Source organism: Allochromatium palmeri (assembly GCF_009720725.1).
Taxonomy (GTDB): Bacteria; Pseudomonadota; Gammaproteobacteria; order Chromatiales; family Chromatiaceae; genus Thermochromatium; species Thermochromatium palmeri.
On record NZ_WNKT01000010.1, the window covers coordinates 1 to 112,267 of the forward strand.

Genomic DNA, 112,267 nt, shown 5'->3' on the forward strand with positions numbered 1-112,267 from the left:
GAGGGCGAGCCAACGGCGACTCAGTTCATGTGGACAGCGTATCACAAAAATTACGCATCTCTGACTGGACGTGGTTTAAAAGACGCCATTGTGACTCAAATTTGACCGCCGATGTTCCGCTCCGCCAAATGAAACGGCGGCCGGACGAAAACTCTCGGTGAATTCGTAGACGACTCGGTTCCCCGGAGGCTCAGTAGCCGAGGAGCGGTTCCTCGACGCCGGTCGGGGTGTTCTGATCGACCCAGGGATGGACGTTGAAACCGGCGGTCTCGATCATGGCATCGCGCCCTTCGCTGAAGCTCTGCTCCTGGACGATCACCCGATATGCCTTGTTGAGCTGCATCGCGCGCTCGGGCGAGGCATAGAGCAGAACGCTGATGTCCTGGCGCAGCCGTTCGAGCCTCTCGGGTTTGAGTTCACCCTCGGCCGTGAAGAAGCGTTCGCGCACCTCGCGGTTCTGGCGGAACTCGTCCCCCGTGCCATTGGCGGCGAGATAGAAGGCATACTCCGGCTCGCCATCGCGCCGCAACGGCTCGGGCAGGCCGTCGAGTCCCTTCTGGCTCCAGTGATGCCAGCCGCGCTGGAAAGCGTCGGCCTCGAAGCGGCGCGGGAAGGCGAAGCTCGAATCCGTGGTCGCGCCCAGGCCGCCGTGGCAGCCGACACAGAAGGCCAGTTCCTCATAGCTCTGCGGACGCAACTGCCCTTCGGCATCCTCGATCAGCGCCGAATAGACCCAGCCCTGATCGTTGCTGACGCCGGATTCAAGATTACCCCGGAAGACGCGCACCCGATCTGGGAAATCATGCTTCTCTTTGGTTTCGGCGGCCTGGCGGCTGTCGAGTTCGGCATAGGTCATCCAATAGCGCTTCCTGGCATGGCGTACTTCCTTCATGCGCGCGGCGAGCTGGTTGTCGCCCGATTCGTCGACGTCGATATAGCGCACCGTATGCAGGAACTCGGTGCCTTCCGGATAGAGTCCGGCGGCCAGATGCACGCGCCCGGCACGCTGTTCGGCGAGCGCCTGACCGACGTACCACATCAGACGCCCCTCGCGCGGCGCCCAGTCGTAGCGGACCCACTCGGCGGTACCGATGGTGCCGTCGCGATCGAGATCGATCCCGCCGAGTGCCGCTTCGTCGACGGGTTCGATGGCGATGTCGCGCCGGCGGATCAGGGATTCGACGATGGCCAGATTGGTCTTGTAGACGGCGCGGTCGAACGCACCATCCAGGTTGCGCTGGAAGGGGGCGCCGAGCCGGATCAGCACATCGTCGGTCGAGCCGTTGGTCGGCCAGAAGGTGCCGACGAAGGGGTAATAGCCGAAGGCGCGCCAGCCGGTCGGTTGTCCCTCAGGATCGAGATCAAAGCCTTCGTCATCGAAGCGGAAATAGGCATCAGGGACATAGCCGTCCCAGCGACCATTGTCGTCGTAGTCCCAGTCCTCGGGCGGCTCGGCCAGGCGCTGGGCGGGGATGATGCGACCCTCGGCATCCAGATAGTTGCTCTGGCGGATGTAGTCGCGCATCTCATCATCGCCGATCGCCGCCATGGCCGCGCGCCGATCCTTGTAGAGATTCTTCCAGGGATTCTCCTCGGCTGGTGCGGGGAAACTGAAGGTCAGTTGCAGATCAGAGTCGTTGAGATAGTTGGGCGTCTGCGACTGGGTGTGACAGGCATAGCAGGGATTGTGGACCCGCCCCTGATCGTCAGTCGTCTTGGTATAGCACTGCGAGACGATGTGGGGCGTCTCGTTCTTGAGGATGCGCTCGTCGAGTCCGGCGCTCGGCGCGGAGCCGGCCCAAGACAGGCCGAGCAGGATCGAGAGCATGGCGGGAAAGCGGGATGGAAATGACATGGCAGCGGTACCGATTGACGCGAACGGCCTCATCCTTCAAGTCGAGCGGCAAAAACTCCCGCCGTCGCCTCGGAGCGGCATGCGACCGACCCGAGGCGCCGTGGGAGTCCCCCGACTTCAAAGACGAGCGAAGATCACTTGTTCATGGCCGGAAAGACGAAGTAACCGGTGTAGGCCGAGAGCTGACCGGGTTCTTCGAGCTTGTCGGCATCCGACTCGCCATAGGGATGCTGGACGACCGACATCAGATAGGCAAAGCCGTTGATGTCGGGATAGAAGTACGGCGAGGTGGTCTCGGAGCCGTAGGGCGTGGTCTGGATGCGGGTGAGCCGGCCTGAGTTCAGGTCATACGACCAGATCATGTCGTTCTGATGGCCCGACCCCGTGTCCTCACCGATGATGAGCGTGTCGTAGCCCGGCATGTAGGTGACATTGTCCGGATTGGCCAGGCCATTGACGTCGCACTTGTTGTTTCCGTCATAGTCGGGCGATTCGGCGTCGGCGCCATAGTCCATGGTCAGCGGGTTGCCGGCGACGAGCGGGAACATGTCGACGGCGGTGTAGTTACCATCGAGGTGCAGCCCATAGACAGCGCCGCAGACATTGGCCTGAGCGATCCTCATGTGGTTCGGGCCACCGACATCGTATTTGTCGTAGCTGCCCTGGGCGCGGCCGGCGCGGCTGTAATCGAGCATGCCGCGATCGACCTCGGACATCCCGAGATAGAGCCGATGGCGATCGGAGTCATAGGTGATGCCCTCCATCTTGCGGAACTCGGTGGTTCCGCCCTGCATTGCAGCCCAGCGGCGAGTCTCCAGACGCGAGGCGATGTTTTCGTCCATCCAGTTGATAGCACCGTCCTGGTTGACGTCGCGCAGCTTAAGACACTGATGATCGCCGTCCTCGTGTCCGGCGTTGATCGAGTTGAAGCCATCGGGACAGACTGGAGTCTCGCCCTCGGCCGCCGCGACCGGTTCGGCCTCGTCGAAGATGTCGGTGAAGCGATAGCGATCAATCCAGTCGCGCACCTCGTCGCTGGTGGTCCAGCCCAGATAGATCCAGTTGAGCTTGGCCAAGCCGGCGCCGCCGGCGTCCTTTTGATTCCACTGTGCGACCCAGAGCGCGCCGGCGCTCAGATCGCCCGGCTGACTGGCGACGAAGCGGAACAGACCGACATTGGTGCCATCGTCGGACATATAGACCGTCTTGCGGTCGGGCATCACATAGCCAAGTTCGAGCGCGATGCGTCCCATGGCATAGTGCTTCTCGACCCGCGCCGAATCGAAGCTGTCGACCTTGATCTCGACCGGATAGCCATAGTCATAGGGGTTCATGACTGAGCCGGCCTCGGCGGGTGTGGCACCGAAATAGGTTGCCATGGCGGCGTTGTACTCGGTGATGGTGCCGTCGCGCCACTGCTTGGCGTCCGGCTCGTATTCTTCGGAACCCAGATGCGTACCCCAGGGTGTGACGCTGCCAGCGCAGTGCACCCAGCCGCCATTGAGTGATGAAAAGTCGAGCGGACGGGTGCGCAGCGCGGTCAGAATGCCATTGCCCGGATCCTGGGCGAGTTCGGTCAGATACATGGCTCCGGGACGTGATTCGAAGTGCGAGACCATGTAGAGCTTGTCGTCGGTGCCACGCAGCAGCGACGCGAAGTCATTGTCGTTGGAGATGTAGGATGAACCATCCTCGGCGAGCAGCGGCTGGCCGTTGATGTCATGAAGCTGACCGAAGCGGTAGCCATTTGGATCCTGGACCCCAGTCTGGCCAGAACGCAGAATCGTATTGTAGCCGAGATTGACCGTTACACCATCGACGATGGCTTGAGGGGCGGTCAGGATCGTGCGTTTTTCAGCGTCGGTGCGCGGGACTGGGGCTTCGCTGAACTCGATGGTGCCGGCGAAGACCGGCGCGCAACAGCCAAGTGCCAGCACAGCGGCCACTGCCTGTCGGATTGAGGAATCCATGGTTGTGCTCCGTGGGTTCGAGGTTGAAAAAGGCTGAAATTCGAACCACGAGAGCTTAAAGGCCAGTTATGACGCCTGGATGGCTATTCTGTGACCGAGCGATGAGGGTGCGATGACAAGCGAGGCGGTTCAGAACGCCGCCCCCAGCGCCTCGCCAAGTGTTCTGACGACCATGATCTCCAGCCCTTCAACGCCTTCCTTGGGCGCGTTGCCCTTGGGCACGATGGCGCGGCGAATGCCATGCTTGACCGCTTCGCGCAGCCGGTCGGGACCATTGGGGACGGGCCGTACCTCACCCGACAGCCCGATCTCACCGAAGGCCGCCAGATCCAGCGGCAGTGGCCGGTCGCGATAGCTCGACAGCACCGCCAGGATCACCGGCAGATCCGCCGCCGTTTCGGCGATGCGCACCCCGCCGACGACATTGACGAAGACGTCCTGATTGAACATCCCGATACCGCCATGCCGGTGCAGCACCGCCAGCAGCATCGACAGCCGGTTCTGATCCAGCCCAAGCGCCACGCGGCGCGGATTGGCCAGCGGACTCTCGTCGACCAGCGCCTGGACCTCGACCAGCAGCGGGCGCGTCCCTTCGCGCGTGACCATCACCAGACTGCCCGAGACCGGCTGATCGTGGCGCGAGAGAAAAATGGCCGAGGGGTTCTTGACCTCGCGCAGCCCCTGATCGCCCATCGAGAACACGCCCAGCTCATTGACGGCGCCGAAGCGGTTCTTGATCGAGCGCACGATGCGAAACGGACCACCATGCTCGCCCTCGAAATAGAGCACGGTGTCGACCATGTGCTCCAGCACGCGCGGTCCGGCGAGCGCCCCGTCCTTGGTCACATGCCCGACCAGGAACACCACGGTGTCGCGCTGCTTGGCGAAGCGCACCAGTTGCGCCGCCGACTCGCGGACCTGAGAGACTGAACCGGGCGCCGATTGCAGCGTCTCGGTATAGAGCGTCTGGATCGAGTCGACCACCATCACCCGTGGTCGCTCCTGCTCGGCATGGGCCAGGATCTGCTCGACACAGGTCTCGGCCAGCAGACGGATGCCGCCGCCGGACAGCCCCAGCCGACGCGCGCGCAGCCCGATCTGCTGGGGTGATTCCTCACCGCTGACATAGAGTACCGGCTGATCGGCGGCCAGCGCGGCGCAGGCCTGGAGCAGTAGGGTCGACTTACCGATGCCCGGATCGCCGCCGATCAGGACTACCGAGCCGGCGACCAGACCGCCGCCGAGCACCCGATCCAGCTCGCCGATGCCGCTCTGGACGCGCTGGCGTTCCTCCGGACTGACCTCGGCCAGGGTCTCGATCCTGTTGGCATCGACGAGACCGGCATAGCCGACGCCGCGCTCGGCTGGACGGCGGCGTAGCTCGGCGACCTCCTGAAGACAGTTCCAGGCGCCGCACTCCTGACACTGTCCGGCCCACTTTGGATAGCGCGCCCCACAGGCGTTGCAGACATAGGCGGTCTTGGGTTTTGGGGCGGTGGCCATGCGTCGTCAATCCCCCAGCAGACGTTGCTTGGCCGCATTGATGCGCGCGGCCAGATAATCCGAACCGCCCCGATCCGGGTGCAGCCGCTGCATCAGCCGCCGATGCGCGGCGCGAATGGCCTCGGCATCGGCTTTGGCATCAATGCCGAGGATGGCGCGCGCTTCATCTTCGCTCAAGGCACCAGAGCCGGAGCCGGGCGGCGCGCCCTGCCCGGCCCTGCCGCTGGCCTGACCCGCGCCGACCCCGAGTCCGAGCGAACGCAGAATCTGTTGCAGTTCAGGAACCAGACGCAACAGCGTGAGCAGCCGCATGAGCACTGGAATGGCCGCGCCGAGGAGCGCGAACAGTGGACTCAGACGTCCGGTGAGCACCGCGAGCACCAGCACCGCGATCAAGCCCCAAAAGGCCACCTGACGCAGCCGGCGCGCCAGCAACGCGCGCGGCATCGAACGCAGCTGATGCAGCCCCCACAGCGCCGCCGCCAGCAGCAGGATCACGAAGGCAAGACGCAGGATCATGATTCGCCCCTCCCGAGCAACGATGGCCGGCTGTCGCTGCCGGAGTCCGTGCGATCAGTTTGGCGCATCGATCAACAGTCGACGATAACAGGACTCGGACATGAAGGCATTGGCATCCACTTCGTCTTCGGGAAGACGCTGTTTTTCGACCAGCAGATGGAGCTTGGCGTATTGATCGGCGACCGTGAGGATCGCGCCCAGCCAGGAGCGCGCCGCGTTCTGATCCAGCCTGGCCTGTTCGTCGATGGCCTGGATGACGCTTTCGGGGAAGTTCCATTCCTCGATGATGCGATGCGACAGTTGTCTGGAGCGCTCGATGAAGACACTGTAGAACGCCTCTGAATTGGGGATCGGGTCGCGTTGTTTGTCGAGCACCTGATCCATGAGCCGGAAGCCGACCATCAGCCCTACGTTCGCGACCAGTCCGGCCAGATAGGACGAGAACACATCCTGCCCGCCCTCCTCGGCCAGACAGTGACAGACCAGCGCGCACCGCTCGGATTGGGTCCAGACGCGCGAGGCCGCCAGGTTGGTGACATGGCCTGATTTGAGATTGAAGATGGGATAGAAGGCTACGCGCGCAATGAGCTGATGCAGCCCGTCGCGTCCCAGGAGCACGACCGCCTGCTCGATGTTCGAGATCTTGCGCGCGCGCCGGTAATAGGGGCTGTTGGCCAGACGAATGACCTCGCCGACCAGCACCGGATCCTTGGTGATCTGTCGCGCTAGCTGCGCCCCGGTCATGGTGTCGTCCTTCAGACTGCGCATGAGCTGCGGGATGACCATCGGCAGGCGCGGAACCAGCGTGGCACTCGATTGCTGTCCTGTGACCAGTTGCTCGAAAGCGTCGAGCACACGGGACTCGGACGGACTCAGCGACAGATCAGCGAAGGCATCGAGATCGAGCAACCAGGGATAGAACCAGCGATCGACCGTGATCGGCGGCGGCTCCAGATCGATCGAATCATCGCGCTCGCTGGTGTCTTCACCGGTCTCAGTGTCCTCTTCTGGCTGGCGGCCGGACAGATCGACGTCTTCGATCTCTTCGAGTTCATCGGTCTCTTCGCCCCGCGCTCGTGCCCGCTTGCCATGCAGCAGACGCCCGAACAGATTCTTTATAAAACTCATAGGTGTGAGCTATCTCGGTTGAAACCGGACATTTCAGTCGAAAAAACACCGGACCTGCTCAATATCACGCGTCCGGGCCATCGGCGGCAGACTGTCGAGAAACGTCTGACCATAGGAACGCGACAGCAGCCGCGGATCACAGACCACCAGCACACCGCGATCCTCGGATCCGCGAATCAGACGTCCCGCGCCCTGTTTGAGCGCGATCACGGCGCGCGGCAACTGATAGTCCCGAAACGGATTGCCACCGGCCTTGCGGAGCGTGTCGATGCGTGCCGCCAGCACCGGATCGCCCGGCGAGGCGAACGGCAACCGGTCGATGAGCACGCAGGAGAGTGCGTCGCCACGCACGTCGACCCCTTCCCAGAAACTGGAGGTTCCGAGCAGAACCGCATTGCCGAGCTGCCTGAAGCGTTCGACCAGCTCGGCGCGCGGAGCCGTGCCCTGCACCAGGACCGGATAGCGGACACGCCCTTCGAGACCGGCGGCGATCTCGCGCAGCGCGCGATGACTGGTGAAAAGCAGGAAGGCCCGGCCACGGCTGTAGTCGATCAGCTCGCACGCCAGCTCCAGGACGTGCTGATTGTAGTCCGGCTCGGCCGGTTGCGGCAGTCCGCGCGGCACGAACCAGAGTGCCTGATGCGCATAATCGAACGGGCTGTCCCAGCGTGCCGTCTCGGCGTTCTCGATGCCGAGCTGGCGCGCGAAGTGATCGAAGCCATCGCCGACGGCCAGGGTCGCCGAGGTCAGCACCCAGGCACTGCCCGCACGCCCGATGCGCTCACGAAACAGATCGGCAATCTCCAGCGGGGTCTGGTGCAATCGAAAGCCGCGTCCGAGCGTTTCGAACCAGCGCACCGCCTCGGCTGACTCGGTCGTGACGATTTGATTCAGACGCGTGATGAGATCCAGGGTCCGTTCCAGACAGGCATCCAGTCCCTTGCCGCGTCCAACGACCGTTTCGAGTGCCTCGTGCAACTCGACCAGACGCTCAGCCACCCTGAGCAGCGCGTCCGAGACAGCCTTGTCGGCCACCAACTCGTTCCAGGGTCCGCGTCGATCCTGGTCACCCATCGTCAGGCGCAGATCCTGTGTGGCCCGACGCAGACGCACGGCGCGATCACGCAGTGCGAGCACCTCTTTGGCGTCGCGCACCGACTCCAGCTCGATATCGTGCGCCAGATCCAGAAGCTGGCGGCTGCTCAGACTGAGACCAAAGAAGCCGGTCGCGGTCTCGGGAAGCTGATGGGCCTCATCGAGGATGAAGCAATCAGCACCGGGCAGGATCTCGCCGAAGCCCTCGTCTTTGAGCGCCAGATCCGCACAGAAGAGATGATGATTGACCACCACCAGATCAGCGTCCTGAGCCTCGCGCCGTGCGGCGACCAGATGGCAGTCACTGAATTCAGGGCAGTCCTGGCCGAGACAGTTGTCGGTGGTCGACGTGACCTCGGGCCAGATGGCGGCGTTTTCGGGGATCGGCAGCTCGGCGATGTCACCGCACCGGGTGATGGTCGACCAGTCGCGAATCTGTTTGAGCTGGCCACGGGTCTCACCGTCGAGACGGGCGCTGTCGGCCAGGATCAGCGTCAGACGATGGCGGCAGAGATAGTTGCCCCGGCCTTTGAGCAGTGCCGCCGTCACGGGCACGCCGAGCGCACGGCGGATGAGCGGCAGATCGCGATGGAAGAGTTGATCCTGAAGATTGCGCGTCCCGGTCGAGATCACGACCTTGCGCTCCGAGAGCAGCGCCGGAACCAGATAGGCGAAGGTCTTGCCGGTGCCGGTGCCGGCCTCGCAGATGAGCGCGCCGCCGGATTCGAGGGTCGCCGCTACACGCTCGGCCATCGCCTGCTGCTGGGCGCGATGCGTGAAACCGGAAATCTGGCTGGCGAGCCGGCCGTCGGGGCCGAGGATATGGGACAGATCGGGCATGATGTCACGGCGAGCTAGCGCGGGTTCTGAGCGCCGGTCGCGCTCAACCGTTTAGCGTACCCCCGGCCTCGATTGGGGCATCATGATTTCCCAGCCTGGATAAGTCAATCCTGACCTCGGGTGAAAGCAACCGATCGAGGCAATGATTGACAAGCCGTCGCCACGAATTGAGAATGCCAGACGCTTTTCGCTGGCATCCGGCCGCTTCGCGGCCCAGTTCGATTTACACCGAAGGATGGTTTCTCAATGGCGAACGATATCCATGTGACTTGGCACGAGCACCGTGTTTCGCGCGAAGACCGCGAGCGTCTCAACGGCCATCGCGGCTGTGTGATCTGGCTGACCGGACTGAGCGGCTCAGGCAAGAGCACGCTGGCCAATGTGCTTGATCATCTGTTGTCTGAGCGCGGCATCAAGACGGCGGTGCTCGATGGGGACAACGTCCGTCATGGACTCAATGCCAGCACCGGCATGTTGCGTGAAACGCACGGCGAGGAATTCGCCGCGCGTTTCGGCCTGGGTTTCACCGCCATCGATCGCGAAGAGAACATCCGGCGCATCGGTGCGGTGGCACAGCTCTTCTGCGAGGCCGGGATCATTGCCCTGACGGCCTTCATCAGTCCCTACCGTATTGATCGTCGACGTGTCAGACAAAGCATGCGCGAGGGCGACTTCATCGAGATTTTCGTCGATACGCCACTCGATGTGTGCGAACAGCGTGATCCCAAGGGACTCTATAAGAAGGCGCGCGCCGGGGAGCTCAAGCATTTCACCGGTATCGACGATCCCTATGAAGCGCCCGAGGCTCCGGAGCTCGTGGTACAGGCCGGCGAGCGCACTCCAGAAGAACTGGCCGATGAGGTCATTGCCTATCTGATCCGTCGCCAGATTCTGCCGCCCACGGATTAGAACCCGATACACTGAGCATCATGAAAATCTGCATCGTCTCCGACAGCCATGATCGTGGTCCCATGCTGGCAACGGCCATCGCGGAAGCCAAGACGCGCGGCGCCGAATACGTCCTGCATTGCGGCGATCTGATCGGTACCAATACCCTGCTGGCCTCGCTCAAGCTGGAGCTGCCGATCCATGTGATTCATGGCAACAATCTCGGCGATCCGGTCTCCATCTCGCGCTTAGCCTGTGGTTCCGGGGGGCAGCTCCAGTATCACGGCAACGATGCCGATCTGACGCTGGCCGAGCGTCGGATCTTCATGACCCATTATCCGCACATCGGCGAGGCGTTCGCCTGTGCCGGCGATCATGATCTGGTCTGCTGCGGACACAGCCATGAGCCGGAGATCCGCTGTCTGGACAACGTCAAGGGCGGCCAGACCTGGCTCGTCAATCCCGGCACCGTGGCTGGTCTCGGTGCGCCGGCGGCGACCTGGATCTTCGCGGATCTGGCTACGATGACGTTTGAACTCCAGGAACTCGAACGCTAGATACCCAGGGATTTCCGGGGACTTGACACCGCCTTGCGGCACCCTGATAGTTCTTCACCGTGTTCTCTGTGATAGACACACTGGCCCATCAATCGTTAAAGGTCACCACTCATGAGCGAACAAAAACCCCGTCCTCAGGTTCCAGATGGCCACAGCCGATTCGTCGTGACCCGTCAGAAGCAGCCTAATGACAAGGGATTCGTTGGCTACGATGTCATTTGGGAGTCGTTCCAGAAAGAAGCCAAGTATCAGACCCCGAAGCGTCCCTAAATGCGCGCGCGACCGCGTGAGCCGATAAGGCTCGCGTGGTGTCCGTCACCCATCCCTTCAAAAGCGGAAAGCCAGCTTATCGATGAAACTGACACTGGATAGCTCAGCCTTCAACGAGCTGCAAGCCAGGTTCACGGCCGAGATCGTGACCCGGATCAAGATCAAGCTTCAGGAAGCCGGCGTGGAGCCGGACAAGCTTGAAGACCTCACGGCCGGCATTGCGCTGAGCGTCGCCGGTGTCATCGATGATATCGCAGAGATCGACGCCGATGGCGTCGAGGTGCATCCCTATCTGACCTTTCGCACCGATGACGAGACGCTCGTGCATTGGGGCGAGAACGCCTATACCTATGAGCAGGTCTATGGCGCGATGAGAAAGCTGTTTCACGCCTAGCCACAGCGTCCATGACGCCGGAGCGCGCATGGAATCGGGCTGCACTCAGATCGGTTGGGTTGGCAGTCCGCCGAGATCCGGCCCTCGGTCAACCTGACCGCCCGCCATGATCTCTTCATCCGTCGCCTCGCGCACACTCAACACCTCCAGCTCGAACACGACCTGGCGTTCGCACAGCGGATGGTTGCCATCGATCGTCAACGTTTTGTCGTCCATGCGAGTGACAAGAAAGCTTTTGGTCTGGCCCTGGTCGTTCTGCATGAGAATACGCATACCGACTTCCCGATACTCATCAGGGACGTTTTCGATCGCGTCCGTGAAGACCAGTGACTCGTCCCGGGTGCCATAGAGATCCGTGCAGTCGATCGGCACCGAGATCCGATCTCCCGGCTTTTTACCCTCCAGCTCGGCCATGACCCGAGGGTCCAGTACGGCCTGACTACCGTGCACATAGCCGAGCGGAAATTCCACGGTCGTCAAAACGTCACCCGTCTTCTGATCGACGATCCGATACGTCAACTCGACAAACGCGTTGTCTTCGATGGTCTGTTTCATCAGTCTTGCTTCTCTGGCTCAGAAAATCGACGCGGCGAAAATGCGCACTTCACCATTCTCATAGCCGAGCACCAGACGCCCCAGCCACTCACCTTCGCGCGCCGTGCTGCGAACACGATAGAGCGCCGTTACATGCTCGCCGCGCCGGATGAATCCGAGAAAATCGCGTTCCTCGACGAGATTTCGCGCCAGATCACTGTGCGCGAACTGCTTGCCCATTTCGACTTCGTTCAAGCCAAGCAACAAATTGTAAGAGAACTTCTTGATGAACTTGCCGTACTGGCCTTTATTGGAGTACTTGACGAGGTCATCCCACATGGGGTGAGCGATCTCGATGATTTCTTCGTCGGTCAGATCATTGATGTTCATTCAACAGCGCCATCGATTGTCTTCACACCACAGAGTTCAATCTGCAAAAAGACAAGGGCTCCGGGTGCCCCCAGAGCCCATGCCTTGAGACGAGCCTGATCTTACTACGCCTCGACCAGATGGTAACAGGGCGCCTTTTCCATGGTGTACTCACCCGTCTCCGGATCACGACGCGAGACCGTCAGCACATGCCAGTTCTCGTCGTCCAGCTTCAGGGCGTCGCCACGGTAGTAGTAGCCCGGCCAGCGGGTCTCCTTGCGGAACAGGGTGTGCTGCATGACAGCCTCTGAGGTGAGGTGACGATGCTTCAGCTCCCAGGCGCGCAGCAGCTCGTGGATGTTCTCTGCCGCGATCTTTTCCAGATCCTCTTCCAGGATCTTCATTTTCTTCAGACCGATGTTCAGCAACTTCTCGTTGGTCATGTAGCTGACGGTCACACCACCACAGTACTCGTCCATCAACTTTTGCAGGCGATCGAGGCCCTGGCGCGGGTTGATGTAGTTCGGGTTGACCGAACCGGCGGTGATCTCGTTGCGATAGACCCGGTAGTGCTCCATCGGCTTGTAGATCTCTTCGCGACGACGCTCGATCTGCGCGTCTGAGACCCGAATGCCTTCGGCCTTGCCGTCGTCGATGTACTTGCAGGCCGCCTTGGCCGCCAAACGGCCTTCAGTGAAGGAACCGGACGAGAAGGCGTGCGGCGTGCCGCCGGCAGCGTCACCGGCCCCGAACAGCCCCTCGACCGTGGTCATGCGGTTGTAGCCCCAGAAATACTCGGGCGGCGAGAGATCCTCCGGACCCGAGCACCAGGCGCCGCAACCGGTCGCGTGCGAACCCATGACGTAAGGCTCGGAGGTGGTCAGCTCGGGGTTCTCATTCTTCGGGTCGACGTCGGTCGCCGCCCAGAGCACGGCCTGGCCGACGGTCATGCCGAGGAAGTTGTGCCAGCCGATCTCTTCGAGATGCGGATCCTGGAAGGCTTCCATGGTGATCATGTGAATCGGACCGCGACCGGCATTGACCTCGCTGATGAACGCATGGTTGCGCAGACAGGTCGGGATCGGGCGATGGGTGCGGTGCGAAAGCTCCGGATCCAGATATTCCTTGCCGACCATCTCCTGCAACTGCGGCCACCACTTGGACTCGTACTCTTCGCCGATACCATTTTGGGTATAGGTCTTGAGATGCAGGAAGTAGGCGCCGACCGGGCCGTAACCGTCCTTGAAACGGGCCAGCACGATCCGGTTCTCCATCTGGGTCATCTTGGCGCCGGCGCCGATCAGCAGACCATAGGCCGAACCTGAGGACCAGGGCGCATACCAGACGCGGCCCGCGCCCTCGCCGACCGAACGCGGCTTGTAGATGTTCGAGGCGCCGCCGGCCGCGACGATGACGGCCTTGGACTTGAAGACGTGGTAGTTGCCGGTGCGCACATTGAAGCCGACCGCGCCCGCGACCCGGTTGGGCTTGCTTTCGTCCATCAGCAGGTGGGTGACACAGATCCGGTTGAAGACCTCATCGGCCGATTTCTTCGCCGCTTCGGCGACGATCGGCTTGTAGGACTCACCGTGGATCATGATCTGCCAGCGTCCTTCACGCTGATAGGCGCCGGTCTTGGGGTTGCGCATCAGCGGCAGGCCCCATTCCTCGAACTGATGTACGGTCGAGTCAACGTGCCGGGCCATATCGAACAGCAGATCTTCGCGCACCATGCCCATGAGGTCGATGCGCGCGTAACGGACGTGATCTTCCGGGTTGTTCTCGCCGAAGCGGGTGCCCATGTAGCAGTTGATCGCGTACAGACCCTGAGCCACGGCGCCGGAACGGTCGATGTTGGCTTTTTCGGCGATGACGATCTTCTTGTCCTTGCCCCAGTAGCGCGCCTCGAAGGCCGCGCCCGTGCCGCCCAGGCCGGCGCCGACGACCAGGATGTCGATCCCGTCTTCGATGATTGTCTTGTAAGCCATCAGTAGCACACCCCTTCTTGCATTTTCAGGCCATTGGATTCCAGCGTATGCAGGCCGCCATCATCGAGACGAATGTACTTTGGCTCGTTGTACAGCAGTTGGCTGTCGCGCATCTCCTGGCTGGGCGCGGGCGCGTCCTTGAGCTGGGGGATGTGCTGGCCCCAGGGCTTGGTAGTGATGGGCGCGAGCAGCGTCATGTCTTTCTCGCCGTTGCGGAAGATGATCCGCCAGGCGATGACGCCCTTTTCCTCGTCGCGGCGCACGCGCACCGAGTGGCCCAGCGGGGCAAAGTCGGCGTAACCGCGCACGTCGATCGCGTTGTGCGGACAGGCCTTGACGCAGGAGTAGCACTCCCAGCACATATTGGGTTCGATGTTGTAGGCACGACGGATGGTCGTGTCGATGTGCATGATGTCCGACGGGCAGATGTCGACGCATTGGCCGCAACCGTCGCAGCGCGTCATATAGACGAAAGTTGGCATCTTCTGTTCCTCGTTCTCTCTCTCGACTGGATTCAGCGCATCGAGATTTAGTAATGGTTCGGCGCTTCGCGCTTGATACCCAGGCCCATGTACGGCGGGTTATCGCCCATGTACTCCGGGATATCCGGATAGCGCTCCTTGACGAGCGGATCCGTCAATTCGTGCAGCTCGGGCAGCTTGTCGAGCGAGCCGTCGGCCTTGGCGACCTTCTTCTGGAAGGCGGCGGCGGGCTTGAAGAACATGTGCGCCAGCTTCGACCAGTAGACGGTGCCGAACAGCGTGGTGGCAGCGGCGATGAAGAGCGCAAAGATGAGCATGGATCCCAGCAGCGACCACGCCAGGGCCAGGGTCGTCGTCAAGAGCAACGAGACGATGAAGAGGTCGGAGAGGTGCACGTCATGCCAGGCGTGGCCTTCGGAGCGCACATCGACGCGGATCTTGAACCAGAACCAGTAGCCGCCGACGCTGACCATCAGGGCGCCGAGGTGCCAGAGCAGGGGCACGAAACCCGAGGTCTCGCCTTCCACGCCGAAGATCAGGATCGCGGTCGTCACCACGAAGGTGACGAAGCCATACATCATGAGCAGGTGGGACTTGCGCCGGTCGGGATTCTCGAACTCGCCCGAGGCCAGGACTTCGTTGGCCAGGGTGCTGACGGCGAGGCTCATTTTCTCGGCACTGCCGACTTCGCGCTTGGCCAGTTTCTTGAGCGACTTGCCTTTTTCGAAGAAATACTGGGCGCTCTTCTTGTGCTTGACGTCGAGCAGGGTACCGCCGATGACCAGAAGGATCATCAACACGACATAGGCCTGCATCACGCCCGGCGCAATGAACGCCGACAGCTCGACGAAGGGATTGCTGGTAATCATCTCATTGTGTCTCCGTTGGGCTACGACTGAGGGAGTGACTGGTAGTAATCCATGAGGATCTGTGCGACCTCGGGACGCGAGAACTCGGGCGGCGGAGCCTCGCCCTGGCCGAGCATCTCGCGGACGCGGGTGCCAGACAGCAGGATGAAATCCTCTTTGGTGTGATCCGGGACGTCGCGCATCATCACCACCCGGTCGAGCTTCTTCGAATAGGCGGTGTGGTCGGCGCGGAAGATCTCGATGGCGAGCGCGTCGGCGGGCACGGCGTCATCGAAGATGGTCTGAGCGTCGAAGGGACCGTAGTAATCGCCGACGCCGGCATGATCGCGCCCGATGATGAAGTGGGTCGCGCCCATGTTCTGGCGGAAATAGGCGTGCAGCACCGCCTCGCGCGGCCCGGCATAGAGCATGTCGAAGCCGTAGCCCGTGACCATCACGGTGTTGGGCGGAAAGTAGAGTTCGGCCATGGTGCGGATGGCCGCATCGCGCACCGGCGCCGGTATATCGCCCGGCTTGAGCTGACCGAGCAGCATGTGGATGACGACGCCATCGGCATTGACCGCCTCCATCGCCATCTTGCACAGCTCCTCGTGCGCACGGTGCATGGGGTTGCGGGTCTGGAAGGCGACGATCTTCTGCCAGCCGCGTTCCTGGATCTCGTGGCGGATCTCGACAGCGGTGCGGAAGGTGTCGGGGAAGTCGGTCTGGAAGTAGGAGAAGTTGAGAACCTGGATCGGTCCCGAGATGGCCGTGCGGCCCTGGCTGTTGAAGGTCTGGACGCCTGGGTGCTTCGGGTCCGAGGTGCCGTAGACCTGTTCGGTCATCAGCGCCATCTGCGCGTCCGAGACCTGTTCCACGGCGGTGACGTCCATGACCGCCAGCACCGGGTGGCCCTCGACGTTCGGGTCGCGCAACGCGATCCGCGTGGCGCCGGCGATGGCGTCGGCGGATTCGAGCAGGCAGAGCAGCGGCACCGGGAAGAAGCGACCATCGGTCAGGGTCATCGACTGCGCGGCACTGAGCGCGTCGGCCAGGTTCATGAACCCTTCGAGCGGGCTGAAATAGCCGGCCCCCAGCATGACGGCATTACCGGCGGCCTGGGAGCTGATAATCACCGACGGCAGCGACTCGGCTTCATGCGAGAGTCGGTGGTGCTGCTCGGGGTCATAGACGAAACGCGGCTTGAGTTCGTCAGAGCCGACTGGCTTTATCATCATTTCCTCCGCAAAAAAACCCGTCCTCAGGGCGGGGAGGGATAGCGACTGCGACATTGCAGCCGCCGAAATGGGTGTAGGCTTTCCACCTGCCAGGCCGCGAGGCTCTGCCCGTAAGCGCCTGGTGACGGACGACGCCTCGCGGCGTGGTCGCTCCCCTCGCCAATGTGGGCCACCGGCTCCCGCCTGACGGCGGCGATCGAAACCTTTGGCGCTTTACCTTTCGCCGGCATGATCCCGACCTTTCAGAGCGGCGAACTGAGGAAGCATCCGCCGGTGAGTCTTGGCGACCTGTTGCACACGTAGCCCCTTTCGACCCTCCTGGTCAAGCGGGCTGAGGCTGGTCAACCCAGCTTGCTCTCACAAGCTCCGGCCTTCAGGCCAGGGTAGTTGACGCACGAACCTCCAACAACAGAGAGTGAAGACGCCACCGGATGCTTCGCATCCGCCTGAGTTCGTAGCCTGAGCGAGGCGATCTCCGTTTGGTTGGTGAAAATAGCAGAAAAGCTGCGGTTTTGTGAAAGCTTTTTAGTCGATTCTTATCGACGGGCGTCGTTGGCATGATCAGGCGCTCGGCCTATGTCCGACTCGGGACGTCTGAGGGCACGTTCCGTGCAGCCGTCAGGCCGACATGGACCCAGACGAATTGCGTGTGTTCACATTCGGCAATACCCGCCGTCTATGCGTTGCCACCAGGATCAGCAGCAGACACATCATGGCGATGACGGCTGGTAACAGCACGGCTACTGCTGTAGCCGAATAATGCTCAAGCGCCAGGATGGCGATGATGTTGCGGATGGCGCAAGTATAAATAGATCCGATTAAAACCTAACGCTTGGCTTTGGGGGGCACCGGAGCGCAGCGTGGGTGTGTCTGACAACCTCCACGGGTTATGTAATCGTGGCTCACTCCGGCAGACCTTCGAATTTTGGCACTTCCCCGAGTTCGGCATCCCAAGCCGCTTTGCTGGATGTAAAAATGTGTGCTGTTGGCAATATGGAGACTGTGGTGTCCAAGCATCCTGCGGGAACGACGAGCAAGCCTGGAATCTGAGTGCTTGGCAAGGCGGAACCACACAGCTTACAGAAGCTTTTGCTGTGAAGAGTGCCCGGAAGCGTAAAAGAGGTCACAGCATCCGCACCTGACTTCCAGGTCAGTTTGGCTGACTGCGAGAATAAATTCGCCGCATGAGCAGATCCCGTGTCTTTCTGGCAATGGCGGCAGTGGCACAGGTAAAAGCTGTCGAAGTCGCCTTGCACCTCAAATTTCACAGTGCCGCACAGGCAAGAGCCGAAGTGATCAGTCATCAAAATTTCTTCTACGGCCTACTGGCGAATAACACATAACGCCTCGCATCAGCGGTTCGGCGTAGCCGCGTCCGACTGCATGCGCTTGTTAGGCGGCTGCCTTGATGTAAAAAGACTTCTGACCATAGCTGCCGGAGTGTATATCACTAACCAAAGTACGAAATAAGCAAGCGGGACTAGCCAACCACCAAAAAGAGCGAATACACCCGAAGCTCCATCACTGTCCCAGCCATCAGGCAATTCTTCGTATCTTTCCTGATCAATAAGTTCACCAATGCGAGCTTGTTCTTCAATAAATGCAGTAAAAACCAGGCCCCAGCCAAGTATTACAAATAGAACCATTAGTAAAAATATCAGCCACCATCCAGGCTTTTTGGTAATGAACTTTAAGATCAATATGGCTGGAGGAAATGCTAAGAATGAGTAAATCGCAATAGAAGCAAAAATATCGTTCACTTTGGTCGCCTAACAGTGTATCTAGACAGCAGTCGGACACTTGAGTACTCAACTGACCGCAGCCTAGCCCAAAAGTAGCCCGCTCATGACTTCTGTCAAGCCGCATTGAACACCAAACACATACGGCTCATTCTCGAACTGGCTACTGTCCCCCCGCGCGCTGCTCAGCCTCACTAGCTGCCGCGAGATCACCGGAACGGCGCTTGGACTCAGCGATGATGCGCCAGTTATCACGCTTGAGATCGTCCTTGTCGCCGGCGAGATCATTAGCGCGCGAGGCCAGATTGCCGGCCTGAACCGCCTGCCCCTGCTCCAGCCGCACGCGCGCGAGCCGGTTCCAGAGATAGGCTTCGCGCGGGGCGATGCGCAGCGAACGCTCCAGCGAGGCCGCTGCACCCGCATGATCGCCGGCCTGACGCTGCTGCTCAGCCTGGCCGGCGAGCGAGGCGGCGGCTGGCGGCAGATTGGGCGCACTCAGATTCGACGGCGGCAGTGCCGGAGCTGGGGCCGGTGCGGCTGGAGCCGCGGGTGGCTCTGGACGCGGAGCCTCGGTTGCGGGCAAGGCTGAGCGTGGATCAACCTTGGCGACCTGCTCCTCGTCCGGACGCTGGGGAGGCGTTGCCGAACGCTCGGGCGCGCTCGGCCCCGGTGGGGCGGGTGGGGCCTGAGTGCCGGGCGACGGCGGTGTGGGTGCCGGCGCAGGCGGCTGCGCGGTCGCTGGTGACGCGGCGGGTTCGGGCACGCTACTCGGATCGCGGTAGGCATAGACCTGAGTTCCGCGCGGCGCCGGCTGCACGGGCTTCTTTTCAGGCGTGGGCGCGCGCTCGGGTTTGCTCGGCTGCGCCGGCTGACTCGTGCGCGGAGCCGTCTGGTCGATGGGCGCTGGCGGCTGCGGCATCTGGCGCGGCGCCGTGGCACAGGCCCCCAAGCCGACTACAGCCAGCGAGACAATCAGACATCGAGTCCAGCGTTCCATAAGATCTAAAGCCTTGATTCGCATGAATTGAAGATCATTGGCCGAAGAAGTCGCTCATGAAATGGTTTTGAGTGCGTTCCGGCTTGGGTGCGGGCGGCGGCTCTGGTGGAGCCGCGACTGTTTCGGCGGCGGGCGCTTCTTCGGTTCGTGCCGCAGACTCACCACCCGAGGCACGCGCGCCTGAACTCTGACCGCCACCCCCGCCACAACTGGCTCGACCCTTGGCACTGTCACCGATATAGGGCACGTTCTTGCGCCCGCAGGCATCGGCCAGGACCACGCCAGCAGGCGGGAATTCGGGCAAGGGTTCGTTGTCGAGCGCCAGCATGAAGTCGCCCCACACCCGCAGCGCCCCGGTTCCGCCCGCCAGTCCCATGGGCTTGTAGTCGTCGCGACCGACCCAGACCACGGCCACCTTGTCGCCCGAGAAGCCAGCAAACCAGCTATCGCGCTTCTCGTCGGTGGTGCCGGTCTTGCCAGCCATGGTCATCCCTTCGGGCAGCTGATTACCGAGCCACTTAGCGGTGCCGTCCGTGACCACGCGCTGCATGGCCCAGGTCGTGAGATACGCGGCCTTGGGATCGACCACCGCCTCGATGGCGAGCGGATAGCGGTTGAGCGGCTGTCCCAGGGCGTCGACCACCTCACGGATGCCGCGCAAGGGCGCGCGATAGCCGCTGGCGGCAATGGTTTGATAGACCTGAGCCACTTCCAGCGGCGACATGGACACCGCACCCAGCAGCACGGCGGGCACGACCGGGATACGCCGTTGCGCGCCCATCCTGTAGAGGGTGTCGACGACGTTTTTCACGCCGATGCTCAGACCCAGGTTGACCGTGGCCAGATTCAGCGAGCGGACCAGCGCACTGTAGAGCTGGACCGAACCATTGACCCGATGGTCATAGTTCTTTGGCTCCCAGCGCTTGTTGCCGTCCGGCAGACTGACCGGGCGATCCTGGATATTGGTCGTGAGTGTATAGCGATCCGGCTGTGACAGGGCCGTCAGATAGATCGGCGGCTTGACCAGCGAGCCGATCGAACGCACCGAGTCGAGCGCGCGGTTGAAGCCGGCATAGCCCGGCTGGCGCCCGCCGGCGATGGCCAGCACCTCGCCCTGCTCGACCGAAGTCACCACGGCCGCTGTCTCCAGGGTTCCGGCCTTCATGCCGTGCTGCTTCTCCAACTCGGCCAGACGCTTGGGCAGCGAGCGTTCGACCGCGCCCTGCACCAGCGGATCGAGCGTGGTGAAGATATTCAGCCCCTCGGAGCGCAGATCCTCGTCGCGATAGTCGCGCTGGAGTTGCCGGCGCACCAGACTGATGAAGTCCGGATAGTGCCCGGCCGGACGCCCGCCACCGTCCTGGATACCAAGCGGCTCGCGTTTGGCTTGCGTGGCCTCAGATTCACTGATGACCCCATCGCGCACCATGAGATCGAGCACCAGATTGCGCCGATTCTCGGCCGCCTCGGGATGGCGGCGCGGATCCAGGCTGGACGGCGCCTGGACCATGCCGACCAGGAGCGCGGTCTTGGCCGCGTCGAGTTCGCTCAGCGGCAGATTGAAGAAGAACTGGCTCGCCAGCCCGAAGCCATGGATGGCACGGCTGCCGTCCTGACCGAGATAGATCTCGTTGGCATAGGCGGCGAGGATCTCGTCCTTGTCATAGTGCAGTTCCAGCAGGAAGGCCATGTAGGCTTCCTTGATCTTGCGCTCGAAGGTGCGGTCGGCACTGAGATAGAAGTTCTTGACCAACTGCTGAGTCAGGGTACTGGCGCCCTCGACCACGGCTCCGGCCTGGAAATTGCTGACTGCCGCGCGCAGGATGCCCTTGGGATCGACGCCGAGATGGCGGTAAAAATTACGGTCCTCGACCGCCATCAGGGTCTTGATCAGCTGCTCGGGCAGATCCTTGTAGCGCACCAGCACCCGATCCTCGTTGTGGGTCGGATAGATGCTGGCGATCAGCATGGCATCCAGACGCACCAGGGCCGGATCCGGGCCGCCGTCGGCGTCGGTCAGGGTCGCGACCTGACCGTCGGCGAAGCTGATGTTCAGATGGCGTTCCGGCTCGGCGCCGTCCCAGAAGCGGAAGGGGCGCGTCCAGACCTGGAAGCGATCGCCCAGACGCTGATACTGGCCCTGAGTGCGCGGCGACTCGACGGCGCGATAGTTCAGACGCTTGAGTTCGGATTCGAACTGATCGGGACTCAGCCGGCGTCCGGCATAGAGTTCGAGCGGACGAGCCCAGACGCGCGCGGGCAAGGCCCAGCGCTGGCCCTCGAACTTGCCGCGCACCACGCGATCGAGATGAACGCCATAGAAACCGACGGCCAGGGTCGCCCCGACGGCCAGGACCAGCAGCCAGCCGACGAGAACACGACCGAGCCGAAAGCCTTTGCGTTTGGATGGACGTCTCCGGCCGCGCGTGCCGGAGCGACGATTGGAAGTCACGGATGATGGACCTGCGAGAGCGAATTCGAATCACGAACCTGGGATTCGCGTCTTCGAAAAATAGATGATTGGCGCTGGATTATGACACACCCATCAGGTCTTGATACCCACGCCTCGACGCAACAGGCTCAGACTGTAGACGGCCAGCACCAGGATGCAGGCCAGGATCATACCGAAAGCCAGCCCGAGCGGGATATCGCTGACCCCGAGCAACCCCTGGCGGAAGGCATTGACCATGTAGAGCACCGGATTGGCCAGCGAGACGGTCTGCCAGAATTCGGGCAACAGCTCGATCGAATAGAAGACGCCGCCCAGATAGGTCAGGGGCGTGAGCACGAAGGTCGGCACGATCGAGATGTCGTCGAAGCTGTTGGCGTAGACAGCGTTGATGAAGCCGCCGAGCGAGAAGAGCGTCGCGGTCATGACACCGATCAGCAGCATCGTCAGCGGATCATGGATGCGGATCTCGGTGAAGAACATGGCCACCAGCATGACGGCCACGCCCACCGTCAGGCCACGCATCACGCCGCCGGCGACATAGCCAGCCAGGATGATCCAGTTCGGCGCTGGCGAGACCAGCAATTCCTCGATATAGCGCGAGAACTTGCTGCTATAAAACGACGAGACGACATTGGAATAGGCGTTGGTGATCACCCCCATGAGCACCAGCCCAGGGACGATGAAGTCCAGATAGTCGAAGCCATCCATCGGACCGATGCGATCGCCGATCAGGCGCCCGAAGATAACGAAATAGAGCGTTGTGGTGATGACCGAGGGCAGGATGGTCTGCACCCAGATGCGCGAGAAGCGCAGCACCTCCTTGCCCAGGATGGTCTGGAACGTCACCCAGTAACGGCGCCAGTCGTCCAGCCGCGTGCTCATGCCCGCACCTCCAGACCGCGCCGGTCGACCAGTTCCAGGAACAGACGCTCCAGCCGGTTCTGTTTGTTGCGCAGACTGATGACCTCGATACCGTTGCGCGAGAGCGCCTCGAAGAGTCCGTTGATAGTGTGGTCGCGGTTCATCTCGACTTCCAGGGTGCAGTCGTCCAGGGCCTGGAGCACGAAGCCGCCGAGTTCCGGCAGTTCCGAGACTCGCCCCTTGAGATTGAGCACGAAGGTCTCGGTATGGAGCCGGTTGAGCAGGATCGCGAGACTGGTGCGCTCGGCGATTTCGCCGCCGTCGATGATGGCGATGTTGCGGCAGAGGCTCTCGGCCTCTTCCAAATAATGGGTGGTGAGGATGATGGTCGTGCCCTGGGCGTTGAGCTCGCGCAGGAAGGACCACATCGAGCGGCGGATCTCGATGTCGACGCCGGCTGTCGGCTCGTCGAGGATCAGGAGACGCGGCTCATGGACCAGGGCGCGCGCGATCATCAACCGGCGTTTCAGGCCGCCCGAGAGCCGGCGCATCTCGGTGTCGCGCCTGTCCCAGAGGTCGAGCTGGCGCAGATAGCGCTCGGCGCGGACCTTGGCGACGGCGCGCGGGATGCCATAATAGCCGGCCTGATTGAGCACGACTTCGATCACCGGCAGGAATAGATTGAAGTTGAACTCCTGGGGCACCAAACCGATGCACGACTTGACGCCTTGAGGATCGCGGTCCAGATCGCGCCCGAACACCGAGACCCGGCCCGCGGTCTTGTTCACCAGTGACGAGACGATGCCGATGAAGGTCGACTTACCGGCCCCATTGGGTCCGAGCAGGGCGAAGAAATCCCCCTCCTGGACCTGGAGATCGACGCCCTTGAGCGCCTGGAAACCGCCGCGGTAGACCTTGGTGAGTTGCTGAACGTCGAGTGCGAACATGGATGGAAGTCAGTTTACTGAAGTCTTTTGGGCGTCAAACCAAACGCGGTTCAAATGGAATTCATCGAGCTGGTTTTACTGCTTTCGGCCGTGGCCCTGGTGGCCGGCTGCGTCGACACCATCGCCGGCGGCGGCGGACTGCTGAGCATCCCGGCTCTGCTCTGGGCGGGGCTGAGTCCGGTCGAGAGTCTGGCGACCAACAAGGCGCAGGCCGTCTTCGGCAGCGGCATGGCCACGGTCCAGTTCATCCGCCGCGGCCTGATCGCGCCGCGCGGCATCGCTCTGGCCGTGCTCTGCACCTTCGTCGGGGCCGCGTTCGGCGCCTGGCTAGTACAGCGTCTCGACAGCACCCTGCTCGAAGGACTCATCCCGCTCCTGCTGATCGCCTTCGCGCTCTACTTCTGGCGCTCGCCGCGTCTGTCGGATCTCGACTCGCACCAGCGTCTGGACGCAAGCCTCTTCGCCGTCCTCATCGGACTGGGCGTCGGCTTCTACGACGGCTTCTTCGGCCCCGGAACCGGCACCTTCTTCGCGCTGGGCTATGTCGCCCTGCTCGGCTACAACCTCAGACGCGCGACCGCCCATAGCAAAGCACTCAACTTTACCAGCAATCTGGCCGCCCTGCTGTGTTTCGTCCAGGGCGGCCATATCCTGTGGCCGATCGCGCTGGCGATGGCGCTGGGACAGATGATCGGCGCCTGGATCGGCGCGCATCTGGTGCTGCGCCATGGCGCAGCCCTGGTGCGGCCGGTGTTGGTCGTGGTCTCGCTCACCGTCTCGGGGAAGCTGTTGTGGGAACGGGTTTCCGGCGTATGAGGCATGTTCGGCTGCCCTGTCCCGGAGCTGTCACATTGATGGCGCATAATCGCCGATTGCACCCGGATCGGCATCGAGGAATCGGCCAGGGAGACTGCACATGTATCCACAGACCAATGACAACACCGCACTGACCGCGCACGCCCGATTGCTCGGCCGTCATCTCGACATCCGGCGTCTCGGGCACCTGGAAGCGCTGGCGACCAATCCGCTGGTCACGCCGATCGGTGACACGGGCCGCGCCGTGCTCTTTCGCTCGGGCGCCGTGGTGCTGTTCGGGGTCGACGACGCCCAGGAAACGGCCTTCGTCGAGGAGATCCGCCCCTTCGTGCGCGACTCGCTGATCCAGCCCGAGCACGAAGACCTGCCGATCCTGATCGATCCGACCCGCGCCGAGGCGCTGGAGCGCGAGCGTCTGGTACTGGCCGATGCCGATCTGGCCCGACTCCAGGTCGTGGCCGACATCCTAGGCAAGAGCGTGCTGCTGGCCGATCAGGAAGCGCGTGTCGCGCACGCCTTCGACCGCATCGAGCCGCTGGCCGATCGCCTGCGGCGTCAGGGTCGCGGGGTGAGCCATGCCGGCACCCTCATCCGCCACATCGGCGAGGCGCTGGCGATCCAGCAGGACATGGTCGGACGCGGCGAGATCGGCGACAAGCCCGAGATCATCTGGGAGCGCCCGGATCTGGAACGGCTGTTCCTGAATCTGGAGGCCGAATACGAGATCCGCGAACGTCAACTGGCCCTGGAGCGCAAGCTGACGCTGATCAACGACACGGCCGGCACCCTGCTCGATCTGTTGCAGAGCAAGCGCAGTCTGCGGGTTGAGTGGTACATCGTCATCCTGATCGTGGTCGAGATCGTGCTCACGCTCTATGAGCTGTTCTTCCACGGGGCCGGACACTGAAGGTTGAGATACAGCAACGTCTATACGTCTATACGTCTATCCCGGGACTTGGCCGTTGAGCGCACGATGCGTAATCTAAATGGATGCAACAGAATCTGGTTTGGAGACCCATGCCGATGAGTTCCGTCGTCGAACTGTACGAAGCCTTGAGCACGGCTCCCGATGATCGTACCCGAGCTCGGGTGATCGCCGAAGCCTTCGAGCGACTGGAGGATCGCTATCCGCATCTGCCGGATCTCGCCACTCAGGGTCATGTGCGCGAGTCCGAGCTGCGGTTGCAGAAAGAAATCGAACAGCTACGCGCTGAACTCAAGCTCGATATCGAGCGCATCAAGAGCGATCTGCTGAAATGGCTCGTGCCGCTGATGTTCGCCCAGGTCGCGGCGATCGCGGCACTGGTGAAGCTGCTCTGAGATCCATCCCAGGCTAGATGGCGGCCTGCGAGAGCCAGATCAGCGCCGGCTCGTCGTCATCCGTCAGCTCGCCCTCGCGCATCAGCAGGAGTCCATCGGCGACCGGCTGTGCGATGACACCCTCCTCTTGCGCTGAAACGGGCGCGGCAAGTGGATTGACCGAGCGCGCGCCGACCCGCTGATCGATCCAGTCCCGGACCATCGCGTGATAGACGCGCCGATAGACGACCTTGGCCGCGCGCAACTGATCGTCCTGGAAGAAGAGCGTGACCGAGGCGGCTGGAATCTGGTTGAAGGTACCGATCTCGGCACCGCACAGCCGGTTGCCGAACGGATTGGCGCCGACGGCGCACTGAAATTCGAGCTTGGGAAAACTTTCGCGCAGTTTCGACTCGGTCAGGCGGCTGTCGAAGGCGTCGAGCGCGGCGTTGAAGTCGGGCTTGCCGAGCAGCGCGATCAGGGCCAGGTCCGTGCGCCACTGACCGTCCTCGGTGAAGGCGAGCCAGAAGAACGGCCCGATCACCAGGGCCAGCATCAGGAGCGTCTTGTAGGTTTTCGGAAGCTTCAGGTTCGCGCTCATTCATTTACTCGTGTCATGTCATCTGGATTGCTCTATCCAGCTGTACGATGGGCCTTAAAGTATCGGCGCATTGCCGTGCCGGGACTTTCACTGAGCCACGATCTCGACCCGACGGTTGAGTCCGCGCCCCTCTTCGGTGGCGTTGCTGGTCAGCGGAGCAAGACTGGCCACGCCCATGGGCTTGAGCCGTTCACCCAGAATGCCATAACTCTGGATGAGCGTGCGCACCACCTCCTCGGCGCGGCGGCGCGAGAGATCCATGTTGTACTCCAGCGTACCCCGATTGTCGGTGTGCCCGACGATATAGAGCTTGAGTTCGGGGTTCTCGACCAGCATCAGCGCGATCTGTTCGAGCTGGGGCTTGGATTCGGGCTTGATGGTCGCCTGATCGAAGTCGAACTGGATGCCGTGGACGGCGATGCGCCCCGCGTCCGAAAGTCCCTGGGCCATCGCTTTGGCTTCGATCGAGACCATGCGCTCGCGCATCGGCTCCGACAGCACCTCTTCGAAGAAGATGGCCACGCGGTTGCCGGCGGCCGAATCAGCGAAGTTGTCCTGCAACGCGGCGAAGACGAAGACATACGACTGACCGCCCGCGTCCGGGGCCTGACGGCGCGCGCTGTAGAGACGCGGTTCCTGGACCGAGGTATCGGAATAAACGTGCTTGAGCAGATGGCTGTCAGTGAGCTGATTGCCGTTGGCCGCGTCGCCGTAAAAACGATCGACCCGGTCCCCGCACTCCTCGAAGCCTGAGCACTGATAGAGCGGCTCATATCCCAATTCCTCCAGCGCGCGCTGGTAGTTGCGGATGACCTCCAGCGAACTGGCATTGCGCGGAGCCAGATAGATGATCCGTGTGCGCTGGCCGGATACCTTGACCGTCTTCGTCCAGCCCTTCGAACCGGAGCCTGTCTCCCAGGGTCCGGTCGGAATCAGCGTTTCGTCGAATGGACTGACCCGATAACCGATGATGACCGAACCCTCGAAGCGCGGAATGCCCGGAATGTCGGCGGCTCCAGCCAGGTCGCGGTCGAAAGCGACCGCCTCGGCCGCCCCAACGAGCCCCATGAGCACCCAGAACAAACCGATCGCCGACCAGGCCGCCTGGCGTCGAATAGCGCGTGGGATCAGGATGCCGATCGGCAGTGTGAGACGGCGCTCGGTCATCAGTCGAAGGGTTCGTGATAGAGGTAACAGTGTGGATTCTACAGGATTGGCCGCCGTTTCTGGATCTGTGGTACAACTCATCCCGTTTCGGCCGCGACGGGTTCTGGCTCGCGTGGCTCTCCTGATTCCAGCCTCTCGCCCCTGCGATCTCCCGTGACCCAAGACAGCCCGCGCCCCGATCTTTCCCGGCACACACCCATGATGCAGCAGTATCTGCGCATCAAGGCCGAATATCCGCACATGCTGCTGCTCTACCGCATGGGGGACTTCTACGAGCTGTTCTACGAGGACGCCGAGCGCGCCGCGCGTTTGCTCGACATCACCCTGACCCGGCGTGGTCAGTCGGGTGGTCAGCCGATCCCGATGGCCGGTGTACCCTATCACGCCGTCGAGGGCTATCTGGCCAAGCTGGTGCGTCAGGGCGTGTCGGTAGCCATCTGCGAACAGGTCGGCGATCCGGCCACATCCAAGGGTCCGGTCGAGCGCCAGGTGACGCGCATCGTCACGCCCGGCACCCTTACCGATGAGGCGCTCCTGGAGGAACGGCGCGAGAACCTGCTGCTGGCCATCGCCGAAGGCCAGTCCGGACTGGGACTGGCGACGCTGGAGCTATCCAGCGGGCGTTTCTCGGTGCTGGAGGTCGGGTCGCACGAAGCACTCATGAGCGAACTCGAACGGCTCAGACCCGCCGAGATCCTGATCGGCGAGGACAGCCGGCTCGATGCCGAGTTGCGACTCGAACGCGGCCTTACCCGCCGCCCGGTGTGGCACTTTGATCCTGACAGCAGCGAACGCGCCCTGTGTGAGCAGTTCGGCACCCGTGACCTGGGCGGCTTCGGCTGTGCCGGGATGACGTTGGCGATCGGTGCCGCCGGCTGTCTGCTCCAATACGTCCGCGACACCCAGTTCGCCGCCCTGCCCCACATTCGTGGTCTGACCACCGAGTCGCGCGACGAGGCGCTGATCCTGGATGCCGCGACCCGGCGCAATCTGGAGATCACCGCGAGTCTCAGCGGGCATCCCGAGCACACACTGGCCGGCGTGCTCGACCAGACCGTCACCGCCATGGGTAGCCGGTTACTGCGACGCTGGCTGAACCGGCCATTGCGCGACCGCGAGGCCATCCGTGCCCGGCATGGCGCGATCCGTGCGCTGCTGACGACCGGCCAGCGCGCCCAGCTCCAGCCGCTCCTGGCCGGAATCGGCGACCTGGAACGCATCCTGGCGCGCGTGGCGCTCGGCACCGCCCGTCCGCGCGATCTAGCGGTGCTGCGCGATTCGCTCGCTGTCCTGCCCGGCCTGCGCGCTGAACTGGCTGAGTCCCCCGATCCGCTGCTCGCCCAACTGCGCGACGAGATCGGTGAGCATCCCGAGGTGCTGGACGTGCTCCAGCGCGCCATCCTCGAACAGCCGCCGATGCTGATCCGCGATGGCGGCGTGATCGCGCGCGGCTATGACGCCGAACTCGATGAACTGCGCGATCTCTCCGAACATGCCGACCAGTTCCTGCTCGATCTGGAGGCACGCGAGCGAGTGCGCACCGGCATCGCCAACCTCAAGGTCGGCTACAACCGGGTGCATGGCTATTACATCGAACTCAGCCGCACCCAGGCCGATCAGGTGCCGGCCGATTTCGTGCGCCGTCAGACGCTCAAGGGCGTCGAGCGTTACATCACGCCCGAACTCAAACGCTTCGAGGACCAGGTCTTGAGCAGTCGCGAGCGCGCGCTGGCCCGCGAGAAATGGCTCTACGAGGAACTGCTCGGCCGGCTCGGCCAATCGCTCGGGCCGCTGCAACTGGCGGCTGGCGCCATCGCGGCACTTGATGTGCTGGCCAATCTGGCCGAGCGCGCCCAGACCCTGAACTGGAGCTGTCCCGAGCTGACCAACCGCGCTCAGATCGAGATCCAGGATGGGCGTCATCCGGTCGTCGAGCGCGTGCTCGACAGTCCCTTCGTCGCCAATGGTCTGCGCCTGGACGGCAAGCGGCGGATGCTGGTCATCACCGGCCCGAACATGGGCGGCAAATCGACCTACATGCGCCAGAACGCGCTGATCGTGCTGCTGGCCCATGCCGGGAGCTTCGTGCCGGCGCGCCGTGCCATCATCGGCCCGATCGACCGCATCTTTTCGCGCATCGGCGCTTCGGACGATCTGGCCGGCGGCCGCTCGACCTTCATGGTCGAGATGGAGGAAACGGCGAACATTCTGAACAACGCGACAGCTCAGAGCCTGATCCTGATGGATGAGATCGGGCGCGGCACCAGTACCTTCGATGGGCTGTCGCTGGCCTGGTCGTGCGCGGTCGAGCTGGCCACGCGCATCGGTGCCTACAGCCTGTTCGCGACCCATTATTTCGAGCTGACCACTCTGCCCGAGGAATATCCGGGCATCGCCAACGTCCATCTCGACGCGATCGAGCATGGTCAGTCGATTGTGTTCATGCACGCCCTGCGTGAGGGACCGGCCAATCAGAGCTATGGTCTGGCGGTAGCCGCGCTCGCCGGGGTGCCGCCGGCGGTTATCGCCCGCGCGCGCGAGCGGTTGCGCGAACTGGAGGACGGCGCTCATCGTCATGCTACGCGCGAGACTCAGCAGCTTTCGCTGTTTCCGGTGGACCTGGCGCCGGCGCCACGCTCCAAGTCCAGGCCTGAGCCAGTCTTCGAACCGAGTGAACCGCCGGTCTGTGAGGCATTACGCGACATCGATCCAGACGGACTCACGCCACGCGAGGCATTGGAGACGCTCTATCGTCTGCGTGGGATGCTCGAATCCAGGGCGCCGGCGACAAAGGTCGGGCACAAGCGCACGAAAGCTATCGATCGGTGAAGATCAGCGCGGGACAACAAACCACAGGATGCGGTTGGAGTGTGCAGAGGGGGCTTTTAGGGGGGCGGCTAGAAATATACCAAGCCAGCAAAGAACCACTTGCACAGGCGTGCATTGATTGGCGGAGAGAGAGGGATTCGAACCCTCGATAGGCTATTAACCTATACACACTTTCCAGGCGTGCTCCTTAAGCCACTCGGACACCTCTCCGGGAGGAAAATCGACCCTGACTGACTGCCATCTAAACAAACAGCACGGCAATCTCATCGTCATGCGATCAAGCCGCGCACTATACATCAAGCCCTGACCCCTTGCAATTGGTGGCGCCACGGATTTTGCCTGCAAAAAGGGGCGCCTGACGCGCTTCAGTGCGGCGGCTCGAATTCAGGCCGATGTAACCGCCCGTGACCCAAGTCAATGTGATCGAACAGGGAATTTGGTCAGATAGACCCGCTCACGGCCGGTCGGGCTAGAGTGGTCGCCGACCGGACATCTCGCAACCCTTGGCTGAGGACTCGACCCAATGACCAGGATCGACAACGACCCGGATCTTCGCGCGGCACTCAAAGAGCTGACCCCGGATCAGCAACGACGGCTCGGCTGCCGCTTCGCGCAAGATGTCATGCATTTGAGCCGCGATGCGCGCGTCAACCGCGCTATCGCGACTGGACTCATGGACTTGATCACGCCTGAGGAAATAGAGGGTGCCTTCAAGGTCGCCCGGGCCTATGCTGTCAAGACCTATACTGACTGCGGCAAGGATACGGATTGGATGGCGCAGGCCGATCATTTCGTCGCGGCGGCGGCGGCGGCCGCTCTGATGCCGGACGAACTCATGACCGAACGACAGAATCGCGCCTGGAAAGCGGCCGTTCAGGCACGCATGGCCGTGAGTTGCGCCATGATGGAGGACGATTCGGCCGATGAGAGCCGCACCGCACGACAGCAGTACGCACTGACCGCCGAGTTTCTCGACTAACTTGGCAACCCTAGATTTTGGATTCGCTCTACGCGCGCACGCTCCATTGACAAGCGTGCCTCATCAGGAGGTTTGTATGCACACAGTCGGCTTGTACGTATCAGGTGCTGCCCTGGCCGCGGCCTTGAGTCTTGGCATGCCCGAGACCACCCAGGCTCAGCCCGGCGGCTATGGCCAAGGTCCACAAGGTTCAGGTCAGGGCATGAATCAGGATCAGCGACCCAGTCAGGATCAAGGCGGTTCTCAGAATCAGAGGCCGAACCAAAACCAAAACGGAAACCAGGGCCAGCGACCGAGTCAAGGACAGGGCGGTAGGCCGAGTCAGAATCAGGGATACGATCAGAGGCCCGGTTATGGGCGCGGTCCTGGATCCGGCGGTTATGGTCCACCTCCTCCGCGCCCAGGGTATGGTCCAGGCTATGGACCTGGATATGGACCTGGTCCCGATACGTCCATGCCCTACGGTGGTCGACGCCCACCTCCGGGCTATTGAGTCCTCCCGAAGTTGCGCCACGGCTTGACGGTCGAGTTTGCAAACTACACGGCGTGGACCAGCGCATCGACGCTGGTCCACGCCGCTTCAGGCCGGCTGATCTGCTTGGACTCTGACCGCCCTCACCCAGTCGCCAGATGCGGATAGCGGCGCGGGAATTCCTCGCGATCCTTGCGAAAGCGCCGCTCGATCGGATAGGGAAAGACATCCTCCAGATGTCCGGCCCGGATACTGGCCTGACGCGCGCGCCACCAGTCCGGTTCGAGCAGTTCGCGATGCTTGGCGCGAAAGACCTTGCGGATGCGCGGGTCGGTGAGCAGGAAGGTCGCGAATTCCTCCGGAAAGACATCGTTGGGACCGGCGGTGTACCAGGTCTCCTCGCTCAGCTCCATTTCTGGATAGGGTGCCTCGGGGATGTCGCGGAAGTTGCACTCGGTCAGATAGCACAGCTCGTCGTAGTCGTAGAAGACCACTCGGCCATGGCGGGTGACGCCAAAGTTCTTGAACAGAAAATCGCCAGGGAAGATGTTAGCGGCAGCCAGTTGTCGGATGGCGTCGCCGTATTCGCCGATGGCATGACGGATCTCGTCGTCGTCGGCGGTATGCAGATAGAGGTTCAGCGGCGAGAGTCGGCGCTCGATGTAGAGGTGCTTGATGATGAGCTGATCCCCGACCCGTTCGAGACTACCGGCACACTCGGCTTCCAGTAGCTCCAGCAGCGCCGGTGAGAAACGATCAAGCGGAAAGGCTACATGCGAGTACTCCCAGGAATCGGCCATGCGCCCGACGCGGTCGTGCATCTTGACCAGTTGGTACTTCTCCTTGACCTGCGCGCGGGTCATCTCCTTCGGTGGCGGGAAGCGATCCTTGATGATCTTGAACACATAGGGGAAGGACGGCAGGGTGAAGACGCACATCACCATGCCGCGAATGCCGGGCGCGATCATGAACTCGTCGGACGAGTAGCGCAGATGCTTGATGAAATCACGATAGAACTCGGCCTTGCCGAACTTCTGGAACCCGATCGCGGTATAGAGTTCGGCCTTACCCTTGCGCGGCATCAAGGGACGTAAAAAGTCCACCACCGCCGCCGGCGCCTCGGTGTCGACCATGAAATAGGCGCGCGAGAAACTGAAGACGTTCGAGATGTCTTCCACGCCCGTCAAAAGTGTGTCGACATAGAGTCCCTGCTCCGGGTCGTTGAGGATGGGCACGACGAAGGGAATCTGGTCGGCGCCGTTGATCGCCTTGCCGATGATGTAGGCGCCCTTGTTGCGAAAGAAGGGCGCGCACAGCACCGCGATCTGGAAGTTCTGCTGGATGGCGCGATTGGCCGGGAAGCGCGAGCGGATCGACAGCAGCAAACAGCGGATATCGCGCCGCAGGTCACGGAAACGGCGCTCGAATCCGGCCTCGCGCAGGATGCGGGCGATGACACGGGCAAAGCCGTCGCGCGCCGGGTAATAGGGCCGGAAGATCGGCACCTCGGCCTCCAGATGCTCGGTCGAGATCAGCGGCCAGACGAAGATATAGCTGTTGTTGTAGTAATGACGGTCGAACAGCCGGCAGAAGACCGAGTTGTAGAAGGTCTCGGCCAGCTCGGGCTGATTGATCTGCGGCAGCAGACGCATGTACTCGACCTTGACCCGACGCCAGAGCGTGTCGCTGGGGTCGCGCAGGTTGAACTCACGTCTCAGCAGCGACACGGTCTCACCGACACGGGTGTCGTAGAAGCCGATGCGCTCACGCGCCGCCGCCTGCGCCGCCGGCCAGTCGGCGTTCTCGAAGCGCGTCCGGGCACTGGTCGTGGTCTCGCGAAAGAGCCGAAAGTGACGATCGAAGCCTTCAAGAATGGCTTCGGCAATAAGTTTGGCTTCGGTCCAGGCCATGTGTGTTCACCGTTCGAAAAGCGCCATCGACTCGACATGGCTGGTATGGGGGAACATGTCCATCACACCCGCCGCGCGCAGTCGATAGCCGAGTTCGTTGACCAGACGGTCGGCATCGCGCGCCAGAGTGGTCGGATAGCAGGAGACATAGACCAGACGCTTCACGCCCAGACGCGGCAGCCAGTCGAGTACCTCCCAGGCACCGCTGCGCGGCGGGTCGATCAGGGCCTTGGTGAAGCGTTGTTGGGTCCAGGGTGCGGCGGTGCTCAACTCGGCCTGGAGATCAGCGACGTGAAACTGCACGTTGGTCAGCCCATTGCGCGCCGCGTTGGCGCGTGCGCGCTCGACCAGTCCGGCATCGCCTTCGACACCCACCACCGAGGCCGCATGCCGCGCCAGTGGCAGCGTGAAGTTACCCAGCCCGCTGAAAAGATCCAGCACCGAGTCATCCGGTCCAGGGTCAAGCAGTGCAAGCGCCTGATCGACCATGCGCCGGTTGAGTTCCAGATTGACCTGGGTGAAGTCGCTGGGCAGGAACGCGATCTCGACCTCATGGTTCGGCAGGCTGTAGCTCAGCGCGATGTCCTGGCCTGGTAGCGGCCGGATACTGTCGATGCCGCCATCCTGGAGATAGATCTGGAAGCCCTCGCGCTGACCGAGTTCGAGCAGGCGCGCTTCGTCCTCGGGCGTGGGTGCCTGCATGACACGGAACACCAGCACACAGGGACCGTCGCCCATCGCCATCTCGATCTGAGGCACATGATCGCGAATACTCAGACTGTCGATGGTCGCCGCCAGCGTCTCCAGACGCTCGCCAACCAGCGGATGCAGCACCTCGCAACGACGCAGATCGGCCAGGAAGCTGTTGCGCCGCTCGCGAAAGCCGACCAGGGTGCGGCCCTTCTTGACGACATGACGCACGCCGAGCCGCGCCTTGCGCCGATAGCCCCAGGACTCGGCGGTGAGCGGGTCGAGCCAGCGTTCGGGCGTCACCTTGCCGATGCGCTCGAAGACGTCTTCCAGGCTTGCCTGCTTGACGCGGATTTGCGCCTCGGGGTGCAGATGCTGGAGCGCACAGCCGCCGCAGACGCCAAAGTGGGCGCATCGGGGTTCGATGCGATCGGGCGAGGCACTCAGCACCTCCTCGACCTCGGCTTCGTCGAAGCGACGCTGAACGCGGGTGTAGCGCAGACGCACGCGCTCGCCGGGCAATGCCCCATCGACGAACACGGTCTTGCCGTCGATGCGGGTCAGGCCGCGACCTTCGTGGGTCAGGGTTTGGATGTCGGCCTCGATGGGCACGGGGAGTGTTTTGGGTTTTCTCGACACGGGGGCAGGCTGTCAGCTAGTCATTCAGTGATCGGCCCAAGATCTTAGCGTCCTTTGCGCTTGCGCGCCTCATCAATCCGGCTCGATGTCCTGATAGACCTCGGGGGTGAAGCGCGGGGTGCAGATGGCCAGAAAGATCAGATCACAGTCGCCATCGTTCTCAATGCGCTGGGCGGCCCCGGCTGGAATGTAGACCAGATCGCCCGGACCGACCCGTCGGGGGACGAGTCCCTCGACCTCCAGTAAACCGCTGCCGGCGAGGATCAGATAGCGCTCGATCACGCCCACAAGCCGATGCAGCCGGGTGCGATCACCCGGTTCCACCCGGGCGCGCGCGATCGAGAGGGCTGGATCCTCGGGCCGATTCCAGCCCTCCAGGATGAAACAGCCCTCTTCCATGAAGTATTCGTCCGACTCGACGGGCGAGTGGACCAGTGCGCGCTTCAGACTCATAGCAGGCCGGCGCCGCGCCGATACGCCTCTGAGCGCCGATCACCACCGCGCGGACGTGGCAGGGCACGGCGGTTGAGCAAGCTCTCGATCTCCTGGCAGAACTCGGGACTGCCCAGCGCCCAGGCTTTGTTGGTCGAATCACGAATGCGCTTGACCAGTGCGTCGTCGAGCGCACGCCCGGCCTCCTCGGCATAGTGTTCGCGTCGCGCTTTGGCGCTGCGGCCCAGACGCTCGTATTCACGATGCGGCGTAATGAGTCGATCCTCGATGCCCTCGGCGTTGCCACCGTAGCTCGACCAGCCATACTCGGCCGGAGCCGCCACCAGACCGGCGCGCACCGGGTTGGACTCGATATAATGCGCGACCGCCCGCAGATACGGCTGCGGATCGACCAGGGTGGCGCGATAGCGTCCCTCCCAGAGCGTGCCGCGCCGTTCGTGACGGCTGTTGAAATACTGGACATAGTAGCGCCCGACATACTGCATCAGCTTGCCGATGCCATTCTCCAGATAGGGCGTGAGCAGCAGATGGAAGTGGTTGGGCATCAGCACATAGGCGTGGATCTCGCACTGGAACTTCTCGGCAGCCACGCCGAGCTTGTCCCAGATGAACCAGTAATCCTCCTCCTCGAACAGGATTTGCTGACGATTATTACCACGCTGAATGACGTGCTGCGGGTAGCCGGGCATAACAAAACGAGGAAGGCGTGCCATGAGGGTCGGATCCGGTTGGTTGACCTGACCTTGAGTATAGACAGCCCGCGATAACTTGCTGGATCCATCGATCATCATTTTCCAACCCCACTGAACGCCCATGCTCAATTTCGACCCACTCCCCATCGATGCGATCCTCGACGACCTGCGTGCGGCGCTGAGCCAGGGTCATGGAGTGCTGCACGCGCCAACGGGGTCAGGGAAGTCGACCCGCGTGCCGCTGGCGCTGTTGGATGCACCCTGGCTGGCCGGTCAGCGGATTCTGATGCTCCAGCCACGGCGTCCGGCGGCACGCATGACCGCCGCGCGCCTGGCTGATCAGCTCGGCGAGCCACTGGGCGAACGGGTCGGCTATCAGATTCGCTTCGAGCGTCGCATCGGTCCGCGCACCCGGATCGAAGTCGTCACCGAGGGCATCCTGACGCGACGCCTGCAGCGCGATCCGACACTGGATGGCGTTGGGCTGGTCATCTTCGACGAGTTCCACGAACGCGGTCTGACCTCGGATCTAGGTCTGGCCCTGACGCTCGACAGTGCGCGCGGTCTGCGGCCCGATCTGCGCCTGTTGATCATGTCGGCCACGCTGGAGGCCGAGCCTGTCGCCGGATTGCTGGACAATGCCCGCCTCCTGCGCGCTGAGGGTCGGAGCTTTCCGGTCGAGATCCGCTATGCCGAGCGCACACCGGACAGCGATCCGGTGCGTGCTCTGGTCGCGGGCGCACGTCAGGTGCTGACGGAAGAGACCGGCGATATCCTCGCCTTTCTGCCCGGTGCGCGTGAGATCGAGCGGGCGCGCGAAGCACTCGCGGGCGCGGACATCGAGATCCTGCCGCTGCATGGCGCCCTGTCGTCGGCCGAGCAGGACAGGGCGCTACGCCCGGACGGACGCGGACGGCGGCGCCTGATTCTGGCCACGGATCTGGCCGAGACCAGTCTCACCATCGAGGGCATCCGGGTGGTGCTCGATTCGGGGCTGACCCGCAAGCCGCGCTTCGATCCCGGCTCGGGCCTGACGCGACTCGTGACCGAGTCCATCCCGCGCGCCAGCGCCGATCAGCGTGCCGGACGCGCCGGGCGTCTGGCGCCTGGGGTCTGTCAGCGACTCTGGACCCGCGCTCAGGAGCACGGACGTCCCGAGCAGCGCACACCCGAGATCCTCGAATCCGATTTGGCGCCGCTGGCGCTGGAACTGGCACTATGGGGAGTCAAGGATCCAGCCGAGCTGAGCTGGCTCGACCCGCCGCCCGCACCGGCCTGGAACCAGGCGCTCGAACTCCTGCGTATGCTCGGCGCGCTCGATCGGCGCGATTCGATCACACCGCTCGGACGCGCCCTGGCCGACTTGCCGGTCCATCCCCGGCTTGGGGTCATGCTGCTCGGTGCGACACCGACCGAGCGCCAGACGGCGGCTGATCTCTGCGCCCTGATCTCCGAACGTGACCCCTTCCTGCCTGAGCCTGGACGCGCGCGTCCGGCGGATCTCGGCCTGCGCCTGGACGCCTTGCGCGCGGCCCGCGAGCGACGCGGCACGCCGCCTGGCGTGGATCGCCGCCGGCTCGACGCCATCGAGCGCGCCGCGCGACAACTGCACCGTTTGGCCGAGCGGAGCGCGTCTTCCGGCGCTCGCCCTGCCGAGACCGACAGCGTGCGCCGTCCTGGTGCCCTGCTCGCCCTCGCCTATCCGGATCGCGTCGCCCAACGGCGCGCCGGCGCCGACGAGCGCTATCTGCTGGCCGCCGGCACCGGCGCCGAGCTGCCACGCGACGATGCACTCGCGATCCATCCGTATCTGGTCGTGGCAGCGATCGATGCGCGCGGACGCGATGGTCGCATTCAGTCGGCCCTGCCGATCAGCGAAGACGAACTGCGCGCCGAACTGGCCGAGCGCCTGGAGCCGCGCCGCGAGGTGTTCTGGGACAACGAGCGCGCCGCCGTCGCCTGCCGCGCCATCACCCGACTCGGCGCTATGGCGCTGGAATCGCGCCCGGTTGCACTGGCACCCGAGGACGACGCCAGTACCTATCTGATCGCGCACATCCGCGAGCACTTCAGCGAGGCGCTCGACTGGTTGGAATCCGCGCGCCAGCTCCAGGCGCGGATCGCCCTGATGCGCCAGCACGATCCAGCCGGTGACTGGCCCGATTTCTCGGACGCGGCCTTGCGCGAACACCTGGACGTCTGGCTCAACCCCTGGATCGCAGGCAAGACCCGGCTCTCGGACGTGCAGCGACTGGACCTGAGCGCCATCCTGCTCGACCAACTGAGCTGGGAGCAGCGCCAGCGCCTCGATCAACAGGTGCCCCGGACGTTCGTCACCCCAGCCGGCAACAGCCGCCCGATCGACTATGTCAGCGGCGAGACCCCGATTCTCGCCGCCCCGCTCCAGGAATTTTTCGGCCTGAGCGACACCCCGCGACTCTGTCTGGGCCGCCTGCCCGTGCTGCTGCACCTGCTCTCGCCTGCCCGTCGTCCAATGCAGGTCACCCAGGATCTGGCCGGATTCTGGGCGCGCGGCTATGCTGAAGTGCGCAAGGAACTGCGTGGACGCTATCCCAAGCACCACTGGCCTGAGGATCCGACCCAGGCTCAGGCGCTGATCGGCGGTCTGCGGCGGCGTCGCGCGCCCGGTTCATCGCGCTGAGCAACCGCACGACGCCAGGCTTTCAAGCCAGCATTGGCGGCCGCTATAATGAGTATTCTTCAGCAGCCCGGACTGATTCGGCGCAACGCGCGGCAACCCGGTCTTTCCACATCCAACCAGCGAGTCTCCTCCATGAATAAGCCCTTGCTCTCAACCCTGGCCCTGACCATGGCTTTGGCTTCCAGCGCCTTGGTCGTCGCGGCCGAGCACGACCATGCAGCGCACTGGGACTATGTCGGCCAGGAGGGGCCGGAGCACTGGGGCGATCTCGACCCGAACTTCGATCTGTGCAAGCGTGGCAAGAACCAGGCTCCCGTCGATCTCAAGGCCTTCGTCGACTCCCAACTGCCGCCGATCGGCTTTCACTATCGGCCCGGCGGTCATGACGAGGTCAACAACGGTCACACCATCCAGGTCGACTATGACGCCGGCAGCACCATCACCGTCGAGGGACGCGACTACGAGCTAAAGCAGTTCCACTTCCATACGCCGAGCGAGAACCACATCGCGGGCAAGGAGTTCCCGATGGAAGCGCATCTGGTCCATGCCGACAAGGACGGCAATCTGGCCGTGATCGCGGTCATGATTGAGGACGGTGCCGAGAACCGCACCCTGGCCAGCGCCTGGTCGGTGATGCCGGATCACTCCAACACCACCGTGCATCTCGCCGCCGAGGTCTCAGCCGAGGATCTGTTGCCCGCGAACCGCGATTACTACCGCTTCAGTGGCTCGCTGACGACACCGCCCTGCTCCGAGGGTGTGCTCTGGATGGTCATGAAGCACCCGATCACGGCGTCTGCCGATCAGATCACCAAGTTCGCCCATGTGATGGGACATCCCAACAATCGTCCGATCCAGGAACTCAACGCGCGTCTGATCGTCGAGTGAGTCGCGACGACCGCGACCGCTTCCGGCTCTATCAGCGCGCGGTCCAGAACCCGGCCGCCGAGATCGATTTCGTCGACCGGGTTTTTCATGATCGTTACGGACGCCCGGCGCAAAGACTGCGTGAGGATTTTTGCGGCACAGCCGCCGTCTGCACCGAGTGGGTGCGGCGCCGGCCGGACACGCACGCCTGGGGGCTGGATCTCGATTCCAACGCACTCGACTGGGGGCGACGGCACAGCCTCCAGACTCTGAGCACGGAGCAAGGCGCCCGCATTGAACTCATCGAAGGTGATGTCCTGAGCACCGAGACACCTGAACCCGAGATCGTCTTGGCGCTGAACTTCAGCTATTGGCTGCTACGCACCCGAACCGCGCTGCTCACCTATTTCCAGCGCGTGCGCGCGATCCTGCCCGAAACCGGACTCCTGGTGCTCGATGCCCATGGCGGTTCTGAGTCACTGCGGCTGCACAGCGAGAGCCGACGCATCCATGACCCGCTGGGTGAGGACTTCGACTATCTCTGGGAGCGTGCCGACTACGACCCGATTACCAGTCGCCAGATCTGTCACATCCATTTTCGTTTCGACGACGGCTCCAGTCTGGAGCGCGCTTTCAGCTATGACTGGCGTCTCTGGACCCTACCCGAGATCCGTGAGCTACTCGACACGGCGGGGTTCTCCAGCATCCAGGTGTATTGGCAGGGCTGGGATGAGCAAGGCGAGCCAGACGGCCACTTCGTCCCGGTCGAGCGCGGCGAGCCGGATGATGCCTGGATCGCCTATCTGACGGCAGCGCCCTGAGCGCCGTTTAGCCCGGCTCGTAGGGGCGGCGGCCGTTGAGCCGACTGAGCCTGAGCAGCCGCTCAGCCGCCGATGGATCGAGCTGATCCTCGCGATAGCGCCACAGCCAGTTGCCCTCGGCCGTGCCTGGACGGTTCATACAGGCCTCGGCACCGAGATTCAGCACATCCTGCACCGGAAAGAGCGCCAGATCGGCCACCGAGCCGAGCGCGACGCGAATGAAGTCCCAGTTGACCGCCTGACCGTCGCTGTTGAGATAGACGCAGGCCTGCTCGCGCATGGACTCGCTGCGCTCGCCCCACCAGCCGAGCAGGGTGTTGTTGTCGTGCGTGCCGGTATAGACGGCCAGACGTCGACGATGATTGTGCGGCAGAAAAGACGAACCGCCGAAGCCATCCTCCAGATCCTCGAAGCCGAATTGCAGCACCGCCATGCCCGGCAGTTCCAGCGTGTCGCGCAGGGTCTCGACATCCTCGGTGATGACTCCGAGATCCTCGGCGATCAACGGCAGATTCTCACCCAGAGCGGCGGTCAGGGCGTGGAAAAGCGCCAATCCAGGCCCAGGCGCCCAGCGCCCGTTGATCGCTGTCTCCTCGCTCGCCGGAATCTCCCAGTAGCCGGCAAAGCCCCGGAAGTGATCGATGCGCACCAGATCGACCAGCTCCAGCATCCGGCGCAGTCGCTCGACCCAGAAGCGGTAGCCATCGGCCGCCAGCACCGGCCAGCGATAGAGCGGATTGCCCCAGCGCTGTCCCGTGGCACTGAAATAGTCCGGCGGCACCCCGGCGATCACGGTGGGATGCCCATCTGCGTCGAGTTCGAACCACTCGGGATGCGTCCAGACTTCACTGGAATCATGCGCGACGAAAATCGGAATGTCGCCGATCAGATGCACACCGCGCGCGTGTGCATAGTCGCGCAGCTCCGACCATTGACGATGGAAGACATACTGGATGAAACACTGAAGCTCGATCTCGGCGCTGTGACGCTTGGACCATCGGGTCAGGGCGGCGCGTTTACGCTGAGCCAGCGCCGGCTCCCACTCGGTCCAGGGACGCAGATCGTGATGCGTCTTGAGCGCGTGATAGAGCACATAGTCGTCGAGCCAGAAGGCCTCACGCTCGCAGAACTGGGCGTACCCGGCACGATCATCCTCGCTGGCGCGTTCAGCGAATCCCGCCCAGGCTCGTTCCAGGAGCTGGGTTTTCCAGGGGGCGACGGCGCCGAAATCGACCTGATCCTCCGGGAACGCCGGTCGAGCGTCCAGATCGGACGCCTCGATCCAGCCGGCCTCAAGCAGCCCATCCGGGCTGATCAACATGGGATTGGCCGCAAAGGCCGAGGTGCACTGATAGGGCGAGTCGCGATAACCGGTCGGACCCAGCGGCAGCATCTGCCACAGCCCCTGCCCCGCCGCTGCGAGGAAATCGACGAAACGGCGTGCGCTGGGGCCAAGATCGCCGACCCCATAGGGACTCGGCAGCGAGGTCGGATGAAGCAGGAGGCCGCTGGTGCGGTGCATGTCGTTGAGTGCTCCGGTTGGACTCGGTTGGGCTGAGACTCGAAGTCTAACCAAAGCGCGTCGCAAAAACTCGCTCAATCCGACCTGACTTGCCGCTCCAGTCCCAGACCCCTAGACTTGGTCGACCAATGATCGATCGAGACTGAGCCACAGGACACCAAAGGGGAGTGTGATGACACGACTGATTGTAGCCAGCCTACTCTGGATGACGACATTCGCCCTGAGCGTTCAGGCACAGCCACCCTATACAGGCAGCCAACAGCCTCAATACCAGAATGCTCCAGGAAACGATCAGGGGCCGGGCTACCCAGGGAGCTATCAGAGTTATCAGAGCGATCAGCCTGGTCACGCTGAACACGAGACCTACGGCGAGCAGGAGATCATGGCCAGGGTCGAGGGTTACTTCGGGCAGGGCGCCGAGAATCTGGCGCTGGCGGTGCAGAAGGTCTTTCGCGAGCAGGGCGAACCCAATGGCTACATCGCCGGCGAGGAGCTCGGAGCTGCCATCGGCATCGGACTGCGCTACGGGCGTGGTGTGCTGAGCACCCGCCAGACCCAGGACCACCCGGTCTTCTGGCAAGGCCCCTCGATCGGTCTGGATCTCGGGGTGAACGTCGCCAAGGTCTTTATCCTCATCTACCGTCTGCCGAGCGAGGAATATCTGTTCCAACGCTTTCCGGGCGTCGAGGGCAGTCTCTATTTCATCGGCGGCGTGGGCGTGAACTATCTGCAATCCGGAGATACCGTCATCGCCCCCATCCGTCTCGGGGCCGGCTGGCGCCAGGGAGTGAGCGCCGGCTATATGGATTTCACCAAGCGCGTGCATTACAACCCTTTTTGAGACACCCTCCATGGCGCAACAGCCCCGGCACGGATTCAGCGACGATCGTCGTATCGGCCGTTATCCTGGCCATGTGACGGTGGACCACGGCGGTCGCCACGATAATGCGGCGCCACATCGCGATTGTTGGACAGCTTGCGGATCTGACGATCCACTCTATCCAGACGCCGCTCGATCATGCGGCGCGCCTCGTGCGGCGGATAGCCATCCCGACGCACATCGCGCATGAACTGGCGTGTCTCGCTCTGCTCGCGTCTCAATGTCTTGACTTCGCGGCGCGTCAACGCGCCTGAATCGATGCCACGCTGAATGGCTGATGACTGACGATCGAGCCGATCGTCGAATTTCGGGCCGGGCGAACCACCGCGCTGAGCCTGAACAGGCAGCGACAACAGCAAACCCGTTGCGACCAGCACCAAGAGCGTATTGCGACCTTTCATCAGCTGTTCTCCTGCTAAGATGCCGCCTCGGGCGGCTGGGACTCCAGAATATACCGATTCACTTGCACGAACCTTGTAGCAACCGTGAAGAGATCATGCATCCGGACGACATCGCAACCCTGACCGCCCGCATCGGGCGCACCCATCTGCGCCAGCGACTGGGCTTGGAGACGGACCATGAAGTCTTCGTGCTCAACCGGCCGGGAGCGCATTTCTTCTATCCGGAGAACTGGTACTCGGTCCACGGCTTCATCCGCCACGCGCTGCGTCTCAGTGGTCTGCTGGCGCGCGCCCAGCACAATGCCACCCTGCTCCAGGTCCGCCACAACCGGGTCGCCCTGCCCGGCCTGCCCGCCGCCTTCGAGGGCTTCCGGATCCTGCATCTGAGCGATCTGCACCTGGACATGGAACCGCGCAACGTCGCGGCCCTGTGCGCACGCCTGCCGGCGCTGGACTATGATCTCTGCGTGTTCACCGGCGACTATCGCGCCAAAACCTTCGGACCCTATGATCGCGTGCTGAACGCGATGTCCAAGGTCCGTCAGTCGCTCAAAGCCCCGGCACTGGCCGTGCTCGGCAATCACGACACCCTGGCTTTCGTGCCGGCCTTCGAATCCATGGGCATTCGCTGTCTGCTCAATGAATCGGAATCGATCGAACGTCAGGGCGAGCGGATCTATCTCGCCGGGGTCGACGACGCCCATTACTATCAGGTCCACAATCTCGACAAGGCCGCCGCCGAGATCCCAGAGGCGGCGGTCGCCATTCTGCTCTCGCACACCCCCGAGATCTATCGACACGCCGCGCATTGCGGATTCGACCTGATGCTGTGCGGACACACCCACGGCGGCCAGATCTGTCTGCCGGGCGGCTTTCCGCTGACCTGGGACGCGCACTGCCCGCGCCGTCTGGCCGCTGGCGCCTGGCGTCACGGCGCCATGCTCGGCTATACCTCGGTCGGTGCCGGAACCTCAGTCGTCAATGCCCGACTCAACTGCCCGCCCGAGATCACCGTCCATACGCTGACCGCCGGCTAACGAAAGAGCACCAGATGCCGCATCGTCCGGGCGCTGACGCCGATCCAGTCGCCGACGGCATGCTCCTGGTGGCTGGGGGCCAGACTCAAGACCTCGGCTCCGCTCGGCAATCGTAGACGATAGAGGAAGTCCGCACCGCGAAAGGCCCGCTCCAGGATTAGCGCCCGGACCGGACTCGCGTCGTCGTGCGCCAGATCGTCGGGGCGCACCAGCACCTCGACCGTCACGCCCGATGGCAGATCGTGCGGCCTGGAACAGGACAGCTCGCCCAGCTCGGTCGTTACCCGACAGCCGTCGAGCGTGGTTGCCGGTAGCCGCACGCCCTGACCGATGAAATCAGCGACGAAGCGATCCGCCGGCTCGTGATAGAGGTCGAAGGCCGGTCCCCATTGCCTGATCCGTCCCTCGCTCATGACCCCGATTACATCGGCCATAGCGAAGGCTTCGTGTTGATCGTGCGTGACCAGCACCGCCGTCACCCCCTCGCGCTTGAGCAGATCGCGGATCTCGCGCGCGAGCTGTTCGCGCCGCTCGGCGTCCAGGCTCGAAAAGGGTTCGTCAAGCAACAGCGCCTCGGGGCGGGGCGCCAGGGCGCGCGCCAGGGCGACACGCTGCTGCATCCCGCCTGAGAGCTCGTGCGGATAGCGCTCCCCGGCGTCCGCCAGCCCGATGAGTTCCAGCAGCTCGGCGATGCGCGCGCGCTTTTGGGCGCTGGAGCCGTCGCGCAGACCGAAGCCGATGTTTCCGGCCACGCTCAGATGCGGAAAGAGTGCGAAGTCTTGAAAGAGCATCCCGACGCGCCGGCGCTCGGGCGCGAGCGTCTCACCCGGCGCCGACACGCGCCGGCCATGCAGCCAGATCTCGCCGGCGACGATCGGCTCGAAGCCGGCGATGGCGCGCAGCAGCGTGGTCTTGCCGCAACCGCTCGGGCCGAGCAGACAGGCGATTTCGCCCGGATCGAGCGCGAAGTCGATCGCGCGCGCGACCACACGCTCGCCATAGGCGACATCGACACCCCGTAGGGCGAGTTGCTGGGATTCAGATCGACTGGACATGACGCGAACGGGCAATGGACCGACTGAGCAGGACGACCGGCACCAGACCGGCCAGAACGATGGTGAGCGCCGCTGGCCCGGCGTCGGCCAGACGCTCGTCGGAGGCCAGCTCATAGGCACGCACCGCCAATGTATCGAAATTGAAAGGACGCAGCGCCAGGGTCGCCGGCAGCTCCTTGATGACGTCGACGAACACCAGCAGCAGCGCCGTCAGCAGACTGCCGCGCAGCAGGGGCACATGCACACGCCACAGCACCTGCGCCGGACGCTGACCCAGCGAGCGCGCGGCCTCGTCCATCGCCGGGCGGATGCGGGTCAGACCGGACTCGACCGTCTGCAGCGCGACTGACAGGAAGCGCGCCAGATAGGCGAACAAGAGCGCGAACAGGGTGCCGCTGAACAGCAGTCCGGTCGAGAGGCCGAAGGTCGAGCGCATCCAGCCGTCGAGCGCATTGTCCAGCCAGGCCAAGGGGAGCATGACCCCGATAGCGATCACCGCGCCCGGCACCGCATAGCCCATTCCAGCCAGGCGTGCGCTCGAACGCACCAGGGGCGTCGGCACCAGGCGCTGAGCATAGGCGAGTATCAGCGCCACCACTAGCGCCAGCAGCGCGGCGGCACCGGCCAGACCCAGGCTGTTGAGCGTCAGACTCAGGAACCGCGCATCGAACCCCGTCGCTGCCCGGCTCCAGGACCAGACCGCGAGCTGTCCGGCCGGCACCAGGAACCCAAGCAGCAGCGGCAGCAGACAGACGAGCAGCGCCCCGAACGCGGCCCAGCCGCGCAGCGGATAGCGCCGGATCGGCTGATGACGCTGACCGCTGTGATGATAGCGCGCGCGCCGGCGCGAGCCGCGCTCGATCAGGATCAGGGTCAGCACGAACACCAGGAGCAGCGCGGCCAGTTGCGCGGCAGCCACCGGCTCGTCCTGCCCCAGCCAGACCCGGAAAATGCCGGTGGAGAAGGTCGCGACCCCGAAATATTGCACGGTGCCATAGTCGGCCAGGGTCTCCATCAGGGCCAGTGTCACCCCGGCGACGATAGCCGGCCGCGCCAGGGGCAGCGCGACGCGCCAGAAGGTGCCCCATGGCCCCTGACCGAGCGTGCGGCCGACTTCGAGCACCGCGACCGACTGGCTCAGAAAGGCCGCGCGCGCCAGCAGATAGACATAGGGATAGAGCACCAGCGACAGCATGAGCATCGCGCCGGGCAGCGAGCGGATCGCCGGAAACCAGTAATCGCCATAGCTCCAGCCGGTCCAGTCGCGCAGCAGCGTCTGGACCGGACCGGCGTAATCGAGCAGGCCCGTGTAGGTGTAGGCGATGAGATAGGCCGGCATGGCCATCGGCAGCAGCAAGGCCCATTCGAACAGCCGGCGTCCCGGAAAGCGGCACAGCGTGGTGAGCCAGGCGGTGCCGACCCCGATCAGCAGGGTGCCGATCCCGACCCCGAGCATCAGGATCAGCGAATTGGCCACATAGTCCGGCAATACGGTCGTCGCCAGATGACGCCAGACCTCACCCGCCGGCCTCAGCACCGATCCCAGCACCACCAGCACCGGCAAGGCCAGCAGCAGGGCGAGCGCGCCAATGAGCAGTCCCGGCGCGAACCCTGGACGTCGCCAGAGCGCGCGGCGGCTGGACGGGGGCGCTGCGGCGCTCGGCCTGTGGCTCAGGGCTACTTCCATCCAGCCCGATCCATGACCTGCACCGCCTCGGCGTTCAATTCGCCGAGCCGGCCGAGATTCAGGTCATCGGCCTCGAAGGGACCGAAGCTGACCAGGGTTGGGCTGATATCGATGCCCTCGCGTACCGGATACTCGCCATTGACCTGGCCATACCAGGCTTGCGATTCGGCGGTCAGCAGGAACTCGATCAGTTTGAGCGCCGCCTCGCGGTTGCGTGCCGAAGCGGTCAGGGCCACGCCGCTGACGTTGACATGCACGCCACGCCCATCGCCCTGCCCCGGCTGATTCGGCCAGAAGACCGCCAGGGCGCGTGCCGGATCGCGCTCGGCCGGATCGTCCGAATCGAGCATGCCGGCCAGATAATAGGTATTGGCCAGCGCCAGATCGCACTGTCCAACGGCAGCGGCTTTGATCTGATCGCGGTCGCCGCCCTGGGGCGGACGCGCCAGATTCGCCACCAGCCCCTTGGCCCAGGTCTCGGCCGCCTCGGCGCCATCGGCGGCGATCAGCGAGGCGACCAGCGACTGGTTGTAGACATTGTCGGACGAGCGCACGCAGATCCGCCCCTTCCAGCGCGGATCGGTCAGATCTTCATAGGTCGAGAGCTGACCGGGATCGACCCGGTCACGGGCATAGAGGATAGGACGTGCGCGCACGGAAAGTGCCACCCAGTGTCCATCCGGGTCGCGATAGTTCGCCGGCACGGACGCGGTCACGGCCTCGGCGTCGATCGGCTGGGTCACGCCCGCTGACTTGGCCTGATGCAGGTTGCCCGCATCCACCGTGATCAGCAGATCGGCCGGGCTGTTGCGACCCTCGCTCTTGAGACGCTGCAACAACGCCTCGGCCTTGCCGGTGAGCAGATTGACCCGGATCCCGGTCTGCTCGGTGAAGCGGTCGAGCAATGGCTTGATCAGCGCCTCCTTGCGGGCCGAGTAAAGATTGACCTCAGCCTCGGAAGCGGCGGTGGCCGGCCCGGACAGCGTCAGGGCTAGGGCGGCGGACAGGGCGAGAACGCGTGAATTGGACGGTCGTGGAACAGACACGATTGATATTCCTCAATGCAAATGGCCTGTGCGCGATCATATCACAACAAGAACGATTCGCATTATATAAAAGCAATCGACTGAACCGCCCCAACAAGAACCGACGGTTTTACTCCAGGTGTCCGGTTAAACCGCCCTCAACGCAGCATGGAGCGTGCCGCGCGCAGCATTGGTGCCGGCAGTCGCTGCTTGAGCCACATCAGCGCCGGATACGGCAGAAAGCGTACCAGCGTGCGCGGATGGACGGCACGCAGCAGCCCGGAGAGCCGGTTGGCCTTGGACGACATCAGGAGGCGTACCGGCGGCGTGCTGTTGACCAGACTGCCCTGGCGCCAGCGCGTGATGGCGCCGCGTCTGGTGCCCGAACTCAGATGATAAGTCAGGGCCTCGCTGAGACTCAGGGCCGGCGCGAACGGCAGCAGGCGCCCGGTCGGGTCGGGCGAATAGGGAAAGTCGCCGATCTCGCGCGCAATCAGCATGCTCGGGCGCTCGACCAGGAATTCCAGACGACTGAAGTAATAGGGCATGAGCGCCATGATCTCAGCCGGCGACAGCCAGTGCCCGAGACGGTCGGCGAAGACGTGGATGCCGGCGCGAAATTCGCTCAGTCCCCAGGCCTGAATCTCGGCGCCCTCGGCATTGAGGATCGGCTGATGGACGCCGTCGCGCGGTTCATAGCCCAGGGTGCTGCCATGATCGGCGGCAGTGAAGCACTCGACGATCTCGCGCAGAGCAGTCGGGTCGCGCCAGAACTGGCCGGGTTGGAAGGCGAAGGCGGTCTTGCGGTTGCTCGACCCGGTGGCACGCGCCTGGCCCATCAGGCCCCAGTAGAGACCATGGAGGCTGATCGCGCCCGGCGCGTCGTCCTGGTCGGGTGTCTCGGCGTTCAGGATCGCGTGCAGCGAATCCTGGATGGTGCCGCTCCAGCCGACATCGACCAGACAGATCGGGTCGCCGTCCGTCAGTCCCTCCTGGTTCAGATAATCCAGCAGGCGCGCGCGCTCCAGGGCGGCCTGTTCGAGGACCAGTGACCTGAGTTCGGGATCAGCGGTCAGGCGTGCGCGCAGATGACGGCGCGCCTGCGCATCGAGCGGTGCGTCCGGTGAGCCGCTCAGCCCGATGGCCGCCTGGAGCCGTTCGATCAGGGTCTCGGGCCGCGCGCTCAGACGATGGGCGATGTCGATGAGCGACATCTCACGGTGCGAGACCAGAATCCAATCGACCAGCGCCGCGTAATCCTGATCGACGCAGCGATGACAGGCCAGACGCGAGACATGCAGATAGCGCGTTTCCAGATCGGCCAGTCCGAGCCGGCGGGCGATGTCGAGCAGCACCTGTCCGTCGCGGGCGAGAAAATAGAGCCGGTCATGGCCCTGGGTGCGCGCCTGATCGATCACCCAATGCACGAAGGGCAGCAGCAGGGGCGCGGCATGGATGGCGCCCAACCGCGCGCGGTCGGAGTCGAGCGTCAGACGGCTCTCGCGCAGAACGCCCGCCGAGACCTGCCAGCCGAAGTCGTCCTCGTTGGCGCCGAAGGCTTCGTCGGGCGTGAGATGACAGGCATCGAACAGCGTCACCTGACAGCCCTTCTCGCGCGGACGGCTGATGTCGCTGATCGGGTTGTCGCCGATGTGCCGGATCTCGGCGAGCGCCACGCCCTCGACCTCGGCCACATGCTCGAACAGCCGACCCGACGCCTTGTTGAGCTTGATCTCGGAGGAGAGATAGAGGGGCGCGGCCTCCAGCAGCAACGGATCGATACCGTCGAGCAGACGTTTGAGATCCTGGCGGCGCAGATACATGTCCGAGATCAGCACCACCCGTTCGCCACGCTCGGCGAGCGCGCGAAACTGCGCCAGCATCTCGGGGACGCCGTACAGAAACTCGGCCTCGGCGGCCAGTTCCAGCGCCATCAGACGCTCGATATCGGCCTGTGTGAGACCATGGCGCCGACCGAGACAGGCATGGATGTCGGCGAAGTCGATCTCCTCGACCTGATGCGTGGCCTTAGGATGGCGCTCGCGGGCCTCGATACGGGCGGCGTACTCAGCGGCCACGCGCTCATACGCGAAGTGCTCGCAGAGTTCGCGCGGCAGCCCCTGGGGATCGGCGCGCAGACGGCGTTGCAGATGGACGAAGACCCCGCGCGGCGTGCCGACCCGGCGGGTGATGAGGGTGTCGAAGATGTCGAACGAATAGATCATCGCGATTGCAGCCAGCTCCAGGCATGGTCGATGGTCTCGGCCAGCTCGCGATAGCGCGGCTCCCAACCGAGCAGACACCGTGCCTTGTCGGCATCGGCATAGAGTACGGGTGGATCGCCGGGACGGCGCGGACCGATCTCACGCGGGACCGGGCGGCCAGTGACACGCTCGACGGCGGCGATGACCTCCAGCACCGAGGCCCCCTGCCCCGTCCCGAGATTGAAAGCGCCGCTCGACTCACCCGCGCGCAGATGGGCGAGACTCTTGACATGGGCCGCGGCCAGATCGGCGACATGGATATAGTCGCGGATACAGCTCCCGTCCGGGGTCGGATAGTCGTCGCCGAAGACCTGGAGTTTCGGGCCGCGTCCGGCGGCGGCCTGGAGCGCGAGCGGGATGAGATGGGTTTCTGGATCGTGATCCTCGCCGATCTCGCCCTCGGGATCGGCGCCGGCGGCATTGAAATAGCGCAGCGCGATCCAGCCCAGACCATGCGCCCGCTTGAAGTCGGCCAGCATCCGCTCGACCATCTGCTTTGAGGCGCCATAGGGATTGATCGGGCATTGCGGATGGCTCTCGGTGATCGGGGTCCGGTCGGGGATGCCATAGGTGGCGCAGGTGCTTGAAAAGACGATGTGCGGGATGGCGTGATCGCGCATGGCCTCCAGCAGCGTCAGGGTGCCGGCGACATTGTTGCGGTAATAGCGCCCCGGATCGCGCACCGATTCACCGACATAGGCATAGGCGGCGAAATGGATCACCGCTTCGGGCCGATGACGTTCGATCACCGCGTCCAGACAGGCACGGTCGCTGATGTCGCCGATTTCCAGCGGCCCCCAGCGCACCGCCCACTCATGGCCATAGACCAGATTGTCGAGCGTGATCGGCTGATAACCCGAGCGCGCCAGCGCCTTGCAGGTGTGGCTGCCGATATAACCGGCCCCGCCCGTGACCAGCACCGGGATCATGCCAGCCCCCGGCTCAGCAGACCCTCGAAATAGACGATGGTCTGCTGAAGTCCCTCGTCGAGCGGCACGCGCGGCTCCCAGCCGAGCCAGTCGCGCGCGCGAGTGATGTCGGGCTGGCGCTGGGTCGGGTCGTCCTGCGGCAGGGGCCGGTAGACGAGTTCGGACTTCGAGCCGGTGAGTTCACGGATACGCTCGGCCAGTTGGCGCATGCTCAGTTCAGTCGGATTACCCAGATTGACCGGACCCGTGATCTCAGCCGGGCTGGCCATGAGCCGCACGAAACCCTCGATCATGTCGTCGACGAAACAGAAGGAGCGCGTCTGCGAGCCTTCACCATAGAGGGTGATCGGCTCGCCCTTGAGCGCCTGGATGATGAAGTTCGACACCACCCGCCCGTCGTTCGGCTGCATCCCCGGACCATAGGTGTTGAAGATGCGCGCGACCTTGATTTCGAGCTGGTGCTGACGGTGATAGTCGAAGAACAGGGTCTCGGCGCAGCGCTTGCCCTCGTCGTAACAGGCACGCGGACCGATGGGATTGACGCGGCCCCAATAGGTCTCGGACTGCGGATGACACTCTGGATCGCCATAGACCTCGCTGGTCGAGGCTTGCATGATCCGCGCCTTGGTGCGCTTGGCCAGACCCAGCATGTTGATGGCGCCATGCACGCTGGTCTTGGTGGTCTGGACCGGATCGCACTGATAGTGCACGGGCGAGGCTGGACAGGCGAGATTGTAGATCTCGTCGACCTCGACATAGAGCGGAAAGGTGATGTCGTGGCGCATCAGCTCGAAGTGCGGATGGCCGAGCAACTGGCTGATGTTGTCCTTGGTCGCGGTGTAGAAGTTGTCGACGCAGATGACCTCGCAGTCCTCGGCGACCAGCCGCGCGCACAGCCGACTGCCGAGAAACCCGGCCCCGCCGGTGACCAGGACACGTTTGTGTAATGTCTTCATGAGAGTTCGATTATCGCAGATTCGATCAGGCCGCCGACTCGTCCACGCCGAGCGTGTCGAGTCGCGGATAACAGAGCATCACCATGTCGGCGACCGGCGATTGCAGATCCAGCCGCTTGAAGCTGAAGTAATAGCCCAGCTCCAGTGACTCCAGCCAGGGCTTGATCTCCAGGAAGTCTTTAGGATGATGGTAGACGCTGACGATGAGCGCCGGGCGATAGCGGCGGATGGTTTCGGTCGCGCCGAGCAGAGCTTCTTTCTCCAGCCCCTCGATATCGAGCTTGATGAGCACCGGGCGCAGACCGTGACGCTCGACCAGGGCATCGATGGTATCGAACTCGCAACGCACCCGGCTCTCGCCGCCGTGCGTGGTCTCGTCGCGGAAGTCGGCGAGCAGACTGGTGCCCTGATCGGGGAAGTCGTCGGCACCATGATGATGCATCTCGAAGTGACCGCGATGGTCATGCAGCCCCTGGGGTTCGGGGATGATGCGTCCCTGGAGACCGAAGCGTCCGACATTCTCGCTCAGCCGCTTGAAGTTGACCGGATCGGGTTCGAGCGCCAGCACCCGGGCGTTCGGACAGGCATCGGCGAACTGGACTGCCGAGTCGCCGATGAAGGCGCCGCCGTCGATCACGTCGCCTCCGGCACGGATGCGTGCCTGGATGTCGCGCGGAAAGGCGTTCAGGCCATAGAGCGCCTCGAACACCTCGGCTGAGAGCCAGGGGTATTCATCCAGGAACGCCTGATAGCGACCGGCGATCCGGGGCGCTGGACGGGTGTCGTGGCGGAAGCGCTCGGCCGGACGCCAGAGCAGATCCCTGTGCAGCAGAAAGCGACTGTAGTCCTGGCACTCGGGCAGATACTTGTCGTAGATGCGCACGAAGGTGTCGACCAGGGCGCGGTCGTTCTCGGACAGACCGCGCTGGAGCGTCGCCAGACGTTCGGGCATGTCGGCGTGATGTTCGCGCAGATAGTCGCGCCAGAAGTTGACCCAGTAGGTCGCGACACGCTGATAATTGGTCAGGACATCAGCGCAGCGCGGATCCTGAACCTCGATCAACCGCCGCCCGAGGACGCGGTGCTTGATCGGCTGGACCCAGGGCAGACCACCGACCCGAGCGCGTAGTGCGCGTGCCCTGTCGCGCAGACGCGCGCGCCCCGACGAGAGATAGCGTCGTGCCGTCAGTTGCAGCGCCAAGGCTCGATGCGCGCCCTGACGATAGAGCGGCGAGGCAAAGACCCGCTCATAGAAGCGGATCGCCTCGGGGTCGAGCCGATGGGGGAACTCGCGCACGAAGCGCTCCTCGTCGGCCGACAGACCATCGAGGATGCCGCGATAGGCCAGATAGCGGAAACGTGGCTCGATGTCGCGCGTCCAGAAATATTGCAGGCTCATCTTGTACTGCATGAAGTCCTGGAACACCGCCTCGTAGACGCCCTGCTCGCGAAAGAGCGCGATCCCCTCCCGGAAGATGCGGAAGATGTCGAGATGATGGCGTCCGCGATGCCACATGATCGAGCCGGCGCGCATCCGGTACTTGTAGAGCTTCTCGGGCAGCATCACGACCTTCTTGGCGGCCAGCAGCACCTGCCAGTGGTAGACGTTGTCGTCGAACTGCAAGCCGTCCGGAAAGCGGAAGTCGTACTGGTTCAGGAACTCCATCCGGAAGAACTTCGACCAGGTGTAGTGGTAGTGCAGGATCTCCAGCTTCTGCTCCAGCCGGGTCTTGGGCTCCAGGCTCCAGCTATCGAAGTCGTAGTACCAGTTATCGAACTCGCGCTCGTCCTCGATCATGACATGCTGGAAGACGATGAAATCGGCTTCGGTGCGCTCGATCTCTTCGACCAGACGCGAGACGGCGCCCGGACGCAGCAGGTCGTCCGAATCGACATGCAGCAGATAACGCCCCCGCACATGCGCCAGGGCGGTGTTGCGCGTCGAGGCCAGGCCACGATTGGTCTGGTCGACGATACGGATGCGCGGATCGCGCTGCGCATACTCGGCCAGGATCGCGGGCGACTCATCGGTCGAGCCGTCGTTGACGCATATGATCTCCAGATCGGTGAAATCCTGGGTGACGATCGAGTCCAGACAGGCCCGCAGATAGGGGGCCACATTGTAGACGGGCAGCGCAATGCTGACGGTGGGAGAACCCATGAATGCCATGCTCCGCGAAAAACTGGGATCCAGGCGTCAGGGCCGCCGGAACCAGGTGGATCTTAAAGTGGTTTAGGAGCGCTCGCGCGTGCCGTCGCGAGTTCACGGCTCAGACGCTGGCCGGTCGCCCGCTCCAGTCGGAGGCGCTTGAGGTGCTTCTGTAGCCTGCGCGCGAATTTCAGGCTATCGAGCACCGAGTGCTTGACGAGCACCTTGAGACCCTGCGACAGCGGATGCAGTCTCAGGATCAGGCGTGCCGGGGGCGGACTGCGCACCAGGCTGGCTTCGTACCACTCGGTCATGAGCCGTCGATCCTCGTAGCGACGCCGGAACGCATACGCGAAGGCCGCGCGCAGACCAAAGGCCGGGGCCGACTCGCGCAACGCCAGATCGCAATGATCGCCCGAATAGGGCACGCGGCCCAGCGTCTCGGCGATCAGGCGCGTCGGCTTGCGCATGAGCGCGAACAGACGCGGCAGGATGGCGTCGAAATGCTCGGTCAGGAGCGGATAGCGTCCCGAGAGGCGTGCATATTCAGCCGCGAACCATTCGGCGCCGTCCAGGAATTCGCCCACGCCCCAGTCGCGCAGATGGCCGCCATCGTCGCGCAGCCGTGGCTCGATCCGTCCATCGGGCCGGCGCGCGTAGCCGACCGTCTGACCGTGATCGGCCTGCGCCAGCAGCTCGGTATGGAGCGCGACGATGTTGTCCTCGACATGATTGGGCCGGATCGCGTAGGCGCTCTTGCGATTGCGCGCGCTGGTGTAGTGCGAATAGTGGAAGAGCCCGAAATAGAAGCCGTGGATCTCGATGTCGGGCTGATGCGAGGCGGCGATCTTATAAAGCGAATCCTGACTGCCGCCCATCCAGCCGATGTCCACAGTGCCGACCGGGCCGGCGTCGAAGAAGCCTTCCTGTTCCAGATAGGCGATGAGCAGGTCACGCGCACGCTGGGCATTGTCGAGAATCGCCTCGCGGATGGCCGGGATCTCATCGAAGTGTTCGAGCAGTTCCAGCGTCAATGGCTCGGGGATCGAGGCATCCAGATCGCTCAGACGTGTGCGCAGTGCGTCAGGCAGTCGCGCCTGGAGTTCCTCGCCGGTCATGTCGACGCGCTCGGCGAGCATGGCGAGCGACAGCGTCGGGATGCGCTCGGCCAGCCAGCGATGCTCGCGCGGCGTGATCTCGAACACCGAGGGCAGACGGAAGGCACGCCTGGAACCGTACAGATAGCGCAGATCCAGATCGAGTCCACGCTCACGCGCGATGGCGCGTGCGAGACGCCGAAAGATCATCCCATCGCGGGCAATGAAATAGAGCCGCCGGATGCCGCGCTGGTGTGCCTGCTCCAGCACGTCGCGGATGAAGCCGTAGAACAGTGGGCCGGCCAGTTCAGCCCCGATCAGGGCTTGCGACGAGGCGTCCGGATGCAGGATGCGGTAAGTCTTGGAAGCACCGGCCAGCAGTTGGCAGAACAGGCTGTCCTCCTCGCGATAGGCCCATTCGATCTCGGACAGACGCGCGCCCTTATAGAGTTCGGCCTTGATACCCAGCGCGCGCGGCATCCGCCGATCGGACCGCAGGTCATGGCCCAGATGCACGAGCTGCCTGGGCGCGATGCCCTCGGCCTGGAGCACCTGCCTGAATAACTCGCCGGAGCGCTTGGTCTGGCCCAGATCGGACGACACATAGCGCGGGCAGGCGGCCAGACGGGTGTCGATGCCGGCCAGCAAGCCTTCGACCTCGGCGCCCGTGAAATTCGTGTCCGAGATCAGTACCACCCGTTCACCGGCGTCGAGCAGCCGATGAACGTGCGCGATGGTCTCGGGGATGCCGATCAGGAGTTCGGCGGTGATCTCCAGTTCGAGCTGCCGGATAGTCGCGATCAGGGCCGGATCGAGATCCGGATAGCGTTCGGCGATGCGAGCATAGATCTCATCGAGACGGAGCGCGACCAGCTCTTCATCCTCGGTACCCTGCGGACAGTGCAGCTCATGGGCGGCCGTGGTGCGAACCTCCAGGAACTCCTCGACTAAGCGTATCGGCAGACCGAGATCCTCTCTCGCACGCAGTTCGTGCCGCAAGGCGCAGAACACGCCGCGCACGGTTGCCGTGCGATAGGTCACGAGCGTGTTGAAAACTGCAAAGGAGAAGACCGTTTTTCGGGTCATGCCACATCCATCCTCAAGCCGCTGCCGACATCGTCAAATTCGATACGGCGGTGATCAGCGTTCGTTGTCGTATTGATCCATGACGCACGCCGCAGAGCACCAGTGCGCCAAAAATCGGCATCATAGCACCCTGAACCTGGGTTCATGGCACCATGAGGAGGTGATTTAGGTCATACTTAACGGGTAGGATTGAAGAATGGGTACGGTCGAGCGATCGTCCCTGTCATCGCCATTCCAGGAGGTGTCGCCTCATGTACCGATTGATCCCAATACTGGCCTTGATGATAGCCGCCTCGGGGAGTCACGCCGCTGTGAAGGCGCCAAACCTGTGGAGCGAGCCAACCCTCGCTCACCGCGTCTTGGCGCCTTCCAGTGCTCATGCCCCGAGCCACGGACTCAGGCTCGATACAAGCGTCCTGCTGGCACAGGGGCCACGTGGACCTGGTGGTCCGCAAGACTTCAGAGGTCCGGGTGGTCCAGGGAATGGGCCGCAAAACTTCAGAGGTCCGGGTGGAGGTAATCCGTATCCGCCCGGTGGTTACAGAGGTCCGGGTGGCCCCGGTTTCTACCCAGGATCCGGCCCGGGGCCACGCCCAGCTCCGCCGCCCAATCCTGGCCCGGCGGGTATCATTCCTCAGATCCTGCCGTTGCTGTTACCGCCACCTCGCCCGTGACGGATAGCCGTGGGGTACGCTGTGCGTACCCCACTGTTCCAGGTCAGCCTCTCACCACACCGGACATATCAACGCAGACCGGTCCCCGCCCCGCCCTCCTCGCCTGGACGATGGCCCGGATCGCTCGGGATGCAGGCGAGACCTTGGCGTTGCGTTGAGCAGCGTCCCGCGATCTCGCCGCGTGGCGTCTGGATCAGGCAGGCCGAACCCGGGGCACGATCCAGACAGGCGTCGAAGGCTTCGCGTGGCGGTCTGGGGGCGCGATCGGGTGAACCACTTGCGGCCTTTCCAGGGCCGAAACCGACCGTGCTCGACTCGCCTGGCATCGCACGCCCATCCGGCGGCGCGCGATCCGGCACGCACACCCAGCCACGCCCCCGCTCCTGGCAGGTTCCCGTGATTGCATGCACGCCGTCCTCGAAATAGCAGGTCGCCGAAGCCGCCTTGTAGAGACAGGCGTCAATGGCCGCGCGCGGCGGACCGGGCGGGCGCTGGGGTTCGGACGGTCGCGATGGATCCTCGGCGCAACCCTGACCACAGATCGCCAGCCCCAGCAGAGCCAGCAAGGCGACCGCACTCAAGCGCGCGCGTCTGATCGAAAAGTGCTTCACAACCATCCGTCTCAAGCCTCGACTGAGTCCTGGCGTGCGCGATAGGGATTGAGCGGACCCTGAGCATACTCATCCGGCTCGAATGGAATGTAGGAACGCGCATGGAACTGGTGACAGACCTCATCGGCGAAGAAGGCACCCTTGCGGGTCAGACCCGCGAAGCCGCCCTTGTCCTCGACCAGCCCCTCGGCCTGGAGCCGCTCCCAGAGTTCGGGAAAGGCCTGCTCGAAATCGAGTCCGGTCAACGACCGATACTGGGCCTTGTCGACATCGCGGTTCTTGAGCGGCAGCACCACCGCCCAGCGTTTCTGTTCCTCGGCACTGCGCTTGATACCGCGATTGACCGGCAGTCGGCCCGAATCGATGCGCCGATAGTAGTCCTCGAAGGTCTGGGTGTTGAGCAGGAAGCGGTCGCGCAGACTGCTGAAGGCGGTCAGACCGAAACCGACCTGATCGTAGAGCTGACAGCACTGGTTGTGCGCATAGTGTGAATATTTCTCCGGCTCCCTAGAGAAGACGCGCCGCAGATTTTCTTTATAGCCATGCTCGGCCAGAATTTCGATGGCCGCCTGCTTCATGCGGATCGCTTCCTCGAACGGCGGCAGCTCGTCGGGGCGCAACTGCACGATCTTGTTGATCGGCCCCTGGTCATCACCGTAGGAATCGATCTTGAGCCGATAGAGCTGGATTTCATCGACACCCAGACGTGCGGCCTCGTCGATCATGCGCATCCAGGCGTCCAGGGTCTGGCCCGGATAGCCGAAGATGAACTCGATGTTGAGCTGGAAGCCATCGGCCTGACAGGCTTCGATCGAGGCTAGCGCCGTCTTGACGTCATGCGGACGGTGCATCTTGCGCAGGATCTCGTTGTCGAGCGACTGCACGCCGATGGTGAGCCGGTCGACGCCATGCTCGCGCAGGATGCGCCGGCGCTCGGCGCCATGCTGGTCGGTCAGGGTGCCGGGGTCGACGTCGAAGTTGAACTGGGTGACGCGCGAGCAGTCGACCCGTTCCTTGAAGCCGGTCAGCATCCGGTCCAACTGTGCCGGTGTCAGCAGAGTCGGCGTACCGCCGCCGACCAGAATCGAACGCGCCTGGAACCGTTCGATGCCGAGCCGGTGGCGGAACAGATCCATCTCGCGTTCGAGCGCGGCCAGATAGCGCTCGGTCTCGTCGTGGGCCGTGTCGCCGAACTTGCCGAACTTCACCGGATAGTGACAGAAGAGACAGCGCTGCTCGCAGAACGGCAGGTGCAGATAGATATCGAACAGCCCATCCGGCGGCAGCACATAGTCGCCGAGCAGCTCCTCTTCCTCGGCCTCGGGATACATGGTGATCGGCGGATAGTGGACCGAGGGGAAGAAATCGCCCGATTTCGCGATCAATCCCAGTTCGCGAAAGCGCTCGAAGTCCCGGACACGGGCATCCAGGCTCTCACGATGCACGGAACTCAAGGGTTCATCGGTTTTGATGCGCATGTCGTTCATCACTCTACTCACCTCGATTCAAGCAGGAACGACCAGGCCCGCACGCTCGGCGATGGCGCGCAGATGGTCGTCGTTCGGCCGATAGCGGGTGTCGTCATAGATCGGGAACAGATGCTGAAACGCCTGGGGCGTCCCGTCATGGATGGTCAGGGTGTTGGCACCGGCCATGAGTCCGAGATACTGACCATCGGCCTTGAGCTTCTCCAGCGAACTGGTGGTCGGCATGAGCGCGTTCGGATTCAGGATCCGCAGCAACGCCATGAAGTTGAGCGTCGTCTCGACATCGCCGCGCGGCTCATGCTCATAGACGGTGCCATGACCGGGGATGAAGACCGAGGCGCTGACCATGTCCAGATCCAGGCCGCTCAGGAAGCGCAGATCGCCGACCAGGTCGTCCTCGGTTTGTCCGGGCAGACCGACGATGATGCCGCTGCCGACCATGAAGCCGAGTTCGAGCAGGTCATCGAGACACTGACGCCGTTCGCTCCAGGTGTCGTGCGGCTTGGCCGCTTCGTAGAGCGCGGGATTCGAGGCCTCGATCTTGAGCAGATAGCGATCGACGCCCGCCTCGCGCATCTCGCGGTACTGTTCGCGGCTGAGGTTGCCGATGCAGCCGATCAACTGGATATCGGGCAGGCGGTCCTTGATGCGGGCGCAGGCGCGAATGACATTGGCCACGAAGCGCCGGTCCTTGTTCTCACCCGATTGCAGCAGCAGTACGCGCCGACCGCGCTCGCGATAGAGAAAAGCCGCGATCTCGACCAGATCATCGCTCGGAATGACATACTTCTGTGTCTCTTCACAGCCGATGTTGCAATAGTTGCAGCGCTGCTTGCAGATATTGGAGATCTCGATGACGCTGCGCACTTCGGCGCGCCGGTCGGGAAAACCCCGGAGCCGCGCCGTGCGCGCGATTTCGAACAGCGCCTCCTGCGCCTGGCCGCGTACATTGAGAGCGGCCTTGACCGACTCGGCGAAGGCCTCGTTGGCCTGGATCCGCGCACAGAGTTCGCGTGGGTCAAGCGGCTGGATGGACTCGACGGTCTTCATACGACGACAAACCTCATGGACGCGCTTCAATTCAAAAATATTCTGGCCGAGATGATCGCCACGCCCGCGAGGCCGAGCAGGCTCCCCGTCAAGCGCCGGGCGCTGGGCGTCTCCTGATAGAACAGCGCCATGATCAGGAGCACGAACAGCGGCTCGGTCGACAGCAGCGTGTTGGCGATCGCCAGGGGCGTCAGTTTCATCGCCAGCAGCGACAGGAAAAATCCGCCCAGGGTCACGAAGGTCGCGATCAGACAGAAGCGGATCGCCAGATGCCAGTCGGACAGAATCGGACTCAGCCAGTTGCCACGTCCAATATAGAACAGCGGCGCAAAGACAAAGAGCGACACCACGCCGCCGGCGATCCGCAGCCAGGTCGCCGTGAGTGCGTCGGCCTCGTCGAGCGCGCCCTTGGCCATGGTGACCGAGACGGCCATCGCCAGTACCGACCCCAGACCAAAGAGCACGCCGCGTCGGGTCGCGCGCACATTGGCGTCCGTCCCCTCCGCCGCACTGTCCTCGGGAGCCATCAGCACGATGGCCACGCCGAGAATCACCAGCGCCACGCCCAGCCATTGCAACCAGACCAATGACTCACCCAGAAACACCACGGCCATGGCGATGGTCGCCACCTGACCCAGCAGCATGAGCTGAACCACGGTATGCGACGACAGCTCGCGCAGGGACTTGAAAAAGAGCGTATCGGCGACCCCGATTCCCAGCACGCCGCTGAAGAAGAGCACAGCGGCTGTCGTCCAGCTCAGGCTCGTGGGACCGATCATCAGGATCAGCAGACCCAGCACGCCCAGCCCAAAGACACCCTTGGCAAAGGCCAGCGCCATGGCCGGCAGACGCTCGGCGAAGGGCTTCAGCAGCAGCGCGCCAACCGCCCAGGTCGCCGCCGAGCCGAGGGCGGCGAGGATGCCGATCAGTTCCAGGGTCATGGGCGCTCCATGGCGGATGGAACGCGCTTCGCCCTCACAGGACTCACTGTAGCCAAAGAATGCATACGGATTTCATTATGGATTGTGACGTTATCGCTGCAAACGCTACTGGCCCGTGCTCAGACGCTCGCGCAGGTCGTTCACGATTTCGCTCACGGGTTGGGTGGTCGGTTCGCCCATGGCGTTGGGTTCGATGATGAGACGATCGGACTGGGTGCTCAGCGCATCGAGGATCGCCGAAGCCTCGGCGGTGCGTCCTTCCTGGATGTACTGGCGGGCCAGATAGGTCTGGAGCGTCGGGATGGCGTCGATCCCCTGTTCGGTGACGACCTCGCTATGCGGCGAGGTGCTGACGAGCGACTCGTAGTACTGCTCGGCGCTCTGGGTGTTGCGGTTCATGGCCGCGTCGAGTGCCTGCTCGGCGATTGCCACGCTGGTGGCCCAGGACTCGGGATAGTTAGTCATAAGACTGTTGAGCGCCGACTCGCGCTCGGCACGCTCGGCCTGGGTCTCGTTACCGCGCTTTGGGCGCGCCTGCTGGCTGAGTTCGGTGAGACGCTGGAAGTCGCTCTGGCCATAGGTCTCCAGATCACGCTCGCGCATCGCGGCGGCGCGCTCGCCCAGACGCTGACGGTTTTCCTCGAAACGCGCGCGTGTGGCGTATTGCTCGCCGAGTGTCGTCAACAGCGGCTCGCTACCGGGCGGTCCACTCAAGAGCGGAGCGGCCGCGTCGAGTCCGGAGGCCCGCATCACGCGCGTGATCTGGGCGAGTCGACGCTCCAACTCCTCGATACGTCCGGCCTGCGCGTCGAGCAGACGCTCGGTGGTCGCACCGGCGGTGACCTCGCTGGCAGGCGCGGGTATCTCCGAGCGAACGGTCCGAACGCCCTCGACCGACGATTCCTGAGCGGCGCTGAATGCGGCGCGATCGTCCTCATGTTTGTGCAAGGGCGAAACTTGCAGCCCAATCGCAACGAGCGACAGAACCAGGGCGCTGGCACTCAGGATCAGCGCCGACTGTAGTGACTTCATGACTGGAAACTCCGGTGTGAATTCAAACGCCAGGTTTGTCTTGGATGCAAGCGCCGCGGCATTCAGCGCGAGAACACCATCAGATAACGCTGTGGAATGACCTGCTCGCTGGATTCGAGCTTGAAACCATAGGCCTGCAACTGCGAGGCAATCAGTTCCTGGCGCATATAGGGGCCATGATAGGGCAACAGACCGGTCTCGACCGGCCCGTTGTCTACGACCACCAGACGTCCATCGGGTTTCAGCGCCTTGCGGATACTGGCGATCATGCCATCACGCTCGGCCTGGGAGGACACGCCATAGATGATGTGATAGAGCGAGCACATGAAGACCATGTCAGCCGTGCCCGGCTCCGGAATCTCGAAGCCATCGGTGGCCGAGACCGCACCGACGACCTGCTTCAGCCCCCATTTAGCGGCCAGCCCATTGAGATACTCGATGTGTGAATCCTTGGTATCGAAGGCCAGCACCTGACCTGTCGGCCCGACACGCTCGGCGAACTTGAAGCTGTAGAAGCCCGGACCGCTGCCGATGTCGACCACCCGATCGCCGGCCTTCAGCGGCAGACGCTCCATGATCTTGGGCGACTGCTCCCACTCATCACGCTTCGGATTGTTGAAGAGGATGAAGTCTTCGAGCGCCTGACGGCGGATGATGCCAATCTCGCGCGTCTTCTCGTCGGTCACGTCCTCGACCGGAAGCGCGGTTGCCGCCAGCTTGTATTTTCGGGCGACATAGAACTTGAGGTTGGCGTAGTCGTCCTGGGCCAGATAGGCGATGAACTCAGCAACGAGCGGATCGCGCGTCAGCTCGCGCCGCTCGTCCTCGGTCGCGGCCAGATACTGGGCGATCCATTGCAGGGCGGTGTATTCGCCGCCGAAGTTCTCATTCGGAATGATCTTGTCGTACAGGCTGATCGCCTGACGCGCTGCTTCCAGATCCGAATCATTGAGCGCCTTGAGCATCAACCGAGCGGCGGCGATGCCGGAGGGCGTGATGTCGAAGGAGTCGAGACTGCCGATATGGATCACCGAGTTCGAGTCGCTGACCCGGATCGAATCCTGCCCGGGCGCCAGGCTGTAGATCGGCGGCTTGGGCGCCTGGGGTGCCGCTTTGCGCAGTACCAGCAGATAGCGATAGGGCGACAGATCCTCGCTCGACACCAGCTCAAAACCATAATGATAAAGCTGGGCCTGGACGAATTCGCGGTCCACATAGGCATTGTGCAGCGAGGCGCCCTCATGGTCGCGATTGTCGAGCACGACCAGATAGCCGCCCGGACGCAATGTCTGGTGCAGAGTCTCCATGAAGGCATCGCGCTCGCTCGGCTGGCTCCAGGCATAGAGCACATGGTAGAGCGAGGCGATGAACACCAGATCGGTCGGCTCGCGCACGACGATGTCGTTGGGTTTGGACAGGACCGGCTGCACACCGCTGAAATCGTACTGCTCGACGAAGGTCTTGAGCTGTGCGACATAGGTTTCTTCGGTATCGGCGGCATAGACGACCGCCTCCGGCCCCAGCGCCGCGGCGATCCGGGTCGAGAAGTAGCCGAAACCCGCCCCGAGATCGATCACCCGACGCGCCTGGGGTTTAAGTCCGGCGATGATCTCGACGACCCGCTCAGTCGCGTCCCATTGTGAACGCGCCGGGTTGTTGAACAGCAGCAGATCATCGAGGAAGGTGAGCCGGTCGAGGTGTGACTCAGGATCGCTAGGTGTGTAGTCGCCCACGCGATACTTGCGCTGGAGATATTCCTTCAGTTGCTTGGCGTCCTCGCCGAGGAAGACGTCGAAATAGGCGCGTTCCAGCTTGGACTCAGGACGTGCTGCCTCCCAGCCGACCTCATTGACGCGCAGCCAGGCCTGCGCGAGCCAGATCAGGGCCGAGCTATTGCCGCCGGCGACCTCCTCCTGACGATGCGCCTCGATCGCTTCGATCGCGCGCGCGACCTGAGCGGGATCCTTAGCGTTCAAACCCTCGAAGAGCACCTGAGCACTCGTGCGCGCAGACTCAGTCACCGGGTTGGGAATGGCCCCAACGCGCACCATCGAGCGCTTGCCCGGCAACGGGACGTCGAGCGATTGATCGGCCGCCTGGATCTGAGCGGCGAAAGCGATTGTCAGGATTGATACAAACAGCAGACGCATCATGATCGACGGGACCTGTTCTCAATGTGGACGCTGATTCCCGAGCCGGATTCGGGAAAGACCGCCAAGACTATCAAATGGAATCACGGGCGTGTGATCTTTTCGGGCATCGACCTCAGCGCCCCGCGCGACCCTTGGCACCCTGGAAGTAATAACTGAGCTTGTCGGAGAGGTTGAGGTATTCGATCTGGGTCTGGGTCAGCTCGGAGCGGTGCAGACTCTCGCGAATCGCGATCCCTTCCTCGATCAGGTCCAGCACCAGTGCCTCCTCGGAGGGGATGTCTTCGGAATAGACCAGCACATTGGGCTTGAGCAGATCATCGGCGTTGATCGAGATGACCACAGCGATGCGCTCGTCATTCAGCTTGACCACGGTACCGGGCGGATAGACGCCCAGGTTGGTGATAAAGGTTGACAAGACCTTGGGGTCGTAGCATTGACGCTCCTTGGAATACATGCGCGAGACGGCCTGATGCGGCGAGAGACCGCGCTCACCGCCGAAGCCGTTGCAGAGATTGTCGTAGCGGTTGACCACGGTCAGGATGCGCGTCAGCAGTCCGAGGTCGTTGGCATGCAGTCCCCCGGGATAGCCACTCCCATCCAGATACTCGTGATGCTTGGCAATGATCTCGATGACACCGACTGGAAGTGTACCGATCTGACGGGCGATCTCGGCACCATAACGCGGATGCTGCTCATAGAAACGCCGTTCGGGGTCGGTGAGCGGTTCCTTCTTCATCAGGATCTGGGCCGGGATCTTCAAGTGTCCCAGGTCATGGAAGAGTCCGCCCTGACCGAGCAGACGCAACTGTCCCTGGTCGAGTTCGAGCTTGCGCCCGAGCACCAGCGCCAGGGCTGAGACATTGATGGCATGGTTGTAGCTGTTCTCGTCCTGATGCTTGAGATTGACCAGCTGCACCGTCGTCTCGGCGTCCTCGGTCAGATCCGCGACCATGCCATCGACCAGTTCGCCGGCTTCCTCGGCGGCCTGCGCGGGCGAGGAGCGCAGATGCGCCATGAGTTTGCGCGCCATGCCCACCTTCTGAACATACGATTTGGCGCATTGGTTCAGACGCGAGCGACGCTGCTTCAGGCGGCGGATGCGTTCGGTCTTCTCGGCCCAGAGCGTCGACTTGAGATCATCGCCACTCTCCGAAGGCTCGGTTTCATCGAACGCCACCGTCTCGTCCAGCTCCGCTTCGGAGAAGGCGTCGCTGCGATCCAGATCGACTTTGACCTGCTCGATGTCGAGCTGGTGCAGGATGCTCAATTGACGCTGATTGCGGATCTTGAAGTTGTTCGTCAAGAACGGATGGCTCATCCACGGCAGGTCGAGCATCACAAACAGACCGATGCGTAGCTGAGTCTTGTCGAGAATCTTTTCGTTCACGTGTCAAACCGCGTCCTGGCTGATAGGCTTGGGTTAGCGTGCGTGCTCCGGCCTCGCAAACCTCGGCGGGCGATGCTGAGCGTGATTCTATAACGGTTCCATGGTCGCACGTCTCGTTACGCGCGGCTTGATTCTCCGCCGGCTCACTTGTAGCTTGCACCATTAAGCCGCGCCCGGCCTGACATGTCTCTCCAGGATCGAACCCAAGTGACCGACTACAAGCCCACACTCAACCTCCCCAAAACCAATTTTGCCATGAAGGCCAACCTTGCCCAGCGTGAGCCTGAGATGCTCAAGCGCTGGCAGACGCTCGACGTCTATGGCCACATCCGTGCCGCGCGTGCCGGGGCGCCGACCTTCATCCTGCACGACGGCCCGCCCTACGCCAATGGCGAGATCCACATCGGTCATGCCGTCAACAAGGTCTTGAAGGACATCATCGTCAAGTCGCGCACGCTCGACGGCTTCGATGCGCCCTACGTGCCCGGCTGGGACTGCCACGGTTTGCCGATCGAGTTGCAGGTCGAGAAGAAGCACGGCAAGCCGGGGCACAAGATCAGTGCCGCCGAGTTCCGGGTCGCCTGCCGCGACTATGCCGCCAAGCAGGTCGATAAGCAGCGTACCGACTTCAAGCGGCTCGGCGTACTCGGCGATTGGGAGCGGCCTTATCTAACCATGGACTTCGGCTTCGAGGCCGAAATCATCCGCTCGCTCGGGCGCATCATCGCCAACGGGCACCTGCAGAAAGGCGAGAAGCCGGTGCACTGGTGTGTCGACTGCGGCTCGGCGCTGGCCGAGGCCGAGGTCGAGTATGCCGATAAGCAGTCGATCGCCATCGACGTGCGCTTTGCGGTGGTCGATCCGGCGGTGCTCGAACTGCGCTGTCACGGTTCACCCAACGGCTGCGGCGAGGGTCCGGTTTCGGTCGTGATCTGGACCACCACGCCCTGGACCCTGCCCGCCAACCAAGCCGTCGCGCTCAATGCCGAACTCGACTATGTCATCGTCGAGGCCGTCACCGAGCAGGGCCGCGAGCGGCTGCTGGTCGCCGAGGGACTGCTCAAGGACACCATGGACCGCTGGAGCGTCCAGGAGTATCGGGTCGTCGGCTACGGACGCGGCATCGACTTCGAAGGGGTCAAGCTGCGCCATCCCTTCTATGAGCGCGAGGTGCCAATCATCGTCGGTGAGCATGTGACGCTGGACGCCGGTACCGGTGCCGTCCATACCGCGCCCGGTCATGGTCTGGAGGACTATCTCGTCGGCCAACGCTATGGTCTGGAGGTCGATAACCCAGTCGGCGGCGACGGGCGCTTCCTGCCCGGCACCCCGCTGTTCGAGGGCGAGAACGTGTTCAAAGCCAACGAGCACGTCGTCGAGGTGCTCAAGCAACACGGTGCGCTGCTGCTGGAGACGCGCTTCAACCACAGCTACCCGCACTGCTGGCGCCACAAGACGCCGATCATCTTCCGCGCCACGCCACAGTGGTTCATCAGCATGGACAAGCAGGGGCTGCGCGACACCGCCCTGCGCGAGATCGAAGGGGTGCGCTGGATGCCGGATTGGGGCCAGAGTCGCATCGAGGGCATGGTGCGCGGCCGTCCCGATTGGTGCATCTCGCGCCAGCGGACCTGGGGCGCGCCGATTCCGCTGTTCATCCACAAGGAGACCGGCGAGCTGCATCCGCGCACCGGTGAGCTGATTGAGCTGGTGGCCAAGCGGGTCGAGAAACACGGCATCGAGGCCTGGTTCGCGCTGGAGCCGGCCGATCTGCTCGCCGACGAGGGCGCGCTCTACGACAAGGTGCATGACACCCTGGACGTCTGGTTCGACTCGGGCGTGACCCATGCCTGTGTGCTGGAACATCGCGACGGACTGAGCATGCCGGCTGATCTCTATCTGGAAGGCTCGGACCAGCATCGCGGCTGGTTCCAGTCCTCGCTCATGACCTCGGTGGCCATGCACGGGCGCGCGCCCTACCGTCAGGTGCTCACCCACGGCTTCACGGTCGATGCCAAGGGCGAGAAAATGTCGAAGTCCAAGGGCAACGTGGTCAGCCCGCAGGACGTGATGAAGACGCTCGGCGCCGACATCATCCGGTTGTGGGTGGCGGCGACCGACTATCGCGGCGAGATGAACGTTTCCGATGAGATCCTCAAGCGCACAGCGGATGCCTACCGGCGCCTCCGCAACACCGCGCGCTTCCTGCTCGCCAATCTGGAAGGCTTCGATCCGGCGGTCAACTGTGTTGCGCCGTCCGAGATGATCGAACTCGACCGCTGGGCTGTCGACCGCGCGCAGCGGCTGCAACAGGAGGTGATTGCCGCCTATCGCGACTATCAGTTCCATCTGATCTATCAGAAGGTGCAGCAGTTCTGCGTGGTCGACCTGGGCGGGTTCTATCTCGACGTCATCAAGGATCGTCAGTACACCACCCCGGCCGACAGCCTGCCGCGTCGCTCGTGCCAGACGGCGATGTATCACATCATCGAGGCCATGAGCCGCTGGCTGGCGCCGATCCTGAGCTTCACCGCCGATGAGATCTGGGCGGCGATCCCCGGCGAGCGCGCCGAGACCCTGTTCACTGAGACCTGGTATGCGGGGCTGTTCGCGCTTGATGCCGGTGACGCGATGGATCGCGCCTTCTGGGAGCAGGTGATCGCCACCCGGCTGGCGATCGGTCCGGCGCTGGAGACGGCGCGCAAGGGCGGAGCCATCGGTTCATCGCTCGATGCTGAGCTGGATCTCTATTGTTCGGAGGCGCTGCTCGACATCCTGGGCCGGCTTGATGACGAGCTACGTTTTGCGCTCATCGTCTCCGAGACGCGCCTGCATCCGCTGGCAGAGAAACCCGAGGATGCCGTTGCGACTGAGCTGGATGGACTGGCGGTGCGCGTCAGCGCCTCCGAGCACGCCAAATGCGTGCGCTGCTGGCACCATCGCGCCGATGTGGGCATCAATGCAGAGCATCCTGAACTCTGCGGACGCTGTGCCGAGAACGTCGTCGGGACCGGTGAGCGGCGGCGTTTCGCCTGAGACCCTCGGTAACGGCTCAAAAACAACTGAGCCATTGCAGTTCCTTCTCCCTTTCCCCCGCGCGGGGAGAGGGACTCAGCCGAACTCGACCCGATTGCGGCCCCCTTCCTTGGCGCGATACAGCGCCTCGTCGGCGCGGCGGATCAGAGCGTCGAGCGTCTCGCCCTGCACGCGCTGGGCGACACCGAAGCTCGCTGTGATACTCAGTGGCTCCTCCTCGCCGATGTCGATCGGCGTGTTCTCCAGCCGATCACGCAGGCGCTCGGCCAGGGCCAGGGCACCGCGTTCATCCCGACCGACGACGAAGATGATGAACTCCTCACCACCATAACGGACGGGAATATCAGTGCTGCGGCCATGCTCGCTGAGCATGACCGCGACCGTTTGCAGGACGCGGTCCCCGGCTGAATGCCCATGGTTGTCATTGACGCGCTTGAAATGATCGATATCCATCATGACCGCGCCAAAGGCGGCCTCCTTGTCGCGATCATGCAGCGCGCAATGACGGCCCATGACATCGAGCATATAGAAACGGGTGAAGAGTCCAGTCAACGCATCGCGGATGGAGCGCTGATAGGCTTTCTCGCGCTCGATGTCTATGGAGCGATAGATGACCTCGCGTTCGAGGGCGACTTGCAGCGGCTCGGCAAGCTGTTTGACGATCTGCTCGATGCCCTTGGTGATCGGAATGTGCTGATTCAGCCGGATGACGGCAAAACCATCGATGCGCTGCTGTGAGGGGCCGATCAGCGGAATGGCGATGCGATGACCCTGGCCACCGGGCTGGTGTTCCTCGCAGAAGGCGCTGTCGACGAGGTGATGATGGGACAGGCTCGGGTCTTCGGCATGCATCCGGATCCAAAAATCGCGATTCGTGCCGATGAAGCGGCAGAAATCGGGCGGATCGGTCTCGATGGTGCCCGAAAAGCGGTTCTCGGGCTTGAGCACCAGGATGGATTCATCCGGCAGCGCGGCATAGTAATCGATCCGCTCGGCTGGCAAACTGCGCTGCACCAATTCCAGCAGACGGGTGGCGATGTCGCGGAAATCCCGGTAGAGCAGCATGGTCTCGGCAATATCGCGCAGCGTGGCATTGAGTCGCGACAGGCGCCGGATATCGGTATCGTCCTGTCCGAGCAGATAGATGCCGCAGTCGAGCCGTTTGAGCTGCTCGATCATGAAGGACACCAGCGGCTGCGGAATGATCGACCCGTGCTGAGGGGCGATGATCTCGACCGGCACGCGCTCGATCTGCGTCATGGCATAGCCGAGGATGTCATTGCTCGGCATGTAATGCTCATGAAAGGGCTTCAGGCACTCAAGGTGCGCCTCACTGCGCGCGATCAGGGTCGGCTCATCGGTGAAGCCGCCGAACAGGTCGCTGGAGAAGAGCACGCCGGTATGCCGATCGAAACTACAGATGGCGCCCGGAAAGTGCGCATAGGGCGTGAAGATAAACTCAAGCGTGCGATCCAGCAGTTCGAGACGCCAGTCATGCTGATCGACCAGCCAGAAGGGCAGCTTCAGACCATAATGGCGCAGCAGGGCCTGAGCGCGCCAATGGGTGACCACCACGGCGTCGTCGCGATCGTTCATCGCGTCGATCAACGGCAAGCATGCCGTGATGTCGGGATCCTGGTGATGACAGACGAAATAACGGATCTGCGTGAAGGGCAGAACCTGCTCGATCTTGCTCAGGGTGCCAGGGAAGGTCAGGCGTGAGCCGGGATCGAACAGCACCGATTGATCCCCCTGCTCAAGCAGGTAGACATGGCACTGAAACGGATCGTCGGGCAGCACATGGCCGACCCACCAGACGCGATCGGCGATCTCCACTGGGCCGTTGCAGTCAACGTTGACGAGATGAGACAGATCGGAACGAAATAGCTTCTTGTCCATGGTGGACCCCCTGCAAGGCACGCAACGGCGGCGACTGAACGGATCACTGGCGGAACTCACCGGATGACTTGAGTCCAGCAAGCATAGCCGTGTCGTTCTTCGTGGAATCAACGATCTTGGCTTGGCGGCAGTGAATAATGAATAAACAAAACGTGATTAAAACAGAACATCCAACCCTTAAACACTGGCTCTGGCTCTCGCTGGCAATCCTCTTGCTGGATCAGGCCAGCAAATGGATGGTGCTCCTGGCGCTTGAGCCCTATGAAGTCATCGCCCTGATACCCAATGTCAATCTGACACTCATGTTCAACGAGGGTGCCGCCTTCAGCTTTCTAGCCGGTGCCGGTGGCTGGCAGCGCTGGTTCTTCGTGGGGCTGGCGCTGGTCGTCAGCGGGGTGCTGGTCGGCTGGCTGCGGCGACTCGCGCCGGGCGAACGGATGCAAGCCGCCGCGCTGGCACTCATCATCGGCGGCGCGGTCGGCAATCTCATCGATCGCGCCCTGCTCGGGCATGTGGTCGACTTCATCCAGGTCTGGCTGCCTGTCCTTCCGCTGAAGATTTTTAACCCCTGGCCGGCGTTCAACATCGCCGACAGCGCCATCACGGTCGGCGTGGTCCTGCTGCTGATCGCCACCCTGCGCTCGGAAACAGCACCCGCATGAGACTCGCCATCCTGTCGCGCAATGCCTCGCTGCCGGGATCGGAGCACCTTTATTTCGCAACCAGGGTCAACTGATTCTTCTCATCGTCGATGGTCATACGAAACTGCCCGAGCAGACTCATGCCCAGCAGCGAGGTTCCACCCAGCCGCTGATCGTCGATAAAGGCGACCTCCACGTTCTCGACCCGCTTGGCGCCGACCCAGACGGCCCCCAGGCGTCCGATACGCGCATCGACCGCGCCATTGGCCGTCTGCACCTGCTGCTTTTGGAGTGCGTCCGGCGCCAGCCCGAGCGAGGAAATCAGCGAGACCGGCAGCACCACGCGATCGGCACCCGTGTCGATGAGCATCAACTCCTGGATGGGCGCGCCACCGGATGCCCCCTCCAGGCCCAGCGTCACCAGATGCGAGGCGCCCCGCCGCTGGGTCGCCAGCACGATCTCATCGCCACTGGCGGGCGCGGTCTCCGATGACTCGTCGCCCTCCACCACCATCGGCGGCGGTACATAGGCGGCCTTCTCGCCGAGGATGATGACACGCTCGACGCCCGCGCCCGGTGCCTGCACGATCACATGATCGAAGTCCTCCAGCAGCAGGTGCAGACGGTCGACGATCGATTCACCCGCCGAGTGTGCCGTGGCCCCCTCGGTCTGCTCGATGCCGCGCACCTCGAAATCGAGTTCTCCGCTGAGCCGATCGAGTTCGGCGGCGACCTCGACCCGCGTCGACGGGGCCGTCGTCTGAGCCTGGGCGAGACCCTGGACGAGCAGGAGCAGCGGAATCAGCGAGCGTGGATCGAGCGTAGGCATGGTCGGGCGCTCCAGCGAGGGATTGAGAGGCGGGGCCATTATAGTCGTGGGTTGGCGACCGGCCGCAGATCCTGGAAAAAGGAAGGAATATTAGCGTTTCTCAAAGTAACATGACGCCCGTTTCAACCGACCACACACGAGGATACGCCATGCTCGACGCCATCCGCGCCCTGTCCAAAACAGACATTGCGGCGGCGGCTTTTGCCGCTGTCGCCATCTATCTGGCCGGAATCGTCCCCACACCCGAGATTGCCTGGGTGAGCGCTTTTCTGCTGCTGACGATCTTTCTGTTTGCCTTCGAGGTGCTCAGCGTCGACGTGGCGGCGATCACCGTCATGGTGCTGCTGGGTCTGACGAGCCTGGCAGCCCCTTTGATGGGACTTCAACAGGGGCTGGTGCCGGTCGAGCATCTGTTCGATGGCTTCGCCAGTAATGCGGTGATCTCGATCATCGCTGTGATGATCGTCGGTGCCGGACTCGACAAAACCGGCATCATGTCCAAGGTCGCCACTTTCATCATACGCGTCGGCGGCTCGACCGAGACGCGCATCATCCCGCTGATCTCGGGCACGGTCGGCACCATCTCCAGCTTCATGCAGAACGTCGGCGCCGCCGCGCTCTTCCTGCCGGTGGTCAGCCGCATCTCGGCGCGGACCGGGCTGCCGATGTCGCGCCTGCTGATGCCCATGGGCTTTTGCGCCATCCTCGGCGGCACCATCACCATGGTCGGCTCCAGCCCGCTGATCCTGCTCAATGATCTGATCCTGACCTCCAACACCGCGCTGCCCGAGAGCGTGGCGCCGATGAAGACCTTCGATCTGTTCGATGTAACGCCGATCGGTCTCGCGCTCCTGCTCACGGGTATCGTCTATTTCGTGCTGGCCGGACGCCTGGTGCTGCCGGCGCATGGCACCGACAAGCTCGAAGGCGGTGACACCAGTCACTATTTCGCCGAGACCTATGGCCTGACCAATTTCGAGATCGGTGAATTTCGTGTGCCCAACAGCGACAGCCATTTGATCGGAATGAGCGTCGACGAGCTGGAACAGACCTGGCGGGTGCGTCTGGTCGCTGTCGAGAAGGGCGATGGACTGCGCTTCGGCGCCGATAGCGTCGACCGCACGCTTGGCATCACGCCCGGCTGCACGCTGGCCCTGCTCGGCACGGCGGATTCGCTGCTGGATGTGGCCAACGCCAACACGCTCACACGCAAGCGCGATCTGGATCTGTTCGCCGAGTCCATGTCGCCGACCAAGGCCGGCGTGGCCGAGATCGTCATCCCGCCCGGCTCCACGCTGATCGGCAAGACGGCGCGCGATGTCTGGATGCGCAAGACCTATGGTCTGTCGCTGCTGGCCATCAATCGCGGCGGCACTCAGATCACCTACAAGACCGGTGGCGTGCGCAACACGCCCTTCGCGGCGGGTGATGCGCTGGTGGTGCACACCACCTGGGCCGATCTGGCGCGTTTGGAGCAAGATCGCAACTTCGTGGTGGTTACGACCGAGTATCCGCACGAGGAACTGCGTCCGCACAAGGTGCCGGCTGCACTCGCGCTCTTCGTGCTGACCATCAGTCTGATCCTGTTCACGGAGCTGCGGCTTTCGGTCGCGCTGCTGGTCGGCGCGCTCGGCATGGTTCTGACGCGCGTGCTGACGATCGACGAAGCCTATCAGGCCGTGAGCTGGAAGACCGTGTTCCTGCTCGCCTCGCTCATTCCGCTGGGGCTGGCGGTTGAGCAGAGCGGCACGGCGGCCTGGATCGCCGGGCAGACGCTGGCCGCGCTGGGTGATGTGCCGATCTGGGTGGTACAGGCCGCGCTGGCGGTGCTGGCCACGGCCTTCACGCTGGTGATGTCGAACGTCGGCGCCACGGTGCTGCTGGTGCCGCTGGCGGTCAACATGGCGCTCGGTGCCGGCGCTGATCCGGCGGTCTTTGCGCTCACGGTCGCCATTGCTACCTCGAACTCCTTCCTCATCCCCACCCATCAGGTCAATGCCCTGATCATGGGGCCGGGCGGCTATCGGGTGACCGACTACATGCGCGCCGGCGGCATCATGACGGTGCTGTTCCTGGTGGTGGCCCTGACCATGCTCAATCTGGTGATGTAGCGATCGCCATCACGGGCGTGGCTTGACCGCCACGCCGTCCTTCATGCACAGTTCGAGCATCCCTGCCACATCGAGGGGCTCGACCGACAGTGAAATTCATCCACGCGGCAGACATTCATCTCGACAGCCCGCTGCGCGGTCTGGAGCGCTATGAGGGCGCGCCGACCGAGGCACTACGCGGCGCCACGCGCCAGGCGTTCGAGCGGCTGGTCGATCTGGCGCTCCATGAGCCCGTCGACGCTGTGCTGCTGGCCGGCGACCTCTACGACGGCGACTGGAAGGACTACAACACCGGGCTGTTCTTCGCTCGCCAGATGGCGCGGCTGCGGGCGGCGGACATTCCGGTGTTCGTGATCGCCGGCAATCACGACGCGGCGAGCCAGATCACGCGCGTGCTGCAACTGCCGGACAACGTGCATCTGTTCTCAACCCGCGCTCCGGAGACCTGCGTGCGCGAGGATCTGGGGCTGGCGGTGCACGGTCAGGGCTTTGCGACCCGCGCCGTCAGCGACGATCTCACCCGTGCCTATCCCCGTTCCTGTTCGGGACTCTTCAATATCGGACTGTTGCACACGTCACTCGATGGGCGGCCTGGGCATGAGGTCTATGCACCCTGCTCGCGTGACGGTCTGCGCGCGCTGGGGTATGACTATTGGGCGCTCGGTCATGTGCACCGGCACGAGGTCGTGGACGAGACGCCCTGGATCGTCTTTCCGGGTAATCTCCAGGGACGACATGCGCGCGAGACCGGGGCCAAGGGCTGTTGTCTGGTCGAGGTCGAGGATGGGCGCGTGCAGCGGGTCGAGCATCGCCCGCTGGATGTGGCGCGCTGGTTCGACTGTCGCGTGGATCTGAGCGAGGCGGCGAGTCTGGAGGAGGTCTATGCGCGTGCCGGGCCGCCGTTGAGCGCGGCTCTGGATGCGGCTGATGGACGGCTGGCGGCGGTGCGGTTGCGCTTTGCGGGTGTCTGTGCGGTGCATCCGCGTCTGCGGGCGGTTCAGGATCAGGTGATCAACGAATGCCGTGCCCAGGCCAATGCCATTGGCGGGGAGGCGATGTGGGTGGAGAAGGTGCTGGTCGAGACCCGGCGCGCGCCGTCTGCGGCTGAACGGCTGGCTCGGGATGAGGCGTTCGACAGTTTGCTGAGCACGATCCACGAACTGGAACTCGACGGCGAGCGGCTGGAGCGGCTGAGTGCGGAGTTCTCTGATCTGGCCGCGAAGCTGCCGCCTGAGATCCGTAGTGGCGATGAGCCGTGCGATCCGGGTTCGGCGGAGTTTTTGCGTCAGAGTCTCGATGAGGCGCAGGAGTTGCTGCTGGCGCGGTTGCTCGATCAGTAGGTGTCAATTCCCATACCTACAGCGGGAGATCAGAGTTTGTCCATCGGACTCTTCAAAAAAACGCGCCTACAATCTCCAGGGACTTGATACTTTGGCTAAAAATCAGCTAAGCAGAATTCAAGATTCGCAGTTTGCGACTCACATATGAAGCTACTCGAACTGCATCTACTCGCCTACGGTCCCTTCACCGATCGACGCCTGGATCTCAGCGCCGGTCACGAGGGCCTGCACCTGATCCTGGGACTCAACGAGGCCGGCAAAAGCTCAGCCCTGCGCGCCCTCAAAGCACTGCTCTACGGCGTGCCCGAACGCACCCAGGACAGCTTCGTCCACGAAAACTCCGCACTGCGCGTCGGCGGCCGCCTGCGCGACGCCCAGGGACGCGAGCGCCTGTGCTACCGGCGCAAGGGACGCCGCAGCACCCTGCTCGACGCCGACAGCCAGCCGCTCCCGGACGAAACCTTGACCGACATCCTGCACGGCGTCGATGCCGCCCTGTTCGAGCGGCTGTTCGGCCTCGATCATGACACCCTGGTCAGCGGCGGCGAGAGCCTGCTCGCCGAACATGGCCGCGAGGCCGAAGCCCTGTTCGGCAGCGCGCTGGGCCGCGCCCGCATCCAATCCGTACTCAGCGCGCTCGACCGCGAAGCCGCCGATCTCTTTGCACCGCGCGCGCACAAACCGCAGATCAACGCGCATCTCAGCCAACTGACCGAACTCCAGCGCCAGATACGCGACGCCTCACTCTCAGCACGCCACTGGGACGAAGCACGCCAGACGCGCGACCGCCTGCTCGCTGAACTGGCCGAGATCGAAACCCAGGTGTCCGCCGCCACTGCCCGCCGCCAGGCGCTCGAACGGCTGCGCCGCACCCTGCCGGGTCTGGCCCGACGCGCGCGACTGCGCGAACAGTTGGACGCACTCGCCACCGCGCCCCGGCTCCCCGACGACTTCGGCACACGCTGCGACAGCGCTGACCACCAGCGTCGGCAGCTGCGCGAGCGCCAGCACACCGCCCTCGCCCGTCTCACCGAACTGCGCAAAAAAGCCAGCGCCGAAACCCTGTCGGACGCCCTGCTGGCCCAGGGCGACGCCATCGACGCCCTGCGCGAGCGGCTCGGCAGCCATCGCAAAGCCGCTCAGGACCGCCCGCATCTGGTCGCCGCCGCCAACGCCCAGCGCGAACTCGCCGAGCAGCGTCTGGCCACGATCCGTCCCGGACTGACGCTCGCCGAGGCCGAGTCGCTGCGTCCGCTGCTCGACCGCCGCCGCCAGGCCACCGAACTTGGCGGACACCGCGAAGCCGTGGAAAAGGCCGTCGCCACCGCGACCGCGAACCTCGCCGACACCGAGCAGGCCCTGGCCGAGGCGCGCGCGGCCCAGCCCGAAGGCTCCGCCGCGCCGCACGATCTGGAAGGTTTGGAACGCGCGGTGCAGGCCGCACGACGGGCTGGCGATCTCGATCGCGCGATCACCGACACCGAGGCGCGCCTGCGCCTGCACGCCGAACGCCTCGCGCGTGAACTGGCCGCGCTCGGACTCTGGAGCGGCGATCTCGCCGGCCTGCAACGCGCGCCCCTGCCCAGCGAAGAGACCTTGCGCCGCTTCGCCGCCGACGCGCAGTCGCTGGACGAAGAACAACGACGGCTCGTCGAACAGCGCACCCGGATCGCGGCCGACTGCCGCCAGCTCGAACAGTCGCTGCGCACGCTCCGGTTGGCCGGCGCCGTGCCCAGCGAGGCCGATCTCAGACAGGCGCGCGACCACCGCGAACGCGGCTGGCAACTGATCCGACGCCAGTGGCTCGACGGCGGCGATGTCCAGGTCGAAGCCGCCGACTATGCGCCCGAGACACGCCTGCCCGAGGCGTTCGAGGGCGCCATGGCGCACGCCGACACGCTCGCCGACCGACTGAGGCGCGAGAGTCAGCGCGTCCACGAGCAGGCCACGGCCCAGGCCGCCCTGGAGACGCAGACGCAGGCACTCGCCGAACTCGACGCCGATCTGAACGCCCTGAACGCACGCCGCCAGACGCTGAACGAAGACTGGCAGGCCCTCTGGACACCGTGCGGACTCACACCGCTCCCGGCACGCGAGATGCTCGACTGGCTCAGCCGTGCCCAGCGGCTCCAGGAGCAGGCCGCGACCGAGGATGATCTGCGCCAGCAACTCGACGCCCAGTGCGCCGAACGCGCCCGGCACCTCCAAACACTCGCGCGCCAGCTCGACGCCCTGGCCGCGCCCGTGCAGCCGAGCGCCCCGCCCGAAAGGCTCGCGCCGTTACTCGATCAGGCTGAGTCCAGCCTGCGCGACGCACAGCGCGCCCAGGAGCAGCACCGCGCCCTGAGCGAAAAGCTTGCGACGCTCGAACAGCAGCGCCGCCGTCTCGAACGCGCCGTGCAGACCGCACAGACCGAACGCGCCGCCTGGCAGCTCGAATGGGCGACGCTGACCGCCGAACTGGGTCTGCCGCCCAAGGCCACGCCGGCGGATGTCTCGGACGATCTCGAAGCCATCGCCGCCATCCTCAAGCGCCTGGACGAGATCCAGAGTCTCGAAGAGCGTATCCAGGGCATCGACCGCGATGCCCGCCAGTTCGCCGACGAGGCCCGCGTGCTGCTGGAGCGTCTGGCCCCGGATCTGCCCGCCGTGCCGGTCGAGGTCTCGGTCCCGCAGTTGCATCAGCGGCTCATCCAGCAGCGCGAGGCCCGCAGCCGCCGTGACGAACGGCGTGCCCTGGCCGACGAGACGCAACTGGAACTCGGCGAGACCGAGGCGGCCTTGCAGGCGACCGAGGAGACGCTCGCCGAGCTGTGCCGACTGGCCGGCTGCACCGATCCCGATGCACTGCCCGCCGCCCTGGAGCGCGCTCGTGAACGCGCCCGGTTGGCCGATGAACTCCAGAGCGTCGAGGCCGAGCTGATGGCCAGCGGCGACGGTCTCGACCTCGCGGCCCTGGAACGCGCGGCGCAGGACGTCGAGGCCGAGGCGGTGGCGCACGAACTCATGACCCTCAGTCAGCGCATCGAGCAGGAACTGCAACCGCGCCGCACCGACGCGCTCGAACGCCGCGTTCATGCCGAGCGCGATTTCAGCGCCATGACCGGTGCCGACAATGCCGCTGTTCTCGCCGAGGAGGCGGAGCGCACCCGCGCCAGTCTGCGCGGTCATGCCGAGCACTATGTGCGGCTGCGGCTGGCCGCACGTCTCCTGCGTGAGGCCATCGAGCAGTTCCGACGCCAGCACCGCGACCCGATCCTGACGCGCGCCAGTGCCTATTTCGCCCAGCTCACCTGTGGCGGATTCGCCGCCGTGGACAGCGATTTCGACGATGCCGATCAGCCGATCCTGGTCGGGGTGCGCGCCAGTGGCGAGCGGGTGCGGGTCGAGGCGATGAGCACCGGCACCCGCGATCAGCTGTATCTGGCGCTACGGCTGGCTCATCTCGACCGTCATCTCGACAGCTCCCCGCCCCTGCCCTTCGTCGTCGATGATATCCTGATCCAGTTCGACGACGAGCGCGCCCGCGCCACGCTCGAGGTGCTGGCCGATCTGTCCGCCAAGACCCAGGTCATTCTGTTCACGCACCATCGTGGCGTCGTCGATCAGGCGCAAGGTCTGAGAGACGCCGACAGCCGTGTGTTCGTGCATGCCCTGGATTGAATTCGGAGCAGCCTCTCAACCTCAAGGCGATGTCTCACATAGCCAAGCGCGCCCGTACCAAGCTGACAGGATCAATCCGCATGTACACGACCTATCGCATGAAAACCGATGAACTGGACGACGACTTTCTGTATTCGCTCAAGGCGTTGTTCAAGGGCAAGACGATCGAGATTGCCGTCTGCGAGGCGGATGATGGAAGCCAGGACGAGACCGCGTATTTATTGCGTGATCCCGCCAATCGGCGGCGGCTGATGGAGGCCATCGAGAACGTCCGTCAAGGCGATATCTGCTCCATCAATCTCGACGGCCAATGACGAAACGTATCGTTTTTGAACAGGGTGCCTTCGAGGACTTCGCTGACTGGGCTGCACGCGACAAAAAGCTCCACAAGCGTATCGTCACCCTCATTACGGATGTGCTGCGTCAGCCTTATCAGGGACTTGGCAAACCCGAACCGCTGAAGCATGAACTGCAAGGCTACTGGTCCCGTCGCATCACGGACGAGCATCGGCTCGTCTACACGATCGAGGGCGACGCCGTGGTTATCATCGCCTGTCGATATCACTATGCGTGATGCGATCGCTATCGACTAAAAAGCATGGATCTACCCAATGACCAGGACATCGCGGGCTGTCTGATCCGCGATCTTCACTCCATTCAATCGCGTCTGCGCAATCTGCGTCGGCGCGCGCGCGCCGGTCAGCCCATCGACGAGGCGCTGACCAAGCTCTGGGCCTGTATCCAGGCCTCGCAGGCGCTGGTCGCGCAACGTCAGGCGCTGGTGCCCCAGATCGAGTATCCGCCGGAGCTGCCGGTCAGCGAACGACGCGATGAGGTCGCGGCGCTGATCGAGCGCCATCAGGTGCTCGTGCTCTGCGGCGAGACCGGCTCGGGCAAGTCGACCCAATTGCCCAAGCTGTGTCTGGATCTGGGACGCGGACGCTTCGGGCGCATCGGCCACACCCAGCCGCGCCGCATCGCCGCGCGCACGCTCGCCAGTCGCGTGGCGCAGGAGCTGGGGGTCGAGAACGGCGGACTGGTCGGCTACAAGGTGCGCTTCCATGATCGCATCCGCCCCGAGACCGCGATCAAGCTGATGACCGACGGCATGCTCCTGGCCGAGATCCAGCAGGACCGCTGGCTCAACGACTACGACACCCTCATCATCGACGAGGCCCACGAACGCGGACTGAACATCGACTTCCTGCTCGGCTATCTCAAGGGACTGCTGCCGCGCCGGCCCGATCTCAAGCTGATCGTGACCTCGGCGACCATCGACCCCGAGCGCTTCGCGCGTCATTTCGCCGACAGCGAGCGCCAACCCGCGCCCATCATCGAGATCTCGGGGCGCACCTATCCGGTCGAGGTGCGCTACCGTCCGCCCGAGGAGGAGAGCGCCGCCGAGTGCGACGAGCCGATGCAGCGGGCGATCTCGGACGCCGTCGAGGAGCTGGCGCGGGTCGGGCGTGGCGATGTGCTGGTGTTCCTCTCCGGCGAACGCGAGATCCGCACCACCGCCGAGACGCTGCGCAAGCATCATCCGCCCTCGACCGAGATCCTGCCGCTGTTCGCCCGTCAGGGACCGCAGGAACAGGCGCGCATCTTCCAGCCGCACGGCACGCGCCGCGTGATCCTGGCCACCAACGTCGCCGAGACCTCGCTCACGGTGCCGGGCATCCATTACGTCGTCGATCCGGGCTTCGCGCGCATCAGCCGCTACAGCCATCGCACCAAGGTCCAGCGACTGCCGGTCGAGCGCGTTTCGCAGGCCAGCGCCAATCAGCGTCAGGGGCGTTGCGGGCGCGTGGCGGCCGGGGTCTGTATCCGGCTCTACAGCGAGGATAATTTCCAATCGCGCGCTGAGTTCACTGAACCCGAGATCGCGCGCGCCAATCTGGCCGCCGTCATCCTGCAAATGAAGCAGCTCGGGTTTGGGGCCATTGAGCATTTCCCCTTCATCGACAAGCCCGACTCGCGGCTCATCAACGACGGCTATCGCACCCTGGAGGAACTCGGGGCGCTCGACGATCAGGGCGAGCTGACCCCGCTCGGGCGTCAGCTCGCCCGCCTGCCGGTCGATCCGCGTATCGGGCGCATGCTGCTGGCCGCCGCCGAGCATCAGTGCCTGACCGAGGTGCTGGTGATCGCCGCCGCGCTCAGCGTGCAGGATCCGCGCGAGCGTCCGCACGACAAGCAGCAGGCCGCCGATGAGATCCAGGCCAGCTTCAGCCATCCCGAGTCGGACTTCATCACCTTTCTCAATCTCTGGCACTTTCTCGACACAGAGCGCCATCAGCTCTCGCGCAACAAGTTCATCAAGCTCTGTCAGCGCCATTTCCTGTCCTGGAATCGCGTGCAGGAATGGCGCGATATTCATGCTCAGCTGCGCGAACAGATGCTGGAGATGGGCTTCAAGGAATCCGCCGCTACACCCACCCAGTCGCCATCACTGGACGCCAACGCTTACGAGAAAATCCACCGCGCCCTGCTGGCGGGGCTACTCGGCAACATCGGTTTCCGCGAGGCCGAGCGCGAGTTCCAGGGCGCGCGCAACAGCCGCTTCCTGATCCATCCCAGCTCGGCGCTGTTCGCCAAGCCGCCCAAATGGGTGATGGTCGCCGAGCGGGTCGAGACCACGCGCCAGTACGGACGCACTGCGGCCGTCATTCAGCCGGGCTGGATCGAGCGCGCCGCCGCGCATCTGCTCCAGCGCAGTTATTCCGAACCGCACTGGCAGTCCAAATCCGGTCAGGTCGCGGCCTTCGAGAAGGTCACGCTGTTTGGCGTCACCCTGGTGCCCAAGCGGCGCGTCAACTATGGCCCCATCAATCCGGCCGAGTCGCGCGAGATCTTTCTGCGTTTCGCACTTACCGAGGGCGATTTCGACACCCGCGCGCCTTTCTGGCGTCACAATCGCGAGCTGATCGACGAGGTCCATCATCTGGAGGCCAAGTCACGCCGGCGCGACATCCTGGTCGACGAGGAGGTCATTTACGCCTTCTATGCCGAGCGTGTGCCTTCGGGGATCTACTCGATGCCTCAGTTCGAGCGCTGGCTGCGTCAGGTCACGCGCCAGACGCCGAAGATTCTGCACATGCGTCTGAGCGATCTCATGCGTCATGAGGCCGCCGGGGTCAGTGCCCAGTCCTTCCCCGATCAGCTCCAGATCGGGGCAACGGCGCTGCCGCTCGAATACCGCTTCGAGCCGGGCGCGGCGGCCGATGGCGTGACCCTGGTGGTGCCGCTGCCGCTGATCAATCAGGTCGCGCCCGACCGGCTCGACTGGCTGGTGCCTGGACTGATCGAGGAGCGGATCACGGCGCTGCTGCGCGGTCTGCCCAAGGCGTTGCGCAAGTCGTTCGTGCCGATCCCGGACACGGCCAAGCGGCTGGCGGCGCGGTTGGCGCCCTCTGATCGGCCGTTGATCCAGGCGCTGGCTGAGGAGATACGGGCCATGACTGGCGTCCAGATTCCAGAGGATGCCTGGGATCAGTCGGTGATTCCGCCGCATCTGCGCATGAAGGTTCGCTTGGTCGATGATTCAGGGCGCTCGCTCGCGATGGGCGACGATCCGCTGGCGCTCAAGCGTCGGTTCGGTGCGCAGGGTGCTCAGGGGTTTACGCAGATTCCGAGTGCCGATCTCGCTCTGGAGCGCGATGGGATCACGCGCTGGATCTTCGGCGATCTGCCTGAGTTGGTGGATCTGACCCGCGCTGGCATCAAGCTGCGCGGCTATCCGGCGCTGGTCGATCAGGGTGAGAGCGTGGCGATCCGGGTGCTCGATTCGGCGGAGAATGCCGCCGAGGCGCAGCGGGCGGGAGTGCGGCGGCTCATCATGCTGCATCTGGGGTCGGATATCCGCCAGCTGCGTAAACAACTGCCGGAGTTGGATCGAATGCGGTTGCAGTATGCCAAAGCCCCTGTGCCCTCCCCAGCCTCAGCCAGCGGCACTGGCCAATCGGCGGTCACCAAGCCATCCGATCTGGCCGACGAGCTGATTGCGCTCATCCTGGATCTGACTTTCGTCGAGGATCAACCGCCCATCCGCGCCCAGGCGATGTTCGAGCAGCGTCTGGCCGCCTGCAAGCCGCAACTCTTTCCGACCGCCAACGCCGTCTGTCAGCTGGTTGGTGCCATCCTTGCCGAGTATCAGAATCTGCGTAAGCGGCTGGCCAATATCAATCAGATCAACTGGATGCCCTCGGTCATGGACATTCGCGCCCAGCTCGATGCGCTGGTGTTCCGGGGCTTTCCGCTACGCATTCCCTATGTCCAGCTCAAGGAGTATCCGCGCTATCTCAAGGCCATCGGGCAGCGAATCGAGCGGCTGGCCCATGCGCCCGATCGCGACCGACGCTGGATGAACGAGATGGCCGGAATCCAGACGCGCTGGCGTGAACGCGAGGCGACCGCGCGCGCCGCCGGGCGTCAGGATCCGCGCCTGGATGAGATCCGCTGGTTGCTGGAGGAATTGCGCGTCTCGCTCTTCGCCCAGCAGCTCGGGACCGCGTGTCCGGTGTCGGTCAAGCGCATCGAGGCGCGGTGGAAAGAATTGGGGCTGTGAGTCGAGCGTAGAATAGGCGCCGGCGGCTCATTCAGCTGCCTCATCGATCACAAACCGATTACGCCCCCCCTGCTTGGCGCGATAGAGACAGGCATCGGCGCGGTCGATCATGGCTTGCAGGCTGTCGGTCAGCTCCAGGGTCGCGCCCAGGCTGATGGTGACCGAGAGCGCCAGATCATCATGCTCGATCCGGGTGGCCTCGATGGCGGAGCGCAGCCGCTCCAGGATCATGGCCAGATGCGTTTGATCGATTCCGGTCAGCAGGATGCAAAACTCCTCGCCGCCATAACGCCCGAGCAGATCCGCCTGCCGCACGCCGTCAGCCAGAATACTCGCGACCTGCTTGATGACCCGATCCCCGGCCAGATGACCATGGGTGTCGTTGACACGCTTGAAATGATCGATGTCGAGCATGACCGCCGCCAGCGCAAGCTGGCGCCGCCGCGCGGCGGCGTAGAGCGTCTCGCCGGTCTCGAAGAAATAGCGGCGGTTATAGAGTTTGGTGAGATAGTCGCGCACCGAGGAGTCGCGGATGGCGCGTACCAGTTCGATCTGTTCGATGTTCTGGATGACGCGGCAGTAGAACTCCTCGACCAGGAACGGCTTGGTGATGAAGTCGTTGGCGCCGTTCTTGAGTAGCCGTGCCGAGAGCGCCTGTGACCCCTGCTCGGACAGCCCGATGATGGCCAGCTCCGAGCGCGGATGGCGCTGACGCAGCGCGCCGATGAGGGCGAGTCCGTCCATCTCGGGCATGTTGTAGTCGGTGATGACCAGATCGACCCCAGGATCGGTCTTCATGATCTCCAGCGCCTCGCGTCCGTTCTCGGCCTGGAGCACCTGGAGCCGGTGCAGTTCGAGCAGCTTGACCAGATAGGCGCGAAAAGACCGCGAATCGTCGACTACCAGCACCTTGACACTACGGTTGCGATGGATACGCCGCACCAGGGTCGCGACGTGATCGATCTCATGCAGGCTGCTCTTGAGCAGATAATCGACCACCTCCTTAGCCAGCATGCGCTCACGAATGGCTTCGTCGTAGTGGGCTGTGAGCACGATCACCGGCAGACCGTGCGCGTGCGCCAGATCGATTGCCTCGCCCTCGCATGAATCGGGCAGATTGAGATCGACCACGGCGACGAAGAAACGCGTTGGCTCAGCCGCCAAAAGCGCCCTGGCCTCAGCCAGCGAACCGGCGATCTCGGACTCGACGCCGGCCAGATCCTGACAACGCGCGCGCAGCAGCCGGCTGATCGCCTGACTGTCATCGATCAGCAGAACGCGATCGCCCGCGACGGATTCTGGATCTTGAGTGGCGGGAGTGGAGGTCGTCGCATTCACATCAATGAGCCTGTATCGTCATCGTGAAAAAAGATATTCCGACGTAACCACCAACCTGCTGCACGACCGGCCTCAATCAAAGTGCTGTCGCCCCGGCCACGGCCTCGACCACGCGCACCTGCGTCTCTTCGTCCAGATAGGGATGCATGGGCAGACTCATGACCCGGCGCGCGACCGCCGCGCAGACCGGATAGGCCTCGCCCGGCAGACCGACATGGAACACCGGCTGTTCGTTGAGCGGGATCGGATAATGGATCGCCGTCGGGATGCCCTGTTGATTGAGCGTTTCAGCGACCGCGTCGCGATCCTCGACCTGGATCGTATATTGGGCATAGACCGACAGGTTGTGCGGATGGACATGGGGCGTGAGCACGGGCGCACCACCGACATCGGTGCCGACCGCGCCGCGTGCCTGGAACAGCTCGGTATAGCGCGCACCGATCCGGGCGCGGGCCTCGACCTCCTCGGGGAAGATCTCCATCTTCGCGAGCAGGATCGCCGCTTGCAGGGTATCCAGACGCGCATTGAGTCCAAGACGCGGATGATGGTAGCGCCGGTCCTGACCGTGGTTGCGGATCTCGCGCATGGCTGTGGCGAGCGCGTCGTCGTCGGTGAAGCAGGCACCGGCGTCGCCATAGGCGCCGAGCGGCTTGGCCGGAAAAAACGAGGTGCAGCCGATACGTGAGAGTGCGCAGGAGCGCCGGCCGCGATAGCGGGCGCCGAAGCTCTGGGCCGCGTCCTCGATCACCGGCAGCCGATGACGCTCGGCCACGGCGTTGATGGCGTCCATGTCGGCGCACTGGCCATAGAGTGAAACCGGCATGATGGCGCGCGTGCGCCCGGTGATGGCCGCTGCGAGCTTGGCCGGATCGATGTTGTAGGTGACCGGATCGATGTCGACGAACACCGGACGCGCCCCGAGCAGTGCGATCATTTCGCCGGTAGCGATGAAGGTGAAGGGCGTAGTAATGACCTCGTCGCCGCGGCCGATCTCCAGCGCCATCATGGCCGCGAGCAGCGCATCGGTACCGCTCGACAGCCCGATACAATGACGCGCGCCGACGAACTCGGCCAGCCGCTCCTCCAGTTCCTGGACTTCCGGTCCCTGGATGAACTGACCATGGTTGAGCACGGATTCGATGCGGGCCTTCACATCGTGGTCGATACGGGCGTACTGGGTCTTCAAATCGATGAATTGCATGCGGATCGCCTTGGCGAGTCTCTCGCCGTCTCTCTCTGGAAAGGTGTCCCAGACCGCTGCGGGTGTGTTGCATCGGTCGCTCGGGGCATGGAGAATCCCTGGATTATAGGATCGCCGCCCGCGACCGGGGCCGATATTTCATACTTTGTTGCAACATGGACATGCGGGAGCTTCGATCATGCCTGACCCCTTGCGCGCGCTCGTTGGTATGGGAGTGATGTTGGCGTTGGCTGGATCCGTCCAGGCCCAGACCGCGCCATCTGCCTCCGCACCCGCTGATCCGGCTCAGGAGCAACCGGCTCCTGAATCTGAACCGATGCCTGTGCCATTCGTGGGCTTGGAGTGGCGTCTGACCGCTTATCGGAGCGACTCCGGCCTGACCGAGGTCGTGCCCCGCTCGCGACCGACCGAGTTTCGTTTCGAGGATGGTCAGTTCTCAGGCAGCACCGGCTGCAACCGGATCCAGGGCGCTTATACCGTCGAGGGGGCCGACTTCAGGTTCGGCGAGGGACTGGCTGCAACCCGCATGGCCTGCCCCGGACCGCTGATGCAGCAGGAAGCCGCAGTCATCCAGGCCTTCCAGGCCGTCACCCGCTATCGCCATACCCCGGATCATCTCGAACTGCTCGATGAGCACGGCGAGATCGCGCTGAGATTCAGCCGTCTCGGCGCCGAGACCCCAGCCGACCCGCTGCTGGGACGCACCTGGAAACTCGACAGCTACAGCGACGGGCACGGAGCCGAACTCACGCCGATCAAGGGCACCCGGATCGACCTGAGCTTCGACCCACGCGGTCGGATCAGCGGCTCGGATGGCTGCAATCGCTATCTAGGCGGCTTCACGCGCTCGGGTCAGGCGCTGTCGATCGGCCCCATCGCCACCACGTTGATGGCCTGCACCGCCAGCGATGCACACGCCGAGCAGGGACGGGCCTATGCCGAGTTGCTCGGTCAGGTGAGCGCCTATCGGATCGAGAACGGGCATCTGCTCCTGCTCGATGCCAATGGCGCGATTCTGGCGCGTTTGCAGGCCATGCCCGCAGAGTGATCCGCATGGTTTCGTGCGGTTTCACGCCGGCGCCGATCCAAACCATCAGGGTGTGTTGGGTTATACTCGCGCGTCCAAAACCACGCTTTCGGATCGGAGTCGACCATGCGCTGTTGGGCCAATAATCTCTTCATCGCCATCGTCGTCCTGCTGGGCACGCTCGCCATGCTCGGTGCCTGCGGTCAGAAGGGCGAGCTTTATCTGCCCGAACCGGCCTCCGAGTCCGGTACGCCGCCCGGCGCCGATGTTCCGACCGCGCCGCCGGCGCCACTGGAGTCAGATGTCGCGGGCGCGTCTCAACCCTAACACTCAGGTTTCTCCACGCCGCATGGATCACTTCAACGACCGCGACGGACTCCTCCACGCCGAGGAGGTGCCGCTCACCGAGATCGCCGAGCGCTTCGGCACGCCCTGCTATGTCTATTCGCGCGCCACGCTCGAACGCCACTGGCGCGCGTTCGACCGCGCCTTTCGCGATCACCCGCACCTGATCTGCTTCTCGGTCAAGTCCAACTCCAACCTGGCGGTGCTCGATGTGCTCGCGCGTCTGGGATCGGGCTTCGACATCGTCTCGGTCGGCGAACTGGAACGGGTGCTGGCCGCCGGCGGCGATCCGTCCAAGATCGTCTTCTCAGGTGTCGGCAAGCGCGCCGACGAGATCCGCCGCGCGCTCGAGGTCGGCATCCGCTGCTTCAATGTCGAGTCAGAGTCCGAACTGACCCGGATTGATGGGATCGCCGCTGAACTCGGGGTCAAGGCGCCGGTATCACTGCGCGTCAACCCGGATGTCGACCCCCAGACGCATCCGTACATCTCCACGGGTCTAAAGGAGAACAAGTTCGGCATCGACATCCATGAGGCCGAGTCGGTCTATGCGCTCGCCGCCGCCATGCCGAACCTGAAGGTCGTCGGGATCGACTGTCACATCGGCTCGCAACTGACGGATCTGGCACCCTTCATCGACGCGCTCGGGCGGGTGCTGGCGCTGGCTGACCGGTTGTGCGCCTCGGGGATCGCCATCGAGCATCTGGACCTGGGTGGCGGACTCGGCATCCGCTATCGCGAGGAGCATCCACCGGAACCGGCCGCCTATGCCGCCGCCATGAGCCATCTGCTGGCCAATCGCCCCTATGAGGTGATCCTGGAGCCGGGACGCGCCATCGTCGGCAACGCCGGCGTGCTGCTGACGCGGGTCGAATATCTCAAGCACAGCTCGCACAAGCATTTCGCCATCCTCGACGCGGCCATGAATGATCTCTTGCGTCCCGCGCTCTATCAGGCCAACCAGGAGATCGTGCGCGTGGTGAGCGAGACCGACGCCGATCCGAGTCATTACGATCTGGTCGGCCCGGTGTGCGAGACGGCGGACTTTCTCGGCAAGGACCGCACCCTGGCGCTGGAGGAAGGCGATTTGGTGGCGGTGCGCGGGGCCGGGGCCTATGGCTTCACCATGAGTTCCAACTACAACAGCCGTCCGCGCGCCGCCGAGGTCATGGTCGATGGCGACCGCACCTATCTGGTGCGCGAGCGCGAGTCGATCACGGATCTCTATCGCGGCGAACAGCGGCTGCCGTCCGAGACCACGACCGTCATCGCATGAAACGTCGTCCCGAACCCGAAGAATTGATGGATGGCGAGGACCAGGCGCTCGCCTATGCCGAGGCCGATTTCAACGCCTCCAACACGCTCTTCATCGAGCTGCTGCGCCGACTGGTGCCCGGATCTCTGGCGGGCGCTGTGGCGCTTGATCTCGGGTGCGGACCGGCGGATATCGTGATCCGCTTTCTGCTGGCCTATCCGGGCGCGACCTGTGACGCGCTCGACGGCTCGCGCCCGATGCTGGATCTGGCTCAGCAGGCGCTCGACGCACGGCCGGAGATCGCCGCGCGCGCCCGATTGCTGCACGACGTCATCCCGTCCGGGCAGTTGGCGCGCGGTCACTATGATCTGGTCATCTCCAACAGTCTGCTGCATCACCTGCCCGACCCCGCCGTGCTGTGGCGGACGATCCGCGAAACGGCCAAGCCGGGCGCGCCGGTGCTCGTCATGGACCTGATGCGCCCAGCCTCGGCCGGCTGGGTCGAGGCGCTGGTCGAGAGCTATGCGGGTAGTGAGCCCGAAATCCTGCGCACCGACTTCCGTAACTCGCTCTATGCCGCTTTCGAGCCGGCCGAAGTGACCGAGCAGCTCGCCGCCGCCGGTCTGGACAGTCTGGAAGTTGCGGTGGTCAGCGATCGGCATCTCGCCGTCATGGGACATCTGCCGACATGAGACTGCGCTTCACCAAGATGCAGGGACTGGGCAACGATTTCGTCGTCTTCGACGGCGTGCGCCAGCGGGTCGACCTGGACGCCGAGTTCGCGCGACGTCTGGCCGATCGGCGTTTCGGTGTCGGTTGCGATCAGATCCTGCTGGTCGAGCCGCCGCGCCTGCCTGATACCGATTTCCACTACCGGATCTTCAACGCCGACGGCTCCGAGGTCGAACAGTGCGGCAATGGCGCGCGCTGCTTCGCGCGCTTCGTCCGCGATCAGGGTCTGAGCGACAAGGACGAGATCCCGGTCGGCACGGCGGCTGGAGCGATTCGACTCTATCTGGAGCCGGATGGACAGGTGCGGGTCGATATGGGCGCACCGACGTTCGATCCCGCCCGCATTCCCTTCGAGGCCGAGTTCGAATCCGAGGACGCGACCTATACGCTGGATGTCGCGGATCGGACACGCACCATCGGTGTGCTTTCCATGGGCAACCCACACGCGGTGCTGATCGTCGAGGATGTCGATTCAGCGCCGGTCGACACGCTTGGACCGCTGATCGAGCATCATCTGGACTTCCCGCGCCGGGTGAATGTCGGTTTTATGCAGATCCTCGGGCCGAACGCGATCCGGTTGCGGGTCCATGAGCGCGGCGCGGGCGAGACGCTCGCCTGTGGTACCGGCGCCTGTGCGGCTGTCGTGAGCGGGCGTCGGCGCGGACGGCTCGACGAGCGGGTGCGGGTCGCCCTGCCCGGCGGCGAACTGGTGATCGAATGGCGAGGACCAGATCATCCGGTCTGGATGACGGGGCCGGCCGTCCAAGTCTTCGAGGGCGAGATCGAACGATGAGAGAACAGGCGTGATGCATCAGGCCGAACAGAGCCAGAATGAGGTGTTCGACCAGGAACAACGGGTCGCCGAATATCTGATGGCCCATCCGGACTTCCTTGTCCGTCATCCAGAGGTGCTGACGGCCATTGAGGTACCGCACGGCGTTACGGGCGCCGTGTCGCTGATCGAGTATCAGGTTCGCGCGCTGCGCCGCCAGCTTGCAACCGAACGTAATCGCTTCATCCATCTCATCGCCCGGGCGCGCGAGTACGAGTCGCTCTCGACCCGTCTCCATGGTCTGATTCTGCAACTCATGGTTGTCGACGACTCAGAGCCGCTCTGTCACCTGCTGCGCGAAACTCTGCTGCGCGAGTTCCATGCCGAGGCGCTGGCGTTCAAGCTCTTTGCGCTCGCGGCCATCGAGGAGGGGGCGCCGCACGACCCCCTGGCCAATGCCTTCGCCGATTTCATCGATCGTCGCAACGCGCTCTGCGGTCCACTGAGTCCTGAACGCGCCGTGGCCTTGTTCGGCGAGGGCGGTGCGGGCATCCATTCAGCCGCCATCGTGCCGATCCATGCCAGCGGTCAGTCGGGCATCATCGCCATCGGCAGTGCGGACGCCACCCGCTTCAGTCCCGACATGGGCACCGATTTCCTGAACCGGCTCGGCGAGATCATCAGCCAGAAGCTCAGGGCGATTCGCTTCAGTGGCTGCGAACCGCACTGATCCAGCCATGCCCACACGCCTGGACACGCCCACCGCGCAGGCGCCGATCGAGATGACGTTGATCGAGCGCTTTCTCGCACATCTGGCGCACGAGCGACGGCTGTCCGACCACACGGTCACGGCCTATCGGCGCGACCTCGTCCAGATCAGCCGCTGGCTGGCCGATCAGGACGCGGGAGCGCTCGAACAGCTCGATGAGGCCGGCATCCGCCGCTACACCGCCTTGCGTCATCGTCAGGGCGTCTCGGGCAAGACGCTCCAGCGCGAACTCTCCAGCCTGCGCGGGTTTTACCGCTGGCTGCTGCGCGAGAATCAGGCGCAGGTCAATCCAGCCGTCGGCCTCCGCGCGCCCAAGAGTCCGCGCACGCTCCCGCGCACCTTCGACACCGATCAGCTCAGCGCCTTGCTTAATCCAGTCGATGAAGACCCGCTCATGATTCGCGACACGGCCATGGTCGAACTCTTCTATTCGTCGGGTCTGCGTCTGGCCGAACTGGTGGGCGTCGATCTGGGCGATATCGACATGCGCGAGGGTGAGCTGGGCGTGATCGGCAAGGGCGCCAAGAGCCGGCGCGTCCCCGTCGGCCAGAAAGCGCGCGAGGCGGTCGAGCGTTGGCTCGCGGTGCGTCCGGCACTGGCCAATCCGGACGAGCGGGCGCTGTTTGTCAGTCTACGCGGTCAACGCATCCATCCGCGCACGGTCGAGAAACGGCTCGAACGCTGGGCGTTGGAGCGCGGCGCGAGCCAGCATCTGCATCCGCATCTGCTCAGACACAGTTTCGCGACCCATCTGCTGGAGTCCTCCGGCGATCTGCGCGCCGTCCAGGAACTACTCGGGCACACCGACATCGGTACCACCCAGATCTATACCCATCTCGACTTCCAGCACCTGGCTCAGGTCTACGATCAGGCCCATCCGCGCGCGCGCCGGAAGTCCTCGAAGCCGGACGATCGATCCTGATCGCCGCGACGCTCGCATCATGCTCCTGTCACCCAAATACCGCTTCCTGTTCGTCCATATCGCCAAGACCGGCGGCACCAGCGTGCGCGCCGCGCTCGAAGGTCTGCGCTGGCGTGATCCCTGGTACTACCCGATGTTTCTGTGCAGTCGCTTCAGTCATCTGAGTGGTCATCGGATCGCGACCAAGCTGCCGCGTCACGCCAAGGTAGTCGCGGCCAAGGAGCTGCTGCCCAGGGCGTATTTCGACAGCCTGTTCAAGTTCGCCTTCGTGCGCAATCCCTGGGATCTCCAGGTCAGCTCGTTTCACCACATCCGGCGCGAACGTCCGCAGTATCTCGGCGGACATGAGACCTTCGAGGGGTTCCTGCGCTGGAAGCTCGATCCGGAGCGGCCTTATCAGTATCACATCGATACGTCGATCACGCTCCAGACCGATTATCTGATCGATCTCGGCGGCGCGGTGGTGGTGGATTTCATTGGGCGCTATGAGCACTTGCACGCGGACTTCGCGACCGTCTGCGAACGCATCGGCATTCGCACTCCCGCCCTACCCCACGAACGTCAGGCCCGGGACCGGACGCGCGACTACCGGAGCTATTACAGCGACGAGACGGCCGAGCTGGTCGCGCGCCAGTTCGCGCGCGACATCCAGATGCTCGACTATCGCTTCGATCCCTGATCTCAGGGACTGGGCACCAGATCGCGATAGGCATGCCAACTGGCGTGCCCGACGAGCGGGATGGCGATGAAGAGCCCCAGATAGAAGGTCACCAGCCCGGCGCCGACGATCAGCACGATCAACCCCGCCCAGAGCAGCATGGGGCCGGGATTGTGCAGCACGGCGCGCACACTGGTGCGCATGGCGGTCAGTGCGTCGAGATGCCGATCCACCAGCAAGGGCACGGTGATGGCCATGATGCCGAAGACGACGGCCGCGAAGCCGGCACCGATGACGGTGATGGTCGCCAGCAGGAGCAGGTGATCTCCCGAGAAAAACACGACCGGCAGGAAGTTGTCGAGCGTCGGGAAGGGATCATCGAACAGCAACGCGATCGACACCAGCGAAACCACCAGCCAGGCTTGCAGGGTCACGAACAGAAAGGCCGAGATCATTCCCAACTGCCCCTGATTGCGCTTGAACGCCTCCAGCGCCTGACAGGACTCCAGCGATTCGGCCCGCTCCAGATGGGCGCTCATCTGATAGAGTCCGATCGACAGCATCGGCGCCATCAGAAAAAAGCCGGCGATCAGGAAGGGCACCAGGAAACTCAACTCGCCGAGGATCATCAGCGTGGTGATCAGCAGACTGAGCAGCACGATCGCGGTTCCATAGGTCAGGCTGTATCCGGGCGCGGCGCGAATATCGGTCCAGCCCTTGCGCAGCCACTCCCAGGGGTGGCTGAAATCGATGGTCGAGACCTGAAGACCTTCTTGATGATTGAGTCGGTCGACTGTCATCACGTGTGGCATGGCGAAATCCTCCAAATCTTTTTTATGTCGTTATAACCACAGGCGGGGCGGTTTTTTATCGTTCGAAGCACGCAACCCAACACCCGATCTTCTAATGAGGTGGTATGGGGTGCAGTTCAACCATCCACGAGTTTTCTCTCGAAGGCAAGAGAAAACTTCAGTATTTACAATCGTTAATATTCTAAATATCCGGCCCGTCGCGCTATCTGTACCGATCCCTTAGACTAGCGCCTCTGTATTCGACTGCCGGCGCCTCCCGTCTCCACGAAGCGCTCCGGCTTGTTACTGGAGATCTGATCGACTATGCCCCAAACTCACTTCCAAGAGATCGCCGAGGGTATCTACTGTATCGAGACCGGACTCTATCGCCACGGTTTGGCCGCTGCCTATCTGGTGCGCTCGGGCGAGCGTCTGGCCTTCGTCGATACCGGACCGGCCAATGCCGCCCCGGCGCTGCTGGCGACCGTCGCCGCGCTCGGCCTGACACCCGAGCACGTCGACTATGTGATGCCGACCCATGTGCATCTGGACCATGCCGGCGCCTCGGGTCATCTGATGGCGGCCTGCCCCAACGCGCGTCTGGTGGTCCATCCCAAGGGCGCACCGCACCTGATCGACCCGAGCAAGCTGATCGCCGGCTCCAGCGTCGTCTATGGCGAGGAGAATTTTCTGCGCGACTTCGGCGCGCCCCAGCCGATCCCGGCCGAGCGCGTCATCTTCGTTGAAGATGGGCAGACCTTCGATCTGAACGGACGCACCCTGACCTTCATCGACACACCTGGGCATGCCAATCATCACGGCTGCATCCTCGACAGCCAGACTCAGGGCTTCTTCACCGGCGACACCTTCGGCATCGCCTATCGCGAGTTCGACACACCGAACGGTCCCTGGCTGTTTGCGCCGACCACGCCGGTCGCCTTCGATCCAGAGGCCTGGCTCACAAGTGTCGACACGCTGATGGCGCATGAGCCGCGCGCCATGTATCTGACGCACTATGGCCGTGTCGACCGCCCGGCTGAGCACGTCGAGGCTCTGCGCCAGAGCATCCGCGATCTGGCTGAGCTGGCGCTGCGAGAGGAAGGACAGCCCGAGGACGGGCGACAGGGACGGATCAAGGAGTCGGTCACGGCGCATCTGACCCAGCGCGCGCGCGAGCATGGTGTGGATCTGCACGATGCGCACATCCAGGAGCTACTGACGGTCGATACCGAACTCAACGCCCAGGGGCTGGAGGTGTGGCTCCAGCGGCGGGCGAAGCGAAGCCAAGGCTGATTCAGCTTTCAACCGCGCGCATGAAAAACGAATCCCAACATCAGATGTTGGGATTCGGCGTTCCTGCATAGCGTCTAGTACTAGACGAGCCGATACCTAGCCCCACAATAGGGACAGACCGCCTCGTGATGCGGATCATTCTCAATCGACAAATAGACCCGAGGATGCATGTTCCAGACCGGTGCGTCCGGCTGCGGACAGCAAAGCGGTAGATCCTGACGACTGACTTCGATCGGCGGCGACTCCTGGAGCGTCGCTGTGGCTGTGTTCGACATAGCTGTGGTCTCCTAACGGCGAAGATGGCTAGGTTACACCAGCGCGAGCCATTCCGGATGCGACTCGCGCCGCCCGTGGACCTGATCGAAATAAAGCGTCTGCAAGCGCTCGGTGATGGGTCCGCGCGTACCCGAACCGATGGCGCGCCCATCGATCTCGCGGATCGGCGTCACCTCGGCGGCGGTGCCGGTGAAGAACGCTTCATCGGCGATATAGACCTCGTCGCGCGTGATGCGCTTCTCGACCACCCTCAGCCCGAGTTCCTCGCACAGCGTCATCACGGTGCGTCGCGTGATGCCGTCGAGCGCCGAGGTCAGGTCCGGCGTATAGAGCACGCCATCGCGCACGATGAAGATGTTCTCGCCGCTGCCTTCCATCACGAAGCCCGAAGCATCGAGCAGCAGCGCCTCGTCATAGCCATCGCGCAGCGCCTCTTGCAGCGCCATCATCGAGTTCATGTAATTGCCGTTGGCCTTGGCGCGGCACATGGTGGTGTTGACATGATGGCGGGTGAAGGACGAGACCTTGATGCGGATGCCGTTGCGCATGTTGTCCTCGCCCAGATAGGCGCCCCAGGACCAGGCGGCGACCATGCAGTGCACCTTGAGGTTGTCGGCGCGCAGACCCATGCCTTCCGAACCATAGAAGCACATGGGGCGAATATAGGCCGACTCCAGCCCGTTCTCGCGCACCACGGCGCGTTGAGCGGCGTTCAGCGTCTCGCGATCGCAGGGCATGGGCATCCCCAGGATGTGCGCCGAGCTGAACAGGCGGTTGGTGTGCTCCTCCAGCCGGAAGATGGCCGTGCCCTTGGCCGTCGGATAGGCCCGGACGCCCTCGAAGACCCCCATGCCGTAGTGCAGGGTGTGGGTCAGTACGTGGGTCTTGGCCTCGCGCCAAGGCACCATTTCGCCGTCCAGCCAGATCAGGCCATCACGGTCTGCCATCGTCGCCATGTGTCATCACTCCGCTAGTCCCAGGGCGTATCGCGCCCCGAGTTCGATCTTGATAAAAACGGTTAGGGACTGACCGAAGCGCTCGCCTCCGGGCCAGCGCCGTAAGCGTCAGTCGTCCATCAATTCATGCCACAACGCCCGCACACGCTCGCGTTCGGGCTGTAGTTCGTCGTCGGGCACGGTCTTGGGCTGCTCGCGCAAGGCACTGCGATGATAGGCCGCGCGCAGCGACTTGTAAGCCTCGGTGAGATCCTGGGCGCAATGCCCCGGGAGCAGATCGAGCCGCGCCAGGGTGTCGAGCAACCGCACGTTGTCGGTCCAGTCGACCAGTGCCGGGTGGCTGGCCGCCCAGCGCAGGACAGCGTATTGAACCATAAACTCGATATCGGCAATACCGCCCGCGCCCTGCTTGAGATCGAAACGCCCGTCGCCGCTTTTGTCGAGGTTCTCGCGCATCTTGGCGCGCATCTCGCGCACGTCGCGTCTGAGCTGATCGGGATCGCGCTCGCGACAGAGGATGGCGCGACGGATGTCTTTAAAACGCGCGGCCAGACCCGGATCACCGGCGACCGGACGCGCGCGTACCAGTGCCTGATGCTCCCAGGTCCAGGCATCGTTTTCCTGGTAGTGGGTGAAGGAGGTCAGTGAGCGCACCAGCATGCCTTTGCTGCCATCCGGGCGCAGTCGCATGTCGACCTCGTAGAGCTGACCCGAGGGCGTGCGCGTGGTCATCATGTGAATAATGCGCTGACCGAGCCGCGCATAAAACTGCTCATTGCTGATCTCTTTAGCCCCATCGGTCATGGCGCTGACCGAGTCGCTGCCATGCAGGAACACCAGATCCAGATCCGAGTCATAGCCCAACTCGATGCCGCCGAGCTTGCCATAGCCGAGCACCAGGAAGCCCGTGTCCTCGCCCGTGATGTCAGTCGGTCGACCATGCCGGGCGGCCAGATGGGCCTGGGACAGATCGAGCACGCGCGTGACCGCGACCTCGGCGATCTCGGTCAGATAATCGCTGACCACCATCAGTGAAATGGTCGCGGTCAAATCCGCTGCCGCCACACGCAACTGGTTGCCCTGGGCGAACTGATGCAGTCGCTCCATCTGCTGCTCCAGATCCTCGGCGTCGACATGGGCCAGCAGCGCATCCAGCTCGCTCTCCAGACTCTCGCGGCGCAAGGGCGCATAGAGCCGACGCGGGTCGAGCAGTTCGTCGAGCAGCAGCGGATGACGCCCGATCTGATCGGCAAACCAGGGGCTGAGGCTGGAGAGCTGGATCAGGTGCGTGAGGATCAGCGGATGTTCGGCGAGCATCGCCAGATAAGCACTGCGGCGTGCGACGGCTTCCAGCACGCGCAGCACCCGCTCCAGCGCCAGATCGGGGTGCGTGCACCCGGCCGCGACGCACAGCACATGCGGCATGATCAGGCTCAGACGCTCGTGTCCGCGCGCGCTCAGCCCCTTGCGCACACAGGCTTCGCGAAACTGCTGGACACGGGCGCGGACGCTCTCCGGATCGGCAAAGCCCGCGCGTTCGAGCAGTTCCAGTTCATGATCGGCGTCGCGGTCGCCCTGCCAGACGGCGCTCAGGGGCGCGTCCTCGACTTCAGTCTCAGTGGCCGGCAGCGCGAAGACCGCGTCGAAATGCTCCTGGACTAGACGCCGATGCGCGTCCAGATCAATAGCGAAGGCGGCCCAATCCATATAGCCCATCGCGCGAGCCAGTCGGAGCTGTCCCGGGCCGTCGTCCGGCAGCCGGTGGGTCTGCTGATCGCGATAGGCCTGAAGCCGGTTTTCAACCAAGCGTAAAAAGACATAGGCCGCATCGAGCTGAGCGACGGCCTCGGCGGGCATCAGCTCGCGTTGGGCCAGCCGCGCCAGCACGGTACGGATCGGACGCACCTGAAGCTCGGGATCGCGCCCGCCGCGCACCAGTTGGAACGCCTGACCGATGAACTCGATCTCGCGGATGCCACCGGGGCCGAGCTTGATATTGGCGTCCATGCCGCGCCGGTAGAGTTCCTTGGCGATCAGGCGCTTGAGTTCGCGCAGTGACTCAAAGGCGCCGAAGTCCAGGTAGCGCCGGTAGACGAAGGGACGCAGCATCGCCATCAGTTGTTCGATGTCGTCGGGATCGCCGGCGACTGGACGCGCCTTGATCATGGCGTAGCGTTCCCATTCGCGCGCCTGGGACTGGTAGTAGTCCTCCATCGCCTGAAAACTCATGGCCAGCGGGCCGACCTCGCCGAACGGACGCAGGCGGGTGTCGACGCGGAACACGAAGCCATCGACGGTTTTGTTAGCCAGTGCCTGCACCAGACGCTGGCCGAGGCGCACGAAGAACTGCTCGTGACTGAGCGAACGCCGACCGCCCTCGATCATCCCGGGCTGAGCGAACGCCAGGATCAGATCGATATCGGAGCTGAGATTGAGCTCACGCGCCCCGAGCTTGCCCATGGCCAGCACCAGCAGGCGCAGCGGACGTCCGGACGGGTCGCACGGCGTGCCCAGCTCGGCACAGATCCAGGGATAGAGCTGATCGAGCGCACCCCGGATACAGACATCGGCCAGCTCCGACAGATCCTCCAACGTCTCTTCCAAAGGGGCTAGATTGGCGATGTCGCGCCAGATGATCCGCATCATCTCGCGGCGGCGGAACAGACGCAGGGCTTTCTGGAGCGCGGGTTCATCCTCGGCACCCGCGAGCCGGGCATCGAGCCGACTGGACAGGTCACCAGCCCCATAGGTCTGATCGAGATCGCCGCTTGCAATCAGCTCGGCGAACTCGGACGGATGGCGCGCGGCCGAGATGGCCAAGTACTCGCTTGCCTCCCACACCCGCTGCCGCGCCCGCTCGAATTCAGGGTCGTTCGGCGGGGTCAGACCCTGTTCGCTGGCCCAGGCGAGCCAGTCTTGCCAGTGGGATTCGGTCAGGGTGTCGGCAGATACGTCGGACATGGCTGGCTTCACAGGGCAGGCGGTTGGCATGGATGTGGTCGCTGTGGAGGCGCATCGCGATGCTCTGCCCATCCTTGCGACCTGAATCGACAGTTGGCCGGTCAGTGATCCCGGTGCTGTTTGGCCAACCAGGCTTCGATGGTGGCAGGGTCGAGGCGCTTGAGCACATCTTCCGCTTCAAGCCCCTTCAGGCGCTCCTCGGCATCGAAGTGCTTAAGCACCTCATCGGGATCGAAGCGCTTAAGCACCTCATCGGCATCGAAGCGCTTGAGGATGGCGTCTGGATCGCGTTTCATCACCCGGTCGATGGCGATCTCCTCGGCCTCGCGCAGAAACTCTTCCATGGTGTAGGCCATATTGGATACCTCTCGTTGGTAGATCAGATGCAGGTATTCGAGCAGCGCCCAGTGTCCGCCCGGGGTCGGGTTTGGATAGCGGGCGCGGTAGTGGATCAACCCTTGACGCAGTCGATCACGTTCGCTGGCGAAGAGTTCCCAAGCGACGTTGCGCGGGTGGGGAGCGATTTCGTTGAGCACGATCAGGCGCACCACCTGTCCGCCCCAGGGTTGATCATAGACCCCGTCCCAGGCGGTCGGTTGCAGGGGATGGGTGGCGTTGAGGCGACGCGGACAGCGGGTGGCGACGGCGTAGAGGCCGAAGGCGCTAGACGGGTGGCGTTTGCCTTCGGAGTTCAGGTGGAGCTTGCGGTAGTTGACGTAGTGTCCGATCAGTTCGTCGAGCGCCCAGGCGTTGAGGGCTTCGTGATGGGATTTGTAGGTCAGCAGGTTGTGCGCGCGCAGATTATCCAAGCCGTCGGGCAGGTCGGGCGGGAACCGGCGTTCGGCACCTTCCCCGACGGCTTCGATGATGGCCACATCCAGCAGTTGGCTGCGCACGGCCAGTTCCTGTTCGAGTTCGACACGCCAGGGGGCACCCTCGAACAGCTCGGTCAGGGCGATGCCGAACAGGCGGTGCCATTGGCGCCGGGTGTCTTCGCCGGGGACGGAGGATGATGGTGTGGTGTCGGTGCTCATAGGGGCAGTCTAGCTGATCGGACTCAGCGGCGGGAGTGGCGTCAGCACCTTGACTGCAAAGACGCCATCCCGAATCAGGGCATGAGCGTTACAGGGGTTCGATTCGATAGTCGGCGCCGATGCGCGCCTCACCCTGGGGCTGGATGGTGATGATCTCGGAGGCGGCGTTGACGGTCTCGACACAGACGAAGCGTTGGTAATCGGCATCATCGAGATCCGGCAGCGCCTGCGCACCGGCGATCCAGGGATTCCAGACCACGCAGGTGCGACTGTGCGTGCTGTCGATCCGAATCCGGCGTTCGAGCGCTGTATCCTCGATCACGAGCTGGGGCGGCACGGATTCGTAGATGCGATTCACCTCGGCATCGAGACCCAGCGCACCGGACTGGACACCGACCGCGTCCGGCGGTGCGTCCGCCGCCTTGTCGAGATAACGGCAGCCATTGAGTCCAAGGATGCTGACCTGAGCCGGGTCGCCAATCTGGAAATAGGCGTGCAGGCCCTGTGTGATCGCGAAGGGTTCATCACCCGCGTTGCGCGTGGTCAGCACCACCGACAGAGTCGCCCCCACAGTGACCTCGACCCAGAGATTGAAGTAATGCGGCCAGAGCGCGCGCGTCGTTTCATCGTCCGCCAGCCCGAACCGCACCCAGATTGCGCCATCGGGCCGCGTCTCACACGCCAGCACCGACCAGGTTCGCAAGCGTGCAAAACCGTGGATGACACGCGCCGGGTCGTCGGGATCACGCCCGAACCAGGGCCAGCAGATCGGCACGCCGCCCTTGATCTCCTGGTCCGGGGCAAAATAGGCGCGCTCGCCGACGAACAGCAGCTCATCGCGCGCCCCAGCCGGGCGGTAGGACAACACCTGAGCACCATGCGTGGTCAGGGTCGCCCGCGCCAGTCCGTTGTCGATCTCGATCAGCGTCAAACCGCCCGGCCCTTCGACGAAATGCAGGACGTCAGGGAGCGCAAAGGCGGCATTCAGGGCATCGAGATCCATGCGTTTTACCTCACTGGTTCCGGCACGGCCCTTCGCGCCCTATCGCTTCGCTGGCGACCTGCGTCAGAAAGGCCGAACGACTCAGATGACGCGCTTTGGCGTGCGCATCGATGCGCTGGAGCAACCGTCGCGGCACCCGGATATTGATCTTCTCGGTCGGACCGAAATAACGCTCGATCGGTGCATCGATCACTACCCACACCGCCCCCGCAAAGTCCGGATTGGCCTGATGCTCGGCAAGCGGACGCGGACAGGGCACGGCGTCTCCGTCATCCATCAGCAGCTCGACATGGGCATCGATGGCCTCGTAGGCGTTTTCGATCGCCTGATCCAGACTCTCACCCGCCGAGAAACACCCCGGAAGATCGGGCACTGTGACCCCATAGGCCACGCCATCATCAGTATGCAGGGCCAATGCCAATCGCATGACTCACTTCCAGGGCCAGCCGGCCTGACGGTAGATGCTGCGCAAGGTCGGCAGCGGAATATCGGCTTTCGGATGCGGAACCGTGACCAAGCCCGGCTGCCCGGGCCGACGGAACTGATGATGCGAGCCTTTCATACGCACCAGCACCCAGCCGTCGGACTCCAGGCGCTTGATCACATCGCCGCTTTTCATAGTGCAAGACCGGCAGGTCTCGCCATCAACCTGACTTCAAGGCCGCATGCGCCGCCGCCAGTCGCGCAATCGGCACGCGCGGACCTGAGCAGCTCACATAGTCGAGTCCGGCCTGATGACAGAAGCCGATCGACCCCGGATGCCCGCCGTGCTCGCCGCAGATGCCGACATGCAGATCGGGCTTGACCGCCCGCCCCCACTCCACGGCCAACTGCATCAGCTTGCCTACGCCCTTGACGTCGAGCACATCGAACGGGTTGTCCTGCAACAGACCCGACTGATTGTAGAGCGGCAGGAACTTGTTCTCGGCATCCTCGCGCGAGAAAGAGAAGGTCGCCTGCGTCAGGTCATTGGTGCCGAAGGAGAAGAACTCGGCCTCCTCGGCCAGCGAGTCGGCGCGCATACAGGCGCGCACCACCTCGATCATAGTGCCGAACTGGAACTTGACCGGCTTGCCGTAATGCGCGGCAACCTCACTATGGATGGTCTCGACATATTCCTTGACCTTGCGCAGTTCCTGCACCGTGCAGACCTGCGGCACCTTGATCTGCGGATGGACCTCGATGCCCGACTTGGCGCACTCGGCGGCGGCTTCCAAAATAGCGCGTACCTGCATCTGATAGATCTCGGGGAAGGTCATGCCGAGCCGCACGCCGCGATGTCCCAGCATCGGGTTGGTCTCGTAAAGCGCACGCACCTTCTTGAGCATCGCCTCCTTCTTTGCGATGGCTTCCTCGATCACCGCTGGGTCGAGCATGTGACGCGCGGTCTCGACCTCGCGCCGCAAGCCCTCCGCGGCATGCAGCAGCCCCATGGCTCCCGACAGGACGCCCACGCCACGCGCCGTCTGACCCAGCACCCGCAGCTCGGACAGCTCGCGTTCGAGCACATGCTCGTCGGGCAGGAACTCGTGGATCGGCGGATCGAGCAGCCGGATGGTGACCGGATGCGGCGACATCACCTCGAACAGGTCATGGAAGTCCTGACGCTGCAAGGGCAGCAGCCGGTCGAGCGCCTCCTGACGCGCCTCGGGCGTATCAGCGACGATCATTTCGATCACGATCGGCAGCCGCTCGACATCATTGAACATGCGCTCGGTGCGTGCCAACCCGATGCCGACCGCGCCATAGCGTCGTGCGCGACGCGCATCGTCCGGGGTGTCGGCATTGGCCAGCACCTTGAGTTTGGCCAACTCGTCGGCCCAGCCGAGCAGGGTATGGAGTTCGGGCGTGAAGTCCGGTTCCACCGTTGGGATCGCGCCCAGATAGACCTTGCCCGAGGTGCCGTCGATGGTGATGACATCCCCTTCCTTGAAGCTGGTCAGCCCAACGCGCGCTTCGCGCCGGTCGACATCGACACTGATGCCTTCAGCGCCGGCCACGCACGGCTTGCCCATGCCGCGCGCAACCACCGCCGCGTGCGAGGTCTTGCCGCCGCGCGATGTCAGGATGGCTTCGGAGGCGAAGAAACCGTGGATGTCCTCCGGCTTGGTCTCCTCGCGCACCAGGATGACTTTAAGTCCCTGCTCCTTGCCGAGCTGTTCGGCGCGGTCGGCGTCGAACACCGCGATGCCGGAGGCCGCGCCCGGCGAGGCCGGCAGACCCTGGGCGACCGCTTCGGCCTTGAAACTTGGATCGAGACGCGGGAACAGCATCTGTTCCAGTGACTCGGGCGCGATGCGCAACAGGGCCTGTTCTTTAGTAATGAGTCCCTCGCGTTCCATCTCGACCGAGGTGCGCACCATGGCGACCGTGTTCATCTTGCCGTTGCGGGTCTGGAGACAATAGAGCTGACCCTGCTCGATGGTGAACTCGAAGTCCTGGATTTCGCGGTAGTGAGTTTCGAGCTTGTCGCGCAGTTCGTCGAGCTGATCGGCCAGTTCGGGCATCTCGACCCGGAGCCGGTCGAGCGGCTTGGGGGTGCGGATACCGGCGACCACGTCTTCGCCCTGGGCGTTGACCAGATACTCGCCGTAGAGCTTGTTCTCACCCGTGGCTGGATTGCGGGTGAAGGCAACGCCGGTGGCCGAGTCGTCGCCCCGGTTGCCGAAGACCATGGTCACGACATTGACCGCCGTGCCATTGGCCATATCCGGGGTGATATGGAACTGCTTGCGATAGTCGACCGCGCGCTTGCCCGACCAGGAGTTGAAGACGGCCTTGATGGCGATTTCGAGCTGCTGATAGGGGTCGGTCGGGAAGGGCTGGCCGGTGGCGTCCTCGACCACCTTGAGGAAGCGTTCGCAGGTCTCGCGCAGGTCGCCGGCGGAGAGATCGACGTCCTGCTTGGCGTGAGCGGCCTCCTTGATAGCGGCGAATTCCTTGTCGAACGCCTCGTCATGCACGCCGAGCGCGACCTTGCCGAAAAGCTGGATGAAGCGCCGGTAAGCGTCGTAGCCGAAGCGCGGATCGTCGGTGGCACGGATCACGCCTTGCAGGGTGTCGGCGTTCAGACCCAGGTTGAGGATGGTGTCCATCATGCCCGGCATCGACATCGCCGAGCCTGAGCGCACCGAGACCAGCAGCGGATTGTCCGGGTCGCCGAAGCCCTTGCCGGTCTTCTGCTCCAGGGCGCGCATCTGTCCCTGGACCTGCTCGATCAGGCCGGGCGGCAGCGCCTGTTTAGGTTCGTCGAGATACTCCAGACAGGCCGCCGTGGAGATGACGAAGCCGGGCGGGACGTTCAGCCCGATCTGGGTCATCTCGCACAGGTTGGCACCCTTGCCGCCGAGCAATTTTTTGTCCTTTCCATCGCCGTCCTCGAACGCAAAGACATACTGAGTCGTGGTGTCCATCGATGGGGTCCGCCTCTTCTTCTTTGGTTAGTTGTGATGGGTCTGGCGCTTCAGGCGACATGCTGCCATATCCGACGCGCGCGGGGTACCGTGGATTTTTGGCGAATCCAGCCGGAGGAGCACCAACGACACGACCGGCACCGGGATGATCGAACCGCGCGGAAATCCATTTGCAGATTTCGGTTCCGGTGAGTAATCTTTTACTCAAAAGCAGGAGGTGACCGATGGCGCGTTTTCAAGCCCTGACCAACGCTGTACTCGAAGCCGAACTCGATCTGTTACGCGAGCGGTTCGGACTCGGACCGAATCAGAAGGCTGATCTCTTGCGCGAAATGGCGGTGATCGCAGGTTGGGTCGCGCGCCAGATGCAGCAGGGGCGGGTCATCGAGGCACGCTGCGGCGACATGGTCGAGCGACTTCAGCATCCGGCGCTGGAGCGTTCGAGCGCGGCGGAAAATCGATCCGCAGGCGAGCGGCTGGTCTTGAGCGATGCCGAGGTAGAGCGTCTGGCGACTCTGCTCGAACGGGGGTTCGATCCGCCTCCGGCCTTGCGCGCGGCGCTCGCGAATCTGGCGCAAGCGCCGCGGCGGCCCCCGTCGTTGCGCTGGTCGCCGTTGGACTGAGCCATGCCGCTACGCATTGAGCCGCTGGATCGCTCCCATCGTCCATTGCTCGCCGACTTTCAGAATCCATGCCCTGGTCTGGTGGACTATCTGCGGCGATACGCCTTACGTCACGCCGAAAAGGATCTCCTGGCGCGAACCTATGTGGCCATCGACAGCGGAACCGGCATGCCTCGGTTGGCCGGTTATTTCAGTCTGACCACTGTCAGCGTTGAACGCGGATCGCTGGCGCCGCTTCCCGACTTGAACCGGCTGCCTCGCTTCCCGATTCCAGGAATCCTCCTGGCACGGCTCGCGGTCGATACCCGTATTCGCGGGCAGGGATTGGGCCGTTACCTGTTCGAGGAGGCGCTGGGTCTGACGCTGCAACTTGCGCAGAACGGCCCCGTGGCCTTCCGCCTGTTCGTCACCGATGCCCTCGATGCCGAGGCGCAGTCTTTCTACGCGCATTTTGGGTGCGCGCCGCTGAGTGAGGGGTTTCCCTGCCGGATGGTTCTGGATCTGCGTCCGCTGCTGTGGGGTCAAACCGAACCGGACACCAGAACGGCGGCAGGCGGCTCAGACGATTCCAGCATCCAGCCGATTGGGTAAGCGGCGCAACTCGTTCGCGCACGAAATGTGCAGCGCTGCGTCACGCGGAAACAAAAACACTGTCCGCCGCACGCTAACCTAACCACATGGCCCCAGTTGAACTCACGGCTTGAGAATGCGGTGATGGCCATAGGTTCCTCCGCGTGAAAACCGAGAGAGTGACGTCACTCCATTATTGGCCATCGACAGGGTATTCGCCACGGCGGCGACAGCCTGCCTTGCCCTTGTCTGAGCGGGTTATACTTCATCGCTTTCGCATCGCCCGACCACGAGCCTGAGCACCATGCTGGACAAGAACTACGACCCCCAAACCCTGGAAGCCCATTGGTACCGCCACTGGGAGGAACGCGGCTATTTCGTGCCCGCCGAAACCGCGCGCGAGGCCGCCCAGAGCGCCTACTGCATCATGATCCCGCCGCCGAACGTCACCGGCAGCCTGCACATGGGTCATGCCTTCCAGGACACCATCATGGATGCCCTGGTTCGCTATCACCGGATGAAAGGCGAGCAGACGCTGTGGCAGGCCGGCACCGATCACGCCGGCATCGCGACGCAAATGGTCGTCGAGCGCCTGATCGAGGCCGAAGGCCAGACGCGCCACAACTACGGACGCGACGCCTTCATCGAGCGCATCTGGGACTGGAAGGCCGAATCCGGCGGCACCATCACCCGCCAGTTGCGGCGCATGGGTGCCTCGCTCGACTGGGCGCACGAACGCTTCACCATGGACGAAGGACTCTCGGAGGCGGTGCGCGAGGTCTTCGTGCGCCTCCACGAAGAAGGCTTGATCTATCGCGGCAAGCGGCTGGTGAACTGGGATCCGGTGCTGCACACGGCCGTGTCAGACCTCGAAGTGCTGTCCGAGGAAGAAAGCGGCTTCATGTGGGAGATGCGTTATCCCATCGTCCAGCCGCCGGGCGCGTCCGGCCCTCAGTTCCTGGTCGTCTCCACCACCCGCCCCGAGACCATGCTCGGCGACTGCGCGGTCGCTGTGAACCCGGAAGACGAGCGGTATAAACACCTGATCGGCGCCTTCGTCGAGCTGCCGCTGACCGGACGGCGCATCCCCATCGTCGCCGACGAGCACGCCGATCCCGAGTTCGGCACCGGCTGCGTCAAGATCACCCCGGCGCATGACTTCAACGACCATCAGGTGTGGCTAAACCATCGCGACGAGACCGCCATCGCCGCGCAGCCGCACGGCGGACTCATCAACATCTTCACGCCCGACGCCGCTATTCGCGACAACGAACCGGAAGAAGGCCAGTTGCTGCCGGCGGCCTATATCGGACTCGACCGCTACGCGGCGCGCAAGCGCATCGTTGCTGATCTGGAAGCCGCCGGACTGCTCGCGGCGGTCAAGGATCACCGCCTCCAGCAGCCGCGCGGCGACCGCTCGGGCGCGGTCATCGAACCCTATCTGACCGACCAGTGGTATGTGCGCGTCGCCCCGCTCGCCGAGCCGGCCATCGCCGCCGTCGAGAACGGCGACATCCGTTTCGTCCCCGACAACTGGAAGAACACCTATTTCGAGTGGATGCGCAACATCCAGGACTGGTGCATCAGTCGCCAGATCTGGTGGGGCCATCGCATCCCGGCCTGGTACGACAGTGAAGGCAACGTCTATGTCGGGCGCTCCGAGGATGAGGTTCGCGCCAAGCATGGCTTTGGCCCCGAGGTCGAACTGCGCCAGGACGAGGACGTGCTCGACACCTGGTTCAGCTCGGCGCTCTGGCCCTTCAGTACGCTCGGCTGGCCGGAGGACACCGACCGGCTCAAGACCTTCTATCCGACCTCGGTGCTGGTGACGGGCTTCGACATCATTTTCTTCTGGGTCGCGCGGATGATCATGATGGGTCTGAAGTTCATGGGCGACGTGCCCTTCCGCGAGGTCTACATCCATGGACTGGTGCGCGACAAAAACGGCGACAAGATGTCCAAGTCCAAGGGCAACGTCCTTGACCCCATCGATCTGATCGACGGCATTGACCTGGAATCCCTGGTCGAGAAGCGCACCAAGGGCATGATGCAGCCACATCTGGCCGAAAAGATTACCAAGGACACGCGCAAAGACTTCCCCGACGGCATCCCGGCGTTCGGCACCGATGCACTGCGCTTCACCTTCGCCGCGCTCGCCACCACCGGACGCGACATCAAGTTCGACCTGCAACGCACCGAGGGCTACCGCAACTTCTGCAACAAGCTCTGGAACGCCTCGCGCTATGTGTTGATGAACACTGAAGACCAGGATTGCGGCCTGGGGTCGGACCCGATCGAACTGAGTGCCGCCGACCGCTGGATTCGCGCCGAACTCGACCGCACCATCGGCACCGTCACCGAGTCCATAGACATCTACCGCTTCGACCTGGCGGCGCAGGCGCTCTACGACTTCACCTGGAACGCGTTCTGCGACTGGTATCTGGAGCTGTCCAAGCCGGTGCTGACCGGCACGCAATCTTCAGACGCGGCCAAGCGCGGCACGCGCCGCACCCTGGTGCAGACGCTCGAAACCCTGCTGCGTCTGGCGCATCCGATCATGCCCTTCATCACCGAGGAGATCTGGCAGAAGGTGCGGCCGCTCGCCGGTGTCGAGGGCGATACGATCATGCTGGCGCCCTACCCCGCGCGCGATCCGTCTGCCGAAGACGCCCAGGCCGTCGGCGAGATTGACTGGGTCAAGCAGTGCATCCTCGGCATCCGGCGTATCAAGGGCGAGATGAACATCGCGCCCGGCAAGCCGCTGCCGATTCTGGTCGTCAACGCGACCGAGCAGGAACAGCAGTGGCTGGAGACGGCGCGGCCTTATCTGGACTTCCTCGCCCGCACCGAGTCGATCACGGTGCTCAATGACGAGTCGCAGGCACCCGAGTCGGCCATCGCGCTGGTCGGGGCCATGAAGATCCTGATCCCGATGGCGGGTTTGATCGACAAGGACGCTGAGTTGAAGCGGTTGGACAAGGAGATCGCGCGCCTGACCGACGACAGCGCCCGCACCGAGGCCAAGCTCGCCAATCCGGCCTTCGTCGACAAAGCGCCAGCGGCGGTGGTGGACAAAGAGCGGGCCAAGCTGGCCGAGCACGCGGCGGCGATTGCCAATCTGCGGGCGCAGCGCGACAAGATTGCGGCGCTCTGAGCCGGCCATGGTCACGAAGCGGGAGCTTCGTGACCAGACAAATCTTAGGAGCCCCTCATGCACGTCTCGTTTTCTATCGATGACGATATCCTGTTCTCACTGAGAGAATCCGCTGAAGAGTTCACGCGCGATATGCGTTTTTTGGCGGCGCTGATGTGGTATCGCAAAAACAAGCTGTCACTGGGCAAGGCGGCGGAACTGGCCGGCTACAGCAAGCTGGAGTTCATCGAGCGCATGAAACTGGACGGTAAGCCCATCTTCGACTATGACGCCGCGCAGATGGACGAGGTGTTCGCGGACGTGGCCAAGTTGCCGTGATCGTCGTGGCCAACACGACGCCGATCGGCCATCCACGCCCAAGGACTGGTCTCACTGCTCGCCGAACTGCACGACGCCCTCGCTGCCCTAGCCGAACTGGGCCTGGTCCAGCGCGAGGGCGAGCACTACCGGATGGCCGGGAGCCGGTCGGGTGGATAGGCCGAGCGCAACGCGAGGCCCAAGGATGATAGCCTGATCGACATCATCGATGCCAAGTCGCCGGCGGGGTATCGGATTGGGATGTTGGGGGAGTGGTAGAATCGCCGGCCATGACCGAATCTCAACGCCAATCGATGCGGGAAGCCCGAGAGGCACTGATCAAGGCGCGGGATGTCGGCGTCTGGGGGACGAAGAACCTCAATCGCAACAAGCGGCGCACCGATGCGCTGGTCGCCGACCTGGAGCCGATGGCCCATGAGCCGGAAGTGGCCGCTCTTCTGGATCGTATACGTCGCGACCCGGCGCGCGTCGATAGTCGTGAACTACACTACATCCAGCGGCGCTATCAAGACGGCGAGGCGTTGAGTAGTGCCGATGAGATGGACGCCCTCTATCGGCGCATCCTGAGCGATCAGGAGGCACGTTTGTATCGAAAGGGCGGAGTCCGTTATCAAGTTCGATCGCCGCGCGAAGGTTGGAACGCCATTTTCGATCCGGACGGCACGCGCGTCAGTCTGTACCCTGATCTCGACGATGACTTTGGTGAAATGCTATGGATGCTAAGCGATCTGATCCGGTAGCCCGCTATCGCGAATATGCCTGGTTTCAATTCTCCATGGACGGCGAGGGTCTCGGGCTACGCGAAGCGCGAGAGTGCTTGAACGAAGCGCAGGCGCTGTCTCAAGATGTGCGTGAACTCGATGAGATCGTCATCGAGGCCACGCAGGTCAACGACTACATCAATCCAGGATTGCTGGAAGACGACCCACGCCAACCACTCGCCCACTGGTGGTGGCATCTCGGAAAGTTACGCAACCACAGCTATCCCGCGTCTCTGTTGCCCGAACACTTGCGCGCGGTCTACCTGGATGCCACGGATCAGGCGGCTTGACTCACAACAGATCGAATGCCAAATACCGACACCGCACCATCACAGCCACAGAATCTCGTACCCGCTACTCCGCCCACCCTGACCGGTAGGCCGCAAGCACCCCTTCTCGACCAGATCGGCCAGTTCGCGATAGGCGGTCGCGCGGCTGGTCTTGGTCAGGCCCATATACTTGCGGGTATTCATGCCGCCCGCGAATCCGTCCGGGCCGGCATCCAGCAGACGGTTGAGCACCTTGCGCTGACGCTCGTTGAGCACCGTCGCCTGATGCCGCAACCAGAAACGCGCCTTGGCCAGGGTCTTGGCCACCGTTTGCTCCGCCGCTGTCGCCGCCGCCTCGACCTGCGCCAGAAACCACACGAGCCATTCGGTGACGTCCAGCCCGCCGCGCTGGGTGCGTTCCAGGATGGCGTAGTAACCGGCGCGTTCGCGCTGGATCTGCGCCGAGAGACTGAAAAGACGCATCGGCTGCGACTCGTCCTGGGCGAGGGCCATGTCGGTGATGGCGCGGGCCAGCCGACCGTTGCCGTCCTCGAAGGGATGCAGGGTGATGAACCAGATGTGTGCCAGGCCGGCGCGCACCAGTCCATCCAGATCGGCGGGAGCCGCGTTGAACCAGGCGAGGAAGCGATCGAGCTGGGCCTCCAGCCCGTGGCGAGGCGGTGCGATGAAATGGACCTGCTCCCTACCAATCGCCCCCGAGACCACCTGCATCGGCTCATCGCCGCGCAGTGTTCCGACACGGATGGCGTGCAGACCCGAATAGCCGGTCGGAAACAGCGCCGCCTGCCAACCGAACAGACGTTCGTTGCTCAGAGGAACATCATGGCGCTGCGTGGCATCCAGCAGCACATCAATCAATCCATCCACGGCACGCGGCGGCACCGGCAGACCGGCGGTCGGCAGTCCCAGATGGCGGGCTACGGAGGAGCGCACAGCGTCCAGGTCGAGTCGTTCGCCCTCAATGGCGCTGGTGGTCAGGCCGTCTTCCACCAGAATGGCCGCCACAGCCTCCAGTGTCAGGTCGGCATCGAGCAACCGCGCCGCCCCAAGCACCTTACCCTGGGCCAGCCGGGCGCGGGACAGTCCAGGTGCGAATCGGACCGCATCCCAGCGAAACTCAGGCCAGTCGGGGGACTCCCAGATCCAGGTATGAGGCATTTGGAAACCATAATCGCTTCAAATCATGAAGCGATTATGCGGAGCGATCGCCTCATGAGCAAGGGAGACGACAGCGCCGTAAGCACTGGGACGATCACGATGGAAACAGTATCTTTGGCCAGGAAGAAGGCCAGACGAGCCGCGTCCAGCCCAGAGGCGCCGCGCGTAGGTCGGCGTGGCTCTGGACGCGGTCGAGGGAGGGGGACGCGCTAAATTGCGATCAGGCCGTGACCCACTGCTCGAAGTTATCGGCGTTCTTTTCTTCGCCGTCGCTGTAACCTGCCTCATAAGCGTCGGTCAGGCGCTGCTCCTCGCGCTTGGGGTTCTGCAGGCAACCACACTGCCACCCCTGGATGTACTCATCATCGACGCCCAACTGTTCCATCTTGGTCACGGCATCGTAGTAGAACTGATTCATTTCCGGTCTCCGAGCAATGTCATTGTTTGAGGGCTCAGTCATCGGGGGACTTCGCCAACTCGATGTCGTTATGAAGGCGGGCCGATCGTCGAGGATCGCCATCGCCCTGTCCTCTCTCGCTACAACTCTCGGACGGAACGCCGCCCGGGTACGGACGCGATCGCGGGGACGAGAAGGGTGATAAGAATACAGCGTTTTTCTAATAGGCGACAAGTATGCTTGGACGAAGGGTGCGACCATAACTGATGCGCTGGCTTAAACTGTAGGTTCCATGGAACTGTCTTGTGAGGCTCCTGCCATGCCAACGTACGCCCAAAGCGATAAAGAGTTGCTTGAGGCACTGAATCGCAAC

92 protein-coding genes and 1 tRNA gene are annotated in these 112,267 nt (G+C 63.6%); 36 read left to right on the forward strand and 57 right to left on the reverse strand.

Annotation, left to right across the window (positions count from 1 at the left end; translation table 11 throughout):
- Positions 1–190: 190 nt before the first annotated feature.
- The 6 genes from GJ668_RS06660 to yoaA form a co-directional block, all read right to left on the reverse strand.
- Positions 191–1,855 (reverse strand): hypothetical protein, encoded by a 1,665-nt coding sequence (locus GJ668_RS06660; RefSeq protein ID WP_246194665.1) that lies wholly within the window; start codon positions 1,853–1,855, stop codon positions 191–193.
- Between the two features lie 134 nt (positions 1,856–1,989).
- Entirely contained in the window at positions 1,990–3,825 is a 1,836-nt protein-coding gene (locus GJ668_RS06665; protein ID WP_155449374.1) for a PhoX family protein, read from the reverse strand.
- A 129-nt stretch (positions 3,826–3,954) separates the two neighbouring features.
- Entirely contained in the window at positions 3,955–5,328 is a 1,374-nt protein-coding gene (gene radA / locus GJ668_RS06670) for a DNA repair protein RadA (protein ID WP_155449375.1), read from the reverse strand.
- A gap of 6 nt (positions 5,329–5,334) precedes the next feature.
- Complete coding sequence (locus GJ668_RS06675) at positions 5,335–5,847, reverse strand: J domain-containing protein (protein ID WP_155449376.1); 513 nt, start codon at positions 5,845–5,847, stop codon at positions 5,335–5,337.
- A 54-nt stretch (positions 5,848–5,901) separates the two neighbouring features.
- On the reverse strand, positions 5,902–6,975 hold the full coding sequence (locus tag GJ668_RS06680) for an HDOD domain-containing protein (RefSeq protein ID WP_155449377.1): 1,074 nt from the start codon (positions 6,973–6,975) through the stop codon (positions 5,902–5,904).
- A 33-nt stretch (positions 6,976–7,008) separates the two neighbouring features.
- The gene (yoaA, locus tag GJ668_RS06685) at positions 7,009–8,910 is read right to left on the reverse strand and encodes a DNA repair helicase YoaA (protein ID WP_155449378.1); all 1,902 of its coding nucleotides are present in this window, start codon (positions 8,908–8,910) and stop codon (positions 7,009–7,011) included.
- A gap of 246 nt (positions 8,911–9,156) precedes the next feature.
- Between yoaA and cysC the strand changes: the two genes are divergently transcribed.
- The 3 genes from cysC to GJ668_RS06700 all read left to right on the forward strand — a co-directional run bounded on the left by cysC (position 9,157) and on the right by GJ668_RS06700 (position 11,019).
- Positions 9,157–9,819 (forward strand): adenylyl-sulfate kinase, encoded by a 663-nt coding sequence (gene cysC / locus GJ668_RS06690; RefSeq protein ID WP_155449379.1) that lies wholly within the window; start codon positions 9,157–9,159, stop codon positions 9,817–9,819.
- A gap of 20 nt (positions 9,820–9,839) precedes the next feature.
- The gene (locus tag GJ668_RS06695) at positions 9,840–10,355 is read left to right on the forward strand and encodes a metallophosphoesterase family protein (protein WP_155449380.1); all 516 of its coding nucleotides are present in this window, start codon (positions 9,840–9,842) and stop codon (positions 10,353–10,355) included.
- Positions 10,356–10,707: 352 nt separating this feature from the next.
- On the forward strand, positions 10,708–11,019 hold the full coding sequence (locus GJ668_RS06700; RefSeq protein WP_155449381.1) for a hypothetical protein: 312 nt from the start codon (positions 10,708–10,710) through the stop codon (positions 11,017–11,019).
- Positions 11,020–11,064: 45 nt separating this feature from the next.
- Here GJ668_RS06700 and GJ668_RS06705 read toward each other — a convergent pair whose 3' ends face one another.
- The 12 genes from GJ668_RS06705 to GJ668_RS06760 all read right to left on the reverse strand — a co-directional run bounded on the left by GJ668_RS06705 (position 11,065) and on the right by GJ668_RS06760 (position 23,474).
- Complete coding sequence (locus tag GJ668_RS06705; protein ID WP_155449382.1) at positions 11,065–11,574, reverse strand: FKBP-type peptidyl-prolyl cis-trans isomerase; 510 nt, start codon at positions 11,572–11,574, stop codon at positions 11,065–11,067.
- 18 nt (positions 11,575–11,592) lie between these two features.
- Positions 11,593–11,943, reverse strand: a complete 351-nt coding sequence (locus GJ668_RS06710; RefSeq protein ID WP_155449383.1) for a hypothetical protein — start codon at positions 11,941–11,943, stop codon at positions 11,593–11,595.
- 104 nt (positions 11,944–12,047) lie between these two features.
- Entirely contained in the window at positions 12,048–13,910 is a 1,863-nt protein-coding gene (gene aprA / locus GJ668_RS06715; protein ID WP_155449384.1) for an adenylyl-sulfate reductase subunit alpha, read from the reverse strand.
- Positions 13,910–14,392 carry an adenylyl-sulfate reductase subunit beta gene (gene aprB, locus GJ668_RS06720; RefSeq protein WP_155449385.1) on the reverse strand — a complete coding sequence of 161 codons (483 nt, stop codon included), beginning with the start codon at positions 14,390–14,392 and terminating at the stop codon, positions 13,910–13,912. Before aprB ends, aprA begins: the two co-directional genes overlap by 1 nt.
- A 47-nt stretch (positions 14,393–14,439) precedes the next feature.
- Positions 14,440–15,261: an adenylyl-sulfate reductase gene (locus tag GJ668_RS06725; RefSeq protein ID WP_155449386.1), complete on the reverse strand. Its 822-nt coding sequence runs from the start codon at positions 15,259–15,261 to the stop codon at positions 14,440–14,442.
- A gap of 20 nt (positions 15,262–15,281) precedes the next feature.
- Positions 15,282–16,475, reverse strand: a complete 1,194-nt coding sequence (gene sat / locus GJ668_RS06730) for a sulfate adenylyltransferase (RefSeq protein WP_155449387.1) — start codon at positions 16,473–16,475, stop codon at positions 15,282–15,284.
- A 905-nt stretch (positions 16,476–17,380) separates the two neighbouring features.
- Complete coding sequence (locus tag GJ668_RS06735; protein ID WP_155449388.1) at positions 17,381–17,782, reverse strand: GFA family protein; 402 nt, start codon at positions 17,780–17,782, stop codon at positions 17,381–17,383.
- A gap of 48 nt (positions 17,783–17,830) precedes the next feature.
- Positions 17,831–18,238 carry a hypothetical protein gene (locus tag GJ668_RS06740; protein ID WP_155449389.1) on the reverse strand — a complete coding sequence of 136 codons (408 nt, stop codon included), beginning with the start codon at positions 18,236–18,238 and terminating at the stop codon, positions 17,831–17,833.
- A 142-nt stretch (positions 18,239–18,380) separates the two neighbouring features.
- The gene (locus tag GJ668_RS06745; RefSeq protein WP_246194666.1) at positions 18,381–19,136 is read right to left on the reverse strand and encodes a hypothetical protein; all 756 of its coding nucleotides are present in this window, start codon (positions 19,134–19,136) and stop codon (positions 18,381–18,383) included.
- A gap of 112 nt (positions 19,137–19,248) precedes the next feature.
- Entirely contained in the window at positions 19,249–21,666 is a 2,418-nt protein-coding gene (gene mrcB / locus GJ668_RS06750) for a penicillin-binding protein 1B (RefSeq protein WP_186342933.1), read from the reverse strand.
- Positions 21,667–21,759: 93 nt separating this feature from the next.
- The gene (locus GJ668_RS06755; RefSeq protein ID WP_186342934.1) at positions 21,760–22,548 is read right to left on the reverse strand and encodes an ABC transporter permease; all 789 of its coding nucleotides are present in this window, start codon (positions 22,546–22,548) and stop codon (positions 21,760–21,762) included.
- Entirely contained in the window at positions 22,545–23,474 is a 930-nt protein-coding gene (locus GJ668_RS06760) for an ABC transporter ATP-binding protein (protein WP_155449390.1), read from the reverse strand. Before GJ668_RS06760 ends, GJ668_RS06755 begins: the two co-directional genes overlap by 4 nt.
- Before the next feature lie 54 nt (positions 23,475–23,528).
- On the opposite strand from GJ668_RS06760, the gene GJ668_RS06765 reads away from it, so the two are divergent.
- From GJ668_RS06765 to GJ668_RS06775, 3 genes are all read left to right on the forward strand, one after another.
- Positions 23,529–24,290: a TSUP family transporter gene (locus GJ668_RS06765; protein ID WP_155449391.1), complete on the forward strand. Its 762-nt coding sequence runs from the start codon at positions 23,529–23,531 to the stop codon at positions 24,288–24,290.
- Positions 24,291–24,390: 100 nt separating this feature from the next.
- Positions 24,391–25,197, forward strand: a complete 807-nt coding sequence (locus GJ668_RS06770; protein WP_155449392.1) for an RMD1 family protein — start codon at positions 24,391–24,393, stop codon at positions 25,195–25,197.
- Positions 25,198–25,313: 116 nt separating this feature from the next.
- Positions 25,314–25,610 carry a DUF1640 domain-containing protein gene (locus tag GJ668_RS06775; protein ID WP_155449393.1) on the forward strand — a complete coding sequence of 99 codons (297 nt, stop codon included), beginning with the start codon at positions 25,314–25,316 and terminating at the stop codon, positions 25,608–25,610.
- Between the two features lie 13 nt (positions 25,611–25,623).
- On the opposite strand, the gene GJ668_RS06780 is transcribed toward GJ668_RS06775, so the two are convergent.
- Together GJ668_RS06780 and GJ668_RS06785 are read right to left on the reverse strand one after the other, a co-directional pair.
- Complete coding sequence (locus GJ668_RS06780) at positions 25,624–26,190, reverse strand: hypothetical protein (protein ID WP_155449394.1); 567 nt, start codon at positions 26,188–26,190, stop codon at positions 25,624–25,626.
- An 87-nt stretch (positions 26,191–26,277) separates the two neighbouring features.
- The gene (locus tag GJ668_RS06785) at positions 26,278–27,357 is read right to left on the reverse strand and encodes an OmpA family protein (RefSeq protein ID WP_246194667.1); all 1,080 of its coding nucleotides are present in this window, start codon (positions 27,355–27,357) and stop codon (positions 26,278–26,280) included.
- 198 nt (positions 27,358–27,555) lie between these two features.
- Here GJ668_RS06785 and mutS point away from each other — a divergent pair, with 198 nt between their 5' ends.
- Positions 27,556–30,186 carry a DNA mismatch repair protein MutS gene (gene mutS, locus GJ668_RS06790; protein ID WP_155449395.1) on the forward strand — a complete coding sequence of 877 codons (2,631 nt, stop codon included), beginning with the start codon at positions 27,556–27,558 and terminating at the stop codon, positions 30,184–30,186.
- A 119-nt stretch (positions 30,187–30,305) separates the two neighbouring features.
- Here mutS and GJ668_RS06795 read toward each other — a convergent pair.
- Positions 30,306–30,396, reverse strand: a tRNA-Ser gene (locus GJ668_RS06795).
- A gap of 313 nt (positions 30,397–30,709) precedes the next feature.
- Between GJ668_RS06795 and GJ668_RS06800 the strand changes: the two genes are divergently transcribed.
- Positions 30,710–31,165, forward strand: a complete 456-nt coding sequence (locus GJ668_RS06800; RefSeq protein ID WP_155449396.1) for a hypothetical protein — start codon at positions 30,710–30,712, stop codon at positions 31,163–31,165.
- A 615-nt stretch (positions 31,166–31,780) separates the two neighbouring features.
- Here the strand turns inward: GJ668_RS06800 and aceK are convergent.
- From aceK to GJ668_RS06820, 4 genes are all read right to left on the reverse strand, one after another.
- Positions 31,781–33,547: a bifunctional isocitrate dehydrogenase kinase/phosphatase gene (aceK, locus tag GJ668_RS06805; RefSeq protein ID WP_155449397.1), complete on the reverse strand. Its 1,767-nt coding sequence runs from the start codon at positions 33,545–33,547 to the stop codon at positions 31,781–31,783.
- 6 nt (positions 33,548–33,553) lie between these two features.
- Entirely contained in the window at positions 33,554–34,876 is a 1,323-nt protein-coding gene (gene rlmD / locus GJ668_RS06810) for a 23S rRNA (uracil(1939)-C(5))-methyltransferase RlmD (protein ID WP_186342935.1), read from the reverse strand.
- A gap of 72 nt (positions 34,877–34,948) precedes the next feature.
- Positions 34,949–35,329, reverse strand: coding sequence for a cupin domain-containing protein (locus tag GJ668_RS06815; protein ID WP_155449398.1), 381 nt, complete (start codon positions 35,327–35,329; stop codon positions 34,949–34,951).
- On the reverse strand, positions 35,326–36,042 hold the full coding sequence (locus GJ668_RS06820) for a transposase (RefSeq protein ID WP_155449399.1): 717 nt from the start codon (positions 36,040–36,042) through the stop codon (positions 35,326–35,328). The genes GJ668_RS06815 and GJ668_RS06820 overlap by 4 nt, the downstream gene beginning before the upstream one ends.
- Before the next feature lie 100 nt (positions 36,043–36,142).
- Here GJ668_RS06820 and hrpB point away from each other — a divergent pair, with 100 nt between their 5' ends.
- From hrpB to GJ668_RS06835, 3 genes are all read left to right on the forward strand, one after another.
- Entirely contained in the window at positions 36,143–38,683 is a 2,541-nt protein-coding gene (hrpB, locus tag GJ668_RS06825) for an ATP-dependent helicase HrpB (RefSeq protein WP_155449400.1), read from the forward strand.
- Between the two features lie 132 nt (positions 38,684–38,815).
- Complete coding sequence (locus GJ668_RS06830; RefSeq protein WP_155449401.1) at positions 38,816–39,571, forward strand: carbonic anhydrase; 756 nt, start codon at positions 38,816–38,818, stop codon at positions 39,569–39,571.
- Entirely contained in the window at positions 39,568–40,371 is an 804-nt protein-coding gene (locus tag GJ668_RS06835) for a class I SAM-dependent methyltransferase (protein WP_186342936.1), read from the forward strand. Before GJ668_RS06830 ends, GJ668_RS06835 begins: the two co-directional genes overlap by 4 nt.
- A gap of 7 nt (positions 40,372–40,378) precedes the next feature.
- Here GJ668_RS06835 and malQ read toward each other — a convergent pair whose 3' ends face one another.
- A complete protein-coding gene (gene malQ, locus GJ668_RS06840) occupies positions 40,379–41,947 on the reverse strand; it encodes a 4-alpha-glucanotransferase (protein ID WP_155449402.1) in 1,569 nt (522 codons plus the stop codon).
- Between the two features lie 118 nt (positions 41,948–42,065).
- Between malQ and GJ668_RS06845 the strand changes: the two genes are divergently transcribed.
- Positions 42,066–42,734: a DUF1134 domain-containing protein gene (locus tag GJ668_RS06845; protein WP_155449403.1), complete on the forward strand. Its 669-nt coding sequence runs from the start codon at positions 42,066–42,068 to the stop codon at positions 42,732–42,734.
- Positions 42,735–42,769: 35 nt separating this feature from the next.
- On the opposite strand, the gene GJ668_RS06850 is transcribed toward GJ668_RS06845, so the two are convergent.
- Positions 42,770–43,174, reverse strand: a complete 405-nt coding sequence (locus GJ668_RS06850; protein WP_155449404.1) for a hypothetical protein — start codon at positions 43,172–43,174, stop codon at positions 42,770–42,772.
- Positions 43,175–43,269: 95 nt separating this feature from the next.
- On the opposite strand from GJ668_RS06850, the gene GJ668_RS06855 reads away from it, so the two are divergent.
- The gene (locus GJ668_RS06855) at positions 43,270–44,211 is read left to right on the forward strand and encodes a metallophosphoesterase (protein ID WP_155449459.1); all 942 of its coding nucleotides are present in this window, start codon (positions 43,270–43,272) and stop codon (positions 44,209–44,211) included.
- Here GJ668_RS06855 and GJ668_RS06860 read toward each other — a convergent pair.
- The 15 genes from GJ668_RS06860 to GJ668_RS06930 form a co-directional block, all read right to left on the reverse strand.
- Entirely contained in the window at positions 44,208–45,266 is a 1,059-nt protein-coding gene (locus tag GJ668_RS06860; RefSeq protein WP_155449405.1) for an ABC transporter ATP-binding protein, read from the reverse strand. The genes GJ668_RS06855 and GJ668_RS06860 overlap by 4 nt on opposite strands.
- The gene (locus tag GJ668_RS06865) at positions 45,250–46,953 is read right to left on the reverse strand and encodes an ABC transporter permease (protein ID WP_155449406.1); all 1,704 of its coding nucleotides are present in this window, start codon (positions 46,951–46,953) and stop codon (positions 45,250–45,252) included. The genes GJ668_RS06860 and GJ668_RS06865 overlap by 17 nt, the downstream gene beginning before the upstream one ends.
- Positions 46,944–47,999, reverse strand: coding sequence for a Fe(3+) ABC transporter substrate-binding protein (locus GJ668_RS06870; RefSeq protein ID WP_425482477.1), 1,056 nt, complete (start codon positions 47,997–47,999; stop codon positions 46,944–46,946). The genes GJ668_RS06865 and GJ668_RS06870 overlap by 10 nt, the downstream gene beginning before the upstream one ends.
- Positions 48,000–48,136: 137 nt before the next feature.
- Positions 48,137–50,203 (reverse strand): HAD family hydrolase, encoded by a 2,067-nt coding sequence (locus tag GJ668_RS06875; RefSeq protein ID WP_155449407.1) that lies wholly within the window; start codon positions 50,201–50,203, stop codon positions 48,137–48,139.
- Positions 50,200–51,171: a UDP-glucose 4-epimerase GalE gene (gene galE, locus GJ668_RS06880; RefSeq protein ID WP_155449408.1), complete on the reverse strand. Its 972-nt coding sequence runs from the start codon at positions 51,169–51,171 to the stop codon at positions 50,200–50,202. Before galE ends, GJ668_RS06875 begins: the two co-directional genes overlap by 4 nt.
- Positions 51,168–52,127: a UDP-glucuronic acid decarboxylase family protein gene (locus tag GJ668_RS06885; RefSeq protein ID WP_155449409.1), complete on the reverse strand. Its 960-nt coding sequence runs from the start codon at positions 52,125–52,127 to the stop codon at positions 51,168–51,170. The genes galE and GJ668_RS06885 overlap by 4 nt, the downstream gene beginning before the upstream one ends.
- A 25-nt stretch (positions 52,128–52,152) precedes the next feature.
- Positions 52,153–54,288, reverse strand: coding sequence for an FkbM family methyltransferase (locus GJ668_RS06890; RefSeq protein WP_186342937.1), 2,136 nt, complete (start codon positions 54,286–54,288; stop codon positions 52,153–52,155).
- Between the two features lie 62 nt (positions 54,289–54,350).
- Positions 54,351–56,459: a hypothetical protein gene (locus tag GJ668_RS06895; RefSeq protein ID WP_155449411.1), complete on the reverse strand. Its 2,109-nt coding sequence runs from the start codon at positions 56,457–56,459 to the stop codon at positions 54,351–54,353.
- Between the two features lie 742 nt (positions 56,460–57,201).
- Positions 57,202–57,744, reverse strand: coding sequence for a hypothetical protein (locus GJ668_RS06900; RefSeq protein WP_155449412.1), 543 nt, complete (start codon positions 57,742–57,744; stop codon positions 57,202–57,204).
- A gap of 11 nt (positions 57,745–57,755) precedes the next feature.
- Positions 57,756–59,222: a coproporphyrinogen-III oxidase family protein gene (locus GJ668_RS06905; protein WP_246194670.1), complete on the reverse strand. Its 1,467-nt coding sequence runs from the start codon at positions 59,220–59,222 to the stop codon at positions 57,756–57,758.
- 27 nt (positions 59,223–59,249) lie between these two features.
- On the reverse strand, positions 59,250–60,281 hold the full coding sequence (locus tag GJ668_RS06910; protein WP_155449414.1) for a biotin synthase BioB: 1,032 nt from the start codon (positions 60,279–60,281) through the stop codon (positions 59,250–59,252).
- A 26-nt stretch (positions 60,282–60,307) separates the two neighbouring features.
- Complete coding sequence (locus GJ668_RS06915; RefSeq protein ID WP_155449415.1) at positions 60,308–61,222, reverse strand: DMT family transporter; 915 nt, start codon at positions 61,220–61,222, stop codon at positions 60,308–60,310.
- A gap of 105 nt (positions 61,223–61,327) precedes the next feature.
- Positions 61,328–62,254, reverse strand: a complete 927-nt coding sequence (locus tag GJ668_RS06920; RefSeq protein WP_155449416.1) for a hypothetical protein — start codon at positions 62,252–62,254, stop codon at positions 61,328–61,330.
- Between the two features lie 62 nt (positions 62,255–62,316).
- The gene (locus GJ668_RS06925; protein ID WP_155449417.1) at positions 62,317–64,407 is read right to left on the reverse strand and encodes a methyltransferase domain-containing protein; all 2,091 of its coding nucleotides are present in this window, start codon (positions 64,405–64,407) and stop codon (positions 62,317–62,319) included.
- Between the two features lie 112 nt (positions 64,408–64,519).
- Entirely contained in the window at positions 64,520–65,794 is a 1,275-nt protein-coding gene (locus GJ668_RS06930; RefSeq protein WP_186342938.1) for an HD domain-containing phosphohydrolase, read from the reverse strand.
- Between the two features lie 207 nt (positions 65,795–66,001).
- Here GJ668_RS06930 and ileS point away from each other — a divergent pair, with 207 nt between their 5' ends.
- Positions 66,002–68,830, forward strand: a complete 2,829-nt coding sequence (gene ileS / locus GJ668_RS06935; protein ID WP_186342939.1) for an isoleucine--tRNA ligase — start codon at positions 66,002–66,004, stop codon at positions 68,828–68,830.
- Between the two features lie 75 nt (positions 68,831–68,905).
- Here the strand turns inward: ileS and GJ668_RS06940 are convergent, their stop codons facing one another.
- A complete protein-coding gene (locus GJ668_RS06940) occupies positions 68,906–70,729 on the reverse strand; it encodes an oxygen-binding di-iron domain-containing protein (RefSeq protein ID WP_155449419.1) in 1,824 nt (607 codons plus the stop codon).
- A 137-nt stretch (positions 70,730–70,866) separates the two neighbouring features.
- Between GJ668_RS06940 and lspA the strand changes: the two genes are divergently transcribed.
- On the forward strand, positions 70,867–71,391 hold the full coding sequence (gene lspA, locus GJ668_RS06945; protein WP_155449420.1) for a signal peptidase II: 525 nt from the start codon (positions 70,867–70,869) through the stop codon (positions 71,389–71,391).
- A 49-nt stretch (positions 71,392–71,440) separates the two neighbouring features.
- On the opposite strand, the gene GJ668_RS06950 is transcribed toward lspA, so the two are convergent.
- Complete coding sequence (locus GJ668_RS06950; RefSeq protein ID WP_155449421.1) at positions 71,441–72,199, reverse strand: retropepsin-like aspartic protease family protein; 759 nt, start codon at positions 72,197–72,199, stop codon at positions 71,441–71,443.
- A gap of 149 nt (positions 72,200–72,348) precedes the next feature.
- On the opposite strand from GJ668_RS06950, the gene GJ668_RS06955 reads away from it, so the two are divergent.
- From GJ668_RS06955 to hrpA, 6 genes are all read left to right on the forward strand, one after another.
- Complete coding sequence (locus tag GJ668_RS06955; protein WP_155449422.1) at positions 72,349–74,310, forward strand: SLC13 family permease; 1,962 nt, start codon at positions 72,349–72,351, stop codon at positions 74,308–74,310.
- An 89-nt stretch (positions 74,311–74,399) separates the two neighbouring features.
- Entirely contained in the window at positions 74,400–75,650 is a 1,251-nt protein-coding gene (locus GJ668_RS06960) for a metallophosphoesterase (protein WP_186342940.1), read from the forward strand.
- A 144-nt stretch (positions 75,651–75,794) separates the two neighbouring features.
- Positions 75,795–79,313, forward strand: coding sequence for an ATP-binding protein (locus GJ668_RS06965; protein ID WP_155449424.1), 3,519 nt, complete (start codon positions 75,795–75,797; stop codon positions 79,311–79,313).
- Between the two features lie 80 nt (positions 79,314–79,393).
- Positions 79,394–79,627: a type II toxin-antitoxin system Phd/YefM family antitoxin gene (locus GJ668_RS06970; protein ID WP_155449425.1), complete on the forward strand. Its 234-nt coding sequence runs from the start codon at positions 79,394–79,396 to the stop codon at positions 79,625–79,627.
- The gene (locus GJ668_RS06975) at positions 79,624–79,887 is read left to right on the forward strand and encodes a Txe/YoeB family addiction module toxin (protein WP_155449426.1); all 264 of its coding nucleotides are present in this window, start codon (positions 79,624–79,626) and stop codon (positions 79,885–79,887) included. Before GJ668_RS06970 ends, GJ668_RS06975 begins: the two co-directional genes overlap by 4 nt.
- Before the next feature lie 24 nt (positions 79,888–79,911).
- A complete protein-coding gene (gene hrpA / locus GJ668_RS06980) occupies positions 79,912–83,877 on the forward strand; it encodes an ATP-dependent RNA helicase HrpA (protein ID WP_155449427.1) in 3,966 nt (1,321 codons plus the stop codon).
- Between the two features lie 27 nt (positions 83,878–83,904).
- Here hrpA and GJ668_RS06985 read toward each other — a convergent pair whose 3' ends face one another.
- Together GJ668_RS06985 and GJ668_RS06990 are read right to left on the reverse strand one after the other, a co-directional pair.
- Positions 83,905–85,215 (reverse strand): diguanylate cyclase, encoded by a 1,311-nt coding sequence (locus GJ668_RS06985; protein ID WP_343032184.1) that lies wholly within the window; start codon positions 85,213–85,215, stop codon positions 83,905–83,907.
- A 76-nt stretch (positions 85,216–85,291) separates the two neighbouring features.
- Positions 85,292–86,416: a DegT/DnrJ/EryC1/StrS family aminotransferase gene (locus GJ668_RS06990; RefSeq protein WP_155449428.1), complete on the reverse strand. Its 1,125-nt coding sequence runs from the start codon at positions 86,414–86,416 to the stop codon at positions 85,292–85,294.
- A gap of 316 nt (positions 86,417–86,732) precedes the next feature.
- Here GJ668_RS06990 and GJ668_RS06995 point away from each other — a divergent pair, with 316 nt between their 5' ends.
- The 8 genes from GJ668_RS06995 to GJ668_RS07030 all read left to right on the forward strand — a co-directional run bounded on the left by GJ668_RS06995 (position 86,733) and on the right by GJ668_RS07030 (position 92,917).
- Complete coding sequence (locus GJ668_RS06995; RefSeq protein ID WP_186342941.1) at positions 86,733–87,464, forward strand: META domain-containing protein; 732 nt, start codon at positions 86,733–86,735, stop codon at positions 87,462–87,464.
- Between the two features lie 105 nt (positions 87,465–87,569).
- On the forward strand, positions 87,570–87,770 hold the full coding sequence (gene lptM, locus GJ668_RS07000; protein WP_155449430.1) for an LPS translocon maturation chaperone LptM: 201 nt from the start codon (positions 87,570–87,572) through the stop codon (positions 87,768–87,770).
- Between the two features lie 22 nt (positions 87,771–87,792).
- Entirely contained in the window at positions 87,793–89,064 is a 1,272-nt protein-coding gene (gene lysA, locus GJ668_RS07005) for a diaminopimelate decarboxylase (protein WP_155449431.1), read from the forward strand.
- A complete protein-coding gene (locus GJ668_RS07010; RefSeq protein ID WP_155449432.1) occupies positions 89,061–89,735 on the forward strand; it encodes a class I SAM-dependent methyltransferase in 675 nt (224 codons plus the stop codon). The genes lysA and GJ668_RS07010 overlap by 4 nt, the downstream gene beginning before the upstream one ends.
- A complete protein-coding gene (dapF, locus tag GJ668_RS07015; RefSeq protein WP_155449433.1) occupies positions 89,732–90,568 on the forward strand; it encodes a diaminopimelate epimerase in 837 nt (278 codons plus the stop codon). The genes GJ668_RS07010 and dapF overlap by 4 nt, the downstream gene beginning before the upstream one ends.
- 13 nt (positions 90,569–90,581) lie before the next feature.
- A complete protein-coding gene (locus tag GJ668_RS07020; protein ID WP_155449463.1) occupies positions 90,582–91,277 on the forward strand; it encodes a DUF484 family protein in 696 nt (231 codons plus the stop codon).
- 7 nt (positions 91,278–91,284) lie between these two features.
- Positions 91,285–92,238 (forward strand): tyrosine recombinase XerC, encoded by a 954-nt coding sequence (gene xerC, locus GJ668_RS07025; protein ID WP_155449434.1) that lies wholly within the window; start codon positions 91,285–91,287, stop codon positions 92,236–92,238.
- 19 nt (positions 92,239–92,257) lie between these two features.
- On the forward strand, positions 92,258–92,917 hold the full coding sequence (locus GJ668_RS07030; protein WP_155449435.1) for a sulfotransferase family 2 domain-containing protein: 660 nt from the start codon (positions 92,258–92,260) through the stop codon (positions 92,915–92,917).
- 2 nt (positions 92,918–92,919) lie between these two features.
- On the opposite strand, the gene GJ668_RS07035 is transcribed toward GJ668_RS07030, so the two are convergent.
- Positions 92,920–93,708 (reverse strand): DUF2189 domain-containing protein, encoded by a 789-nt coding sequence (locus GJ668_RS07035; RefSeq protein WP_155449436.1) that lies wholly within the window; start codon positions 93,706–93,708, stop codon positions 92,920–92,922.
- Positions 93,709–94,011: 303 nt separating this feature from the next.
- Here GJ668_RS07035 and GJ668_RS07040 point away from each other — a divergent pair, with 303 nt between their 5' ends.
- Positions 94,012–94,980: an MBL fold metallo-hydrolase gene (locus GJ668_RS07040; protein WP_155449437.1), complete on the forward strand. Its 969-nt coding sequence runs from the start codon at positions 94,012–94,014 to the stop codon at positions 94,978–94,980.
- An 80-nt stretch (positions 94,981–95,060) separates the two neighbouring features.
- Here the strand turns inward: GJ668_RS07040 and GJ668_RS07045 are convergent, their stop codons facing one another.
- From GJ668_RS07045 to ppdK, 8 genes are all read right to left on the reverse strand, one after another.
- Positions 95,061–95,255 (reverse strand): zinc-finger domain-containing protein, encoded by a 195-nt coding sequence (locus GJ668_RS07045; protein WP_155449438.1) that lies wholly within the window; start codon positions 95,253–95,255, stop codon positions 95,061–95,063.
- A gap of 33 nt (positions 95,256–95,288) precedes the next feature.
- A complete protein-coding gene (locus tag GJ668_RS07050) occupies positions 95,289–96,212 on the reverse strand; it encodes a branched-chain amino acid transaminase (RefSeq protein WP_155449439.1) in 924 nt (307 codons plus the stop codon).
- 108 nt (positions 96,213–96,320) lie between these two features.
- Positions 96,321–99,173: a bifunctional [glutamate--ammonia ligase]-adenylyl-L-tyrosine phosphorylase/[glutamate--ammonia-ligase] adenylyltransferase gene (gene glnE, locus GJ668_RS07055; protein ID WP_155449440.1), complete on the reverse strand. Its 2,853-nt coding sequence runs from the start codon at positions 99,171–99,173 to the stop codon at positions 96,321–96,323.
- 101 nt (positions 99,174–99,274) lie between these two features.
- A complete protein-coding gene (locus tag GJ668_RS07060) occupies positions 99,275–100,207 on the reverse strand; it encodes a hypothetical protein (protein WP_155449441.1) in 933 nt (310 codons plus the stop codon).
- A gap of 88 nt (positions 100,208–100,295) precedes the next feature.
- Positions 100,296–101,210 carry a D-hexose-6-phosphate mutarotase gene (locus GJ668_RS07065; protein WP_155449442.1) on the reverse strand — a complete coding sequence of 305 codons (915 nt, stop codon included), beginning with the start codon at positions 101,208–101,210 and terminating at the stop codon, positions 100,296–100,298.
- Positions 101,211–101,220: 10 nt separating this feature from the next.
- Positions 101,221–101,637 carry a type II toxin-antitoxin system HicB family antitoxin gene (locus GJ668_RS07070; protein WP_155449443.1) on the reverse strand — a complete coding sequence of 139 codons (417 nt, stop codon included), beginning with the start codon at positions 101,635–101,637 and terminating at the stop codon, positions 101,221–101,223.
- Between the two features lie 3 nt (positions 101,638–101,640).
- A complete protein-coding gene (locus GJ668_RS07075) occupies positions 101,641–101,829 on the reverse strand; it encodes a type II toxin-antitoxin system HicA family toxin (RefSeq protein ID WP_155449444.1) in 189 nt (62 codons plus the stop codon).
- 25 nt (positions 101,830–101,854) lie between these two features.
- Positions 101,855–104,623: a pyruvate, phosphate dikinase gene (gene ppdK / locus GJ668_RS07080; protein WP_155449445.1), complete on the reverse strand. Its 2,769-nt coding sequence runs from the start codon at positions 104,621–104,623 to the stop codon at positions 101,855–101,857.
- A gap of 224 nt (positions 104,624–104,847) precedes the next feature.
- Between ppdK and GJ668_RS07085 the strand changes: the two genes are divergently transcribed.
- From GJ668_RS07085 to GJ668_RS07110, 6 genes are all read left to right on the forward strand, one after another.
- Positions 104,848–105,246, forward strand: coding sequence for a hypothetical protein (locus GJ668_RS07085; RefSeq protein ID WP_155449446.1), 399 nt, complete (start codon positions 104,848–104,850; stop codon positions 105,244–105,246).
- A gap of 3 nt (positions 105,247–105,249) precedes the next feature.
- A complete protein-coding gene (locus GJ668_RS07090; RefSeq protein WP_155449447.1) occupies positions 105,250–105,837 on the forward strand; it encodes a GNAT family N-acetyltransferase in 588 nt (195 codons plus the stop codon).
- A 283-nt stretch (positions 105,838–106,120) separates the two neighbouring features.
- Positions 106,121–108,970 carry a valine--tRNA ligase gene (locus tag GJ668_RS07095; protein WP_155449448.1) on the forward strand — a complete coding sequence of 950 codons (2,850 nt, stop codon included), beginning with the start codon at positions 106,121–106,123 and terminating at the stop codon, positions 108,968–108,970.
- Between the two features lie 57 nt (positions 108,971–109,027).
- Positions 109,028–109,288: a UPF0175 family protein gene (locus GJ668_RS07100; RefSeq protein ID WP_155449449.1), complete on the forward strand. Its 261-nt coding sequence runs from the start codon at positions 109,028–109,030 to the stop codon at positions 109,286–109,288.
- Between the two features lie 269 nt (positions 109,289–109,557).
- Positions 109,558–110,028, forward strand: a complete 471-nt coding sequence (locus GJ668_RS07105; RefSeq protein WP_155449450.1) for a hypothetical protein — start codon at positions 109,558–109,560, stop codon at positions 110,026–110,028.
- Positions 110,001–110,339 carry a hypothetical protein gene (locus GJ668_RS07110; RefSeq protein ID WP_155449451.1) on the forward strand — a complete coding sequence of 113 codons (339 nt, stop codon included), beginning with the start codon at positions 110,001–110,003 and terminating at the stop codon, positions 110,337–110,339. The genes GJ668_RS07105 and GJ668_RS07110 overlap by 28 nt, the downstream gene beginning before the upstream one ends.
- A gap of 39 nt (positions 110,340–110,378) precedes the next feature.
- Here GJ668_RS07110 and GJ668_RS07115 read toward each other — a convergent pair whose 3' ends face one another.
- A complete protein-coding gene (locus GJ668_RS07115; protein WP_155449452.1) occupies positions 110,379–111,497 on the reverse strand; it encodes a Fic family protein in 1,119 nt (372 codons plus the stop codon).
- Positions 111,498–111,717: 220 nt separating this feature from the next.
- Positions 111,718–111,915: an Alvin_2107 family globule sulfur oxidation protein gene (locus GJ668_RS07120; protein WP_155449453.1), complete on the reverse strand. Its 198-nt coding sequence runs from the start codon at positions 111,913–111,915 to the stop codon at positions 111,718–111,720.
- Between the last annotated feature and the right edge of the window lie 352 nt (positions 111,916–112,267).

What these genes read in the sequence shown, in the direction of transcription:
- GJ668_RS06975 (WP_155449426.1), top strand. Translation starts at nt 79,624, where the DNA reads ATGACGAAACGTATCGTTTTTGAACAGGGTGCCTTCGAGGACTTCGCT.
- GJ668_RS06915 (WP_155449415.1), bottom strand. Translation starts at nt 61,222, where the DNA reads ATGACCCTGGAACTGATCGGCATCCTCGCCGCCCTCGGCTCGGCGGCG.
- GJ668_RS06875 (WP_155449407.1), bottom strand. Translation starts at nt 50,203, where the DNA reads ATGATCTATTCGTTCGACATCTTCGACACCCTCATCACCCGCCGGGTC.
- GJ668_RS06710 (WP_155449383.1), bottom strand. Translation starts at nt 11,943, where the DNA reads ATGAACATCAATGATCTGACCGACGAAGAAATCATCGAGATCGCTCAC.
- GJ668_RS06755 (WP_186342934.1), bottom strand. Translation starts at nt 22,548, where the DNA reads ATGAGCACGCGGCTGGACGACTGGCGCCGTTACTGGGTGACGTTCCAG.
- GJ668_RS06675 (WP_155449376.1), bottom strand. Translation starts at nt 5,847, where the DNA reads ATGATCCTGCGTCTTGCCTTCGTGATCCTGCTGCTGGCGGCGGCGCTG.
- GJ668_RS06680 (WP_155449377.1), bottom strand. Translation starts at nt 6,975, where the DNA reads ATGAGTTTTATAAAGAATCTGTTCGGGCGTCTGCTGCATGGCAAGCGG.
- GJ668_RS07075 (WP_155449444.1), bottom strand. Translation starts at nt 101,829, where the DNA reads ATGAAAAGCGGCGATGTGATCAAGCGCCTGGAGTCCGACGGCTGGGTG.
- radA (WP_155449375.1), bottom strand. Translation starts at nt 5,328, where the DNA reads ATGGCCACCGCCCCAAAACCCAAGACCGCCTATGTCTGCAACGCCTGT.
- hrpB (WP_155449400.1), top strand. Translation starts at nt 36,143, where the DNA reads ATGCTCAATTTCGACCCACTCCCCATCGATGCGATCCTCGACGACCTG.
- GJ668_RS06735 (WP_155449388.1), bottom strand. Translation starts at nt 17,782, where the DNA reads ATGACTGATCACTTCGGCTCTTGCCTGTGCGGCACTGTGAAATTTGAG.
- GJ668_RS06955 (WP_155449422.1), top strand. Translation starts at nt 72,349, where the DNA reads ATGCTCGACGCCATCCGCGCCCTGTCCAAAACAGACATTGCGGCGGCG.
- aceK (WP_155449397.1), bottom strand. Translation starts at nt 33,547, where the DNA reads ATGGCCTGGACCGAAGCCAAACTTATTGCCGAAGCCATTCTTGAAGGC.
- hrpA (WP_155449427.1), top strand. Translation starts at nt 79,912, where the DNA reads ATGGATCTACCCAATGACCAGGACATCGCGGGCTGTCTGATCCGCGAT.
- lptM (WP_155449430.1), top strand. Translation starts at nt 87,570, where the DNA reads ATGCGCTGTTGGGCCAATAATCTCTTCATCGCCATCGTCGTCCTGCTG.
- GJ668_RS06700 (WP_155449381.1), top strand. Translation starts at nt 10,708, where the DNA reads ATGAAACTGACACTGGATAGCTCAGCCTTCAACGAGCTGCAAGCCAGG.
- GJ668_RS06745 (WP_246194666.1), bottom strand. Translation starts at nt 19,136, where the DNA reads ATGCCGCAGCCGCCAGCGCCCATCGACCAGACGGCTCCGCGCACGAGT.
- GJ668_RS07020 (WP_155449463.1), top strand. Translation starts at nt 90,582, where the DNA reads ATGCATCAGGCCGAACAGAGCCAGAATGAGGTGTTCGACCAGGAACAA.
- sat (WP_155449387.1), bottom strand. Translation starts at nt 16,475, where the DNA reads ATGATAAAGCCAGTCGGCTCTGACGAACTCAAGCCGCGTTTCGTCTAT.
- GJ668_RS06760 (WP_155449390.1), bottom strand. Translation starts at nt 23,474, where the DNA reads ATGTTCGCACTCGACGTTCAGCAACTCACCAAGGTCTACCGCGGCGGT.
- GJ668_RS07070 (WP_155449443.1), bottom strand. Translation starts at nt 101,637, where the DNA reads ATGCGATTGGCATTGGCCCTGCATACTGATGATGGCGTGGCCTATGGG.
- GJ668_RS06895 (WP_155449411.1), bottom strand. Translation starts at nt 56,459, where the DNA reads ATGACCCGAAAAACGGTCTTCTCCTTTGCAGTTTTCAACACGCTCGTG.
- GJ668_RS07110 (WP_155449451.1), top strand. Translation starts at nt 110,001, where the DNA reads ATGGATGCTAAGCGATCTGATCCGGTAGCCCGCTATCGCGAATATGCC.
- yoaA (WP_155449378.1), bottom strand. Translation starts at nt 8,910, where the DNA reads ATGCCCGATCTGTCCCATATCCTCGGCCCCGACGGCCGGCTCGCCAGC.
- GJ668_RS06770 (WP_155449392.1), top strand. Translation starts at nt 24,391, where the DNA reads ATGTATCCACAGACCAATGACAACACCGCACTGACCGCGCACGCCCGA.
- GJ668_RS06885 (WP_155449409.1), bottom strand. Translation starts at nt 52,127, where the DNA reads ATGAAGACATTACACAAACGTGTCCTGGTCACCGGCGGGGCCGGGTTT.
- GJ668_RS06705 (WP_155449382.1), bottom strand. Translation starts at nt 11,574, where the DNA reads ATGAAACAGACCATCGAAGACAACGCGTTTGTCGAGTTGACGTATCGG.
- dapF (WP_155449433.1), top strand. Translation starts at nt 89,732, where the DNA reads ATGAGACTGCGCTTCACCAAGATGCAGGGACTGGGCAACGATTTCGTC.
- GJ668_RS06905 (WP_246194670.1), bottom strand. Translation starts at nt 59,222, where the DNA reads ATGCGCATCAAAACCGATGAACCCTTGAGTTCCGTGCATCGTGAGAGC.
- GJ668_RS07065 (WP_155449442.1), bottom strand. Translation starts at nt 101,210, where the DNA reads ATGGATCTCGATGCCCTGAATGCCGCCTTTGCGCTCCCTGACGTCCTG.
- aprB (WP_155449385.1), bottom strand. Translation starts at nt 14,392, where the DNA reads ATGCCAACTTTCGTCTATATGACGCGCTGCGACGGTTGCGGCCAATGC.
- GJ668_RS07060 (WP_155449441.1), bottom strand. Translation starts at nt 100,207, where the DNA reads ATGAGCACCGACACCACACCATCATCCTCCGTCCCCGGCGAAGACACC.
- GJ668_RS06940 (WP_155449419.1), bottom strand. Translation starts at nt 70,729, where the DNA reads ATGGACAAGAAGCTATTTCGTTCCGATCTGTCTCATCTCGTCAACGTT.
- GJ668_RS07100 (WP_155449449.1), top strand. Translation starts at nt 109,028, where the DNA reads ATGCACGTCTCGTTTTCTATCGATGACGATATCCTGTTCTCACTGAGA.
- glnE (WP_155449440.1), bottom strand. Translation starts at nt 99,173, where the DNA reads ATGTCCGACGTATCTGCCGACACCCTGACCGAATCCCACTGGCAAGAC.
- lysA (WP_155449431.1), top strand. Translation starts at nt 87,793, where the DNA reads ATGGATCACTTCAACGACCGCGACGGACTCCTCCACGCCGAGGAGGTG.
- GJ668_RS07120 (WP_155449453.1), bottom strand. Translation starts at nt 111,915, where the DNA reads ATGAATCAGTTCTACTACGATGCCGTGACCAAGATGGAACAGTTGGGC.
- GJ668_RS06775 (WP_155449393.1), top strand. Translation starts at nt 25,314, where the DNA reads ATGAGTTCCGTCGTCGAACTGTACGAAGCCTTGAGCACGGCTCCCGAT.
- GJ668_RS06665 (WP_155449374.1), bottom strand. Translation starts at nt 3,825, where the DNA reads ATGGATTCCTCAATCCGACAGGCAGTGGCCGCTGTGCTGGCACTTGGC.
- cysC (WP_155449379.1), top strand. Translation starts at nt 9,157, where the DNA reads ATGGCGAACGATATCCATGTGACTTGGCACGAGCACCGTGTTTCGCGC.
- GJ668_RS07095 (WP_155449448.1), top strand. Translation starts at nt 106,121, where the DNA reads ATGCTGGACAAGAACTACGACCCCCAAACCCTGGAAGCCCATTGGTAC.
- galE (WP_155449408.1), bottom strand. Translation starts at nt 51,171, where the DNA reads ATGATCCCGGTGCTGGTCACGGGCGGGGCCGGTTATATCGGCAGCCAC.
- GJ668_RS06890 (WP_186342937.1), bottom strand. Translation starts at nt 54,288, where the DNA reads ATGGGTTCTCCCACCGTCAGCATTGCGCTGCCCGTCTACAATGTGGCC.
- GJ668_RS06850 (WP_155449404.1), bottom strand. Translation starts at nt 43,174, where the DNA reads ATGAAAGGTCGCAATACGCTCTTGGTGCTGGTCGCAACGGGTTTGCTG.
- GJ668_RS06785 (WP_246194667.1), bottom strand. Translation starts at nt 27,357, where the DNA reads ATGACCGAGCGCCGTCTCACACTGCCGATCGGCATCCTGATCCCACGC.
- aprA (WP_155449384.1), bottom strand. Translation starts at nt 13,910, where the DNA reads ATGGCTTACAAGACAATCATCGAAGACGGGATCGACATCCTGGTCGTC.
- xerC (WP_155449434.1), top strand. Translation starts at nt 91,285, where the DNA reads ATGCCCACACGCCTGGACACGCCCACCGCGCAGGCGCCGATCGAGATG.
- GJ668_RS06780 (WP_155449394.1), bottom strand. Translation starts at nt 26,190, where the DNA reads ATGAGCGCGAACCTGAAGCTTCCGAAAACCTACAAGACGCTCCTGATG.
- GJ668_RS06765 (WP_155449391.1), top strand. Translation starts at nt 23,529, where the DNA reads ATGGAATTCATCGAGCTGGTTTTACTGCTTTCGGCCGTGGCCCTGGTG.
- GJ668_RS06660 (WP_246194665.1), bottom strand. Translation starts at nt 1,855, where the DNA reads ATGTCATTTCCATCCCGCTTTCCCGCCATGCTCTCGATCCTGCTCGGC.
- GJ668_RS06995 (WP_186342941.1), top strand. Translation starts at nt 86,733, where the DNA reads ATGCCTGTGCCATTCGTGGGCTTGGAGTGGCGTCTGACCGCTTATCGG.
- GJ668_RS06920 (WP_155449416.1), bottom strand. Translation starts at nt 62,254, where the DNA reads ATGAAGTCACTACAGTCGGCGCTGATCCTGAGTGCCAGCGCCCTGGTT.
- GJ668_RS06990 (WP_155449428.1), bottom strand. Translation starts at nt 86,416, where the DNA reads ATGCAATTCATCGATTTGAAGACCCAGTACGCCCGTATCGACCACGAT.
- GJ668_RS06695 (WP_155449380.1), top strand. Translation starts at nt 9,840, where the DNA reads ATGAAAATCTGCATCGTCTCCGACAGCCATGATCGTGGTCCCATGCTG.
- GJ668_RS06815 (WP_155449398.1), bottom strand. Translation starts at nt 35,329, where the DNA reads ATGAGTCTGAAGCGCGCACTGGTCCACTCGCCCGTCGAGTCGGACGAA.
- GJ668_RS06865 (WP_155449406.1), bottom strand. Translation starts at nt 46,953, where the DNA reads ATGGAAGTAGCCCTGAGCCACAGGCCGAGCGCCGCAGCGCCCCCGTCC.
- GJ668_RS06910 (WP_155449414.1), bottom strand. Translation starts at nt 60,281, where the DNA reads ATGAAGACCGTCGAGTCCATCCAGCCGCTTGACCCACGCGAACTCTGT.
- GJ668_RS06950 (WP_155449421.1), bottom strand. Translation starts at nt 72,199, where the DNA reads ATGCCTACGCTCGATCCACGCTCGCTGATTCCGCTGCTCCTGCTCGTC.
- GJ668_RS07085 (WP_155449446.1), top strand. Translation starts at nt 104,848, where the DNA reads ATGGCGCGTTTTCAAGCCCTGACCAACGCTGTACTCGAAGCCGAACTC.
- GJ668_RS06970 (WP_155449425.1), top strand. Translation starts at nt 79,394, where the DNA reads ATGTACACGACCTATCGCATGAAAACCGATGAACTGGACGACGACTTT.
- GJ668_RS06855 (WP_155449459.1), top strand. Translation starts at nt 43,270, where the DNA reads ATGCATCCGGACGACATCGCAACCCTGACCGCCCGCATCGGGCGCACC.
- GJ668_RS07010 (WP_155449432.1), top strand. Translation starts at nt 89,061, where the DNA reads ATGAAACGTCGTCCCGAACCCGAAGAATTGATGGATGGCGAGGACCAG.
- GJ668_RS07040 (WP_155449437.1), top strand. Translation starts at nt 94,012, where the DNA reads ATGCCCCAAACTCACTTCCAAGAGATCGCCGAGGGTATCTACTGTATC.
- GJ668_RS06860 (WP_155449405.1), bottom strand. Translation starts at nt 45,266, where the DNA reads ATGTCCAGTCGATCTGAATCCCAGCAACTCGCCCTACGGGGTGTCGAT.
- ppdK (WP_155449445.1), bottom strand. Translation starts at nt 104,623, where the DNA reads ATGGACACCACGACTCAGTATGTCTTTGCGTTCGAGGACGGCGATGGA.
- GJ668_RS07050 (WP_155449439.1), bottom strand. Translation starts at nt 96,212, where the DNA reads ATGGCGACGATGGCAGACCGTGATGGCCTGATCTGGCTGGACGGCGAA.
- GJ668_RS06725 (WP_155449386.1), bottom strand. Translation starts at nt 15,261, where the DNA reads ATGATTACCAGCAATCCCTTCGTCGAGCTGTCGGCGTTCATTGCGCCG.
- GJ668_RS06925 (WP_155449417.1), bottom strand. Translation starts at nt 64,407, where the DNA reads ATGATGCGTCTGCTGTTTGTATCAATCCTGACAATCGCTTTCGCCGCT.
- GJ668_RS07045 (WP_155449438.1), bottom strand. Translation starts at nt 95,255, where the DNA reads ATGTCGAACACAGCCACAGCGACGCTCCAGGAGTCGCCGCCGATCGAA.
- GJ668_RS06830 (WP_155449401.1), top strand. Translation starts at nt 38,816, where the DNA reads ATGAATAAGCCCTTGCTCTCAACCCTGGCCCTGACCATGGCTTTGGCT.
- GJ668_RS06820 (WP_155449399.1), bottom strand. Translation starts at nt 36,042, where the DNA reads ATGGCACGCCTTCCTCGTTTTGTTATGCCCGGCTACCCGCAGCACGTC.
- lspA (WP_155449420.1), top strand. Translation starts at nt 70,867, where the DNA reads ATGAATAAACAAAACGTGATTAAAACAGAACATCCAACCCTTAAACAC.
- GJ668_RS07115 (WP_155449452.1), bottom strand. Translation starts at nt 111,497, where the DNA reads ATGCCTCATACCTGGATCTGGGAGTCCCCCGACTGGCCTGAGTTTCGC.
- GJ668_RS06800 (WP_155449396.1), top strand. Translation starts at nt 30,710, where the DNA reads ATGACCAGGATCGACAACGACCCGGATCTTCGCGCGGCACTCAAAGAG.
- GJ668_RS06965 (WP_155449424.1), top strand. Translation starts at nt 75,795, where the DNA reads ATGAAGCTACTCGAACTGCATCTACTCGCCTACGGTCCCTTCACCGAT.
- GJ668_RS07105 (WP_155449450.1), top strand. Translation starts at nt 109,558, where the DNA reads ATGACCGAATCTCAACGCCAATCGATGCGGGAAGCCCGAGAGGCACTG.
- mutS (WP_155449395.1), top strand. Translation starts at nt 27,556, where the DNA reads ATGATGCAGCAGTATCTGCGCATCAAGGCCGAATATCCGCACATGCTG.
- GJ668_RS06845 (WP_155449403.1), top strand. Translation starts at nt 42,066, where the DNA reads ATGACACGACTGATTGTAGCCAGCCTACTCTGGATGACGACATTCGCC.
- GJ668_RS07035 (WP_155449436.1), bottom strand. Translation starts at nt 93,708, where the DNA reads ATGCCACACGTGATGACAGTCGACCGACTCAATCATCAAGAAGGTCTT.
- GJ668_RS07090 (WP_155449447.1), top strand. Translation starts at nt 105,250, where the DNA reads ATGCCGCTACGCATTGAGCCGCTGGATCGCTCCCATCGTCCATTGCTC.
- GJ668_RS07030 (WP_155449435.1), top strand. Translation starts at nt 92,258, where the DNA reads ATGCTCCTGTCACCCAAATACCGCTTCCTGTTCGTCCATATCGCCAAG.